This is a genomic window from Nostoc sp. (genome assembly GCF_036917815.1).
Lineage (GTDB): Bacteria > Cyanobacteriota > Cyanobacteriia > Cyanobacteriales > Nostocaceae > Nostoc.
Map to the genome: position 1 here is coordinate 57,672 of NZ_JBALEK010000041.1, position 115,343 is coordinate 173,014.

The 115,343-nt window shown below is 42.0% G+C and carries 95 protein-coding genes and 2 pseudogenes (2 of these 97 cut by a window edge); 53 read left to right on the forward strand and 44 right to left on the reverse strand.

Annotated elements, in window-relative coordinates; all coding sequences use genetic code 11:
* Together V7K97_RS11220 and V7K97_RS11225 are read left to right on the forward strand one after the other, a co-directional pair.
* Positions 1 to 2,341 carry the 3' portion of an AAA family ATPase gene (locus V7K97_RS11220; protein WP_334800988.1) on the forward strand. Its footprint begins 3,626 nt before the window's first position, so 2,341 of the gene's 5,967 nt are visible here — the last part of the coding sequence; its start codon lies off the left edge, out of view; the stop codon is at positions 2,339 to 2,341.
* A gap of 73 nt (positions 2,342 to 2,414) precedes the next feature.
* Positions 2,415 to 7,916 (forward strand): trifunctional serine/threonine-protein kinase/ATP-binding protein/sensor histidine kinase, encoded by a 5,502-nt coding sequence (locus tag V7K97_RS11225; protein ID WP_334800989.1) that lies wholly within the window; start codon positions 2,415 to 2,417, stop codon positions 7,914 to 7,916.
* 363 nt (positions 7,917 to 8,279) lie between these two features.
* On the opposite strand, the gene fabD is transcribed toward V7K97_RS11225, so the two are convergent.
* From fabD to V7K97_RS11250, 5 genes are all read right to left on the reverse strand, one after another.
* On the reverse strand, positions 8,280 to 9,161 hold the full coding sequence (gene fabD / locus V7K97_RS11230) for an ACP S-malonyltransferase (protein ID WP_334800990.1): 882 nt from the start codon (positions 9,159 to 9,161) through the stop codon (positions 8,280 to 8,282).
* 102 nt (positions 9,162 to 9,263) lie between these two features.
* A complete protein-coding gene (locus tag V7K97_RS11235) occupies positions 9,264 to 10,256 on the reverse strand; it encodes a beta-ketoacyl-ACP synthase 3 (protein ID WP_334800991.1) in 993 nt (330 codons plus the stop codon).
* 101 nt (positions 10,257 to 10,357) lie between these two features.
* The gene (gene plsX, locus V7K97_RS11240; RefSeq protein WP_334800992.1) at positions 10,358 to 11,380 is read right to left on the reverse strand and encodes a phosphate acyltransferase PlsX; all 1,023 of its coding nucleotides are present in this window, start codon (positions 11,378 to 11,380) and stop codon (positions 10,358 to 10,360) included.
* Between the two features lie 247 nt (positions 11,381 to 11,627).
* Positions 11,628 to 13,109, reverse strand: a complete 1,482-nt coding sequence (locus tag V7K97_RS11245) for a leucyl aminopeptidase (protein WP_334800993.1) — start codon at positions 13,107 to 13,109, stop codon at positions 11,628 to 11,630.
* 56 nt (positions 13,110 to 13,165) lie between these two features.
* Positions 13,166 to 13,294 (reverse strand): hypothetical protein, encoded by a 129-nt coding sequence (locus tag V7K97_RS11250; RefSeq protein ID WP_334800994.1) that lies wholly within the window; start codon positions 13,292 to 13,294, stop codon positions 13,166 to 13,168.
* Positions 13,295 to 14,342: 1,048 nt separating this feature from the next.
* Here V7K97_RS11250 and V7K97_RS11255 point away from each other — a divergent pair.
* Entirely contained in the window at positions 14,343 to 15,164 is an 822-nt protein-coding gene (locus V7K97_RS11255) for a pentapeptide repeat-containing protein (RefSeq protein WP_334800995.1), read from the forward strand.
* A gap of 182 nt (positions 15,165 to 15,346) precedes the next feature.
* Positions 15,347 to 16,267: a pentapeptide repeat-containing protein gene (locus tag V7K97_RS11260; RefSeq protein WP_334800996.1), complete on the forward strand. Its 921-nt coding sequence runs from the start codon at positions 15,347 to 15,349 to the stop codon at positions 16,265 to 16,267.
* Positions 16,268 to 16,435: 168 nt separating this feature from the next.
* On the opposite strand, the gene V7K97_RS11265 is transcribed toward V7K97_RS11260, so the two are convergent.
* From V7K97_RS11265 to V7K97_RS11275, 3 genes are all read right to left on the reverse strand, one after another.
* Positions 16,436 to 17,614, reverse strand: a complete 1,179-nt coding sequence (locus V7K97_RS11265) for an EcsC family protein (RefSeq protein ID WP_334800997.1) — start codon at positions 17,612 to 17,614, stop codon at positions 16,436 to 16,438.
* A gap of 154 nt (positions 17,615 to 17,768) precedes the next feature.
* Positions 17,769 to 18,740 carry a tetratricopeptide repeat protein gene (locus V7K97_RS11270; protein WP_334800998.1) on the reverse strand — a complete coding sequence of 324 codons (972 nt, stop codon included), beginning with the start codon at positions 18,738 to 18,740 and terminating at the stop codon, positions 17,769 to 17,771.
* A 200-nt stretch (positions 18,741 to 18,940) separates the two neighbouring features.
* Positions 18,941 to 19,792: an AAA family ATPase gene (locus tag V7K97_RS11275; RefSeq protein ID WP_334800999.1), complete on the reverse strand. Its 852-nt coding sequence runs from the start codon at positions 19,790 to 19,792 to the stop codon at positions 18,941 to 18,943.
* Between the two features lie 224 nt (positions 19,793 to 20,016).
* Between V7K97_RS11275 and V7K97_RS11280 the strand changes: the two genes are divergently transcribed.
* Positions 20,017 to 20,283 (forward strand): hypothetical protein, encoded by a 267-nt coding sequence (locus V7K97_RS11280; protein ID WP_334801000.1) that lies wholly within the window; start codon positions 20,017 to 20,019, stop codon positions 20,281 to 20,283.
* A gap of 169 nt (positions 20,284 to 20,452) precedes the next feature.
* Here the strand turns inward: V7K97_RS11280 and V7K97_RS11285 are convergent, their stop codons facing one another.
* On the reverse strand, positions 20,453 to 21,268 hold the full coding sequence (locus V7K97_RS11285; protein ID WP_334801001.1) for an alpha/beta fold hydrolase: 816 nt from the start codon (positions 21,266 to 21,268) through the stop codon (positions 20,453 to 20,455).
* 238 nt (positions 21,269 to 21,506) lie between these two features.
* Positions 21,507 to 22,232 (reverse strand): lysophospholipid acyltransferase family protein, encoded by a 726-nt coding sequence (locus V7K97_RS11290; RefSeq protein WP_334801002.1) that lies wholly within the window; start codon positions 22,230 to 22,232, stop codon positions 21,507 to 21,509.
* 552 nt (positions 22,233 to 22,784) lie between these two features.
* Here V7K97_RS11290 and metG point away from each other — a divergent pair.
* From metG to menH, 6 genes are all read left to right on the forward strand, one after another.
* On the forward strand, positions 22,785 to 24,389 hold the full coding sequence (metG, locus tag V7K97_RS11295) for a methionine--tRNA ligase (protein WP_334801003.1): 1,605 nt from the start codon (positions 22,785 to 22,787) through the stop codon (positions 24,387 to 24,389).
* Positions 24,390 to 24,554: 165 nt separating this feature from the next.
* On the forward strand, positions 24,555 to 25,184 hold the full coding sequence (locus tag V7K97_RS11300; RefSeq protein ID WP_334801004.1) for a LabA-like NYN domain-containing protein: 630 nt from the start codon (positions 24,555 to 24,557) through the stop codon (positions 25,182 to 25,184).
* Positions 25,184 to 26,413, forward strand: a complete 1,230-nt coding sequence (lptC, locus tag V7K97_RS11305) for an LPS export ABC transporter periplasmic protein LptC (protein ID WP_334801005.1) — start codon at positions 25,184 to 25,186, stop codon at positions 26,411 to 26,413. The genes V7K97_RS11300 and lptC overlap by 1 nt, the downstream gene beginning before the upstream one ends.
* A 331-nt stretch (positions 26,414 to 26,744) precedes the next feature.
* Positions 26,745 to 27,131 carry a metal-sensing transcriptional repressor gene (locus V7K97_RS11310; protein ID WP_334801006.1) on the forward strand — a complete coding sequence of 129 codons (387 nt, stop codon included), beginning with the start codon at positions 26,745 to 26,747 and terminating at the stop codon, positions 27,129 to 27,131.
* Positions 27,132 to 27,474: 343 nt separating this feature from the next.
* Complete coding sequence (locus V7K97_RS11315; RefSeq protein WP_334801007.1) at positions 27,475 to 28,695, forward strand: CPBP family intramembrane glutamic endopeptidase; 1,221 nt, start codon at positions 27,475 to 27,477, stop codon at positions 28,693 to 28,695.
* Positions 28,696 to 29,120: 425 nt separating this feature from the next.
* Positions 29,121 to 29,933: a 2-succinyl-6-hydroxy-2,4-cyclohexadiene-1-carboxylate synthase gene (menH, locus tag V7K97_RS11320; protein WP_334801008.1), complete on the forward strand. Its 813-nt coding sequence runs from the start codon at positions 29,121 to 29,123 to the stop codon at positions 29,931 to 29,933.
* On the opposite strand, the gene V7K97_RS11325 is transcribed toward menH, so the two are convergent.
* Complete coding sequence (locus V7K97_RS11325; protein ID WP_334801197.1) at positions 29,923 to 30,618, reverse strand: glycoside hydrolase family 24 protein; 696 nt, start codon at positions 30,616 to 30,618, stop codon at positions 29,923 to 29,925. The genes menH and V7K97_RS11325 overlap by 11 nt on opposite strands.
* A gap of 336 nt (positions 30,619 to 30,954) precedes the next feature.
* On the opposite strand from V7K97_RS11325, the gene V7K97_RS11330 reads away from it, so the two are divergent.
* On the forward strand, positions 30,955 to 31,419 hold the full coding sequence (locus V7K97_RS11330; protein ID WP_334801009.1) for a DUF29 domain-containing protein: 465 nt from the start codon (positions 30,955 to 30,957) through the stop codon (positions 31,417 to 31,419).
* Positions 31,420 to 31,563: 144 nt separating this feature from the next.
* Positions 31,564 to 32,361, forward strand: a complete 798-nt coding sequence (locus V7K97_RS11335; protein WP_334801010.1) for a methyltransferase domain-containing protein — start codon at positions 31,564 to 31,566, stop codon at positions 32,359 to 32,361.
* A 315-nt stretch (positions 32,362 to 32,676) separates the two neighbouring features.
* Here V7K97_RS11335 and V7K97_RS11340 read toward each other — a convergent pair whose 3' ends face one another.
* A complete protein-coding gene (locus V7K97_RS11340; RefSeq protein WP_334801011.1) occupies positions 32,677 to 33,333 on the reverse strand; it encodes an NAD(P)H-binding protein in 657 nt (218 codons plus the stop codon).
* A 178-nt stretch (positions 33,334 to 33,511) separates the two neighbouring features.
* Here V7K97_RS11340 and V7K97_RS11345 point away from each other — a divergent pair, with 178 nt between their 5' ends.
* Complete coding sequence (locus V7K97_RS11345; RefSeq protein ID WP_334801012.1) at positions 33,512 to 34,186, forward strand: DUF1997 domain-containing protein; 675 nt, start codon at positions 33,512 to 33,514, stop codon at positions 34,184 to 34,186.
* 53 nt (positions 34,187 to 34,239) lie between these two features.
* Here the strand turns inward: V7K97_RS11345 and V7K97_RS11350 are convergent, their stop codons facing one another.
* Entirely contained in the window at positions 34,240 to 34,710 is a 471-nt protein-coding gene (locus V7K97_RS11350) for a DUF4079 domain-containing protein (RefSeq protein ID WP_334801013.1), read from the reverse strand.
* A gap of 297 nt (positions 34,711 to 35,007) precedes the next feature.
* Here V7K97_RS11350 and V7K97_RS11355 point away from each other — a divergent pair, with 297 nt between their 5' ends.
* Positions 35,008 to 36,291, forward strand: a complete 1,284-nt coding sequence (locus V7K97_RS11355) for an ankyrin repeat domain-containing protein (protein WP_334801014.1) — start codon at positions 35,008 to 35,010, stop codon at positions 36,289 to 36,291.
* A gap of 847 nt (positions 36,292 to 37,138) precedes the next feature.
* On the opposite strand, the gene V7K97_RS11360 is transcribed toward V7K97_RS11355, so the two are convergent.
* Entirely contained in the window at positions 37,139 to 38,641 is a 1,503-nt protein-coding gene (locus tag V7K97_RS11360) for an acyl--CoA ligase (RefSeq protein ID WP_334801015.1), read from the reverse strand.
* Positions 38,642 to 38,867: 226 nt separating this feature from the next.
* Here V7K97_RS11360 and V7K97_RS11365 point away from each other — a divergent pair, with 226 nt between their 5' ends.
* Positions 38,868 to 40,013, forward strand: coding sequence for a BMP family ABC transporter substrate-binding protein (locus V7K97_RS11365; protein WP_334801016.1), 1,146 nt, complete (start codon positions 38,868 to 38,870; stop codon positions 40,011 to 40,013).
* Between the two features lie 558 nt (positions 40,014 to 40,571).
* Here the strand turns inward: V7K97_RS11365 and V7K97_RS11370 are convergent.
* Positions 40,572 to 41,171: a hypothetical protein gene (locus tag V7K97_RS11370; protein ID WP_334801017.1), complete on the reverse strand. Its 600-nt coding sequence runs from the start codon at positions 41,169 to 41,171 to the stop codon at positions 40,572 to 40,574.
* Positions 41,172 to 41,400: 229 nt separating this feature from the next.
* On the opposite strand from V7K97_RS11370, the gene dacB reads away from it, so the two are divergent.
* From dacB to V7K97_RS11385, 3 genes are all read left to right on the forward strand, one after another.
* A complete protein-coding gene (gene dacB / locus V7K97_RS11375; protein ID WP_334801018.1) occupies positions 41,401 to 42,870 on the forward strand; it encodes a D-alanyl-D-alanine carboxypeptidase/D-alanyl-D-alanine endopeptidase in 1,470 nt (489 codons plus the stop codon).
* A 116-nt stretch (positions 42,871 to 42,986) separates the two neighbouring features.
* Positions 42,987 to 43,901, forward strand: coding sequence for a S66 peptidase family protein (locus V7K97_RS11380; protein WP_334801019.1), 915 nt, complete (start codon positions 42,987 to 42,989; stop codon positions 43,899 to 43,901).
* 214 nt (positions 43,902 to 44,115) lie between these two features.
* Positions 44,116 to 44,241 (forward strand): hypothetical protein, encoded by a 126-nt coding sequence (locus tag V7K97_RS11385; protein WP_334801020.1) that lies wholly within the window; start codon positions 44,116 to 44,118, stop codon positions 44,239 to 44,241.
* Positions 44,242 to 44,259: 18 nt separating this feature from the next.
* Here V7K97_RS11385 and V7K97_RS11390 read toward each other — a convergent pair whose 3' ends face one another.
* Complete coding sequence (locus V7K97_RS11390; RefSeq protein ID WP_334801021.1) at positions 44,260 to 44,388, reverse strand: hypothetical protein; 129 nt, start codon at positions 44,386 to 44,388, stop codon at positions 44,260 to 44,262.
* A gap of 208 nt (positions 44,389 to 44,596) precedes the next feature.
* Positions 44,597 to 45,643 (reverse strand): glycosyltransferase family 4 protein, encoded by a 1,047-nt coding sequence (locus V7K97_RS11395; protein WP_334801022.1) that lies wholly within the window; start codon positions 45,641 to 45,643, stop codon positions 44,597 to 44,599.
* Positions 45,644 to 46,175: 532 nt separating this feature from the next.
* Between V7K97_RS11395 and V7K97_RS11400 the strand changes: the two genes are divergently transcribed.
* Positions 46,176 to 47,504, forward strand: coding sequence for an ABC transporter substrate-binding protein (locus V7K97_RS11400; RefSeq protein WP_334801023.1), 1,329 nt, complete (start codon positions 46,176 to 46,178; stop codon positions 47,502 to 47,504).
* On the opposite strand, the gene V7K97_RS11405 is transcribed toward V7K97_RS11400, so the two are convergent.
* Entirely contained in the window at positions 47,505 to 48,242 is a 738-nt protein-coding gene (locus tag V7K97_RS11405) for a hypothetical protein (RefSeq protein ID WP_334801024.1), read from the reverse strand.
* A 606-nt stretch (positions 48,243 to 48,848) separates the two neighbouring features.
* Here V7K97_RS11405 and V7K97_RS11410 point away from each other — a divergent pair.
* The 4 genes from V7K97_RS11410 (at position 48,849) to V7K97_RS11425 (ending at position 54,450) form a co-directional block, all read left to right on the forward strand.
* Entirely contained in the window at positions 48,849 to 49,547 is a 699-nt protein-coding gene (locus V7K97_RS11410; RefSeq protein WP_334801025.1) for an Npun_F0296 family exosortase-dependent surface protein, read from the forward strand.
* A gap of 656 nt (positions 49,548 to 50,203) precedes the next feature.
* The gene (gene hemE, locus V7K97_RS11415) at positions 50,204 to 51,265 is read left to right on the forward strand and encodes a uroporphyrinogen decarboxylase (RefSeq protein WP_334801026.1); all 1,062 of its coding nucleotides are present in this window, start codon (positions 50,204 to 50,206) and stop codon (positions 51,263 to 51,265) included.
* Between the two features lie 146 nt (positions 51,266 to 51,411).
* Positions 51,412 to 52,362, forward strand: coding sequence for an NAD-dependent epimerase/dehydratase family protein (locus tag V7K97_RS11420; RefSeq protein WP_334801027.1), 951 nt, complete (start codon positions 51,412 to 51,414; stop codon positions 52,360 to 52,362).
* A gap of 489 nt (positions 52,363 to 52,851) precedes the next feature.
* A complete protein-coding gene (locus tag V7K97_RS11425) occupies positions 52,852 to 54,450 on the forward strand; it encodes a B12-binding domain-containing radical SAM protein (RefSeq protein ID WP_334801028.1) in 1,599 nt (532 codons plus the stop codon).
* Positions 54,451 to 54,643: 193 nt separating this feature from the next.
* Here V7K97_RS11425 and V7K97_RS11430 read toward each other — a convergent pair whose 3' ends face one another.
* The 6 genes from V7K97_RS11430 to V7K97_RS11455 all read right to left on the reverse strand — a co-directional run bounded on the left by V7K97_RS11430 (position 54,644) and on the right by V7K97_RS11455 (position 58,443).
* Positions 54,644 to 54,967, reverse strand: a complete 324-nt coding sequence (locus tag V7K97_RS11430) for a hypothetical protein (RefSeq protein WP_334801029.1) — start codon at positions 54,965 to 54,967, stop codon at positions 54,644 to 54,646.
* 39 nt (positions 54,968 to 55,006) lie between these two features.
* A complete protein-coding gene (locus V7K97_RS11435; RefSeq protein WP_334801198.1) occupies positions 55,007 to 55,213 on the reverse strand; it encodes a type II toxin-antitoxin system RelE/ParE family toxin in 207 nt (68 codons plus the stop codon).
* A gap of 24 nt (positions 55,214 to 55,237) precedes the next feature.
* Positions 55,238 to 57,301, reverse strand: coding sequence for a ribonuclease catalytic domain-containing protein (locus V7K97_RS11440; RefSeq protein ID WP_334801030.1), 2,064 nt, complete (start codon positions 57,299 to 57,301; stop codon positions 55,238 to 55,240).
* 128 nt (positions 57,302 to 57,429) lie between these two features.
* Positions 57,430 to 57,645 (reverse strand): 30S ribosomal protein S18, encoded by a 216-nt coding sequence (gene rpsR, locus V7K97_RS11445; protein ID WP_334801031.1) that lies wholly within the window; start codon positions 57,643 to 57,645, stop codon positions 57,430 to 57,432.
* A 2-nt stretch (positions 57,646 to 57,647) separates the two neighbouring features.
* Complete coding sequence (gene rpmG, locus V7K97_RS11450) at positions 57,648 to 57,842, reverse strand: 50S ribosomal protein L33 (protein WP_094333178.1); 195 nt, start codon at positions 57,840 to 57,842, stop codon at positions 57,648 to 57,650.
* Between the two features lie 43 nt (positions 57,843 to 57,885).
* Complete coding sequence (locus V7K97_RS11455) at positions 57,886 to 58,443, reverse strand: RDD family protein (RefSeq protein WP_334801032.1); 558 nt, start codon at positions 58,441 to 58,443, stop codon at positions 57,886 to 57,888.
* 270 nt (positions 58,444 to 58,713) lie between these two features.
* Between V7K97_RS11455 and V7K97_RS11460 the strand changes: the two genes are divergently transcribed.
* The 3 genes from V7K97_RS11460 (at position 58,714) to V7K97_RS11470 (ending at position 61,292) form a co-directional block, all read left to right on the forward strand.
* Positions 58,714 to 59,034, forward strand: coding sequence for a hypothetical protein (locus V7K97_RS11460; protein WP_334801033.1), 321 nt, complete (start codon positions 58,714 to 58,716; stop codon positions 59,032 to 59,034).
* 166 nt (positions 59,035 to 59,200) lie between these two features.
* The gene (locus V7K97_RS11465; RefSeq protein ID WP_334801034.1) at positions 59,201 to 60,502 is read left to right on the forward strand and encodes a molybdopterin molybdotransferase MoeA; all 1,302 of its coding nucleotides are present in this window, start codon (positions 59,201 to 59,203) and stop codon (positions 60,500 to 60,502) included.
* Positions 60,503 to 60,530: 28 nt separating this feature from the next.
* Positions 60,531 to 61,292 (forward strand): hypothetical protein, encoded by a 762-nt coding sequence (locus V7K97_RS11470; RefSeq protein ID WP_334801035.1) that lies wholly within the window; start codon positions 60,531 to 60,533, stop codon positions 61,290 to 61,292.
* 113 nt (positions 61,293 to 61,405) lie between these two features.
* On the opposite strand, the gene V7K97_RS11475 is transcribed toward V7K97_RS11470, so the two are convergent.
* A complete protein-coding gene (locus V7K97_RS11475; RefSeq protein WP_334801036.1) occupies positions 61,406 to 62,638 on the reverse strand; it encodes a cysteine desulfurase-like protein in 1,233 nt (410 codons plus the stop codon).
* A 310-nt stretch (positions 62,639 to 62,948) separates the two neighbouring features.
* On the opposite strand from V7K97_RS11475, the gene V7K97_RS11480 reads away from it, so the two are divergent.
* Entirely contained in the window at positions 62,949 to 63,170 is a 222-nt protein-coding gene (locus V7K97_RS11480) for a DUF4327 family protein (RefSeq protein ID WP_334801200.1), read from the forward strand.
* Between the two features lie 386 nt (positions 63,171 to 63,556).
* Here the strand turns inward: V7K97_RS11480 and V7K97_RS11485 are convergent, their stop codons facing one another.
* Complete coding sequence (locus V7K97_RS11485; protein ID WP_334801037.1) at positions 63,557 to 63,808, reverse strand: hypothetical protein; 252 nt, start codon at positions 63,806 to 63,808, stop codon at positions 63,557 to 63,559.
* A 474-nt stretch (positions 63,809 to 64,282) separates the two neighbouring features.
* Between V7K97_RS11485 and V7K97_RS11490 the strand changes: the two genes are divergently transcribed.
* The 6 genes from V7K97_RS11490 (at position 64,283) to V7K97_RS11515 (ending at position 73,097) form a co-directional block, all read left to right on the forward strand.
* Positions 64,283 to 66,694 carry a sucrose synthase gene (locus tag V7K97_RS11490; protein WP_334801038.1) on the forward strand — a complete coding sequence of 804 codons (2,412 nt, stop codon included), beginning with the start codon at positions 64,283 to 64,285 and terminating at the stop codon, positions 66,692 to 66,694.
* 385 nt (positions 66,695 to 67,079) lie between these two features.
* Positions 67,080 to 70,115: a beta-phosphoglucomutase gene (gene pgmB, locus V7K97_RS11495; protein WP_334801039.1), complete on the forward strand. Its 3,036-nt coding sequence runs from the start codon at positions 67,080 to 67,082 to the stop codon at positions 70,113 to 70,115.
* Between the two features lie 447 nt (positions 70,116 to 70,562).
* Positions 70,563 to 71,000 carry an RrF2 family transcriptional regulator gene (locus V7K97_RS11500; RefSeq protein ID WP_334801040.1) on the forward strand — a complete coding sequence of 146 codons (438 nt, stop codon included), beginning with the start codon at positions 70,563 to 70,565 and terminating at the stop codon, positions 70,998 to 71,000.
* Positions 71,001 to 71,342: 342 nt separating this feature from the next.
* Positions 71,343 to 71,687 (forward strand): pentapeptide repeat-containing protein, encoded by a 345-nt coding sequence (locus tag V7K97_RS11505; protein WP_334801041.1) that lies wholly within the window; start codon positions 71,343 to 71,345, stop codon positions 71,685 to 71,687.
* Positions 71,688 to 71,781: 94 nt separating this feature from the next.
* Complete coding sequence (locus V7K97_RS11510; protein WP_334801042.1) at positions 71,782 to 72,267, forward strand: DUF2243 domain-containing protein; 486 nt, start codon at positions 71,782 to 71,784, stop codon at positions 72,265 to 72,267.
* 224 nt (positions 72,268 to 72,491) lie between these two features.
* Positions 72,492 to 73,097: a DUF4129 domain-containing protein gene (locus tag V7K97_RS11515; RefSeq protein WP_334801043.1), complete on the forward strand. Its 606-nt coding sequence runs from the start codon at positions 72,492 to 72,494 to the stop codon at positions 73,095 to 73,097.
* 164 nt (positions 73,098 to 73,261) lie between these two features.
* On the opposite strand, the gene V7K97_RS11520 is transcribed toward V7K97_RS11515, so the two are convergent.
* Both V7K97_RS11520 and V7K97_RS11525 read right to left on the reverse strand, forming a co-directional pair.
* A complete protein-coding gene (locus V7K97_RS11520; protein ID WP_334801044.1) occupies positions 73,262 to 74,575 on the reverse strand; it encodes an aspartate aminotransferase family protein in 1,314 nt (437 codons plus the stop codon).
* 193 nt (positions 74,576 to 74,768) lie between these two features.
* A complete protein-coding gene (locus V7K97_RS11525) occupies positions 74,769 to 75,146 on the reverse strand; it encodes a hypothetical protein (RefSeq protein ID WP_334801045.1) in 378 nt (125 codons plus the stop codon).
* Between the two features lie 128 nt (positions 75,147 to 75,274).
* Here V7K97_RS11525 and V7K97_RS11530 point away from each other — a divergent pair, with 128 nt between their 5' ends.
* Entirely contained in the window at positions 75,275 to 75,463 is a 189-nt protein-coding gene (locus tag V7K97_RS11530) for a hypothetical protein (protein WP_334801046.1), read from the forward strand.
* Between the two features lie 134 nt (positions 75,464 to 75,597).
* On the opposite strand, the pseudogene V7K97_RS11535 reads toward V7K97_RS11530, so the two are convergent.
* Positions 75,598 to 75,771 (reverse strand): annotated as a pseudogene (locus V7K97_RS11535) (Uma2 family endonuclease); the annotation flags it as partial.
* Positions 75,772 to 75,918: 147 nt separating this feature from the next.
* Here V7K97_RS11535 and V7K97_RS11540 point away from each other — a divergent pair.
* Positions 75,919 to 76,935: a potassium channel family protein gene (locus V7K97_RS11540; RefSeq protein ID WP_334801047.1), complete on the forward strand. Its 1,017-nt coding sequence runs from the start codon at positions 75,919 to 75,921 to the stop codon at positions 76,933 to 76,935.
* 2 nt (positions 76,936 to 76,937) lie between these two features.
* On the opposite strand, the gene V7K97_RS11545 is transcribed toward V7K97_RS11540, so the two are convergent.
* A complete protein-coding gene (locus V7K97_RS11545; protein WP_334801048.1) occupies positions 76,938 to 77,504 on the reverse strand; it encodes a GNAT family N-acetyltransferase in 567 nt (188 codons plus the stop codon).
* Positions 77,505 to 77,831: 327 nt separating this feature from the next.
* Between V7K97_RS11545 and V7K97_RS11550 the strand changes: the two genes are divergently transcribed.
* Both V7K97_RS11550 and V7K97_RS11555 read left to right on the forward strand, forming a co-directional pair.
* Positions 77,832 to 78,863: a leucine-rich repeat domain-containing protein gene (locus tag V7K97_RS11550; RefSeq protein WP_334801049.1), complete on the forward strand. Its 1,032-nt coding sequence runs from the start codon at positions 77,832 to 77,834 to the stop codon at positions 78,861 to 78,863.
* 495 nt (positions 78,864 to 79,358) lie between these two features.
* Complete coding sequence (locus V7K97_RS11555; RefSeq protein ID WP_334801050.1) at positions 79,359 to 79,868, forward strand: leucine-rich repeat domain-containing protein; 510 nt, start codon at positions 79,359 to 79,361, stop codon at positions 79,866 to 79,868.
* 62 nt (positions 79,869 to 79,930) lie between these two features.
* Here the strand turns inward: V7K97_RS11555 and V7K97_RS11560 are convergent, their stop codons facing one another.
* The 4 genes from V7K97_RS11560 to V7K97_RS11575 form a co-directional block, all read right to left on the reverse strand.
* The gene (locus V7K97_RS11560; protein WP_334801051.1) at positions 79,931 to 80,488 is read right to left on the reverse strand and encodes a methylmalonic aciduria and homocystinuria type D protein; all 558 of its coding nucleotides are present in this window, start codon (positions 80,486 to 80,488) and stop codon (positions 79,931 to 79,933) included.
* 455 nt (positions 80,489 to 80,943) lie between these two features.
* Positions 80,944 to 81,150 carry a glycogen debranching protein gene (locus V7K97_RS11565; RefSeq protein ID WP_334801052.1) on the reverse strand — a complete coding sequence of 69 codons (207 nt, stop codon included), beginning with the start codon at positions 81,148 to 81,150 and terminating at the stop codon, positions 80,944 to 80,946.
* Positions 81,151 to 81,334: 184 nt separating this feature from the next.
* Positions 81,335 to 82,219 carry a 16S rRNA (cytosine(1402)-N(4))-methyltransferase RsmH gene (gene rsmH / locus V7K97_RS11570; RefSeq protein ID WP_334801053.1) on the reverse strand — a complete coding sequence of 295 codons (885 nt, stop codon included), beginning with the start codon at positions 82,217 to 82,219 and terminating at the stop codon, positions 81,335 to 81,337.
* Positions 82,220 to 82,599: 380 nt separating this feature from the next.
* Positions 82,600 to 84,516 (reverse strand): M48 family metallopeptidase, encoded by a 1,917-nt coding sequence (locus V7K97_RS11575; protein WP_334801054.1) that lies wholly within the window; start codon positions 84,514 to 84,516, stop codon positions 82,600 to 82,602.
* Positions 84,517 to 84,845: 329 nt separating this feature from the next.
* Here V7K97_RS11575 and V7K97_RS11580 point away from each other — a divergent pair.
* The 4 genes and pseudogenes from V7K97_RS11580 to V7K97_RS11595 all read left to right on the forward strand — a co-directional run.
* Positions 84,846 to 85,091, forward strand: a pseudogene (locus V7K97_RS11580) (SDR family NAD(P)-dependent oxidoreductase); the annotation flags it as partial.
* A 198-nt stretch (positions 85,092 to 85,289) separates the two neighbouring features.
* Complete coding sequence (locus V7K97_RS11585) at positions 85,290 to 86,693, forward strand: glycoside hydrolase 100 family protein (RefSeq protein WP_334801055.1); 1,404 nt, start codon at positions 85,290 to 85,292, stop codon at positions 86,691 to 86,693.
* Positions 86,694 to 87,511: 818 nt separating this feature from the next.
* On the forward strand, positions 87,512 to 87,814 hold the full coding sequence (locus tag V7K97_RS11590; protein ID WP_334801056.1) for a hypothetical protein: 303 nt from the start codon (positions 87,512 to 87,514) through the stop codon (positions 87,812 to 87,814).
* Between the two features lie 86 nt (positions 87,815 to 87,900).
* Positions 87,901 to 88,368 carry a hypothetical protein gene (locus V7K97_RS11595; protein ID WP_334801057.1) on the forward strand — a complete coding sequence of 156 codons (468 nt, stop codon included), beginning with the start codon at positions 87,901 to 87,903 and terminating at the stop codon, positions 88,366 to 88,368.
* Positions 88,369 to 88,444: 76 nt separating this feature from the next.
* Here V7K97_RS11595 and V7K97_RS11600 read toward each other — a convergent pair whose 3' ends face one another.
* Together V7K97_RS11600 and V7K97_RS11605 are read right to left on the reverse strand one after the other, a co-directional pair.
* A complete protein-coding gene (locus tag V7K97_RS11600; protein ID WP_334801058.1) occupies positions 88,445 to 88,627 on the reverse strand; it encodes a hypothetical protein in 183 nt (60 codons plus the stop codon).
* Positions 88,628 to 88,670: 43 nt separating this feature from the next.
* On the reverse strand, positions 88,671 to 91,691 hold the full coding sequence (locus V7K97_RS11605) for a UPF0182 family protein (RefSeq protein ID WP_334801059.1): 3,021 nt from the start codon (positions 91,689 to 91,691) through the stop codon (positions 88,671 to 88,673).
* An 830-nt stretch (positions 91,692 to 92,521) separates the two neighbouring features.
* Here V7K97_RS11605 and V7K97_RS11610 point away from each other — a divergent pair.
* The 3 genes from V7K97_RS11610 (at position 92,522) to V7K97_RS11620 (ending at position 96,463) form a co-directional block, all read left to right on the forward strand.
* Complete coding sequence (locus tag V7K97_RS11610; protein ID WP_334801060.1) at positions 92,522 to 93,274, forward strand: Npun_F0296 family exosortase-dependent surface protein; 753 nt, start codon at positions 92,522 to 92,524, stop codon at positions 93,272 to 93,274.
* A 146-nt stretch (positions 93,275 to 93,420) separates the two neighbouring features.
* Entirely contained in the window at positions 93,421 to 93,588 is a 168-nt protein-coding gene (locus V7K97_RS11615) for a hypothetical protein (RefSeq protein ID WP_334801061.1), read from the forward strand.
* A 286-nt stretch (positions 93,589 to 93,874) separates the two neighbouring features.
* On the forward strand, positions 93,875 to 96,463 hold the full coding sequence (locus V7K97_RS11620; RefSeq protein WP_334801202.1) for a chloride channel protein: 2,589 nt from the start codon (positions 93,875 to 93,877) through the stop codon (positions 96,461 to 96,463).
* Positions 96,464 to 96,683: 220 nt separating this feature from the next.
* Here V7K97_RS11620 and V7K97_RS11625 read toward each other — a convergent pair whose 3' ends face one another.
* From V7K97_RS11625 to V7K97_RS11635, 3 genes are all read right to left on the reverse strand, one after another.
* Positions 96,684 to 96,785, reverse strand: coding sequence for a DUF1902 domain-containing protein (locus V7K97_RS11625; RefSeq protein WP_334801062.1), 102 nt, complete (start codon positions 96,783 to 96,785; stop codon positions 96,684 to 96,686).
* A 272-nt stretch (positions 96,786 to 97,057) separates the two neighbouring features.
* Positions 97,058 to 97,654 carry a transposase gene (locus V7K97_RS11630; RefSeq protein ID WP_334801063.1) on the reverse strand — a complete coding sequence of 199 codons (597 nt, stop codon included), beginning with the start codon at positions 97,652 to 97,654 and terminating at the stop codon, positions 97,058 to 97,060.
* Between the two features lie 615 nt (positions 97,655 to 98,269).
* A complete protein-coding gene (locus V7K97_RS11635) occupies positions 98,270 to 102,490 on the reverse strand; it encodes an nSTAND1 domain-containing NTPase (RefSeq protein WP_334801064.1) in 4,221 nt (1,406 codons plus the stop codon).
* A gap of 72 nt (positions 102,491 to 102,562) precedes the next feature.
* Here V7K97_RS11635 and V7K97_RS11640 point away from each other — a divergent pair, with 72 nt between their 5' ends.
* Positions 102,563 to 102,898: a CU044_2847 family protein gene (locus V7K97_RS11640; protein WP_334801065.1), complete on the forward strand. Its 336-nt coding sequence runs from the start codon at positions 102,563 to 102,565 to the stop codon at positions 102,896 to 102,898.
* A 268-nt stretch (positions 102,899 to 103,166) separates the two neighbouring features.
* Here the strand turns inward: V7K97_RS11640 and V7K97_RS11645 are convergent, their stop codons facing one another.
* The 3 genes from V7K97_RS11645 to V7K97_RS11655 all read right to left on the reverse strand — a co-directional run bounded on the left by V7K97_RS11645 (position 103,167) and on the right by V7K97_RS11655 (position 104,390).
* Positions 103,167 to 103,640, reverse strand: a complete 474-nt coding sequence (locus V7K97_RS11645) for a hypothetical protein (RefSeq protein ID WP_094328674.1) — start codon at positions 103,638 to 103,640, stop codon at positions 103,167 to 103,169.
* 317 nt (positions 103,641 to 103,957) lie between these two features.
* Entirely contained in the window at positions 103,958 to 104,116 is a 159-nt protein-coding gene (locus tag V7K97_RS11650; protein ID WP_334801066.1) for a hypothetical protein, read from the reverse strand.
* Positions 104,100 to 104,390, reverse strand: coding sequence for a type II toxin-antitoxin system Phd/YefM family antitoxin (locus tag V7K97_RS11655; RefSeq protein WP_334801067.1), 291 nt, complete (start codon positions 104,388 to 104,390; stop codon positions 104,100 to 104,102). The genes V7K97_RS11650 and V7K97_RS11655 overlap by 17 nt, the downstream gene beginning before the upstream one ends.
* Before the next feature lie 160 nt (positions 104,391 to 104,550).
* Here V7K97_RS11655 and V7K97_RS11660 point away from each other — a divergent pair, with 160 nt between their 5' ends.
* From V7K97_RS11660 to V7K97_RS11680, 5 genes are all read left to right on the forward strand, one after another.
* Positions 104,551 to 106,959 (forward strand): GH116 family glycosyl hydrolase, encoded by a 2,409-nt coding sequence (locus V7K97_RS11660; protein WP_334801068.1) that lies wholly within the window; start codon positions 104,551 to 104,553, stop codon positions 106,957 to 106,959.
* 358 nt (positions 106,960 to 107,317) lie between these two features.
* Positions 107,318 to 107,521 carry a hypothetical protein gene (locus V7K97_RS11665; RefSeq protein ID WP_334801069.1) on the forward strand — a complete coding sequence of 68 codons (204 nt, stop codon included), beginning with the start codon at positions 107,318 to 107,320 and terminating at the stop codon, positions 107,519 to 107,521.
* Positions 107,522 to 107,885: 364 nt separating this feature from the next.
* The gene (locus V7K97_RS11670) at positions 107,886 to 107,996 is read left to right on the forward strand and encodes a hypothetical protein (protein ID WP_334801070.1); all 111 of its coding nucleotides are present in this window, start codon (positions 107,886 to 107,888) and stop codon (positions 107,994 to 107,996) included.
* 1,392 nt (positions 107,997 to 109,388) lie between these two features.
* The gene (locus V7K97_RS11675) at positions 109,389 to 109,859 is read left to right on the forward strand and encodes a HetP family heterocyst commitment protein (RefSeq protein WP_334801204.1); all 471 of its coding nucleotides are present in this window, start codon (positions 109,389 to 109,391) and stop codon (positions 109,857 to 109,859) included.
* Between the two features lie 268 nt (positions 109,860 to 110,127).
* Positions 110,128 to 110,412 (forward strand): hypothetical protein, encoded by a 285-nt coding sequence (locus tag V7K97_RS11680; RefSeq protein WP_334801071.1) that lies wholly within the window; start codon positions 110,128 to 110,130, stop codon positions 110,410 to 110,412.
* A 334-nt stretch (positions 110,413 to 110,746) separates the two neighbouring features.
* Here the strand turns inward: V7K97_RS11680 and rpe are convergent, their stop codons facing one another.
* Positions 110,747 to 111,454: a ribulose-phosphate 3-epimerase gene (gene rpe, locus V7K97_RS11685; RefSeq protein ID WP_334801072.1), complete on the reverse strand. Its 708-nt coding sequence runs from the start codon at positions 111,452 to 111,454 to the stop codon at positions 110,747 to 110,749.
* A gap of 322 nt (positions 111,455 to 111,776) precedes the next feature.
* Between rpe and V7K97_RS11690 the strand changes: the two genes are divergently transcribed.
* The gene (locus V7K97_RS11690; protein WP_334801073.1) at positions 111,777 to 113,372 is read left to right on the forward strand and encodes a S8 family serine peptidase; all 1,596 of its coding nucleotides are present in this window, start codon (positions 111,777 to 111,779) and stop codon (positions 113,370 to 113,372) included.
* Between the two features lie 538 nt (positions 113,373 to 113,910).
* Positions 113,911 to 115,242, forward strand: a complete 1,332-nt coding sequence (locus V7K97_RS11695; RefSeq protein WP_334801074.1) for a serpin family protein — start codon at positions 113,911 to 113,913, stop codon at positions 115,240 to 115,242.
* A gap of 33 nt (positions 115,243 to 115,275) precedes the next feature.
* Here the strand turns inward: V7K97_RS11695 and V7K97_RS11700 are convergent, their stop codons facing one another.
* Positions 115,276 to 115,343 carry the 3' portion of an AI-2E family transporter gene (locus V7K97_RS11700; protein ID WP_334801075.1) on the reverse strand. 1,099 nt of this gene lie beyond the right edge of the window, so 68 of the gene's 1,167 nt are visible here — the last part of the coding sequence; the start codon falls outside the window, past its right edge — the gene reads right to left on this strand; its stop codon occupies positions 115,276 to 115,278.

Genomic DNA, 115,343 nt, shown 5'->3' on the forward strand with positions numbered 1-115,343 from the left:
CGACATTAAACACAAATGCGATTTAATTAGAGCAGAACGCCATCGCATTCTCGGCAATAAACTTCAAGCACAAGAATATTACGACCTGGCAATATCGGGGGCAAAACAAAACAGCTATATTCAAGAAGAAGCTTTAGCAAACGAACTCGCGGCTAAATTTTACCTCGAATGCGGTAAAGAAAAAATTGCTCAAGTCTATATGCAAGAAGCTTACTATTGTTATGCGCGTTGGGGAGCAAAAGCCAAAGTTACCGACTTAGAAAAACGCTATCCCCAACTACTTGAATTTCTCCTGAAACAACAAAAACTTAATCTCAATCTCAATCCCTTAGAAACTATTGGCTTTGGTGGGACTTTCTCATCTAGTTACACGAATACTACTGGCGGCACCAATATTTCCGACGTTTTAGATTTTACCTCTGCCCTGAAAGCCGCTCAAGCTATTTCCAGTTCTCTGGAATTAGATACACTCATCGCCAGTCTCACCCGGATTATCTTAGAAAACTCTGGCGCGAGAAAAGCTGTACTGCTGCTTCCCCAAGAAAATATTTGGCAAGTACGAGCAATTACTTTTATTGATCGTGAGAAAATACAAACGAGCCTCAGCCCAGAATCACTAGACAATTGTCAAAATATTCCTGTAAAAATTATCCATTACGTCAAAAATACCCAACAAACAGTGGTTATAGACAATTGCAAAACAGATATTCCTGGTTTAATTGGGGAATATATGTTGCAATATCAACCCCAAAGTGTATTTTGTACTCCGATTATTAATCAAGGGCATTTGGTGGGGATTCTCTATTTAGAGAATAAAATGATTCAAGGGTTATTTAACAGCGATCGCCTGAATATTATTAACCTCATTTCTTCCCAAGCTGCAATATCTCTAGAAAATGCTCGACTTTATCAAGAATCTCTAGAAAATGCTCAACAGCTAAAACAATCCCTGAGACAACAAAAGACCTTGTTTAATGTTGTGAACCAGATGCGGAAATCTTTAGATTTAGATGTTATTTTCAGTGCCGTTACCCAAAATATTCGGCGCATCCTCAATGCTGATCGAGTGGGCATATATCAATTTCATCTAGATGTAAATTATGAATATGGCGAATTTATAGCTGAAGATGTACTACCAGCATTCCCTTCTGCTCTAGCAGTCAAAATTCAAGATCATTGCTTTGGCGAAAGCTATGCCAACCTCTATAAACAGGGACACTTTGGTGTAATCAATGATTTACAATCATCTGATATTTTAGAGTGTTATCGGGAAATTTTAGGGCAATTTCAGATTCAAGCATCATTAGTTGTGCCGATTATGCAAGAAGAAGAACTGTGGGGATTACTCTGCATTCACCAATGCGCTAATCCTCGTCACTGGCTACCATCGGAAATTCAATTTGCACAGCAAGTCGGCGCACAAATGGGAGTTGCACTCAAGCAAACAGATTTATTAATTGCAACGCAAAAACAAGCAACTCAACTGGAACAAACACTCCAGCATCTCCAGCAAACCCAACTTCAGTTAGTCCAAAATGAGAAAATGTCTGCTTTAGGTAACTTAGTTGCTGGAGTAGCCCATGAAATGAATAATCCATTGGGCTTTATTTCTGCCAGCCTCCAACAAGCTAAACCCAGCCTTGCGGATATTGTTGAACACTTGAAACTCTATCAAGAAAGTCTACCAAATCCAGGCGATGAAATCAAAGACCATGCCGAAAAAATTGACTTAGATTATAGCTTAGAAGATTTACCCAAGATTATTGATTCAATGGTGATGGCGTGCGATCGCCTGGAAAATATCAGCACTAGTTTAAGAACTTTTTCCCGCAGTGATAAAGATTATAAAGTACCGTTTAATATCCATGAAGGTCTTGACAGTACGATTTTAATTCTCAAACATCGCCTGAAAGCAGACGAACAACGTCCAGCAATTGAAGTGATAACTGATTATGGTAATTTGCCCCAAATTGAATGTTTTTCTGGGCAATTAAATCAGGTATTTATGAATATTCTGGCCAATGCAATTGATGCACTGGATGAATCAAATATGGGACGGAGTTTCAAAGAAATTAAGGACAATCCCAACCGAATTACAATTAAAACCTCACTGGTAAATGAAGGCGTGAAAATTGCGATCGCTGATAATGGTAAGGGGATGAATGAATCAGTGAAACAAAAGATTTTTGACCACTTATTTACTACAAAAGGTGTGGGTAAAGGGACGGGATTAGGATTAGCGATCGCTCGGCAAATCGTTGAAGAAACCCACGGCGGAAAATTGAGTTTTAACTCGATTCTAGCTGAGGGTACAGAATTTATCATTGAAATTCCGGTGTAATTTTTGGCTTTTTTGGTAAACAGCTTCAGATATCTGGGAATACTAAATCTGGAAATCTTAATGATTTAGCTGTATGCTTAGCACCCTTGTCAATATTGCCGGATATCGCATCAGCGAAGAACTCTACAATGGTTCCAGAACTCTGGTTTATCGAGGGTATCGAGAAATCGACTCATTACCTGTAGTGATTAAATTGCTGAAAAATCCTTATCCCAATTTCAGCGAACTGGTGCAATTTCGCAATCAGTACACCATTGCCAAAAATCTCAACTCACCTCTCATTGTTCAAACCTACAGCCTGGAACCCTACCAAAATGGCTATGCGTTGGTAATGGAAGACTTTAAGGGGATTTCTCTAAAGGAGTGGGGACTTGTACTGAGCGTACCTCTCCGGGGAAGCAAGCTACGCGTAGCGTCTCCAAGAGTTGCCGAAGTAGTGAGGGGAAGGGTAGAATCTCTGATAGAGTTTTTAGAAATAGCGATCGCATTGTGCAACACCTTAGATGTACTTTACCGCGAGCGAATTATTCATAAAGATATTAAACCCGTTAATATTTTAATTAATCCTGAAACTAAACAAGTTAAATTAATTGACTTTAGTATTGCATCTTTACTACCACGAGAAACCCAAAATATCCAAAATGCCAATGCTCTAGAAGGCACACTTGCCTATCTTTCGCCAGAGCAAACTGGACGGATGAATCGGGGAATTGATTACCGCAGTGACTTCTACTCATTAGGTGTCACCTTTTATGAATTACTCACGGGACAATTACCATTTATCTCCGATGACCCGATGGAATTGGTACATTGCCACTTGGCAAAAGCTCCCATTGAAATCCATCAAATAAATCCTAATATTCCGTTAGTTCTATCTGAAATTATCAGTAAATTAATCGCTAAAAATGCCGAAGACCGCTATCAAAGTGCATTGGGAATCAAGCATGATATAGAGATTTGTCTAAGTAAATTACAAGCTACTGGAAACATTGAATATTTTACATTAGGAGAGCGAGATATTAGCAATTGCTTTACCATAAGAGAAAAACTCTATGGTCGAGAAAAAGAAGTTACTCAACTATTAGCTGCTTTTGAACAAGTCAGCACAGGTAGTACAGAAATGATGCTAGTAGCAGGTTTTTCTGGTATTGGAAAAACTGCCATTGTGAATGAAGTTCATAAACCCATTGTGAGGCAACGTGGTTACTTTATCAAAGGCAAATATGACCAGTTTCAGCGCAACATCCCCTTTAGCGCCTTTGTCCAAGCCTTTCGAGACTTAATGGGACAATTCCTTTCAGAATCAGATGCACAACTACAAACCTGGAAAACCAAGATTCTCGAAGCTGTTGGCGACAATGGACAAGTCTTAATTGATGTCATTCCATCCCTAGAGCAGATTATCGGCAAACAGCCCCCAGCCACAGAACTATCGGGAACTGCTGCCCAAAATCGCTTCAATCTGCTAATGCAGAAATTTGTGCAAATTTTCACCAGCCGAGAACATCCCTTAGTGATGTTTTTAGATGATTTGCAATGGGCAGATTCTGCATCGCTGAAATTACTGCAATTGTTGATGGATGGAACCAGATATTTATTAATCTTAGGTGCTTATCGGGATAATGAAATATCACCGACTCACCCATTCATCCTGACTGTAGATGAAATCGTCAAAGCTGGGGCAGTGGTTAATACCATTACACTGCAATCGTTAAGTTTAGTCGATCTGAATCAGTTGGTGGCAGATACGCTGAATTGCGAGTTATCCCTAGCTCAACCATTGACGGAATTGGTGTTAAAAAAAACCAAAGGTAATCCTTTTTTTGCCACCCAATTTCTGAAAGCATTGTATGAAGATGGACAGATTACTTTTGACTCCAAAAGGCGATATTGGCAGTGTGATATCGCTCAAGTCAGAGCCTTAGCACTCACTGATAATGTGGTGGAGTTTATGGCAATGCAATTGCAAAAGTTGCCGAACCAGACTCAGAATGTGTTGAAACTAGCAGCTTGTATTGGGGCACAATTTGATTTAAATACCCTGGCGATGGTTTCAGAACAATCATTAGAAGCAACGGCGGCTGATTTATGGAAAGCTTTGCAAGAAGGGCTGATTATTCCCAATACGGAAATTTATAAGTTCTTTATTCAGTCTGACACTCAATCGGTTTCTCATGCCGCAGCCAATCCGACTTATCGATTTTTACACGATCGCATCCAGCAAGCTGCCTATTCCCTGATTCCTGACGACCAAAAACAAATTACCCATCTAGAAATCGGTACACTACTAGTTCGCAACAGTAGCGAAACCCAGCGTCAGGAAAGAATTTTTGATATTGTCGGTCATTTCAACTTAGCCGCCGAGCTAATTATCGAACCTCAAGCCCAGTATGAATTTGCCACCCTCAACTTGCAGGCGGGTAAAGCTGCCAAAGCCTCCGCTGCCTTTGATGCTGCCTTCATCTTTGTTAGCAACGGCATTGACCGACTGCCAGATACCAAATGGCAAGATAACTATCCCTTGACCTTAGCACTGTATGATTTAGGTGCTGGAGTCGCTTACATATCCAACCAATTTGAGCAGACAGATCGACTAATTGCCTTAATTCTGCAAAATGCCAGAAACTTACTCGATAAAGTTAGTGCCTATGAGACCAAAATATTGGCTGACATTGCTCAAAGCCAGATGCCAGATGCTATTTCTACTGCCCTAGATGTGCTACAGCAGTTGGGCATTCAGCTTCCTAAACAACCGACTAAAATCGATGTCTTGCTGGGATTAGCGAAAACTAAGCTGATCTTGGGTAATAAAAAAACAGCACAGTTGATCGACTTGCCCAAGATGAGCAATCCCAAGGCGCTGGCTGTGATGCGAATTTTATCGAGTACGGTGTCTGCAACTTATGTCTGCGCTCCACAGTTGATGCCGCTATTTGTCTTTGAGCGGATTAATTTATCGGTTCGCTACGGGAATACAGCCCTCTCAGCCGTTGCCTACGCTTGGTATGGAATGATTCTTTGCGGTGTGCTGATTGATATTGAAGGGGGTTATGAGTTTGGACAATTGGCTTTGCAAGTGTTAGAGCGTTTTCACGCCACTGATTCCCAGGCACAAACCCTCTTCACGAACTCTACCTTTATCAGCCATTGGCGCGAACCTGTAAAAGACACCATTCCATCACTGTTAGAGGCTCACCAAACCGGGCTAGAAACGGGAGATGTCGAGTATGCAACTTGGTCGGCGGTGATCTATTCTTACAGCCACTATTGGACAGGAAAAGACTTAAGCGACACGGAACAAATAATCCGATCGCTGATGGCGACGATCGCCCCGTTGAATCAGAAAAATGGCTCAATTTACCTGCAAATCCATCATCAAGCTACCTTAAATCTTTTAGGTCATACTCACAATCCCAGCATCTTGTCGGGGGAAAGTTATCAGGTTGCCGAGGCAATTCGGATGCAACAAGCTATCAAAGATAACTCCGGGTTGTTCTTCAGCTATGTTCATCAACAATACTTACATTACTTGTTTGAGGAGTATGCTGAAGCCGTTGAAAAAGCGAATACAGCAAAACTTTACTATGATAGCTGTGTATCAACATTGTCCACAGTCGTACATTACCTTTATGACTCCCTGGCACGGTTGGCTGTTTATCCAAAGGTCTCATCTTCAGAACGTCAGCAACTCCTCAAGCACGTCAAAGGGAATCAGAAAAAACTGAAGAAATGGGCATTTCACGCTCCAAGTAATCACCAACATAAGTTTATACTAGTAGAAGCAGAACAATTTCGGATACTGAAGAAATATCCAGAGGCGATCGCTCTCTACGATCGCGCCATCGCCCTGGCCAAAGAAAATCAATATCTCAACGAAGAAGCTTTAGCCAACGAACTCGCCGCCAAATTCTATCTCCATTGGGGCAAAGAAAAAATCGCTCAAGTCTACATGACTGAAGCTTATTATTGTTACACCCGTTGGGGAGCAAAAGCCAAAGCGGTTGATTTAGAAACCCGCTATCCCCAACTCCTCGTCACAATTTTGCAAAAACAGCAACCATCTTTCACATCTACAGAAACGATGATTCCGATCTCCTCTAACACCCTCCAAAATTTCACCATTAGTAATAATAGCCTCTCAGAAGCCCTCGATCTGGCAACTATTCTCAAAGCTTCTCAATCACTCTCTAGTGAAATTGAGTTGGAGAAATTACTGTCCACCCTACTTCAGGTGATACTCGAAAGTGCGGGTGCTGATAAATGTGCGTTGCTGATGCCAAAAAGCGATGTCTACGACGGGCTACGCCTACGCTGGGTAATTGAGGCACTTTCCCAGATCGAACAGCCTGCTGTTGTCTTGCGATCGCTAGCTTTTGATGATGGTCAAACAGTACCTGTCACCCTAATCAATCGGGTCAAAAATACTCTCACCTTGGCTGTGATTGAGAATGCAGTCATCGATTCAACCCTAGCGGCTGACCCTTATATAATTCGCCATTCACCCAAGAGTATTCTCTGTGCGCCAATTCTCAACCAAGGCAAATTGATTGGTATTTTATACCTAGAAAATAGCCTGACAGTAGGAGTATTCACCCGCGATCGCCTAGAAATTTTGCATCTATTAATGTCCCAAGTAGCAATCTCCTTAGAGAATGCTTGTTTGTATATGGAACTAGAAAACAGAGTTAGCGATCGCACCCAAGCATTAAACCAAAAAAATGACCAATTGCAAACGACCTTAAAAGAATTACATCGCACTCAGGCACAGATGGTGCAAAGTGAAAAAATGTCGGCTTTGGGACAACTAGTAGCAGGAATTGCCCACGAAATTAACAACCCGATTAGTTTTATTCATGGAAACATAAATCACCTTGAGCAACACACAAAAGATTTATTGCACTTATTAAACACCTATCAATCTCACTATCCTCATCCACCTGAATCCCTGCAAACAGAACTAGAAACTGTAGATTTTAACTTCTTAAAAGAGGATTTACATAACATCCTGAAATCGATGAAAGTAGGTTCGGAACGGATTCGGCAAATTATTCTATTGTTACGTAACTTTTCGCGCTTGGATGAATCAGAATACAAGGCGGTGAATCTCCATGAAGGCATTGATAACACCTTAATGATTTTGCAACATCGACTCAATGCCCATGCAGAACGTCCGGCGATTGAAATCGTCAAGCAATATGGCGATCTGCCGTTGGTAGAATGCTACGCTAGAGAAATGAACCAGGTGTTTATGAATCTGATTCTGAATGCCATCGATGCTTTAGAAGATGCAGTACTTAATAAAAAAACAACTGATAATCCGATAATTCGCATTGTCACTGAATGCACAGATCACAACACGGTAATAGTTCGCTTTGTTGATAACGGTTCGGGAATTACACCACAGGTGCAGCAGAAAATCTTTGACCCATTTTTTACTACTAAGCCGGTAGGAAGTGGTACAGGCTTAGGGCTATCTATTAGCTATGAGATTGTCGTAGATAAACACAAAGGTCAGTTAACCTGTGATAGCATCCCAAATAAAGGAACTGAATTTATTATTGAGATTCCAATCTGACCAGATGTTTGAAGGCATCGACGCAAAGACGCGATTTATCGCGTCTCTTGCCTTAACCGAACCGTATTGAAACAGCAGTTGTCAACGAAGTTCATAAACATTTATTTACTACGAAAGCTGTTGGTAAAGGCACAGGTTTAGGATCTGACTTTTCACGTTATGTGGAAAAGCCACGAAACAACTAACCCCCTAACCCCCAACTCGTCGCGGGAAGGGGGAAAATTCAAAGTCTCTCTCCTCTTAGGCTACGGTGTACACACAAGTCTTATAACGTAGCCCCACAACGTTTTGATCCCCCCTAATATCATGTCCGCATAATTTAGTTATGCTAACCACAGTCATTACACCCTTTATTCTTTCTTGTTAAGCAGGCAAATTAGCAGCACTCTGGATATTTTCTAATATTAAATCAGGGCTACTACGTTTAATCAAGCCAGTTAGAACTTTACCAGGGCCAACTTCCACTACTCGCTCGATACCATTGGCTGGTAATTGCAGAGAAATTTCTCGCCATCTTACAGAACCCGTCATTTGTTTGTTTAGACGTTGCTTTAAAATTTCGGCATCAATAGACGGAATTGGTTCGACATTAGACAACACCGGCACAATCGCGGGCTGAAATTCCACAGATTCTAAAATCTCTTGGAATTGTGCCGCCGCCGGTGCTAGGAAATGTGAGTGAAATGCTCCAGAAACTTTTAGGGGAATAGCACGCTTTGGTTTAACTTGAGTTATCACCGCTTGTACAGCCTCAGTCGAACCTGAAATTACCACCTGAACCGAACTATTATCATTTGCTATGACCACATCAGGCGTTTGGGCAATGACTTTTTCTAACTGTTCGCGGTCAAAGTTCATCAAAGCTGCCATCATCCCACCGACGGCACTATCCATGAGTTCAGCACGACGCTTTACTAGATATAAACCAGCCGACCACTCAAAGACACCCGCAATGTAAAGAGCAGTATATTCTCCCAAACTGTGACCAGCAAGTAAATCTGGCTGGTGTCCACGTTCTAGAAGCAGGTCAGCAAGAATGCTTTCTACCACATAAAGACTCGGCTGGGTATAGAGCGTTTTTGATAACTTTTCTTCTTCGCTTTGACAAATTTCAGTTACGGACCAGCCCAAAATTTCCTCAGCTTGGGCCAGCTTATCTTTAGCGGACGGTATATCTAATAAATCCATTCCCATTCCCAGTGTTTGGGAACCTTGTCCGGGAAACACCCATGCAGTTTTAGTCATTGGTCATTAGTCATTGGTCATTGGTCATTGGTCATTGGTCATTGGTCATTGGTCATTGGTCATTGGTCATTAACAAAGGACAAATGACAAATGACTAAATATTCACCTTCCCCATTTAAAAATTGCCGCGCCCCAGGTAAGGCCAGCACCAAAGCCGGATGCAGCAACGATGTCATTGGGTTTAATTTTACCTTGCCGTACTGCTTCATCTAAAGCTAAGGGGATAGAAGCAGCTGAGGTATTGCCATACTGGGCAAGATTACTGATAACTTTATGTTCTGGGATGTTCAGGCGTTGGGCGACGGCATCAATAATCCGTTGATTGGCTTGATGCAACAGTAACCAATCTATTTGGTCAACACTGAGGTTAGCTTGAAATAAAGCTTTATCAATGATTTCTGGCACTTTTTGGACTGCAAAGCGGTAGACTTCTTTGCCGTTCATGGTAATCGGTTGATAAGTGCCTTTAGTGATATTTACACCGGGGAGCAGTTCTTGGGAAGCGCCTGTGTATGCAAGATTGAGGTGATGGTTTTGAGTACCATCACTTTTAAGGGCAAATCCCAATAAGCGATCGCTTTTGGCAGCCTGTAATACTACTGCCCCTGCACCATCACCGAACAGTACACAAGTGCCCCGATCCTGCCAATCTACCCAGCGAGAGAGGATATCTGCCCCGATCAAAAGTACATTTTTGTAGACACCTGTTCTAATGTATTGGGCTGCTGTAACCAGACCAAACACAAAGCCAGAGCAGGCAGCAGTCAAGTCAAAGGCTACTGCGTTGGTGGCTCCCAATTGTGCCTGTACTTGACAAGCACTACCAAACAAATCGTCAGGGGTGGAAGTCGCTAGCAGAATTAGGTCTAGGTCTTCTGGTTTAATTCCCGCAGCTGCCATCGCCTGACTGCTGGCGGCAGTAGCGAGTACACTCAAGGACTCAGATGGCAATGCTAATCGCCGTTGACGGATTCCCGTTCTTGTGCTAATCCACTCGTCTGATGTTTCAACTAGTTCACTCAATGTCTGGTTATGTAAGGAAGTTGCTGGTACTGCCGAGCCACTTCCGGTAATTGCTACGCCTAAGTTTTGCACTCCTAATCTCCCAAGCTATCAGCTTTTTGTCCTTTGTCCAATTGTCAGTTGTCCTTTACAAATGACAATTGGACAAAGGACTAATGACCAATGACCAATGACTAACCGCCCTCGCGCTCAAGAATATACTGGGACTGAATTCGTTGTATTACCTGGCTATCAACAGCTTCTTTGGCCATACGAATTGCATTAAAAACTGAAGGAGCTTGGGAGCTACCGTGACCGATCAAACAGACTCCTGCCACACCTAAGAGCAATGCACCACCATGTTCTGCGTGATCCATCCTTTGCTTAATCCGCTTCAGATTTGGTTTTAAGAGTGCTGAACCAATTTGACCGTGCAATCCTTGGGGTAATTCTTCCCGCAGAATTTGCAGAATCACTTCTCCGACAGCTTCGGCAAATTTTAATAATACATTGCCCACAAAACCGTCACAGACAATTACATCAAAGCGACCAGAAAGCACATCACGCCCTTCGGCATTACCAATAAAATTAATTTGGGAATTTTCGCGGAGCATTTGGTGGGCGCGAACGGCTGCGTCATTGCCCTTAGAGTCTTCTTCACCGATATTTAGCAAACCAACCTTGGGTTCAGTTGTACCCAAGACATACTGACTGTAAGCCGATCCCATAACGCCAAACTGTTCTAAAAACTTGGGACGGCAATCTACATTAGCGCCGACATCAAGTACCAGCACTGGCTTACCAGCAATAATTGTGGGAAAAACTGTCCCGATGGCTGGGCGTTCAATTCCCGGCAATCGTCCTAAGCGGAGCAAAGCGGATGCCATTGCTGCCCCAGAGTGTCCGGCAGAAAATACAGCATCAGCTTGCTGCTGCTTGACTAAATCCATCGCCACATTGATGGAAGCCTTGCGTTTGCGTCTAACTGCATTTAAAGGCTCCTCATCCATTGCGATCGCTTCCTCAGCAGGAATGATCTCTACCTGCCCTAAATTTGTTTTTGGCGGCAAGGCAGCTTCTATTTGTTGGGGATCACCAACCAGTAATACATCTACACCCAATTCTTCCCTTGCTCGCAATGCGCCAGCAACGATTTCACCGGGTGCGCGATCCCCACCCATTGCGTCAATTGCGATCCTTACGCGAGTCGATCCCATTGCTCACAGCTTCTAGAAACCTTACAAATTCTACCAGATGGCTTTGCCAAAAAAGCTTAACTTTCTGACCGCCAAATTACTTCTGTTATTATTGCAACAGTTTTGCTGGCAAGCTCAACATAGCACGAATTTTTTGGTATTGGGCATGGGGCATGGGGCATGGTTATTCTCCTTGTCCCCATGTCCCCCCCAGTTTTTAATTCTTCAACTTTGAATTTTGAATTTTGAATTTTGAATTGATTTCTCCCTATTCCCCACTACCCTCTACCCAATTAACTAGCGTCCGAACGCCGTAGCCAGTTGCCCCTGCGCCGTTGTAGCCATTTTCTTTATCTGTCCACACAGGTCCTGCAATATCTATGTGCGCCCAAGGGGTTTCTTTGACGAATTGTTTGAGGAAAAGGGCAGCCGTAATCGCACCACCTGGACGCGGCCCTGTATTTTTCATGTCCGCGATCCCAGACTTTAGCCCTTCAAAATATTTTTCTTCCATTGGCATCCGCCAAATCTTTTCTCCTGAAGTTTCAGCCGCTTTCTGGATTTGGGAAGCGACACCATCATCGGGAGTGTACAAACCAGCAATATCTTCACCCAAGGCAATGACGTTGGCACCTGTGAGGGTGGCTAAATCAACGATCGCATCTAAGCCCAGTTTGTCGGCATACACCAAGGCGTCTGCTAGGGTCAAACGTCCTTCAGCATCAGTGTTGTTCACTTCGATTGTTTTGCCGTTTGATGCTGTGAGAACGTCTCCAGGGTGCATGGCATGACCGCTAATCATGTTTTCAGTCGCCGCCGAAATAAAGTGAACTTCAACATCTGGCTTGAGTTGAGCAATTGCTTTGGCTGCGCCCAAGATGGCAGCTGCACCGCCCATATCAATCTTCATGGTTTCGATGCCGCTACCAGCACCTTTAATGTTGAGTCCGCCGGAATCGAAGGTTACACCTTTACCAATAATTGCAAGTTTCTTTTTGGGTGTACCTTCTGGCTTATAAGTCAAGTGAATAAATTTCGGTGGCAAATCAGAAGCTTGGGCTACTCCTAAAAAAGCACCCATGCCCAACTTTTCACAGTCTTCTCGTTCCAGAATTTGCAGTTGTAAACCGTGTTCTGTAGCGATCGCTTGAGCAGTTTCGGCTAAAGTAATTGGTGTGACTGCATTGGCTGGCGCTGCTACTAACTGACGTGCCAAATTTACCCCAGAAACGATTTGATTGGCGCGGGTGATGGCGGCTTCTTGTCCGCCGAATCCGATTAAATCTACGGTTTCTATTTGTGAACCTTTATCTTCTGGTTCTGATTTAAAGCGAATGTCTTGGTAAAGTGCTAATTCCACACCTTCTGCGATCGCTTGGGCACTGGCTGCTGGATCGTTATTCCATAATGGAAAACTAAATCCCAGAATTTTGCTTTTTTGCTTTTTTCCCACTCTGGCTACAGCCGCCGCAGCGCGACGCAGAGAATCTAAGTTTAGGGTTTCTGGTTTTCCTAAACCTACTAAAATCAATTTCCGCACTGGGCTACCAGCATTTACACGGGTGAAAATAGCGCTGTTGACTTTACCTTTAAATTCTTCTTCGGCAATCAGTTCTTTTAAGACTCCAGAAAACTTTTGATCTAAAGTCGCCAGTTCTCCGGTTAACTCTACTGCATCTTCAAATAATCCAATTGCCAAACTATCGCCTGCCCACTCTAGCAAAGGCTGATCACTAGGTTGAATTTTCATTTTGGGATTTTGTGTAAATATTCCTTCCTGTACCAGTATTGCTCAAAATTCTGGTTTCATGGTGAGGGGAGTGGGGAAGCAGATATATTCACTTCTTCTAATGGAGAGTTGTCTTCTTTAGCTGATGTGCCAATAACATATTCAGGGTAGGCTGGTACGACATACTTGTGTAAATAAACCTTCATATTCGTCTTCTTTACCGATGGGGTAGTCAATCCGAAACCATCCAGAGGAATATACTGAGAACTATAAGTACATCATCTACTGATACGGAGAAAGAAATTGAGTTAATTACTCTTGTATTACACGGACTTGTAAGGTAAGTCTGTACTTAGAAATTACTCGCATTTATAACAAATAGGAAGGACTAAAAATGTTCATTTAAGAGATATTCTCGCGGAGGTTTTGACTTGTTATTAGAGTTTTTTGCAAGTCTTTAACCACATTTTTATAATATCAAAAATCCTGATATTCTTACAGACATGAATGAATGTTAACTTTCTGGGTAAACTCATAAATTTGACTAATTGTTTATTTATTACTGCTCAAATCCTGGATTATCTAATATAGCTTTTTATCAGGAGTTCACATGAAGTTAATCTCGCCACATCAGACATAAAAACTGCATTTTTTAGAATATCAATACTTCCCAACATTTAGATAAAAACATTCAGAATGTGATTATTTTTATATACAACAAATCAATGACTTATTACTTTTTATGTTTACAGCCCGATCAATATCGCCACACTTTCGTCATGATTTTGTCATATTTTCGTCAATTGGATATGCAAGTATTACCTACAATGCGTTTATTGATTTTTCTCAGGTGACATTACCTGCCTTTTACCGATCATTAAGTTATCCTCATTACCTCACTACGTATTCCAGGGGCTTTATTAATTAATTTCCCATGAATATATCGTTTTACCCTGCTAACCCGTCTATAACACAGAGTTTTGAAAGGCTTTATTTATCGAAATCAGCACAATTAAAACGAAACTGTTGCTTCCATTAATAGTCTGTGGGATAATCCAGAACTGATAATAGTGAAATTACCGAAGTGATTAAGTCATATTCAAGAGTTTTTGCTTTTCTATAATACAAGCCAATGAATCAACGGATTATTTGCCTCCAGAGAAAAAGCTAAATGAAGCCAAGGCATTTCCAAAGGAAGAAACTATAAACCTGGTAGAATCAAGTTTAGTTTGTGAGTTTATTCAATCAAGTATTATGGACATACAAAATAATCGCTTTAGACCGATTGGTTTCGCTTTTATTCCCCTTGTGGCTTTAGTCATATTTGCGGTATTTTTTGTAGTGAGAAAGATCCAAATAAAACTACTTTGGAATACTGTCGAAGTTGCTCAAGAACAAAAAGACAGTACAGCAAGAATTGAAGCGCTGGAAAAGCTGGTTAAGACTGATAACACTCTGAATAATATTCCATCGAATAATGTCGATTTCTCTAGTGTCAACCTTGAAGATGCCGACCTTGAAGATACCGACCTTAAGAGTGCCGACCTCAAAGGAACTAAGCTAGAACGTGCCACTCTTAAAGATGCCGACCTCAAGAGTGCAGACCTAAGCAGTGCCGACCTCAAGAGTGCCAACCTAACCAATGCCGACCTAACGAGTGCCAATCTCAGCAATGCCAACCTCAGCAATGCCAATCTCAGTAGTGCCAATCTAACCAGTGTCAATCTCAGAGATGCCCACCTTCAAGGTGCTAACCTCAGCAGTACCAATTTCAGTAGTGCTAGCCTTCAAGGTGCTAACCTTCAAGGTGCTAACCTTGAAGGTGTCAACATCAAGAGTGCCAACCTTGAATATACCAAACTTCAAGATGCCAACCTTGAAAATGCCGATCTCAAGAGTACAAATCTTCAAGGTGCCAATCTTCAAGATGCCAATCTTCAATATGCCAACCTTCAAGGTGCCCAAAACCTAACTCTTCAAAAGCTCAAAGCAGCTAAAAATTGGGAGAGAGCTTGTTACGACCCAGAATTTCGCAAACAACTAGGCTTACCTCCAGCAAATCACAGCCAATGCTGACCAATTTTCTTGTGCAGTTGAAATTGTGTCTGAAGAGCGAAGCTTTCGAGTTTATTTAGCAAAGTATTATGGAAATCAAAAATAATCGCTCTAGCTCAATTGGTTTTGCTTCTATTATCCTCGTGGCTTTAGTAATATTTGTGGGAAATGTTATATATAAAAAGATAGAAATAAAACAACTTTTGGATACTGTTGAAGCTCTTCAAGGACAAAAAGACAGTACGGAAAGAATTAAAGCATTGGAAAAACTGGTTAAGGCTGGCAACATCCTGAATAATATTTCATTGAATGATACCAACCTTGAAGGTGCCAACCTCAAGAGTGCCAATCTCTCCAGTGCCGATCTTGAAGATAGCAACCTCAAGAGTGCCAACCTCAAGAGTGCCGAGCTAATCAGTGCCAAGCTCAAACGTGCCAACCTCAAGAGTGCCAACCTCAAGAGTGCCAATCTCTCCAGTGCCGAGCTAATCAGTGCCAACCTCAGCAATGCCAACCTTGAAGATGTCAATCTCTCCAGTGCCGACCTTAAGAGTGCCGACCTCAAGAGTGCTAACCTTGAAGATGCTGACCTCGAACGCGCCAACTTTGAACAGGCCGACCTCGAGCGTGCCAACCTCAAGAGTGTTGACCTCAAACAAAGTACCCAAATGGAAGATGCCGACTTATTTGATGTCAATTTTGTGGGTGCAAATCTCTCCAGCGCCAATTTTCAAAGTGCCAACTTTCAAAGTGCCAACTTTCAAAGTGCCAAGCTCTCCAACGCCAACTTTCAAAGTGCCAATCTCTCCAACGCCAACTTTAAAGGTGCCAAGCTCTCCAACGCCAACCTTGAAAATGCCGACCTTGAAAATGCCAACCTTGAAAATGCCAACCTTGAAAATGCCAACCTTGAAAATGCCAACCTTGAAAATGCCAACCTTGAAGGTACTAACTTTGAAAGTACTAACTTTGAAAGTGCCAAGCTCAAGGGTGCGAACCTGAAAAGCACTCGTCACTTAACTCTTCAAAAGTTAAAAGCAGCCGAAAATTGGGAGGGAGCCTGCTATAGTCCAGAATTTCGCAAACAACTGGGCTTGCCTTTAGAAAATCCCAACCAATGCTGAGTAATTAAGTTATACCAATTTAATGTGAAGTTGCACATATCTTGATCCCCCTAAATCCCCCGATAAATTGGGGGACTTTGATAGATGTTTTTCCGGTTCCCCCCTTATTAAGGCTTGCTCGGGGGGATCGAATTCTATGCAGCTTCATAAAAAATTGGTATTACTCTTTTATATCCTGCTCAATGCCCCAATTGCATTTGTGTCAATGTGAAATTTTTTAGCGATCGCTCCGATTATTTCTTGCTCAGCTGCTGTAGTCTGATTGTCAAACTGGGCAATTTTTTCACATTGAGCCAACAAGGGTATAGCAAAATCACGATTTAGCTGATTGAGCAATATATCTAAAGGCTGGGGCGATTTGATATTTTGGGCAATGGCATCCAATGATTTAGGGCTGAGGTTTAGAGTTTGTAACTCTGGCAAAATTTCTTCCCAAGTCTTTTCTGGATGACTAGCAAGGATTATATGAACTAAAATTTGATCCATGACGGCTTCTTGAGCGATCGCACTTTCCAGATACTTTTCACTTTCAGCTTTTAATGTTGCCAATGTCTCTGGCGATGTGAGAGATGTTGATTCATCGAGCTTGGCTTCGTAAAATCGACAAGCAGCATACCCCAATGAATAAATCATCGTCGCATTTGAACTAGCTCCAATTACCGCACCCGCCAAGGGCACATTTCGCAGCAAGCCTAATCCCGCAGCTTTTAAAAGACGCTCTCCACCCAAAGCTAAACCAAAAATTGCCAAAACTTCACCTTTACGCGCCGGATCTTTTAAATCTAGCCCGTAGACAGATGCAATTTGATAAAGCATTTCTGATTGCAATTTTGTTGTTGCTGTTAAATCAATTGCCAACAATGCAACTGCGATTCCTGGCAAAATACTAGTTGCTAATCCAACTGTGGCTGCTTGAGTTGCTTTTTCCACAATGATTCGATGAGCAATATGGCTGGGTGATTCATGGGGATACTTTTGCTTAAGCTTGTTTACTGCCGCTTCTGCTTTTTCCAAATCAACAAGGTTAGTAGTACCAATTAGCCAACTTAGATTTAATACTCCAGATAGTTTTCTAATCAGCCAATTTTCGCTGAGGCGATTCACAACCTGTCCGCTCGTTTGAGTTGTTTGCTCAATTAACTTGTGTGTTTCTTTCGCTGTAGCTTCTCCTACCAATACTGCTGTGCCTAAAATTGCTTGGCCAGTGTGAGCAATAGTTTGAATAAAAGACTCTAATGTAGACGGTTCATTTTCTACTGATGATTGAGCCTGGATTCCTACTTCTGAAGTTTCTCTGGGTGAATTAACTAATTTATTCACCTCTATTTCTTGGGGTTTCTCTACCATTGCTTGACACCATCCTGTAAAGCCTCTCTCTTTCAACTTGTAGCGAAATATGAGCGGCTTGACATCTCTCCAAAAGTACAATTCGTCAGAGCAAATAGGAATTATTCTGGGTCTTAACTATAGACGTGCAAAGGGTGACTGAGGTTCTGATTCGTTACATAGGTTGATTTTTTGAAGCCGACTTACTTACAATGGCTAGATGTTGCTGATTGTAGGTAATCGCTTTTTCATAATCTTTCAAAGCACAGTAAACCATGCCTAAATATATCAAAATCTGCTCATGAGCTTCTTCATCTTGTATTTTCCGTATAATACTTAAACTATTTTGATAGCTTTCGATGGCTTTTATATAATCTCCCTGGCAATAATAAGCATTACCCAGATGCTTTAGTGCATATCCTTCACCTCTAATGTCTTGGAGTTTTTTCTTAATATTGATGCACTGTTGAAGACAATCAATTGCTTTGACATATTCTCCCAACTTACGATAAATAGTTCCTAAATTTGCTAAAATTTTACCCTGGCTATAAGGATCTTTCACTTCCTGTGCAAGCAGTAAAGCCTTTTTACAATATTTAAGAGCTTTCTTACAATTTCCCTGAATCTCATAAGCAAGTCCTAGATTGTTTAAAGCCCCAATTTCACCTGCACTATCCTGAATTTCTTCAGCAATTAACAAGCGTTGCCGATGATATTCAACCGCAGTATTACTATACCTCAGAGAATTGTAAATGCTTCCTAAACTCCCTAGTGCATTTCCTTCTCCTCGTCTGTCTTGTAGTTCCCGTGCTATCACTAAATGTTGATGATGGTATTGAATTGCTTTTATAGAATCTCCTGATGTCATGTAAGCATTTCCCAAGTTTCCCAGAGCCATACTTTCACCTTCACGGTCTTGAATATTCTGTGCAGTATTTAAATGTATTTGGTGACATTGAATTGCTGTATCAGAGTATCCTAAAGAATCATAAACAATTCCCAGATGTCCAACAGTCATAGCTATACCTTGAACATCGAATATTTTAAATCTAATTCTTAAAGCTTCTTCTAAATAATCAATAGCCTTTGAATACTCACCTTGAGCATGGTAAGACATAGCTATTCCGTTTAAGGCAATAACTTTCAAGATTAAATCGCAATTTTTTATAAGTGGTTCATACAAATAAACTTGCTCATTATAGTATCCCCAAGTACCTAGCTGATCATGTAATAACTGTTTAGTTGGAGTATCAAGACGAGTTAATAGTACTTTACCAGATGCTTCCCAGTTCTGAACTTTGCTAAGGTGGTTAAATGCTTCTAGATAGCGATGAACTTTCTCTAAGTTTATAGCATCAGGCGGTGGCTCATCCTCAACACTGATTCGTCTAGTCCATAGAGTACTTGGCTATGGCAAACAAGTTTGTAGCGATAGTCAACCAACTTCACTGGCAAATCCTGTGAAGTTACAATTAATCGACTTTGACAAGATTCTGCTGACAACAAGCTGACAAAGAATTTTTCCCACCACTCATCGGCAAAATCTCCCCAGCCTTCTTCTTCATTTCCCGTCAATAGTGCTTCTAGAGAATCAATCAACACTAGCACCTGATTCTCTTGCAAGTATTTGACTAACTTCGGACACAATCGTTCTGGCTTTTTATCTTCTGCTGAGAGTTTTTCTCCGCACTCTTCGAGCCATCTAGCAGCGACACTAGCAAAGTCTATGGCTGTGTTCTCGTTGTCAAAATTCACTCTCTTGAACTTTTTTTTCCAGTCTCCAGAAAGCCAGTCTTGTAACTCCACTGCCAATCTTTGAGCCAAAGCCGTTTTACCGATTCCCGTGAGTCCCAGGATCAGCAATAGGCGACACGATCCTCGAAGCTTCTCGCTCAGTTCATTAACTAGCTGCTCTCGACCTACCCAGTTAGGGTCATAGACAAAAAACTCTGGTCTGGAATCTGGCTGCGATTGTGGACTGTTATCAACAATATCTTCCCAGTTTATCCCTACAGCTTGACAAATCAAGATAAACGTATCTTTCTGAATAGACTTTCCTTGTCGAAACCGCTTTAAAGTTGCTTTGGAAGTTTGGGCAGCATCAAACCAGGCAACAGCTGTTGCATCCCAGGCTTTGTTTTTTCTTGCCTGGTCAATGATTTTTAGCCCTTGTTTAGATGCTCTGCAAGAAATTGCCATGCTTAGGTGCGATCGCTTTTGTAGATAGATATCAATAGCTACCGTTTCCAGACACCGCTTTCCAGATTTTTGATAGTAGATTTACTTAGCAGATTATCTGCTGGTTTTAGCTCACTTTCGGCTCAATTTATGTATTAGTGGCAAGGGTGAGCTAAAAGTGGGGCTTTTGAGTATGGGTATCTCTATGAAACTAGAGATATCGAAAGTCAAGGAGAAAGAACCCCATGTCTCAATCACAAATCAAGACTCATACCAGCCAACCAAGCACAACAAGTATACCGTTTGATCCAATTCCGTTATTGCAGAGTAACAGTCCATCTGCGATTATCCTGAGCATCGCAATTTTACTCTGGGTTTTGCGCCCTGTGATGTTACAGCAAAAGTCGTATACTTCTGAAAAATCAGCTGCTTCTGAAAGCAAGCCTACCCGTTTTGGCAAAAGAGCGATCGCTTTCCTAATGCAAGTTCTGAAACCAGATAGCTTTGAGTAGTTAAAGTACTAATGCTTGTGGACGATTTGCACTCGTAGAGCGATCGCCCCTCACCATATCCTTTCACCTCTAGCCCTCGTACCGATAAGCTGTTCCAAATTTAACTTGCATAATTAGGGCGCTCATGTTACCCACCCCACAAGAATTATATAAACTGTAGATATGCAAACTAGATGTGGTTTAGCTTATCAGCTTTATTTTCTAAAAAGTCGTTATCCTTAAGAATTTCATAGAGATTAGTATCTTGCTCTAGCAAGCAAGCGTGTCCACAATGGGGCAACACCACAATCTTATTATTTGGTAAGATGTTCCCTATCCGCTTCACTTCAGTTACAGAAGGCAAAAGGCGATCGCTACCACCGGCAATCAACAAAACTGGTTGAGTTAAACGGCTTAACTTTTCCTCATCAACATGAAAATCTCGCAGTAAAGCCAACCGCCAAAGAACGGTTTCTGATGGGACAGAACGCATAGTTTTCAGCAGATCGTGGCGATCGCTCCGAGAAATGCGTGGCAAAGATGCTAAAAACGGCAGCAACCCCAATGCGCCAACATCATACAATCCTGATGGTACTAAGTAAGTTAGTTGCGATGCCCAACTTAACCAAGGACGAAGATGAAAGGATGAAGCTGGGTTAATTAGAATAATTCGCTTAAATAAATGCGGCGCTTGGCTCGCCACTTTCATTGCCAAGCAACCACCAAAGGACTCACCACACAGGTAAACTGGCCTCTGAGAGCTTTTTTCTAATTCGGCGTCGATCAAGTCCAATACACTCTTAGTTAACACATCCCAAGTGTTAAGGTCTTTTCTGGGGATCGCCAAACTGCGGACATCAAAGCCAGCTTCTAATCCAACGGTTTGCGATCGCAATAGTTGACCAGTTCCATCCATTCCTGGCAAATATACCAATAGCGGATACTCTGGCTGTACTCGTTCAGGAGTCAGGAAACAAGGATTTAGCTCAACTTCAGAGATAGTCATTGGTCATTGGTCAGTAGTCAATGGTCATTTGTTAATGGTATAAAATTTTTGAACTGTTGATTGTTCCAACAATCCAAAATCCCAAATCCAATGCTTCTAAGGGACTTCCAAGAAATAAATTATCCAAAGAAACGTAGACGCAAAGCGGCTTGCCGCAGGCTACCACAGAGACACAGAGAGAGGAGAGATACAGAGGGTTTTTGCCTAAGTTTTGGGATATTTTTTTATTTGGAAGTCCCTAATAGCAACCTTGGCGCAGTAAATTGCTAATTTCACCATGACAGTGTTCTGTCAGTTCAGCCACAACAGTTCTGGCCTGTTTGCCGTGATATTTTTGATGATGTTGGGGTGTAATCCAATAAGGGCGACCGATTAACACCGCAACCCGACGATAAATCACCACAGGATGCCAACCACCTTGGTTAAATAAAGGTTCTGAAGGGTCAAATAGACTCAAAAGCCTTAAGGGTAAGCCATTGGTGTTTACCTCTTCTAAGGAGGCGATCGCGATGGGTAAAATAGCTAAATCCTGCACATTCGCTCGCAACGCCAAGTGAGCAAATCCCCGATGAAACTCACCCACCTGATTTGGCTGAGTAAATTTCACCATTGGTTCAGTCCCTTCTGGAAATACTCCCACCATCTGCTTCGACTGCAATAGCACTTGTGACTGCGAAAAAAAGCTTTGCAGGCGGTTTTGATTTTGATCCAGGGGAAAACACCCCAATTGACCGGTGACAATCTCCCGCATTACTGGCACTTGTCCCATATAGTGATGACAAGCAAAGCGAATCGGATTCGATAACGCCGCCATTAAAATTAGTGCATCCATAAAGCTGTGGTGATTGCTAACTACCAACACGCTGGCATCCTGGGGAATGCGATCCTCATAATAGCGAAACATTTGCGTTGAGAGTGCCGCCACCAAAGCGCGAGAAATCTCTAGGGGGCTATTTCGACTCATACTTCATCAATATATTTTTCTGGTAAATATGGCAGGCTATCTTAAATTAATTTTTACATTTCTTTACTATAGCCATGACCGTCTTAAGATAGAAATATCTCATCTCCAAAAGCAGCTATATTTTCTGACTTTTGACGTTATGTGGAAAAGCTAACGATTGACCTAACCCCCTTCCCTACGTTCGCGTAGCGGCACGAAGTGCGGGAAGGGGGAAAATTCAAAGTCTCTCTCCTTAAAGGAAGAGAGAAATAGAAGTGAGGTTTTCCAGATACTGCTGAATTGTCAGCTATATTTTCTGCCTTCTCGGTTATGTGTTCTCGATCACAATATTATCTAATAGTAACTATTCAAAAAAATTATGATTAGCTAATTTCCATCTTTTAAGCAAAAATGAGTTGAATTGGCTGCATATTACAAAACAATTCTTCACCTGATAAATTTGCTAATATTAAGAGATTGTTGGAAAAAACGGGAATATTATTGTATAATTGCCTGGTTTTGCCAACAAAAGCTAAGATGTAAAACGTTTTAATAACTTAATTTTTATTTTGCATGAATCTAGTGAATAAAAAAGAATTGACATTTGCACTGACAACACCGTTATATTATGTAAACGATGTCCCCCATATAGGCAGTGCTTATACAACGATCGCAGCAGATGTAGTGGCGCGATTTCACAGGCTGCTAGGGCATCAGGTATTACTGATTACAGGTACAGATGAGCATGGACAAAAAATTGAGCGATCGGCAGAAAGTTTAGGCAAAGCACCACAAGAATTTTGCGATGAAATTGTCCCTAGCTTCGTGAGTTTATGGCAGTTACTAGACATTCAATACGATCGCTTTAGTCGAACTACTGCACCTCGTCATCAAGCGATCGTCAAAGAATTCTTTGAGCGAGTCTGGAAATCTGGTGATATTTACCAGGGACAACAACAAGGTTGGTACTGCGTATCCTGCGAAGAATTCAAAGAAGAACGGGATCTGTTAGAAGGACACCGTTGCCCGATTCATACTAACAAACAAGTGGAGTGGCGAGACGAACAAAACTATTTTTTCCGCTTATCCAAATATCAAAATAAACTGACAGAATTTTATCAATCTAAACCTGATTTTATTCAACCAGAAAGTCGGCGTAATGAAGTCCTCAGCTTTGTCAATCAAGGGCTGCAAGACTTTTCCATTTCGCGGGTAAATCTAAATTGGGGTTTTCCCGTACCAGTTGATCCCAAGCACACCCTGTATGTCTGGTTTGACGCGCTGCTAGGTTATGTCACAGCATTACTAGAACCAGATGCAGAACCGACTTTAGCAAATGCTTTAGAAACATGGTGGCCAATCAACCTGCACCTAATTGGTAAAGATATTCTCCGTTTCCATGCAGTTTATTGGCCTGCAATGTTGTTATCGGCTGGTTTACCATTACCAGAACGAGTATTTGGGCATGGATTTTTGACCAAAGATGGTCTAAAGATGGGCAAAAGTCTGGGTAACACCCTTGATCCTGTTGCGTTAGTTCAGCGTTATGGTAGTGATGCCGTTCGTTATTACTTCCTTAAGGAAATCGAATTTGGCAAGGATGGAGATTTTAATGAAGTTAGGTTCATTAATGTTCTAAATGCAGATTTAGCAAATGATTTAGGTAATTTGCTCAATCGCACCTTGAGCATGGTGAAGAAATACTGCGCTGAGAATAATGTCCCATCAATCGGCAATGAAGGAATTCCTGACGAAAATCCTTTGAAAGCAATTGGTTTACGTCTAGGGGAAAAGGTGAGACAAGCATACCAGGAGCTAGCTTTCAGTCAAGCTTGTGAGGCTATCCTTTCACTGGCGCAAGCCAGTAATAAATTTATTGATGAACAAGCTCCTTGGTCATTATATAAACAGGGACAGCAGGAGTCGGTGGAAAAGGTTCTCTACGCAGTTCTAGAATCAGTTAGACTAGCAGCTTATCTGCTATCCCCAATTATTCCGAACATCAGTAGCGATATTTATCAGCAGCTGGGATTTGGAATAAACTTTAACGAGCAAAAAGAAAGTTCAGTTACCGCTCCTTTTACCATCCATGCTACATGGGGAATACTATCTAGTAAACAACCTTTGGGTAGACACCAACCGGTTTTTCAGCGAATAGAATCCCCGAAAAACGATTAGTCCTTATCAAACTCTGATTTTGTTCAATTTCTTATTCTCTCAAAAAATTTATCGTGGCTCAACTTAATTAGCCCCGGAACATTATCATAAGCCGCTGTGACTAGCATCTAAAAGTTGGTATTTTGTATCAAAAATAACAGGGATAAAAATTGAGGTATCACAACAATGTTGCATAATTTGGAAAACGATTCAATCTTTACGCCAGAACAAGTTTTGGAGAATCGGGGTAGGGTTGCCATATTCATCGATGGCTCAAATCTATTTTACGCCGCACTGCAACTAGGGATTGAAATCGACTACACCAAGCTATTGTGTCGATTAACTGGAGGTTCTAGACTACTGCGTTCTTTTTTCTACACAGGTGTAGACCGGACAAACGAGAAACAACAAGGGTTTCTGCTGTGGATGCGTCGCAACGGCTATCGAGTCATTGCGAAGGATTTGGTACAACTACCAGATGGCTCTAAAAAAGCTAACTTGGATGTAGAAATAGCTGTAGATATGATGGCGCTAGTAGACTCTTATGATACCGCAGTTTTAGTTAGCGGTGATGGGGATCTGGCTTATGCGGTCAATTCAGTCAGCTATCGTGGCGTGCGGGTAGAAGTGGTGAGTTTGCGTTCCATGACCAGCGATAGCTTAATTAATGTCAGCGATCGCTACATTGATTTAGAAGCCATCAAAGAGGATATTCAAAAAACCCCTCGCCAAAGCTATCCATATCGACCCTTATCTGGGATCGGTTTTTTGGAAGATTCAAGAACTAGTGATGGACACCTAGAAATCCAAGAATAATGGCGTATCAATTTTATAAAAGAGGGAGAGAGGGGGTAAGAAAAATTCAAAATTCAAAATTCAAAATTCAAAATTTCTCTTCCACTCGCTCCTTCCTTCTTTTACCTTTGACCTTTTTCTTGGTATTTGGTTTAGTTGCCTGTGGGGGGAAATCCCCCCCAGCTTCTCAACAAAATACTGGGGGATCATCTGCTCAAGATAGCAATTTGACTTTCTTTGGTGTCACCCTAGAACAAGCAGATGAAGTAGGACGACCGATTTGGAAAGTCAGGGCTACACGGGCAAAATATACTAAAGAAAAAGAAATTGGTCAGGCTGAAAGTCCTTATGGTGAACTATACCAAGATGGCAAAGTGGTTTACCAAATCAAGGGAGATGTAGCAGACATTCAACAAGATGGAAAGCAATTGTTTCTTAAAGGTAAGATATTTGCCACAGATCCTAGCAATGGAATTGTCTTGCAAGGCAATGAATTAGAATGGCGACCTCAAGAAGATTTGTTGATTGTCCGAGACCAGATCAAGGGTACTCATAAACAACTACAAGCAGTGGCGCAGGAAGCGCGAGTTAAAACCCGCGAACAGCGCATGGAATTTTCTGGAGGGGTAGTAGCGAATTCTACTGATCCCCAGATGCAAATAAGAACCGAGCATTTAATCTGGAATATTAAAGAACAAAAACTGATTGGCGATCGCCCCATACAAATTGATCGCTACAAAGATAATAAAATTAGCGATCGGGGCAAGGGAGATTCTGCCGAAGTCAACTTAAAAACGAAAGTTGCCACTATTCAAAAGAATGCTCAATTAGAATTACTAGACCCACCAGTGCAAATAGCTAGTAACTCTATGACCTGGAACATGAACGCAGAAACTGTCACTACAAATTCCCCCGTGCGGATGTTCCAGCGTGTCGAAAATCTTACTGTTACCGCCAATCAAGGTGAAATGAAAATACCGCAAAAAACGGTTTATTTAACAGGTAATGTCAACGCCATTGGTCAGCGTCGCCAGTCTCTGAAATCTAATACACTAACTTGGTATCTAGATAATAAGTTAGTTGAAGCTCAGGGAAATGTAACTTATCGGCAAGTTGATCCACCGTTAAATTTTACAGGTGAAACAGCCCTTGGTAATCTGCAAACAGAAAATATTGTTGTCAAAGGTGGCAGTTCTAGCGGTAGGGTAGTAACAGAAATTATTCCCCAAGAAAAAACCAATCGTCAGTAGTGGAGTTAGGGGGAGTCGGGAGTCGGGAGTGTCTGAGTTAGATGAACGATTCTTTGAGAGAGATCAACAAAATTCCAACTCCCCCTCATCCCCCTCATCCCCCCACTCCCCACTCCCCGCAAATAAATTTTGGGTTGGTCGAGTACCAATGCGGTTCAGTTAAGGAAAATTGTCGGTTGGGTTAAGCAAAGCGCAACCCAACAAAGCCCTGAAAATGTTGGGTTTCGTTCCTCAACCCAACCTACACATTTCAAGGTTTTTGGCGCTAACTCAAGCGTATTGGGTCGAGTACTAGGCTAGGATCTTATTACTACAAGTCCTTTGATAACTCATGAATGGATCAAACCGATTAGGTAAGGAATCCTTGCCAACATCCCAGCAAGCAGAACATTCCCACCATCACGATACAGATCATACTCATGGAACTGGAGAATCGACTCATCCTCACTTCCATAGCGAAGAGTCTTTACGCCGAATTGTGAATCGATTATCGCGTATAGAAGGCCATGTTCGTGGTATCAAGACAATGGTGCAGCAAAGTACACCTTGTCCTGATGTTCTACTACAAATTGCCGCAGTGCGGGGCGCATTGGATCGGGTAGCACGAATTGTTTTGGATGAACATTTAACCGAGTGTATTGGTAGAGCCGCACAAGAAGGTAATATTGACGTTGAAATTAAACAGTTAAAAGCTGCTTTGGATCGATTTTTACCTTAAAAATTAGAAAAATAAAAAATTAACTCGCACGACAAAACATTTTTAGGACTTACGCAAAACTACACACTGTAGGGGCAATTCATGAATTGCCCCTACCTCAAAATCAGGGTTTTAGCTATTGTTTGCGTAAGTCCTAATTTTGTAGACGTGCGAGATTTAGTGTATTGACTCAGACTGAGGGTTATTTGTGCCAAAATGAACACAAGTATCTTACGTGTATTCAGAAGCGGAGGTTTTGGCATTACCTATCTTGCAAAGGATCAAAAAGGCGATGCTTATGGCGGCAAGCTACGCCTAGTTATCAGACTCCTATTTTAACAAAGTTATTGTTTGAGGATCATGTATGGAAAATAATAAGAAAGAAAAAGCTATCAATCAAATTTTGCTGGGACTTGCTTTACAATTTATTCCATTGATTACCCTTGGATTATCTAAGAAATATTTAAATAGTTTATTTCCTATTTCTGGTATATTAATATCTTTTTTAATCTTAGGGTTTGTCTTAGTCGGGTATGGATTTTTTATTAAAGGATGTCGTCTCTATATTAAAAGTAAAGGTTATTCGTCTAATTGGGGATGGCTAGGGTTATTAAGTTTGGTCGGATTGTCAATTTTATTACTTATTCCCTCTAAGAGAAATCGTGTCTCTTTACAGGATGAAACTTTGGTAAATAAACCATTTGAGAAGATTAATATTCCAGAACTATTGCTATCTTGGATAATTGCCTTACCAGTTCTATTATTTTCGATATTAGGAATATTTTGTTTATTAAATAATTTGAATTTTTCTAACTTGATAAAAAATCAAACTATCCTCAATCTATTAAATATAATTATTTACATCTTTGGGGGATTAATTTTTTTAACAACCTCTAGAAAAGAAGGGTTAGATTTTAATAAAATTATGGGCTATAAAAACTATATTAATTTCAAGTTAATTATAATCATTTTTGCTATACAATTTGCTTTCCAGCGTGGCTTCAATACTGTAACATTATACAAATTATCATTTATTCTACCCAAATATGTGGAAAGTTATATTAATGAAAAACCTGTTACTAATATTTTAGAAATGATCCTCTGGAGCTTTTCAGTTATGCTCTTAGCTCCTCTGATAGAAGAATTCTTTTTTCGGGGAATAATTTTGCCAAAATGGTCAATAAAATGGGGAGTAAAAGCAGGAATTTTAACTTCATCTTTCCTATTCGCAATTTTTCATTTTCGATTTGATATTATTCCTTTATTTATCACGGGTATTATCTTATCAATTTTATATTTTAAAACCCGATGTTTAATAACATCAATACTCTTTCACTTTTTCCATAATACTACTGTTACAATCTTAAATATCATAGACTATTTCAGCACATCAGAAATCGAAAGAAGTGCATTTGTTTCGATAAAAGACTATCAAGCTTCAATACAACCATTGTTAAGTCAACGAGTTTTTCTGATCGCTATATCTCTTCCCTTTCTTATCTACTTTATTTATAAAAATTTTCCTAAGAATGATGCAATTATTCCTTATTATGCCAACGATGCTAAAGCCTCTGAAACTAATTAACTCAACTTGGAGTGAAAAATCATATAGGAATCATATTTGATTTCTGAAAAAATCTAAGTAGTCTTGTAGGGTGTGTTAGCAGAGCGTAACGCACCATCTAAGCTTGTGGTGCCGTACTTTCTGCGCTAACACAACGCCAGTTGCTACAACGGATAGCGCAGCGTTAGCGAGTCATTGAGCGTCGGGAACCTCCGCAACGCACTGGCTCCCCTACGTGTATTTCAAAGATAAAATACTATAGCGCTTCTCATTTGTATACAATACACTTTGACCTCTCTCCAAACCTCTCTCCTTTTAGGAGAGAGGCTTTGAGGCTTACTCCCCAACGCTAGTAGGGAAGGGGCTGAGGGTTAGGTCTATATTTCATGCAATTGAGAACCGCTATAGTCCTATACTAATTGAGACTTTAGATATCTCCTTTAAAAATGACGTTAAAAGAATATAAATTTAACTATTATTTAAACCTCAATATAAACAAACCTCTAATTCTTTGGTTACACGGCTTCATGGGAAACATTAATGAATTTGATGAAGCCATAAAATTACTAGGTGAAGATTTTTCTTATCTTACCCTTGATTTACCAGGACATGGTAAAACCCAAGTTTTAGGAAGTGATGAATTCTATAAAATAGAAGCAACTGCCCAAGCAATAATCAATTTATTAGATGAATTAAAAATAGATAAATGCTACTTAATTGGTTATTCAATGGGCGGAAGATTAGCTTTATATCTAACTCTGCATTTTCCAGAACGTTTTATTAAAGTTGTATTAGAATCAGCTTCCCCAGGTTTAGCAACAGAAGCGGAGCGATTAGAACGAGTTAGACGTGATGCTCAGATAGCTAAAAAATTAAGCAGAACTATTATTCAAACTGATTTTGCTACTTTTCTGTCAAATTGGTATAGTCAGCCAATTTTTGGTTCTATCAAAAATCATCCAGAATTTGAAAAATTGCTAGAAAATCGTTTGCATAATAATCTGATTGAATTAACAAAATCACTCCAATTTATGGGTACTGGTAATCAACCATCTTTGTGGGGAAAACTCAAAGATAATACAAAGCCTCTACTTTTACTAGCTGGTGAAAATGACGAAAAGTTTAGAGATATAAATACAGAAATAGCTAATATATGTAAAATTACACAACTAAAAGTAATTAGGAATACTGCACATAATATTCACTTTGAAAATACTGTAGAATTTGTGCAAAATATCAGAGATTTTTTCAATGATTAGTTAACTTATTTTGCTGCTTCTTTGGTGGCTGAATCTGGGGAGTTGGGGCTAAGTTTACTGTTGATGGTTGCTTCGCGGCACTTAATTCCTCTTGCAACATTTTCTGATAAATCTTAGCTAAAGAGCTACTAACAGAATTAGTTTCTATACCATATCCTAGACTTGTCCAGGTGGGAGAGAGTCGCCGCAAAACATCATTTAACTTTCCCTGACGTAACTGTTGAGAAATATCAGTTCCCCAAGCTTTTGGGTCGCTCAACCAACGGTAAACTACTACATCTTGATATTCTGCTTCAAAACTATAAGCAGTCCAAAACATCATCGGCATCGGTCTTGGGTGATAACGGGGGGCTAAACGATACCAAGTAACGTTGATAATTTGATATCTGCCAGCAGCAGTGGAACAATTACCTGTGTTTGGGCCTGTGACAATTGTGACGCATATCTCAGGATGTCGGCTGAGGTCGTTAATTTGCTGTCCACCGTATAAGAGCGAATAAGGACGTTTGCCACTAGCCTCACTCGCCGAGATGGTTCGCATTAAAGCACGGATATAGGGGTCGCCCTGTTTCATGACCAAAGGCGGCTGTTGATCTGTAAAGACAGGATCGGAAGGCGATCGCAAGTCTCCAATATACCATTGCAACAAATACACGAAGCCGAGAAGCGCGGCTATTGGCCCAATAAGTTTTTCAACACCTTTGAATTCAAAGCCTTTCAGAATCTAATCTCCTTCAAATTCGCTTTCTTTGCTAACAAAAATCATCGACGAACTCATTCTGACAAAGTTCACACCTGATTGTTAGTTATTATTCCCATTTCCTCATTTTTTTTGGTAATTAGGAAAAAAGGGCATGAATCAGTATAGCAAGCGAGATACTCCCAAGTTATATAGGACTTACGCAAAACTACACACTGTAGGGGCAATTCATGAATTGCCCCTACCTCAAAATCAGGGTTTTAGCTATTGTTTGCGTAAGTCCTATTATAATAAGATAGTTAATTTCACCAGCAATTAGCTATGACAACAGAAATATTAAAGTCTGTTGAGCCTACCCTTTATGAAGAAGATCATTATTTATGGGTAGAAACAACACTTAAACAATTAGAAAATAAAGATATTGAAAATATTGATTGGCAACATCTAGCAGAAGAAATTGAAGCTTTGGGAATTGAACAAAGACGAAAAGTAGAAAGTTACTTAAAACAATTATTAATTCATCTTTTACTTTATAGTTATTGGGAAAGTGAAAAAGAAAATTGTCAACGGGGCTGGCAAATAGAAATAACTAATTTCCGCGATGAGCTAGAATTTTCTTTTCGTTCAAAAACACTTTATAATTATTCTCTTAGCTGCTTAGGTGCAGTTTATATTAAAGCCAGAAGGCAAGCCATTCAAAAAACAGGTTTATCCCCTGAAATTTTTCCAGAACAATGCCCTTTTTCTCCCGAAGATATTTTTAATAGTGAGTACTTCCCACAATAAAAGTAAAAGTGATTTTGTAAGTAGTCAGACAAAATTAATTACGGCTCTTCATTACTTATTATGCTAATACGTCTGTAAATCAGCTTTTGTTATTTTTCGATTGTAGATGTCGTATATACACGTTATGCTCAAAAAAAGGAACCCATGCAAACATATAATTGGAATGCTGAAGACTATGAAAAACATTCTCAAGCCCAACAAAAATGGGCGAGAGAACTTATAGAAAAATTATCTCTTAACGGATCAGAGGATGTTCTTGACTTAGGTTGTGGTGATGGAAAAGTAACCCATGAAATATCGAATGTGGTATGTAATGGATCAGTAATTGGGATTGATAATTCCAGTTCGATGATAACGCTTGCAACAAATCAGTATCCAATAGATAAGTATCAAAACCTTTCATTTAAGGTAATGGATGCTCGTGATTTATTGTTTGAAAAATGTTTTGATGTTGTATTTTCAAATGCAGTATTACATTGGGTTAAAAATCATAAACCAGTTGTAGAAGGTTTATTTAAAAGCCTCAGACCTGGCGGGAAAATACTCCTTCAAATGGGGGGAAAAGGCGGTGTAAGTTTATATATATCTGTTTTAGATGAAATACTGTTATTTCCAGAATGGCAGTCATATTTTAAAGATTTTGAGTTTCCTTACGGCTTTCTCGGAGTAGAAGAGTATGAAGTAATGTTATTGGAATCTGGCTTTCAAATAAATCGCATAGAACTTATTCCCAAAGATATGACTCATGCTGGAAAGGAAATGTTTAAGGGATGGATTCGGACAACTTGGATGCCTTATATAGAACGAGTACCAGAAGAAAAAAGGGAACAATTCATCGAAGTAATATCTACAAAATACATTGAGAAAGTACCACTAGATGAAGAAGGTAATGTTCATGTAGCTATGGTAATGATTGAAGTTGAAGCAGAAAAAAAAGCATAACAAAAAAATCGAGCGGCATTTTGGCTTTAAATTTTATTTTTGATCTTGCCTATCGTCATCGGATGGATAATCTTCGATTATATCGCTGTTTATAAAAATGAAGGTAATAAGAGAGCGATGGCTTGTGTCTGGTGAATCAGTGTAGGGGTAAAGCGCCGTATGATCAATGCGCTTTTCCCTACGTTTTGGGTGTAGGATGGAGCGATCGCTTTCGGGAGTGCAATCAAGGCCGGTCAATTTAGATGAAGCAAACTACTTGACAAAGTGCGTAGGCGTAGCCATCGCTTTTCCATGAAAATGTGAGCCGATGGGATATCAGCACTGTTGAAATAGCTCCTGAAAGCTTTTTGAGGCTGCTTCCGGTTTCGCAACAATTTCGACAATTTTATTGCGTGCATCTGCTGTAAACAGCGCCTCAACTGCAACTTGGGCGACTTTCTGCCTGGGGATGCTACCGTCAAATAGTGTATCTGCACTTTGCATAACGATCGCGTCCAGGTTATCTTCATTTTTCAACCCACCAGGCCGCACAATCGTATAAGTAAGACCACTTTTCTGAATATACTCTTCAGCTTGTTTTTTCCACAACAAAATCAGCCAAAACAAGTTGAGTGGATGGAAAAGCTGCGAAGTACACAAAGAAGAAACTAAGACAAAATGCTCAATTCCCTTTGCCTTGGCAGCATCTACTAAATTTTTAGTCCCTTCAAAATCCACTTTATAGGGACCAGTGGGGTCAAAGCTAGGTTTTGCACCAGTCGCAACCAATAAAACTGTGCTATCTCCCAACGCAGCAGTCAGACTTTCTGGTTGTAACACGTCGCCTACAACTAATTGGGCTTCAGGAGACAGAATACCCTTAGCTTTTTCTATATCCCTCACCAGGGCTATGACGGGAATATTCCGCGCGATCAATTCTTGCACAATTCGGCGACCTGTTTCACCTGTTGCCCCTGCTACAAATGCTTTCATAAGAAATGCTATCCTGGGAAACTATTGTGTGCTTGTTCAGTTCTTTATTTTAGTAATTCTATGGAGGTAATGGTAGATTAATGAGGTTTCGGTAAAAATCGGATATTAGTACTAAATGACCCAAGCGTGCTGGGAATCATTAATATAGACGAACGCCAATGTATACAGTAATGCATTTATGCTTTCAAGAAAAGGCGAATATAAATCCTGGGAAATAACAGAAGCAGTTTTACCTGTAGCGCCCAGCCAGGAAGAAGCTGAACACACGTTAATAGAAACCGATGTAGCGACGCTGACAAAGTTTTACGGTCGTTATCAAGATTTTATGGAAATGGCTGCCCCAGTAGATCAGGTTGCTGAGTATCTCAATGCTCACGCCTCATGGTTTTCGCGCTGCGCTGAACCGATGAAGGTACAATCACTTGGGGAAAATGGCTATGCTTTAACAATTGGTCGTTTTGGTTCTTTTGGTTATGAAGTAGAACCGAAGATTGGTTTGGAATTGTTGCCCCCAGATGAAGGTATTTACCGTATCCGTACAATCCCCATTCCTGACTACCAACCGCCTGGTTATGACGTAGACTATCGGGCATCTCTACAGTTAATAGAAGCCGATGTTTCTACTAGCATTGGCAAGGTTACAAGAGTTGAGTGGGAATTGGATTTGATCGTTTATCTTCACTTTCCCCGGTTTATTCAACGATTACCCAAGTCTATAGTTCAATCTACAGGCGATCGCGTACTTAACCAAATCGTCCGCCAAGTCTCCCGCCGCTTAACTCGCAAAGTTCAGCAAGATTTTCATAAATCTTTGGGAATCCCCTTTCCGGCTAATTCTAAGCAAAAGCGGTGAGTCAATAGTCAGTTAACAGGCTGATAACTGTTAACTGACAAATAACCTACAGACTAGGCTTTAGTGAGAATTTTTTGGACAATTTGCACCCCAGTAACAGCCTGCCAAGCAAAAAGTCCCAAAAGGGTGAAATTTATCAAAATGTGAGTTGCACGCGCCCAATTTGCCCCTTTCTGCATATAAGGGGACAAAGCCGCAGAAAATGCTATTAGACCTGTCATACCTAGTCCTGCTAACAAGTGAGGCTGGACAAATAACTTACCATTATTGATGTAAGTGACAGCCATCCCACCGATCGCACCTGCTACCATCAAAGCTAGGAGTATAGACCCGATTTGGTAGTGTCTGTCATTATATCTACCTTTAATCAGTTCCTTCCTTTCTTCCCCCTGAGCATTTCTGGTACTCTGTACTTTTAGCCCTAAGTAGGCAGCGTAAATTGAGACTACTAATAGCGCCCACATTAGCACCGGATGGAAGAAGCTCAACCAATATTTCGCCGATGCAGAAAGTTCTGGACTCATTGTGTTCTCCCCTAATTATGAAATCTTCATAAAAATTAGCATAACTCTATTCTCTGTGCTTAAAGTTGCACAAATTAAAAGACGCTGAGGGATGACAAGGGAAGACAAGAGTAAAGTCTCCCTGACTTTAATTTGGAGCCAATCAAAAGATATAATGCTTGCGGAGACTGCATTTATTAATTTTGAATTTTGAATTTTGAATTTTGAATTGCATAACCCTCTTGCAAAAGTGGATAAACAATCTCAGACTGAGTTTTAAGGGTAGACGAACAAAACCCCCAGTGTGGGATCTCATTCATGACTGAAAACAACGATACTTTGCTGCTCAAAGCTGCTCAAAGTGGTGATATCAAGGGGCTATGTGTGCTACTGGCTGCTGGTGCGAAGGTGGACGCGTGCGATCGCCAGGGGACTACAGCGTTAATGTTTGCTGCCAATTTAGGCTATACCGAAATTGGGCGATCGCTGCTAGATGCTGGGGCAAATATTAACTTGCCTAGAAAACTCTATGGTTTGACGGCTTTGATGTTGGCGGTTAGTGCCAAACAACTTGACATTGTGCAGCTTTTACTATCCAGAGGTGCTGATGTCAATGCCACTAATGAAGATGGCAGCACAGCTTTAATGGCAGCAGTACTCAAAGGTCATATTGATGTAGTGCGAGTTTTATTGGCTGCTGGTGCCCAAGTTAATATCGCCGATCGAGATGATGATACTGCATTGAAACTTGCCGTTAAGCAGGGAAAAATAGAAGTTATAGAAGCAATTCTCCAAACTGGTGTCGATGTCAATATCCCAGATGAGGAGGGTGAGACACTCTTAACATTAGCGGCAGACTTGGGACATCTAGAGGTTGTGGAAGCATTGCTAGCAGCAGGGGCTGATGTGAATGTGAAAAACGCTGATGGTGGAACTGCATTATCGGCAGCAGCTGCATCTGGAAGTAGTGCGATCGTCGCAGCTTTACTAGATCGAGGTGCCCAAATTAATCTTCAAGATCAAGATGGGGAAACTGCCCTACATCTTGCCGTTGTAGAAGGCTACATTGATGTCGTGCAAGTATTACTTAACGGGGGTGCAAATGTCCAAATTAGGAACCGCCTGGGTGATACACCACTGCTTGTAGCCGCATTGCAGGGACATAGCCAAATTGTCGAGGCATTGCTGCATTTTGGGGGAGATGTTAACGAGAAAAATCTTGGTGAAGTACCTTTGACGTTAGCTGCATCACAAGGACACACCCAAACTGTAAAAGTGTTGCTAGACTATGGTGCTGATGCCAACACTCCGGGAGATGATGGGAAAACTGCTTTGATCAAGGCAACCGAACGCAAGCACATAGAGATCATACATTTGCTGCTGACAAAGGGGGCAGATGTGAATTTTCAAGACTCAGCGAAGGCAACATCATTGATGTGGGCAGCCTCAGCGGGTTATAGCGAAATTGTGCAGGTATTACTCCAAGCTGGGGCAGATGTAAATTTGAAAAACCGGGGTGGTTATACTGCTTTGATGATTGCAGAATTTAATGGTTATAAGAATGTGGTGCAGAGTCTGCAAAAAGCTGGGGCGCAAGAATAGCTAATAGCCATCTCAAATATTTTCATAAATATCTTGACAAATCATTAAGAGGTTGTTTGAAAAGTCCTATTCTTGGTAGCAAAACGTTCTAGATCCCTCTAAATCCACGCCACGTGCAACAAGAGTGGCTCGCCGCCCAACGCAGTGGCTCCCCTTAAAAAGGGGGACTTTGACTCCGGTTCCCCCCTTTTTTAAGGGGGGTTAGGGGGGATCTAAAAGTGCCTAAATTCACAGCGAAATACTTTTCAAACAACCTCTAAATGAAGGTTAATAAATTGAATACCAAGGAAGTTTAAAACAACCAAGTCTAGACCGAAGAAACAAAGAAAGCAAAACTCCGTCGTAACTGTTGTGAACTTGCTACGGCGGAGAAAGGAAAAATTAAAACGCCAAGGGGCAGCAGGCTAAATGCTTGTGTCACAAGGATAGAAAGAAAGCAAACATGAAGAAGTAAATTTAACTTTTACTTTTTACCTTGTAACTTGTACCTTTTACCTAGTCTTCCCCTTGGCGTTTCCTACTGTGCTAGATGTGCAAAATATATAGTTTTTACTTGAACAGAAAAGTATTCTAACGATCATTTTTTATGTATTATCCTAAAGGCTAAATACAACCAAGTCGCTAAAAAAGGTTTATATGCGATTATTTGAGCGATCGCTACGGAAAGTCAAAGAAAAAATAAATAAAAAATTAAATTTAGTATAATCACTGTGGGGAAAAGACTGTTATAACCAAAAATGTTATCTCCTTATTTTTATTGGGTTTATTGGTTTACCCTTCTCCTGCAAAGACGCTACGCGAACGGGAACCCCAGAGCGAACGCAAAACCTCAACCTAACCCTATTGCCTACTCCCCTATATTTAACAATTTCGCCATCGCCAACCGTTGCAGTTTCCCCGTAGCACCACGAGGTAGTTGATCTAAAATGTGAACTTGCTTAGGAACTTTGAAGTCTGCCAGGATGGTTGAACAGTGAGCTAAAAGTTCTTTTTCGCCAGCTTCTGCCTTCAGGACAACAGCAGCGTGAATATCTTCTCCTAAAGATTTGTGGGGGACGGCAAAGGCCAAGGCTTCGGCAACGGCGGGATGGCGCAGCAAGGCATCATCCACTTCTAAAGGAGAAATTTTTTCCCCACCCCGGTTAATCAATTCTTTAATGCGTCCAGTCAAGCGGAGGTAGCCGTCTTCATCCACAGTACCCTGATCCCCTGTGCGAAACCAACCGTTTACAAAAGCAGTGGCGTTAGCTTCGGGGTTGTTTTCGTAGCCATCTATAACATTAGGTGCTTTTACCACCACCTCACCCAAGCTTCCCTGAGATAACAGATTACCTTCGGAGTCCATAATGCCCACTTCCACACCGAAGCCATAACCTACACTACCTGGTTTCCGCACTTTTGGCGGTAGGGGATTGGTGGTCATTAAGTGAGATGCTTCAGTCATGCTGTAAGATTCCACCACGGGAGCATTGAGAGTTGCCTCCATCTGTTCAATAATAATCGGGGGCAAGGAAGCGCTACTAGAGCGAATGAAACGAAAGGGGTTAGCTTTGACAATTTCTGTGTTGCGGCTAGCGCGTGCCAAAATTGTCTGATGCATGGTTGGCGCTGCGGAGTACCAGGTAGGTTTGTAGATATGTACCAGTTTCCAAAACTCCAGGGCATTAAAACCATTGGGACAAACTAATGTACCACCCGATGCCAGAGTTGCCAGCAAACAGCCCACCAATCCGTGAATGTGGAATAGGGGCATTAGGCAAAGTGTAGTGTCGGCTGCTGTGAGTGAGTAAGCATCAATGAGGTTGCCGGCTGAAGCAATTAAGTTGCGATGACGAATTGGCACGCGCTTGGGACGACTGGTGGTGCCGCTAGTGTGGAGAATCATCGCCAGATCATCAGCGTTGGGGGCAACGGGATTTGAGAATTGTGTTGGTTCTGAGCCTGTTTTGACTAATTCAAAGCTTAATGTGCCGTCAGTGTTTACCTTGGCGTTAATCAGCATCATGTCAGCTGTGACGGCGGCAATAGCTGCTTCTGTCCCCTCAGACAACGTAATCAGTGCTTTTGCTTGGGTATCTTGGTAGTAAAAGGCAAATTCTTCTTGTTTGTATTTGGGATTTAAGGGTGCAGCAGTGCCACACAGGGCGGCAGCCAAAAAGGTAATAGCCATTGGTGAACCATTAGTCATAGCAATGGCAATGGGTTCTCCCCGTTTCAATCCAAAGCTGTTGAGTTGGGATACTAGTTCAATAATATTCTCGCGCAATTGCTTATAAGTTAGCGATCGCTCCCCAGGTGTAACTAAGGCTGGATGATTGTCTTCCCCTGCTAAAAGCTCAAATAAGTTCATTTAAAACCTCCAGATTTATAAAATTGGGCATTGGAGATGAGGAAGATGAGGGAGATGAACGCAAAGAAAGAGAAGGAAAAAATGCTTCCCAGTCCCCAATCCCCCATTCAACCATTGTTAGTAAGTTGACGGCAAAAAACAAGAGCTAAAATTAAGTCAATAGTGTGTCTGTCGTTGCTAGAAATCAGAAAAATCTTTTTCACCAACTAAACCCCATCGATAAAATATGGATCGTCGGAATTTTCTAAAGTATGTCACTTTAGCAGGATCTAGCTTTGCCTTAACTAGTTGTGTTCAAGGTAAAAATTCCAAATCGCAGGGTGAGGTGTATCCCTCAGCATCCCCCGTGGCGGTAAATGAACCTTTGAAGGTGGGATTTGTTTATGTTGGTGCTGTGGGTGATTTTGGCTGGACTTATGCCCATGATTTAGGCCGCAGAGATATGGAAGCCAATCTTCAAGATAAGGTAAAAACTACCTTTGTCGAAAATGTCAACGAAGGTGGTGATGCTGAAAGGGTGATTCGCCAACTAGCATTAGATGGTAATAAGTTGATTTTTACAACTTCCTTCGGGTATATGAACCCAACAATTAAAGTTGCCAAGGACTTTAGTGATGTTGTCTTTGAACACTGTACAGGATACAAACGTGCTGCCAATGTTGGCACTTATCTGGGACGATTTGAAGAACCGCGTTACTTAACGGGCATGATTGCTGGCAAGATGACAAAAACAAATGTAGTTGGTTTTATTGGCGCATACCCAATTCCAGAAGTAATTCGGGGAATCAATGCATTCACTCAAGGAGTACGGCTAACAAATCCCCAAGCAAAAGTTAAGGTACTTTGGGTACAAAGTTGGTACGATCCAGGTAAAGAAAGAGAAGCAGCTCAAGCTTTGGTCAATTTAGGTGCGGATGTACTGACGCAGCATACCGACTCTAGTGCCGTTGTCCAACTGGCTGAGGAAAAAGGGATCTATGCTTTTGGCTACAACACTGATATGAGTAAGTTTGGTCAAAAAGCCCACCTGACATCAACTATTAACAAATGGGGCAAATTCTATACAGATAAAGCCTTGGCTGTAATGAGTAATACTTGGAAGTCTCAAGATGTTTGGGATGGCATTGGTGAAGGGATGGTAGATATTTCCCCGATGAATCAGGCGATTCCGGCTGATGTGCAACAGCTGGTAAATGGGAAGCGCGATGAGTTTATTCAGGGTACTGCACATCCTTTTGATGGCCCGGTGAAAAACCAAAAAGGGCTGGTGCGAGTCTCAAAGGGTAAGGTGTTGGGTGATCGGGAACAACTGGGGATGGATTGGTATGTTGAGGGAATTGAAGGGTTAATTCCCAAAGGTAAACAATACTAACCCAAGTTGCGGGTTAGGGACTGACAAGAAATAAATTATCCAAAGAAACGTAGACGCAAAGCGGCTTGCCGCAGGCTACCACAGAGACACAGAGAACACAGAGAGAGGAGAAATAGAGAGGGTTTTTGCCTCAGTTTTCGGATATTTTTTTATTTGGAAGTCCCTTATCAAATTTTAGATTTTTTTGCATCCGCCGATTCATGCGATCGCCATCACAAGTTGACGGTTGTGCGTAGCAGTTGCAGACTGCTATTTAGAGAACTCAAACGCTCTCTTGTATAAACAAAGACTAATCACTAATAACTCCCCTTGACGGCAGGGCTGTTTCATTCCCTAAAAGGCTCTGATTTACAAGCGCTTCAAGCAGAAAATTCAGGTGAATAAAAAACCTGATTGGGCAAGAAAATCGCGTTTGCACTGAAATTTACTCGTTGAAGTGGTATCTTTTCAATGACCAAATCAAGCAAATTTCTGACTTATACTATTGACAAAATCTCTAAGAGATCGAATGAAACAGCCCTGCCCTTGACGGGGAGTTATTTGATATCAGTTAACTAGCTAAAGTGAAATTGGTACATTTTTAAATGCGGCTGTATCTGGCACAAAAATGTCCAAATTATTGATCCCATCGGGAACTCTTAGCCACGTATAAGCATCTGCGGAAGCTTGTGGACGTACTTGGAACAAAGAAACGCTTCCTGTTGAGCGATTAAGAGCAACTCCTTTGTAGGTTACGCTAGTGTCAGGATTGCGGGCTGTTGTACTAGCAACCGATATAATATCGCTACCAACAACTCCGTCTGTGGCAAGGCGACGAATACGCATTTGCACATTTACCACATCACGGTTTCCAGTTTCTGGATCTTTAATTCGTTTTGCTGAAAGTAACTCAACTTCTGCCTTTTTGCCAAAAGCAGGCTGCACAAATTGACCAGGGTTAATTGCTGAAGTTGTAGTACTAGCAGGAGATGGTGAGGCTGTTGCTTGTGGAGAAGTTGTAGCTGTAGGACTTGGGACTTGAGTGGGAATGGTGTTACTGGCTGTACTAGTAGCATTTATTGTCTGCCGCAACGTCAAAACTTCATAAGCTACATAGCCGCTACATCCCAAAGCCAAAGTGGAGAGTAATACAGCTACACCAGATAAAAATGTACTCACACCATTGCCTCGATTTCGTATTTGTGTATATGCAGGTTGACTTACGTTTCTATTTTGTAGTCCCATAAATTTGTGCGTAGGCGCAGCCCGTCGTAGACATCGCCCACGTATGAAACATGTGAACATCTTCCCTATACTAGTTAAGTAACTTTACTGAGCAATTTCTTCTCTCTCCGGAAAGAAGTTTTTGGCAAGGTCAAAATATCTATCTTTGGGATAAGGAAAATCGGTGAGACTTAAGACTTTCAATCAACCACTGGGTGTTTTGTTAATATTTTTGACTAGCCAGATAGGATTTAGTTCTATTGCAAAAGCACAAACCCAAGTCGCGCCAACAACCACTACAAAATCAATTTGCTCTACCCAACTGGGAACAGCTATAGATGCTGTAATCAATCGTCCCTTATTTAGTCGGGGGCGCTGGGGAATTTTGATACAACCCCTGTCAACTGGGCAAACTCTTTACAGTCGAGATGCTCAAAAATATTTTACTCCCGCGTCTAACCTCAAATTGCTGACAACAGCAGCTGCTTTGCAGCAATTGGGTGCTAATTTTCGGATTCGCACCTCTATTTATCAAAATGGCAATGGTGTTTTACGTGTTGTCGGTAGGGGAGATCCTAGCTTAAGTGATACTCAACTACAAACATTGGCACAGCAGCTAAAACAGAAAGGTATTACTCAAATTCGGCAGTTGATCGCTGATGATAGTTATATTCAAGGGGATATTGTTAATCCCACCTGGCAATGGGAAGATGTGCAGTCAGATGATGGCGCACCAGTCAGCAGCTTTATTCTGAATCAAAATATTTTTAGCTTCAAACTTGTACCGCAAGCTGTAGGTAAATCTTTACAAGTCCTGTGGCTTGATCCTGGCGAGGCGAAACAGTGGCGGATAATTAATCAGTCAGCAACGGTTGCCCAAAATCAACCAACCTACGTCAATGTTACCCGCGAATTATCAGGAACAGTATTAAGAATTCAAGGACAACTGACAACGAATTCTGAACCGTATTTAATAAATTTACCTGTAGTTGACCCTAATTATTACTTCTTACGGCGCTTCCGTACAGCTTTGGCAACAGAAAAAATTACCTTGGGGCAAACATTAGTAGTTAATGGTGGTGTTAATCAACAGGAAATAGCCTTTGTAGAGTCGCCACCTTTATCTGAATTATTAATGGAAACTCTTCAGAATAGTAATAATCTTTATGCTGAAGCACTGTTGAGAGCATTAGCTGTGAAAAAAACCAGAGTGAAAAATCAGACTAGTGCTGATGTCGGTTTGGAAGTTGTCAAAGCGAGTTTAACTAAATTGGGAGTTGATCCAGCAAATTATATTTTAGTGGATGGTTCGGGTTTATCACGTCGTAACTTGGTGACACCAGAAGCTTTTGTCCAAACTTTGCGGGGAATGGCAAAAACACCAACAGCATATATATATCGCGCATCTTTACCGGTGGCGGGTAAAAGTGGAACCTTGAAAAACCGCTTTCAAGATACACCTGCTGAGGGCATTGTCCAAGCAAAAACAGGTACGTTAACTGGTGTGGTTTCTCTATCTGGATATATGAATGCGCCGAAGTATGAGCCGCTAGTTTTTAGTATTATTGTAAATCAGTCGGATCAGTCTGCAACAGTTGTGCGGCAGGCAATTGATGAAGTTGTTGTGTTGTTAACACAGTTGCAGCGTTGTTAATATTTACCTGGGCGAATATAATTCGCGGCTACACAAACCAAACCTGCCTCCGCAGGTTAGCAAACCTTTGATTTTGCGCCCAATACGTTTAAAACTTTTCACTCCTAATTTTTTTCATGCCATCTAAAATCTTACCACCGCCCCTAAAACCTGGAGACTTACTACGAGTAATTGCCCCTAGTGGTGCTTTGCGAGAATTTGAGGCATTTGAACGAAGTATAGAAATTTGGCGATCGCACGGCTACAAACTAGAAATCAGTCCCCAGATAGATGACCAATGGGGCTATCTAGCTGGGACAGACAAAAACCGTAGTCAACAGCTAGCGTCAGCATGGCAAGATCCTGATTGTCGTGGTATTCTCTGTGCCAGAGGTGGTTTTGGCAGCACCCGCATCTTAGAAAATTGGAATTGGCCAAACTCAGGGCTTCCCAAGTGGCTTATCGGATTTTCTGATGTCACAGCTTTATTATGGAGCCTTTATACAGCAGGAATTTCCGGCGTTCATGGCCCCGTACTGACGACTTTCGCCGATGAGTCAGATTGGTCAATTAAGAGATTATTTGATTGGGTAGAAAGTAGTTCTTTCGCTCCTCTCAAAGGTTGCGGTTGGGGTGGTGGTGTGGTTACTGGTACTTTGCTACCAGGTAATCTCACAGTGGCTACTCACCTTTTGGGTACACCAATCCTGCCACATTTAGATGGTGTAATTCTGGCGTTGGAAGATGTGACGGAAGCACCTTATCGGATTGATAGGATGCTGACACAGTGGCGTTTGAGCGGTGCTTTGTCTAAAGTCTGCGGTATTGCTTTGGGGGGTTTTACTCGTTGTGAAGCGCCGCCAACTATATCTAGTTTTAGTGTAGAAGAAGTATTGCGCGATCGCTTAGGCGATTTGGGTATTCCCATTGTCTCTGATTTGCCTTTTGGCCATGATAGTCCCAATGCAGCATTACCAGTGGGTGTAGAGGTAACTTTAGATGGAGATGCGGGAATATTAGCGATGCCTAGGTTGGCAAGCTACGCACCATAGTTTACCGCAAATATTCCATCATCCAAATTAGCGCTCTTTATAAATTTTTTACCTTTTCAACTACTTTGGCGGCAATTCTACCACCACCAACACCTATTTCTGCCACTGTGCTGTCTTGATAAATAAATGGTGTAATATATTCATTCACAATATCAACTGCATCTTCTACAGTAGCCCATTCATCACCTAAATAATTGCACTAGATCGAAAGCCATTGACTATAAAACTACGTCCTGGGATTCGTGAGCAAGTCATATCAATTCCTCAATGGACTAATGAGTTGAGAGAAGTGATTGAAGCATGGGTACAAACTAAACTTGATCAAACTGATGAACTTTGAGAAATTTTGGATAAGAATTTAGACATTTAGTTTATCTCTTTCATCATCTGTAATCTTTTGATTACCTAGAACAACTTGAGATTTATCCCATTTTTTGGCGTAATTGTTCCAGAATTCTTGATTAATTTCAACGTTTGATGGCTGCATTGGTAACTCCTATTGGTTATATAGCGCTTCTCTGTTGACTGCAATACAGACCTAACAAGAACAGCCCCAACCCTTGTAGCGTTGGGGAGCAAGATTCAAAGCCTCTCTCCTTTTAGGAGAGAGGAATGGAAGTGAGGTCAAAGTGTATTGCACCCATTCGAGAACCGCTATAGCAGTAATATCTCAGTTGAACGAGATTAGTACTATATCAGTTTCTCAGAATTTTTTGAAACCACTCTTGGGTGCGATCGCCCATAGCTTCTAAAGAGTAGAGAGTTTCTGCTTGCTGGCGACAAGCTCGGCGGTCAATTTCATCCAAATGCTTAATTGCTTCTACTAAACCTTGAACACTATCAGGTTCCACCAAAAAACCAGTTTTGCCTTCCTGGACAATTTCTGTTAAACCACCCCGACGGTAAGCAATTAAAGGTACTCCACAAGCAAGTGCCTCTATTGCAACATTTCCAAATGCTTCTATCCAACGAGGAGTTATTAAAAGAGATCGACATTGAGCTAACTCCTTTTGTAGCTCAAATGTTGGTAAAAATCCTACATATTCTATGGGAGCATTAGGGTATTCTTGACAAATTTTCTCCCAGTAGGATACATCCTGCTTTAACCCGAATATTTTCAGTGTAATGCCGGTGATTTCTGCTGCGGCTACTGCATCTTCTAGTCCTTTTTCAGGAGCTATCCTACCTACCCATGCCAAGCTCTGAGTTGGTTTGGGGCAAAATTGATAAATAGATAAATCCAAACCATTTAGCAGACAAATACACCGTTCTGCAAAGGTGAAAGTTGCTGCCTGTGCTTGACTGTGAACACCGATAGTATCAGGGAAATTGATTGCTACTTGTTCAATCATCTGATCCATTGCATCTGTCAAAGAACCCATGCTGATCAGATGTGCGATCGGCAGGCTAAAAAATGGTGTTAAATACAGTGGCAGCCAATCATAAGCAAAATTCACAATCAAATCATAATCTGCTTGTACTTGGCGAGCATAATCCCACATATTTGCTAAAACAGAATTTTTATATAGGAAAATTGGATCGCTACGACTTTGATTTTGCGCTGGTATCTGTATTAGTTCTCCGGGAATTTCTTTAATAGGTAAGGAATTGCTAATAGACCCTTGCGGTGCAACAATTTCTAATTTATGTCCTCGCCGCAGCATCTCTGTAGCAATATTAGATAGGGTCAACTCTACTCCGCCTCCCAATCCTGAACCTATAGCACCCATTGGGGTAGACATAAATAATAATTTATGGTACATATTCGTGGTTAATGTATTTTCATAAACATCATTTTCTCACCTAAACAAGGTAATTAAATGAAATCAACATATCCTTCCTATTATAGAATGGATGTTTACCTATTTAACTTATGATTAGTCGCAAAGAATGAGACTAAATGTAGTATATTGGATCAATAATTTATCATCAAGAGAGATTTTTATATGAAAATAGCATTAGTTGCTGGAGGTTATATTCCTGTCCCTCCCTTATCAAATTCTATTTGAACTCTGATGCAAGAGTACAAATATTTTTTAGATAAGATTGGAAATCAAATAGATATTATTAACAATAAAAATGTTAATGAAATCATAGCTAAAATCAATAATGGTAATTACGATTTTGTGCATTTACACGCATATAAATTTGTTAGTCAATTCATATTACTGCTATTCGACCCTACACTTTATTGGGTGAAATACGTTTATTTTCACTCTACTCTTTAGCAAAGAAAATTTGTATAGAAGATTCCCAAAAAATTTAAAAATTGGTATGAAAGTTACCCTTTTCCAATCCCAAATTCAGAATTTTTACCGCCAGTTGGCCAATTCTGCTTGGCGGCTGTCGCTGATAGGAATTATTCTGAGTATATTTTTCATATTCTTATATGGTTGTCAGGGGACAGTCCAGAAGAATGACAGAGTAATTCATCTGAATTTATGGCAATCAATCAATCCTCCTGCTAATCGGGATGTGTTTGATAAATTAGTAGATAAATTTAATCAGACTCATACTGATATTCAGGTGGAATCTATCTTTGTCGGTCAACCCCAATTGCCAAAAATATTAACAGCAGTTGTGGGCAATGCGCCTCCAGATATTCTGTCATTCGACCCTCAATTGACCGGTCAGTTTATGGAACTAGGGGCAATTCGACCTTTAGAAGAATGGCTGGACAAGTTTCCATTAAAGTCGGAAATTAGCCCCAACTTATGGGAAGAATTAAAATTAGATGGTCATCTTTGGTCAATTCCACTCTCCACTAGTAATGTAGGCATTTTTTACCGACCTAAACTTTTCCAAGCTGCGGGAATTACGCAAGTTCCTAAGACTTGGGAAGAGTTGAGGGAAGTTGCCAAAAAATTGACCATAGACCGGAATGGCGACAATCGACCCGAACAGTACGGAATATTACTGCCTTTAGGGAAGGGAGAATGGACTGTATTTACTTGGTTCCCCTTTTTATTGAGCGCTGGCGGAGAAGTTGTTACCAATAACCGTCCGAATTTGACGAATCCAGGTGCGATCGCAGCGTTACAATTTTGGCAAGACCTGTTAAAAGATGGTTCAGCAACTCTTTCTTCCCCTGAACGAGGTTATGAAGAAGACGCTTTTATTGCAGGTCGTGTTGCTATGCAGATCACAGGCCCTTGGACTTATATAATGAAGTCCAACGTTGACTTTAATGTATTCCCCATACCTGCAAGTCTGAAGCGAGCTACCGTTACAGGTACTGGAAATATCTATTTGATGAAGACTACACCAGCAAGAGAGCAAGCCGCACTCAAATTTTTCGAGTATGTCTTGAGTGAAAAATTCCAAACAGAATGGAGTATAGGGACGGGTTTTTTACCAGTTAACCTCAAATCTGCCCAAAGTCAGGCTTATCAAGAATTTCTCCAGCAAAAACCTGTCTTGAAAGTCTTTATTGACCAAATGCCTGTAGCAGGTTCTCGACCAATTATTCCTGGCTATACTCGCTTGTCTGACAGTTTAGGTCGAGCCATCGAAGCCACCATGCTAGGTGCGTCTCCAGAAACAGCACTCAAACAAGCTCAAGCAAACCTAGATTCAATTTGGAATTCCCTACAATCTAGATGATCAACCAGAAATTCCACTCTGGTGATGTGAATTTCTTTTCAAGGTACACAAGCCAATTGCTGGTATAATCCCCAAAATTATTGCAGTAAATCCTTGCCCACTCCAATACAATATAAAGTTACGGTTTGTTTCTGGAATCAAATTTTGCACAAGAAAAAGCAACCAAACCAAAATAGCGATCAAGAAGAAAGAAATTGAGGGTAAAAAATTCCACCACCAAATGCCTGCTGTATATCGTCTCAATACCAGCCATTGGCAAATCCCTAGCCAAATACCAGAAATAATATAAGCGATCGCAGACAAAAATCCCAAAATCAAAGTATCTTCAGGAGATGATGAGGCAATGGTTGAAATGTAGTTAATCCAGGCTGTAGAAACGCCGTTGGCAATCAGCCAACCAACGCTAGTAGCAAATAGCCACTGCCAACCTGGTAAATACCGAGAAAGGACAAGGCTCTGGTCAGCAGCAAAAATTATGGCAAATAAAACATTACTAAGACTTCTGACCAAAATGCTCCATGTTTGTGGTTGAGTAGCAACGCTAGATGAAAGACTTTGGAGAATAATTTTCTCTAAGGCGATACTGGCAACACCACCCACAACCCAGCCGATGAGCGTCATTAAGGTAAACTGAATAAAGAACCTCTGTCGCTGCGATCGCGGAATCAAAAACTTTCCTGGATTAGGCTCGTTATTAGCAGATGCAACACCATCAGGACTGTTAGAGTCAGTTTGCATAGAAAGTTAGGGGAGTGAGGGAATAGGGAGATAGGGGAGATAGGGAAGCAGAGGGAGAATAACTAATACTTCTCTACGAGAGGCTGCGCCAACGGCAATGCTCAGTACAAGTACCCAATGCCCAATGCTCAATTAAATATTCATTCTTGTTTTACCCTATTTCTCAATCGCCAGTCCCTATTTTCCATTCCTCTACTTATTCCTAAAGATTTAGGGATAGCCCATTGTAGTCATCGTTTTGAGTCTTAGAAGCTAAACCAAACGAAAAATGGTGATTTTTTGTTGGTTCTTAACCTTGGTTGCGATCAACAGTAATTTAGATGCATTTTTCCTGCCCACTATAATGACACAAGTACCTTCACTTAATCTTTAAAGATATTTTAGTATATACACCGTATCTTTTGCGAGTTACAAAGATCAAAATAGTTAAATACTACAAAGCAGGAAGATAAACTTACATCTTCCTGCTTGTTTTAGCCAAGAACGATCAGTTGCAAAGACCGAATAATCTTTGTGATTGTCTTCTAATTTGTTGGAGTAATGAAACCAGTTTTTCATAGCTAGGTTTCCAAAAAAGTTCGGTCTTAACTATCTTTGTGTTCTTCAATGTTTATTACTAGAATGCTGCAAAAACTCTCCTTGGCTTTACTTGGAACAACTGCTGTAGTCATAAGTGCAAATCCAGCTAGTGCTGTGACGATGCAAGTCAACAGTGGTCCTTTTTCTAGCTACGCTGATGCCCAAACTATCACCTTTGATAATGGCACAGCAAATGATCCCAATGGATTTGCGACTTACTCCAATATTACTACTAACATCGTTCAAGGTAGCGTATCTGGTCAATACGCCTCACCTTATGGAGATAATACTGACTTTCTAGCCATTTCTCCAGTAGGTAGTAATGTTGCAGGCGACACTGGTTTTGTCAATATTGACTTCAAACAAGCTGTTAATTACTTCGGTTTTTATGCAGGTTCATTGGATAGTTACAACTATATTGACATTTACAATGGGAATCAGTTGTTAAATACTTTTAGTGGTTCAGACGTGCCAACTGCTACAGCTGATGGTAACCAGACTAGCCTTCAATCTAATCTCTTTATCAATCTTGTAGCTGATACAGGAGAAACATTTAACCGAGTTGTGCTGCGCTCAGATGGTGTCGCCTTTGAAACAGATAACCACGCCTATAGACTAGCCAGCGTTCCTGAATCTAATGCGATGTTAGGTGTGTTAGCAATTGGTGCTTGTGGTATGACTTCACTCTTCAAACGCTCACAACATAAAGCCACAGTAAAAGCATAAATTTACCAGCATACCTGTTGAAAAGCCTTAAGGATGTGTCTCTACGCCAGACGTAGAGACACATTTGTTATTTCTCATAGAGTTTTCCTCATACATTCCCTTGATGCAGAAGTGAGAGGCGCATTTCTACGTGGGACTGAAAACGATGATTTCATGGGAGAAGCCAAAAAAACAATAACTTGTAGCACTTGCTGGCATTAATAAGCTGTCGCGCATTTAATTTGCACAACTAGGGCTGGCAAGATGCCATAGGTGTCAAGTTAAGATAAAACCCCTTTAAAACCTCGTTTCCAGCAAGAGGCTGGAAATGCATCTCATTGGGCTGCTTTGAGGCAGCAGCCCCAACGACGGGCATTCCCAGTCAGAGACTGGGAACGAGATCATCTCTAAGAAGCTTGTTCTAGGCTGGCTTTCACGTTAAGTTGACACCAATGGCAAGATGCCCACCCCACAAGAGATTCATTTTTTTGAGGATGCAAATTAAAAGATTTTTAGCTTACTGTAGTCAAGCCAACCGATCGCTTATATCCAATAATCAAAATATTATAAAATATTACTATTATGCCCTGCTATTCACCTTTTCCTGAAAACCTGCTGGAAAAGGGTAATCCCAGAATGATAAGCTAAACAGTGGCATAAATAGGATGAAGTAATAAATGGGTGTTTATTCAACGACTCCTCATCTCTTACGGGCTGCTCGTGGTGAAGTAGTAGATCGTCCCCCTGTATGGATGATGCGACAAGCGGGACGATATATGAAAGCATATCGAGACTTAAGAGATAAGTATCCTTCGTTTCGCGATCGCTCGGAAATTCCAGATGTAGCAATTGAAGTTTCTTTGCAACCGTGGAAAGCCTTCCAACCAGATGGAGTAATTTTATTTTCTGATATTGTCACCCCATTACCTGGTTTGGGTATTGACATGGATATCGCTGAAGGTAAAGGGCCAATCATTCACTCGCCCCTGCGTACCCAAGAACAAATTGATAATTTGCATCCCTTAGAGCCAGAAGCAGCTCTACCATTTATCAAGACAATTTTGCAAGCGCTGCGTTTGGAAGTAGGTGATAAATCAACGGTGTTGGGCTTTGTGGGTGCGCCGTGGACGTTAGCAGCTTATGCGGTGGAAGGAAAAGGTTCTAAAACCTACTCCATCATCAAAAACATGGCATTCTCAGATCCGACGATATTGCATCAACTCTTAGCTAAGTTAGCAGATGCGATCGCCATCTATGCGCGCTACCAAATTGACTCTGGCGCTCAAGTTGTGCAAATGTTCGATTCTTGGGCGGGTCAATTGAGTCCTCAAGATTATGATACCTTTGCTCTCCCCTATCAGCAGCGAGTTTTTCAGCAAGTCAAGCAAACCCACCCCGATACACCTTTGATTTTGCTAGTTAGCGGTAGTGCGGGTGTGTTGGAAAGAATGGCACAATCTGGCGCTGATATCGTCAGTGTAGACTGGGCAGTAGATATGGCAGACGCACGAGCCAGATTGGGTAAGCAAGTCAAAGTTCAAGGAAATCTTGACCCAGGTGTGTTATTCGGCTCTAAACAGTTTATCCGCGATCGCATTCTCGATACCGTTCGCAAAGCTGGTAATTGGGGTCACATTCTCAATCTCGGTCACGGTGTCCTCCCAGAAACTCCCGAAGAAAATGTCGCTTTCTTCTTTGAAACCGCAAAGGAATTGAATCTTGCAGGAGTTAAGGGTTAGGAGTTATGAAGTTATCAGTTGTGAGGTGCAGAGTTATTTTTAACTCTCACTTCTAACTCCTAACTTTATTTTTAACTCCTGATTCGGAACTTTTAAGTTTATTTTTAACTCTTCACTTTTAACTCCTAAATTTTAATAAATTATCTATGAGCCAGAAACGGATTTTAGTGACTGGTGCAAGCGGTTGTATAGGTCATTATTTAACAGAAGCCTTAATTAAGGAAACAGATCACGAACTGTATCTGCTAGTTAGGAACCCAAGTAAACTGCAAGTTGATACTAAGGCACGTTCAGGTATCAACGTTTTGCAAGGTGATATGCAAAATATTCGCCAATTTGCCGATTTGCTATCCACAATTGATACGGCGGTACTCACAGCCACAGCTTGGGGTGGTGATGAGACATTTGATATTAATGTTGTCAAGACTTTAGAGTTGCTCGAACTGCTAGATCCAGAACGTTGTCAGCAGGTAATTTATTTTTCCACAGCTAGCGTTTTGGATCGATATAATCAACCATTAAAAGAAGCCGGGGAAATTGGCACAGATTATATCCGTTCTAAATATGAGTGCTTAGAGAAAAAAGAAAAATTAGCGATCGCACCCAAAATTACCACAGTATTTCCGACTTTAGTATTGGGTGGTGATGCCAATAAACCCTATTCTCATCTCACATCAGGCATTCCAGAAGTTACAAAATATATTAATTTGATTCGCTTTTTGGAAGCAGATGGCAGTTTTCACTTTATCCACGGACGAGATATTGCCACTGTCGTGGAATATTTAATTGACCATCCTCCCGAAAACGATCAACCACGTCGGCTTGTTTTAGGTCAAGCACCCTTAACTGCTAATCAAGCAGTGAAACAAGTTTGTGCTTATTTGGGCAAAAAGATTTACTTTCGCATTCCCATATCTATAGCATTGGCTAATTTGATTATCATTCTGTTCCGCATTCAGATGGCCGCTTGGGATCGGTTTTGCATGAACTATCGCCATTTTACTTATGAAAAATTCATCAATCCTGATAGCTTCGGCTTGCCAAATTATTGTGCAACCATGACTGATGTTTTAAAAATTAGTGGCGTTAAACCTTAGCCAGTAAGGGAGTTTATACCTTCCTGGTTTGATAAGGCGAAAAAATAATCAGCATTAACTTACTAGTAACTGCAAAAAAAATTGTCGGTTGGGTGGAGGCTTTGCCAAAGCCAACATCCTGATAGATGTTGGGTTGCGCTCCGCTCCACCCAACCTACGTCTAATGCACTATTTTAGCTTAGAGGGTCTACTACGTGTATTTCAAAAATCAAATACTAGTCCTATATACAAATTAAATACCCAACAGCTTATACCGCGATTATGAGTATTTCTAGCCTCTGGCTGGAAATGAGGCTTTAATACAGACCACTAATAAAGGCAAATCAATACTGTGCCCCTAACGTCTCTTGTATCCAAACGATAACTGCTATAGTTACCCCATTTAGGTAAAAATATCAGTGGTAGAATAAAACAACTTTAATAAAAATTCAATAACTCTTTATTTTCGTTAGAGTGGGATAACAATCAAAGTGTGAGGATTGATACTAAATGCGAATATTGTTAGTGTATCCGATATTTCCCAAAACCTTTTGGTCTTATGAAAAAATCTTGGAGTTAGTCGATCGCAAAGTTTTATTACCACCTCTAGGTTTAGTAACAGTAGCCGCGATTCTGCCCCAAGAATGGGAATTCAAGCTAGTCGATCGCAACATCCGCCCAGCAACCGAAGCAGAATGGGCATGGGCAGATGTGGTAATTCTCTCGGCGATGATTGTCCAGAAACAAGATTTACTTGACCAAATCCAGGAAGCAAAAAAACGTGGCAAGCTAGTCGCAGTTGGCGGACCTTACCCCACCTCTGTACCTCACGAAGTTGAAAATGTTGGCGCAGATTTTCTGATTCTGGATGAAGGGGAAATCACCCTACCCATGTTTATTGAGGCAATTCAACGGGGTGAAACATCTGGGACTTTCCGCGCCACAGAAAAACCTGATGTGACAGGTACACCAATACCCCGCTTTGATTTATTAGAATTGAATGCTTATGATATGATGTCGGTGCAGTTTTCGCGCGGTTGTCCGTTCCAGTGCGAATTTTGCGACATTATTGTTCTCTACGGGCGCAAACCGCGTACCAAAGCCCCAGCCCAACTATTAGCTGAGTTAGATTACCTCTATGAATTGGGTTGGCGGCGGGGTGTGTTCATGGTGGATGATAACTTTATTGGCAACAAACGAAATGTGAAATTGTTGCTGAAAGAGTTAAAAGTCTGGATGGCAGAACATCAGTATCCCTTCCGATTTGACACTGAAGCTTCAATTGACTTGGCACAAGACGCAGAAATGTTGGAGTTGATGGTTGAGTGCGGTTTCTCGGCGGTGTTTTTGGGAATCGAAACGCCGGATGAAGATAGTTTGCAAATGACCAAGAAGTTTCAAAATACTCGCAGTTCTCTAACTGAGGCGGTGGAAACCATCACCAAAGCGGGATTGCGCCCAATGGCTGGGTTTATTATTGGGTTTGATGGCGAAAAAGCAGGTGCAGGCGATCGCATTGTCCGCTTTGCAGAACAAGCAGCAATTCCCTCTACAACCTTTGCCATGTTGCAAGCGTTACCTAACACCGCCCTTTGGCATCGCCTGAAAAAGGAAGGACGACTGCGGGAAAATGAAAGTGCCAACATTAACCAGACAACATTGATGAACTTTCTTCCTACCCGTCCCCTGGAAGAACTTGCACGAGAATATATTGAGGCATTTTGTACTTTATACGACCCAGTACAATACTTGGATCGTACCTATCGCTGCTTCTTGATGATGGGTTTGCCAAGTTGGAAAGCACCAGCGAAAATGCCAGAGTGGATTGTTGTGAAAGCGTTGCTGATTGTGATTTGGCGACAAGGAATCAAACGGGAAACCCGTTGGAAGTTCTGGCATCATTTGTTTAGCATTCTCAAGCGTAACCCTGGAGTTATTGAGCATTACATCTCTGCTTGCGCCCACAACGAGCATTTTCTAGAATATCGCCAAATAGTGCGCGATCAAATTGAAAGTCAGCTAGCTGAATATTTGGCACAAGGTACAGAGAAGCCTTATGTGCTAGTGAAGGAAAAAGCTGAAGAAAAAGCTGAAGCGGTAGTTAGTTAAGTGTGGTAACGGTTAATAGGTAAGAGTTAAAAAATTACTTATTACCCGTTACTAAAACCAGTATGCTATTCAAAGTATGATAGTCCTAACTCGACACTCACTGAATGGCAAAAACACCAATTGCTCTCTCTCGGCAAGGTAATGCTAATTCTCCTAGAATGGAGAATGTTAGACCTGACAAGGATATTGCCAGCTATAATATTACCGGAGTATAAGTGTGAATTCTACCTCTGATCGCTGGTTTAATTGCTTCAGCGAGAGTCATTATTTCACTTGGGTTGGAACTAGCTAGCCCGCAAATAGTAGAATTTTTAATTATTTTAGAAATATTAAAGACTTCATCAAAATCTTTTTGAGAACTTCCTGGATAACCAACTTCAATAATATCTACTCCCATTTCTTCGAGTAATTGAGAGATGGTGATTTTTTGTTGCAAATTCATCTTTACACCAGGCGTTAATTCTCCATCACGCATGGTGGTATCAAAAATAATTACTTTATGATGATTTTTTGACATATTGGTTAGAGATAGCGAGCGCTTACATCAAATGCAATATTAAGTACTATCCTCACTTAAGAAAACTGTCTCTAAATCCCGATAACCACCGACAACACGTACAACTTCCACGCCGCCATCAATGGGACGATAAAATATTAAGTAATCTTCTTGGGAAACTCCGTAAACCACTGGCAAAATTATCGGAACTTTGCCCATATTAGGAAAATCAGCCAACAGTTTACACTGCTGTTTGATTTTTTCAATGACTAATGACTAATAAAAAATTAGTTAATTCGCCGCTGTTTGAGCTTCTTGATAAATTATTTCCTGAAACTGGATCATATCTTTTTGTGGATCGGCATGGCTAACTTTCACTAATATCTGTTCGCCCAATTTCACAGAACGTTTGAAAGTCATTGGTAACTGTAAGCCTAAATCTTCTATCAAAATTAGGGCTAAGTTGCTGTCTTCCCGCAGCCACATCAACACTGTCACATCCCAAGTTTCTTCAGGATGACGGCGTAAATACTCTAGAGCATAATATCTATTAGTTTGTCGTTCTACCATCGTCACCTCTTGGGTAATGCTGGTGACATTCATCATTACTTCTTTTAGTTGTTCTGCGGAAAATGGCAGAACTTCACCCCGCAAATGGGCTTTAATTTGGAAGTGGGTAAGTAAGTCACTATACCGACGGATGGGAGAAGTTGCTTGAGTATAGGTATCCAAACCCAAACCAGCATGACGCAAAGGCGTAATACTCATTTCACTCTTGGGCATACAACGACGCATGGCGCAAGCGCGAACGAATCCCGCCGGAAGTAGCAGCAATTCTTCATCTGGAGGTAATTCCGGTTGCGGCTGACCGCGAAAGGGCAAAGGTATGTTATGAGTTTTACCATAACGAGCCGCAACTTCACCGGCAACAATCATCATTTCTGCTACCACTTGCCGCGATGGGGAATCGTCCAAAATGTCAATGTGGATCTCCTCACCTTTGACTTTGATCGTCGCTTCGGGCATGGTGATGCTAATTGCCCCTTGAGCGTAACGCCAAGCTCTCCGCCGTTGTGCCCAAGTAGCGATCGCCGCAATTTCCGGTTCGGCTTGTACCCGTAATTGCAGCATTTCATCTACATCTTCGTAGGTGAGGCGATAAGTCGGCTTAATCAAGCTGGTATGAATGCTGTAATCTTCTACTCCCCCAGTTGTACCTAAAACAATTCCGAAACTGAGGGCGCAACAAATTTTTCCCTGGATCAGACTCATTGGCCCAGTTGCCAATACTTCTGGAAACATGGGAATCATCCCCGTCGGTAAATAGACTGTACTACCCCGCTTTCTGGCTTCCAAATCTAATTCATCTTCTGGTACTAACCATCTAGTGGGATCGGCGATATGCACCCACAGGCGTTCCCGTCCATCGGGCAGTACTTCCCAACTTAGACCATCGTCGATCTCTGTGGTAGTTTCGTCATCAATGGTGTACACCTTCAGGTGAGTCAGATCCAGGCGGTTTGTTGTATCTGAGTCAATGGGCGGGAAATCCAAACGCTGTTGCGCCACTTCTAATACCTTATGAGGAAATTGAATCGGAATTGAAGAACGACGCAGGAACAAGTTTTCATAAGGACTCCAGTGACCCAAATCTACTAATAATTGAAAGGCTCCTTGGGGTGTTGTCGGCCGCCCCAGCATCGTCATTGTTTCTAATACTGGAGCGCTGGGCGGATAAGCACGAGCTAAGGAGTCATAATTAACCCCCGTCCGCACCGTGTCAGCGATTAGCGCTGCGTATTTTTCTAATCCTTCTAAGCGCTGGCGATCGTGACGCCCCCATTCCACTGCTTCACCTTGGAGCGCTTGCTCTACACGAGTTAAAAATTCCTGCTGTCCCTTGGCTTTTAGTGCCTCTACTTCCAGTTGGTGCTGGCGTTCTGCTACTTGAGCAGCAGTTCGGGCTTCGTAAGCGTCTCCTTTTTGCTTGAAATAGAGTTTATCGTCTGATAACAAGCAATAGGCGGCATAACAAGGAGGCGCGGCTGATTCTGAAAATAGCAGATTCGCCATTTGGTCTGGGGTAACTGTTTCCCCATCTTCAACCAATAATTCCCAAGCCACTTCTAAGCTAGATGGGTCTAAATAAGGCTTGACCTGATCCAAAAAGCTGACAATCTCAGAGGGCTTGTAAGTCTGTCCGGTAACTGTATAGCTTATTTGTTTAGGCGCGAGGCTGTGGGATTGACCACGTTCGTCTACCACAAACCAGCGGGTTTTACCGTCTGGACGTTCTACGATGCCCAGACGGCGATCGCCTTGAACCCTAAATTCAACTAGCGTCCCCTTCTCCACAACTCTCGCACTTTAATTTGGTGAACAGTTTAAATAGTTTTAAGTTAGGAGTTAGGAGTTAGGAGTTTTAATTCTTAACTCTTTGTACAGACGCGATTAATCGCGTCTCTCATAACTCATCACCCTTTTTAGCCTTCCGCATTGATAAATGGCAACAAGGCCACAATCCGCGATCGCTTAATTGCTAATGTCAACTCTCGCTGTTGCTGAGATGTCAGCCCAGTAATCCGACGTGGCAATATTTTACCCCGTTCGGTGAGAAACTTACGCAATAAATCAACATCTTTATAATCGATTGGGTCTCCTGGCTTAATCGGAGAAAGGCGACGACGGAAATAACTCATCTTTACTTAATTTCCTTATGAACGGTATGTTTGTTGCAGTGGGTGCAGAACTTTTTCAGTTCTAGCCGGTTAGTGGTGTTGCGGCGATTCTTTGTACTGGTATAACGTGAGACACCAGCAGAACGCTTATCTGAATTTGTCCGACACTCGGTACACTCTAGTGTGACAATTATGCGGGCACCTTTACTCTTAGCCATAATCTTACAAACAGTGAAGCCTGAAGAGAATTAACACAAATGACTATCTTCTCACATTCCGCCGTATATTTTCAACTAATCTTTTAATTTTTATATCGAGCGAGTAGCCACGACGCGACGAAACGACGAAAGTTCCACAATAGCGATCGTGTAAAGCCTGCTGCATCTGGGCATCAGAGAAGGCACTGCCACAATCAATTGCTAGGGGAATTATTAGCAGTATAGCAGTGGGATTGGCTCTAATATTGCTCAGGGCAATTGACACCAAAAGGGCACCCAAGCCGATAATCGCCTCTCGCTTCACCAGTGAGAGCAAATCTGGAATTCTACCCATGATTTGCCCATCTTCGACTTCTAACAGCTTTAAATCGAACGCCCAACGCCCTAAACTTTGCCCTTGATTGTTGTATACTACGAGTACCCGCAAAACTAGCCAAAGTATTACGAAAACTAAGATTTCAACAAATTGAATACCGATATCGCCGCCTCCCAGTAGAGAACTGACTAACCAGACACCAAGGAAATCTAATCCTAATGCCATACCTCGCCGCCCAATTTCAGCTTTGGGATAGTGTTTTTGGGGAACTCGTTCGATAGTCATAGAAAGTAGGTATTTTTATTTAGGGGTTGCGGAATAATGATTGCTCCTGTTTTTAATATTAAGGTGAGGATTGAGTTAACTTTTCAAGGGATATGGAAAAGTAACCATTTGGCTTGCTGTGCATGAGCAAGAAAGATTAGTGGTGATAGTGGTTTTTCCAAAGCTGCCCGCGATCGCCATAACCACCAACAACCTAGCTCATGCTGCTGAGTTCAACTTTAACTGCAAAGGAAACACTGGTTATTCAGCGAAAGGTTCTAAGAAGTTTCTATGGAAAAAATAATTCATCCTATTAAATACCGAATTATCGAACGTAAAATTACCCCCGAAAAATCTTATTGGCATTTTATTAAAGGTAAAACCTTTTATAACCCACTGAATCTACCAAGTGAGGGTGATATAGAATTCATGTTCGGTACAACTAAAAAGAAAGTTGTTATTGAATTATTTCGGATTAATAGCGGGAAGGTAGGATACTATTTGGTAAACTTACTAGAGAAAAAATACTACTACTGTGGTCAAGACTGGGCAAGTATCAAAGCCAAGCTAAGAGAATTAGGTATTGGTAGAGATGAGCCAAATTACTCTTGACGTAAGCGTTTAGGGGTATAGAGAAGACAAAAAAACAACCTCCAAAATCAAGCAATAAAATTAAGCAGCTTTCAAAAAATCAGAATCATTAGAACAAAATGCTCTCTTGATTGAGTCCTCAGTGTTACTTTACAGGGATAAAGGTAAAAAATCGGAGGCGATCGCTATGTTATCAGTCAGCGATGCAGAAGCAATTATTTTAAATTTAGTACAACCGTTGGATCGTCAACGGGATACAGAAGTTGTAGATTTATTCACAGCTGATAGTCGCATTTTGGCAACGCCTGTCACCAGTCCCCTAAATTTTCCCCATTGGGATAATTCGGCAATGGATGGCTACGCAGTTCGCTATGAAGATGTACAGCACTCTAGCGCCGAACAACCAGCTATTTTAGAAATTGTTGAGGATATTCCGGCTGGGTATCAGCCCAAGTGTACCATTCAACCAGGGCAAGCAGCGCGGATTTTCACAGGTGCCCTGATCCCAGCAGGTGCGGATACTGTAGTGATGCAAGAGAAGACACGCCGCGAGGAAAACCGCGTATTTATCCTGGATGCGCCAAAACCGCAAGGATTTGTCAGACACAAAGCATCTTTTTATCAAGCTGGAACACAACTACTACCAGCAGGAATTAAGTTAAATGCCTCAGAAATTGCCGTATTAGCAGCAGCACAATGTCCGCAATTAAGTGTTTACCGCCGTCCGCGTGTGGCAATTTTTTCTACTGGTGATGAGTTGGTGGCAATTGATCAACCACTCCAACCAGGGCAAATTGTGGATTCTAATCAGTATGCGATCGCAGCGTTGGTAAGACAAAGTGGCGCAGAACCGTTAATTTTAGGCATTGTGAAAGATGATCCAGTTGCTTTGGAGAAAGTTATTACCCACGCCATTGCGATCGCTGATATAGTTCTCTCTTCTGGTGGTGTCTCAGTGGGAGATTATGACTATGTTGACAAAATTCTAGAGTCACTAGAGGCAAAAATCCACATTCGGGCTGTACAGATGAGTCCAGGAAAACCCCTCACCGTCGCCACCTTCCCCAGCAGAGACGCGATTAATCGCGTCTCTACAAACTCAGCACTATACTTTGGTTTACCAGGGAATCCTGCTGCTGTGTTGGTGACATTTTGGCGGTTTGTGCTACCAGCAATCAAGAAACTTTCGGGAATTACTGAAGGTTGGGAACCAGTATTTTTGCAAGTGCGATCGCATGATGAATTGCGATCGGATGGCAAGCGCGAAACTTACCTTTGGGGTAAATTGCATTTAATTGATGGAGTTTACGAATTTCATAAAGCTGGTGGTAGTCACAGTTCCGGCAATTTAATTAATTTAGCTCAAACCAATGCCTTAGCTGTTCTCCCGATAGGTAAAACATTAATTTCCCCACAAGAAGAGGTGCAAGTTTTGCAGCTTGTTAACCAGACTTTTCACGTCATGTGGAAAAATCATCAAGTGACCTAATATAGAGTTACAAACACAATTCGCAATTGTGAACAAAAATTGGATTTTGTCAGATTTTTTACCCCAAAATATGATGTTTACGCATTTCAATGCTAACTTCACGCGCATAGATGAGATAGTTCCTAGTATATATAAGCTTTCTATCTCAAACAATAAAAAGTTCGTTTTCAGTCAATTCCTTATCCTTGATGAGTGCCCTATGCTTATTCATACGGGTCGCTCAAATTGGTTTGAGCAAACGTATCAGCTTGTTTCCTCTGTCTGCGACCCTTCAAAACTTCATTACATTGCCTTATGTCACCTTGAGGCTGATGAGTGCGGAGCGCTTAATCAGTGGCTTGAAGCGGCTCCAGAAGCCAAAACAATTGTGAGTCCTCTGAATCAATCGAACATGGATGACTTTGCGTTGCGACCAACAACGGTTCTTAAGAATAACAAAGCTCTTTCCTTGGGGAAAAGAGATATCATACTTATTGAAACTCCTCATTTTCCTCATGGATGGGAGGGTTGTGTATTCTATCAGCCGCAAGAGGAGATCCTTTTTTGTTCCGATCTTGCGGCTCATCCTGGTCAGTTCGAGGAGCCTGTTACCGAAAAGGATCTTACAGAATCTATCATTAAGTTCCAGCAAAAAGTCGGGTTTATGTCTGAAGGCAAAAGCTTCACTCGGGGGATTGAGGCAATAGAGAAGCTACCCATTAAGTACCTTGCAACAATGCATGGTTCTATTATTCACGGGGAGTCCATCTCGAAGCTTCTTTCAAAAATGAAGCGAACCTTTGGTTCTTAAGTTGATTGTAGCCGTGAAAAGTCAGGCTTGTTAACGAGTAATGGGGATTGGGGACACTTCGACAAGCTCAGTGCATCGCTGGGGATTAAATTATTTGTTGATAATGCCCAGTCTTAAAATATCTGCTCAAAAGCCTCAATTAGGCTGTTAACTTCCTCAAGGGTGTTGTAATGCACCATACTGACTCGGACTATTCCACCTTGGGACGCTAACCCCAGGTATTCAATCAGCCGTTTAGCATAAAAGTCTCCGTAGCGAATTCCTATATAATGTGGGTCAATTTTTGCCGGAATCGTCGAGCTATTCATTCCATCTACCACAAAAGATATAGTTGGCACACGGCATTGACGATCAGCCTTTGATTGACCAATCACTCGCACATTAGACTTACTGTTGAGGTAATTTAGGAGGCGATCGCTAATCTTTTCTTCATGTATGCTAATTAAATCAAACGCCTGCACCATTTGATTTCTCAAATCAGGTGCAGTTTCACTCCCGTAGTGCAATTGTGCTAACTCACTTAAGTAATCACATAAACCTAACATTCCATAACTTAATTCAAAATTGACATTCCCTAACTGAAATTTATAAGGTATATCTGTCTGTTCAATAAAATAATGGTTAAGACCAGGCAATCTTAATAAATGTTCTTCTTTACCATAAAGTAAGGCATGATGTGGCCCATAGACTTTATAACAACTCAAGGTATAGAAATCAACATCTAAATCTTGGACATCAACTAATCTGTGGGGTGCATAAGCTACACCATCTACACAAATCATCGCGTGGCGATCGTGTACAAATGTAGCAATTTCTTTGATTGGGTTGATGGTTCCCAGAACATTAGAAGCATGAGTCAAGGTTACTAGTTTGGTACGCTGACTCATCAATGGTTCTAAATCTGCTAAATCAAGTTCCAAGCTGTCTGGGCGAACTTGCCACACCTTAACCTTCATTCCTTGTTTTTCAAGAGCCACCCAAGCACCAATATTGGCTTCATGGTCACAATTAGTAACGATAATCTCATCACCAGGTGTGAAGGTTTGACCTAGACAAATTGAGAGAACTTTCAACATCATTGTAGTAGATGGACCCATAACCACTTCTTTAGAAGAATTGGCATTAATCAAAGTAGCCATTCCCCTAGTTGCTAGAGCCAATCGTTCTCCTGCAAGTTGAGAAACCCCATAAGAAGCTCCCAACTGGACATCAGAACTCAGGAGAAATTCGCTAATTCTATCTACTACTTTTTTCAGGGTTTGTGAGCCGCCAGCATTATCAAAAAAAGTCCATTCACCAGCTAGAGCGGGGAAATATTGGCGAACTTGATCAAGATTTAGGAGCATAGTATAAGTGTAAGAGAGAATGTTCTTTACCCTAGCCTACCTTTTGGCAAGTCGCCTAGAGAGCATCTACATCATTTTTTGGCATTTACAGCTTGTTATGCCAGCCTTCTTACTCTGCAAAAATCTATCTACAGAGGGTATATTTGGAGACCCAAAGATTATCTTACTGACATATCTAACTTCTAGCAAGGATTAATGTCTTGATTCTTCACAATTCTCACCAATTTTATTTGATAAGTTTAAGGGATAGTCAAAGCAACTATTGTTTTGATTCTTAATTCCTTGATTGAAAAGAAAGGAACGACCTATGATGAATACTACGGTTAAATACGACATTGAGGTTATCAAGAAAGAAGCACTTCAACTTGTTAAAAAGGGACTTCTTAACCGTCAGCACCCAATTTATACCCTCTGTAAATATATTCCTCATCGTGACTGGGTTAATTTTGAACTTGAGTTAGAAAAAAACGAATTTCTACTCAGAGATAGAATTATCGACCTACTGAATCACGAATTGTGGGAAGAAGATTGAGGCTGCATTTAGAAGCTAAACCTGATTAGCAGCATCACAATAAAATCAAAATTACAAATTCAGTTTTCAGCATTAAAAACCCTCGAATTAAGTCGGGGGTTATAAATAAGAGATTATTAAAGTAAGAGACGATTTATAAAGTGAACCTTAAATTCTAGGGTGCGTTAAAGCAGCACATAACGCATCTGAAAATATGGTGTGTTACGGCTAAATTAGACTTTCTCAAACCCTCAAATTCGTAGACAGTCGTAACACACCCTACTCAATATTTACTTTAGCTGTGTTAGTTAATACCTTGTGGTTGGGCTAGGGACTCAGATTATATGGCAATTTATTACTGAGATTCCGAAAACATAATTATCCTAACCTATTCCAGTCAATTGGTATTAGGTAGACAACTCTTCTAGCCCGATCCATTCAGTGATAGATTGCCATTGGTTTGCGTAAACAGTAGTACTTCTACGTTTTTGTTTTTGAGGTTTTCTAGGTATTTTTCCCATGACAGCATCGGCGAATGAACTGGATTCGTTCCAGTTATAAACAGGCATTTCCTGCCAGCAGTGGCGACAAAACCAGTAAGTTTCTGCGCCACGTATATGTTCTAAAAGTAAGCTTGAACAACAAGGACAGTAATTCATATTTTCTCAAACCCTGTTAATAAAAGTGTTATTGTAAATCAGGGCAGCCAGTTGAGAAGCCCGTAGATATTTAAAACAAGCTGTCTATATTTTGACTATAGTGTTTAAATATGAGGAACTTGTGAGGAAAGTTAAAATACTTAATAATCTCATAATATTTATACATTTTTGTTAAGTAATAAACTCAGACTTATTTAGCTTTGGGCATTGGGCACTTGTACTGAGCGTACCCCTTCGGGGATCTTGCTACGCGTAGCGTCTCCAAGAGTTGCCGTTGGCGCAGCCTAAGAAGAGAAGTATTGGGCATTGGTTATTGCCCTCAGTCCCTCATCCCATAGACTCGCAGCGTTTCACCCCAGAGCTAGACGCGAGGATTTTTATAGTTACTTAATGTGGGGGGAATGTACCTCAAACAACCGAAGACTGGAAAGAAAATGAGGTTGTTACCTAGCTAAATTTCTGGAATTCGTCATCATGTATGAACTAGTTCAAGCTGTGATCAACGGTGATGAAGAAACTGCTCTACATCAGTTTATTTCGGCGTTGAGTGCTTCAGGTAAGCATTATTTCCTGAGAAATGAGATTTTGCTCTTCTTTGCCGATTACTGTCATCAATCCCAAAAGCCAGCCTATTTTTACTACTCTTCTTCTGTTGGCAAACTGATACAGTACACCCATGAAATAATTCTTCAAGAAGAAAGTACTTGGTTCGTAGTTCGACCGAAGATTGCTAACCAAGAAGTTTGGAAACTGACAGCCGACTTTAGTAAATTCGAGCAGATGACACCTCAAGCGTTGCTAGATGTGAGAGATCGCCTAGTCAACCGCTACCAACCCCATATTCTCGAAATCGACCTTCACCCCTTCTATGAGAGTTCCCTAAGAATCGATGATGCGAGAAATATCGGTCAAGGTTTAGCCTTCCTCAACCGTTACCTGTGCAGTCAATTGTTGACTGACCCCCAACATTGGGTAGAGATGTTATTTCAAGCATTACATAGGCTGCGATACGATGGTATTCGTCTGTTGTTGAGCGATCGCATTACCTCCGGTATTCAGTTAGCCGAACAAATTAAGCTAGCCCTCAAATTGCTGAGTGAGCGATCGCCTCATGAACCTTATGAAAAATTCCACTCTCACCTCCAAGAACTCGGTTTTGAGCCGGGTTGGGGTAACACTGCGGCGCGAGTCTCCGAAACCCTAGAACTCCTCGACCGACTCATTTACTCCCCAGAACCCGGCATCTTAGAAACATTTGTCGCCCGCGTCCCCGCCGTCTTTCGCGTCGTTCTCGTTTCTGTTCACGGCTGGTTTGGACAGGATGATGTTTTGGGAAGAAATGAAACACTCGGTCAAGTTATCTATGTCCTGGAACAAGCTCGCAGTTTAGAAAAAGAACTGCGTGAACATATCAAACTCGCTGGACTCGATCTGCTGGGCATTAAACCCCATGTAATTATTCTCACTCGACTAATCCCTAACTGTGAAGGGACATCTTGTAACCTACCTTTAGAAAAACTCCAAGATACTGAAAATGCTTGGATATTGCGCGTTCCTTTTGGTGAATTCAATCCAGAAGTTACTAACAATTGGATTTCTAAATTTGAGATTTGGCCTTATTTAGAACAATTTGCTCTCGATGCTGAAAAAGAGTTACTAACTCAATTTCAAGGCAAACCTAATCTGATCGTTGGCAATTACAGCGACGGGAATTTAGTAGCCTTTATCCTCTCTCGCCGGATGAAAGTTACCCAGTGCAACATTGCCCATTCTTTGGAAAAACCTAAATATCTATTTAGCAATTTATATTGGCAAGATTTAGAAGATCAATATCACTTTTCGGTACAATTCACCGCCGATTTAATCAGCATGAATGCAGCCGATTTCATTATTACATCGTCCTCTCAAGAAATTGTTGGCACACCCGACACTATCGGTCAATACGAGTCGTACAAGTGGTTTACGATGCCACAGTTATATCATGTAGTTGATGGCATTGATTTGTTTAGTTATAAATTCAATTTAGTGCCGCCGGGAGTAAATGAGAATATCTTCTTTCCCTATAGCCAAAAAGAAAACCGAGATTCTAACCTTTGCACACAAGTCCACGACCTACTTTTTAGCCGCGAAGACCCTAAAATTTTTGGTCACTTAGATCATCCTAATAAGCGACCAATCTTTGCTGTTGATACCATCACTTCCATCAATAATCTCAATGGTTTAGCTGAATGCTTTGGTAAAAGTCAGGCATTGCAAGAGCGTTGTAACCTGATTATCTTAACTAGTAAACTGCATCCAGATCAAGCTATAAACCGAGAAGAAGCAGAAGAAATTCAAAAACTCTACGACATTATTGATCAATATCATCTCGATGGCAAGATTCGCTGGGTGGGGATGCGTATCCCTAGCAATGAACTCGGCGAAGCTTACCGAGTAGTTGCAGATTATCAGGGAATATATATTCATTTTGCCCACTTTGAATCTTTCGGACGGAGTATTTTAGAAGCGATGATTTCCGGCTTGCCTACTTTCACTACTGAGTTTGGCGGTTCTTCGGAAATTATCGATAACCAAGAAAATGGATTTAATGTTAATCCTACAGACTTGGAAGGAACAGCAAAGAAAGTTTTAGACTTCCTTGACCAATGCGATACTCATTCTGAATATTGGTGCGAAGTTTCAGAACGGATGAGTCAACGAATTCATAATAAATATAATTGGCATTTACATAGCAATCAATTACTGCTGCTTACTAAAATGGTTAGTTTTTGGAACTTTGTTGTTCCAGAAAATAACGAAGCCAGAGATCGGTATATGGAAGCCTTATTTCACCTCATTTATAAACCCAGAGCGGAAAAGATTTTGGAAAAGCATAAGGGGGGGTGAGGGACTGGGGATTGGGGACTGGGGGATGAGGGAGATGAGGAAAATTATAGCGCTTCTCTGTTGAGTGTAATACAGACCTAACCCCCAGCCCCTTTCCTACAATGGAAGGGGAGTCAGATTCAAAGCCTCTCTGCTTTTATGAGAGAGGTTTGGAGAGAGGTCAAAGTGTATTGCATCCAAACGAAAACCGCTATAGAGATTCATTCATCCACCTCGGAACTCCGTTCATCCACCTTTGAACTCCATTCATCCACCTCGGAACTCCATTCATCCACCTCGGAACTCCATTCATCCATCTCGGAACTCCATTCATCCATCTCAAAGACTCATTAACGGAGTTCAAAGACTCATTCATCTACCTTAAAGCCCCTAATCCCTAATTATTATGCTCAATGCCCCATTACCTATTCCCCACTCCCCACTCCCCACTCCCCACTTTACCTACACAGACTGGATATTAACCGAAACCCAGTTTGACCCTGAGCAATTACACTCGAAAGAAACTGTCTTTACAATCGGCAATGGATACCTCGGAACAAGGGGCAGTTTTGAGGAAGGTTATCCTCATGCATTATCAGGTACTTTTATCCACGGTGTCTACGATGCTGTGCCTGTGGTTTACACGGAACTGGTAAATTGCCCTGACTGGCTACCCTTAGTAGTGATTGTGAATGGCGATCGCTTCCGTCTCGATCAAGGTGAGATATTACGCTACGATCGCCAACTCGATTTACACCAAGGACTTCTGGTCCGTTCTTTGCGTTGGCGTTCTCCCAGTGGGAAAACTATAGACATCCACTTTGAACGCTTTGCTAGTCTTGCAGATCCCCACGTATTGGCGCTACGCTGCCATTTAACGCCAGTAGATTTTGATGGGTTTATCGAAATTCAAGCTAGCATCAACGGTTATCCAGAAAATCAAGGTTTCAATCACTGGGAAGGACTAGATCAGGGCAAAACCGACCAAGGAATCTGGTTGCAACGCTCTACCCGTAGTTCCCGAATTGAACTTGGTATGGCAGTTAAGATGACAATATTAGGCACGGAAGCATCTTTGCAAGTCAATACCGCACCTGGTTATCCAACCTTAAGCACCACCTTCTCGGCGAAAGCGGAACAGACCGTAACAATAGAAAAATTAGTGACAGTTTTTACCTCGCGGGACATTGAAACACCAGTCCCAGCCGCTCAAGAAAAACTCGCGCACCTGCCAGACTATACAACATTACTAAAAGCCAATGAACAGGCGTGGCAGGAGGTTTGGCAGCAAAGTGATATCCTCATTGAAGGGGATACCACGGCGGCTTTTGCTGTTCGCTACAATCTGTTTCAGTTGTTGATTGCTGCGCCACGGGATGATGACCAAGTGAGCATTCCGGCAAAAACCCTTTCCGGGTTTGGCTATCGGGGTCATGTTTTTTGGGATACAGAAATTTTTATGTTACCCCTGTTTCTGTTTACCCAACCAACGATCGCTCGTAACTTTCTGAGTTACCGTTGGCACACCTTACCAGGAGCCAGACGCAAGGCAGCCCATTACGGGTATAAAGGGGCAATGTTTGCCTGGGAAAGTGCTGATAGCGGAGATGAAGTGACACCACGTTGGGCACTTGAAAGTAATTTTTATGGTGAAGATGTGCGGATTTGGTGCCGCGATCGCGAAATTCATATTAATGCAGATATTCCCTACGCCGTTTGGAACTATTGGCAAGCCACTGGTGATGATGACTGGATGCAAAAGCGTGGCGCAGAGATTATTTTGGATGCCGCGATTTTTTGGGGTAGTCGGGTGGAATTCAATCCTGAGCGCGAAAAGTATGAAATTCGAGGAGTGATCGGAGCTGATGAATACCATGAATTAGTTCACAATAACGCCTTTACCAATCGCATGGCGCAATGGCATTTAGAGAAAGCGATCGCAGTTTATGATTGGTTAGCTGACAAATTCCCCGAACGAGCCACTGAACTAGAACAGACATTAAAACTTACTCTAGAAGAGCGATCGCACTGGCAAGATATCATCGCCAAAATATTGTTCCTCTATGATCCATCAACAGAACTAATTGAGCAGATCGAGGGATTTTTCCAATTGGAAGATATCAACTTAGCAGATTATGAACCACGCGATCGCTCTATGCAACCAATCTTGGGTGTTGAGAAAATCAACAAATATCAAGTAATCAAACAGCCAGATGTATTGATGCTGCTATATTTAATGCGAGAATCAGCAGATTTTCCCTACAACAAAAAAGCATTGCAGACAAACTGGGACTACTACGCACCCCGCACCGATATTACTTATGGTTCGTCCCTTGGCCCAGGAATTCACGCCATCTTAGCTTCAGATTTGGGCAAATCAACCGAAGCTTACGAACTATTTATGCGGGCATTAATGGTGGATCTTGAAAATAACCGAGCTAACACCAGTGATGGAATTCACGGTGCTAGTGCAGGTGGCATTTGGCAAGCTGTAATTTTTGGATTCGGTGGCATCCAATTCACCGAAAATGGTCCGGTAGCCAACCCGCACCTCCCCCCAGGCTGGACACGCCTCAAGTTTAAACTACATTGGAAAGGGTTATGGCACGAGTTTGATTTGCATCAGGGACTGGGGACTGGGGACACTTCGACAAGCTCAGTGCATCGCTGGGGACTGGGGACTGGAGGACAAGAAGACAATGCAGATAACCAATCCCCAATACCCAATCCCCAATACCCAATCCCCAATCCCCAATCCCCAATCCCCAATCCCCAATCCCCAATCCCCAACATCAAAGGATTCATCTTCGATTTAGATGGTGTACTAACAGATACAGCAGAAGTTCACTATTTAGCTTGGAAAAAGCTAGCGGATGAAGAGGGTATACCGTTTAATCGGGAAGCTAACGAAGCGTTGCGGGGTGTATCTCGTCGTGCTTCCCTGATGCTGATCCTTGGAGATCGACGGTATTCGGAAGCACAAATCCAGGAGATGATGGAGCGTAAGAATCGCTATTATGTGGAATTGATCCAAAATATGACACCCAAGGATTTGTTGCCAGGTGCGATCGCCCTTTTGGATGAACTGCGGCAAGCTGGGATTAAGATTGGTATTGGTTCAGCTAGCAAAAATGCCCGCACAGTGATCGAACGATTGGGTATTGCTGATAAAATAGATGCGATCGCAGACGGTTATAGTGTAGAGCAACCCAAACCAGCACCCGACCTATTTTTGTACGCAGCCAAACAACTAGGAATCGAACCAGAGCAATCTGTAGTTGTAGAAGATGCCACAGCAGGTGTTGAAGCTGCCCTAGCTGCTGGTATGTGGGCAGTAGGACTCGGACCCGTCGAACGAGTTGGAGCCGCTCATGTTGTTTTACCCAGCCTAGCAGGTATCAAATGGGCAGACCTACGAGAGCAATTAATTCGTAATTCGTAATTCGTAATTCGTAATGACGCTCTCTACAGACACTGCGCCTTGCTTCTTGGTAGGGGTACGCTGACTGCCATTGGTGTTGCCCTCATCCCCTAACCCCTTCTCCCAAGATGAGAGAAGGGAAACTAGAGAATTTGCTCCCCTCTCCCATTTTTGGGAGAGGGGCTGGGGGTGAGGGCAAAACTCATACATTCAGAAGATTTCAGCTTCATGTTGACACCAATGGCTGACTCCCCATCGCTACGCTTTCCCCAATGCCCCATGCCCCAGTTCAATCACTTTTCTTTATTGAATTTAAAAAAAAAAGTAATTGCTTCTATGGTGAAAGGTCTTTAAAGTAGAGTTAGCCGGTCAACAATAGGTTGATTGTAAAGTTTTTCTTAGCAATAGCTTAGGGAAACAGACTAAAAGACTTTGTATCTTTAAATGTGAGTTTAAAATATTACGCCTGTGGTAATCTCTAACAAATCAGAATACGCACTTCTAGCCCTGTTAGAGTTGGCAACCTGCTACCCTAAGGGTGAAGCGCTGCAAATTCGAGAGATAGCGGTATTACAAGACATCCCGAACCGCTATTTAGAACAACTTCTAGCAACATTAAGACGTGGAGGTTTAATTAAGAGTATACGCGGAGCCAAAGGTGGCTATGTTCTGGCGCGAGATCCCCAGAAGATTACAGTATTCGATGCTTTTAGCTGCATGGAAGGGTCAGATATTGTTGTCTCTGATTCTGAGCCGACTCCCAACACGGTAGAAGGTGAGCTAATTCAAGAAGTTTGGCAGGAAGCGCGTCAGGCTGCTAACTCCGTTTTGGAAAAATATACACTCCAAGACCTTTGCGATCGTAGAGCAATCCGAGAACAGAAGGAACTAATGTATTACATTTAGCAAGGATGAAGTAAGAGTGTTTTATCCTTAGTATAAAAGTAATAACAAGATAACCTGTGAGGCTGTCAAATGCCTGAAGTCAACAAGAGGACAAGGAGCAGGGAGCGGGGGGTAGGGGGAGAACCCCATACATAAATGTAGGGGCTTGAACTAAGGACGCATTATTTCTCGCGCTGCGCGTCTCGAAATAAATATTTTTATTTTTGGGCATAAATAAATATATTGGCTCTGAAACCCTTGTGGCAGGGTAACTGAGCGTATCTTTCTCCCTTGCTCCCTGCCCCCTGCTCCCCTGCCTCTTCGGTCAATTCTCAACAGTCCATAAATAGTGCCGCTACTTTTGTGGAGAGTTATGCAGCCGGAAAACGAGACTTTAGTAAAGCAGAACTTGGTAATGCTGATTTGCAAAGCATTAACTTAAAAGGATCTGACCTCAGTTATGCTGACTTGAGTGAAGCTAACCTGAGTGGTGCTAATTTGAGGGGAACTGACTTGAGCTTTGCAGATCTGAGCCAGGCTAATTTGAAAGATGCCGATCTTAGAGGAGCCTTATTGATGTCAGCGAATCTACGCCAAGCTGATCTCAAAGGAGCGAACCTGGAAAAAGCAGACTACGATCGCAGCACCCATTTTCCCCCAGATTTCGACCCAGTGAAAGCGGGTATGCAGATTAAATTTGAAGGTTGATTAATCGTTCAACGCTCCTACTTGCCTCAAGATAGAAGATATTTCTCCTCAAAGAGTTGTATTTTTGTAAAAAAGCCCATCTATGAGGTTGACAATGGAGGCAAAGAGTGCAACAACCAACCAACACGCACCGCTAATTACTGCTGGAATTTTTCTAGGTGTGGGTCTGGGAGGATTTATTGATGGAATTTTACTGCATCAGATCCTCCAGTGGCATCACATGCTTAGTAACATTCGACCTCTGACCAACATGGCGAATATAGATTTGAACATGGTATGGGATGGATTATTTCATACCTTGAATTGGGTATTTACCGTGGTTGGAGTTATTTTGCTATGGCGTGCCGCAGGGCGTGAAGATGTTCCTTGGTCATCACAGACCTTTATTGGATCAATATTGATTGGTACTGGGTTGTTCGATTTGGTTGAAGGTTTAATTGACCACCAAATCCTCGGTGTCCATCATGTGAAACCAGGGCCAAATGAGTTGGCTTGGGATCTAGGATTTCTTGCATTGGGTGCGCTACTTGTCGTTATCGGCTGGATAATGATAAAAAAGTCAAGAGTTATTAGTCATTAGTCATTGGGCACTTGTACTGAGCGAAGTCGTTGGCGCAGCCTCTCGTAGAGAAGTATTGGGCACTTGTACTGAGCGAAGTCGTTGGCGCAGCCTCTCGTAGAGAAGTATTGGGCATGGGGCATGGGGCATTGCTTATCCCCCTTGTCCCCCAACTCCTAACTCCCAACTCCTAACTCCTAACTCCTAACTCCTAACTCCTAACTCACCACTCCCCTCTCCCCTCTATGACAGATACTTTTGAAAAAACTAGCTGGAGTTGGCAACTTTCTCAATTCCAACAACAAGTGGGTGAATGGTGGGAATACCAGTTTTACCGCTTTGAACATTCCTTGCCAGAATTGCCTACTGGATGGTCTATTAGCCCAAGGCTTGGTGAGTTGTTGAAATTCCTGTTTTGGCTGGTATTAGGCTTATTTATCGCTTGGGTGGGTTGGCGATTATGGCGAGAATTCCGTCCTTATATATATTCTTGGCTAAATAGAACTGGCAATCTCACTGATTTTCGCGTAAAAACTCGCTCTAATGAGTCATCCATAGCCCTTTTGTTGGAGCGATCGCAAGAATTTTACCGTCAAGGTAACTACCGTGAGGCTTGCCGTTGTATTTATTTAGCAATGTTGCAGCAGTTGGATAAAAATGCGATCGCACCCCAAAAACTCAGCCGTACTGATGGAGAATATCTGCAATTACTGCGATCGTCTGTGACTCCCATACAGCCTTATGAAACTTTAATTACTACTCACGAACAATTATGTTTTGGTAATGCCGAGATTTTGCCAGACAATTATGAGCAGTGTCGGCAAGCTTATCGGGAAATTTCCCCAGAATGAAAAAACACAGAATGAAAAAGCCTTGGCGAATAGAATTCACGGCTATACAAACAAAGCCCACCTGCGTGGGCTAAGAGAAAATTAAGGTTTTTTAACCCGCGCAGGTGGTCACTGAGCTTGTCGAAGTGCGGGTTTTGTTTATGTAGACGCGGTTTCTAACCGCCTTAAGTTAACTTTGTGACAGATGCGTAGACGCCCTGCGGCTTGTCGTTAGACATCGCCTGATCAACAGCTTGTAAAGCAGTGTTTACTTCTGCCTCTGTGACAATGAGTGGTGGCACAAATCGGACTACTTTTGGCCCGGCTGGTACAAGCAATACGCCCTCCTTGATGGCAGCATTGACAACATCGGCGGCGGTTAGCTCAATGTCGGCTCGTAACTCCAAACCGTTGATTAAACCCCAACCCCGAACTTCGGCAATGTGCTGAGGATATTTAGCTGCGATCGCCCTCAATCCAGCTCGCAACTGTTCACCCCGATCTTCCACATTCTGCAAAATATTTTCCCGTTCCAATGTCTGGCAAACACTGAGTGCGACACCACACACAAAAGGATTCCCGCCAAAGGTGCTGGCGTGTTCCCCTGGTTGAAAAATATCACAGAATTTCTTACTCATCATTGCACCGATGGGGATACCACCACCTAAGCCTTTGGCACTGGTGAAAATATCCGGTTCAACGCCGAGATGTTCGTAACCCCATAATTTGCCACTGCGCCCCATACCAACTTGCACTTCATCAAAAATCAATAAAATGCCAGTTTCGTCACAAATCTGCCGGAGCTTTTTGAAATAAGCAACATCTCCTGGACGCACACCGCCTTCTCCCTGCAATGGCTCGATTAGAATTGCCGCTACCCGGTAATCGCCTTCATCCAACTCGCTAATGGCCACTTCCACAGCGTTAATATCGTTGTAATTTACGTAGTGGAACCCAGGAACCAAAGGATCAAAGTACTTTTGATACTTCGGTTGTGCGGTAGCGGTAACTGTTGCCAAAGTCCGTCCGTGGAAACTGGCATGGGCGGTTAGAATAATTGGTTTTTCAACGTCTAATACAGTGTGGGCATATTTCCGCGCTAGTTTAATTGCGGCTTCGTTAGCTTCAGCTCCAGAGTTGCAGAAAAATACGCGATCGGCACAGGAATGATCAACGATCCATTTTGCCAATTCACCTTGCTCAGGAATGTAGTACAAATTAGAGACATGATGCAGCTTTTGGATTTGGCGTGTCACCGCTTCTACCATTGCTGGGTGGGCATGTCCTAAAGTGCAAGTGGCAATTCCCGCCACAAAGTCCAGATATTCGCGCCCCTGTGTATCCCAAACCCGGCATCCAGCACCCCGTTCTAGGGCTAAGGGAAACCGAGCGTAGGTAGACATAACAGCTTCATTAAAGCTATCTACCTCAAAGGGACTGGATGCTGACCCTGAATCTGGGGGGATGGTGGCTTGGTCAACGAGAGTTTGTAGGCTCACTACCGCTCCTCCTGAAAGTTTTTCATTATATAGTTATTTACTAGTTTCCTAGAAATATCTAAAAAATACTTTTTATTTAGCACAACTCGTACTTCTTATTAAACTAACGCTTATATAACCTCAAACGACACTTCAGCAATTAAAAGCCATAGATCCCCGACTTCTTTTACGAAGTCGGGGATCTTGTCGATCGCTATTGACTCAGCAAGCCAACAGTTATCTCAAGGTGCATCTTAGCTTTGTGTAAATTCAGCAGGTTCTCTTGGTCAAATCTATCGGGGTAAGTCATCCTCCTACCTTCCAAGGTGATTTTAATGAGTGCGGCTTGCTCATCTGTGGGTGAATTTATTTCATCTATCACCCCTTCAAAAAATTGAATTACGCTAAATCCAGGAGATTTTAATCCCCTTCCTTCTCTCACCTGTTGAAGTGCTAGCTGAGGAAATGCCATCAGAGAAGTCATGTAGCTGACTTTGTATGCTGCACTTCCTGTAGGCTTAATACCGTATCGACGGCATAAGTCGCGTAATTCTGGGATGGTTTTGATTTCTAACTCGGAACGCGTGAACATAAAATAGAATTACCTCTTGGTAAAAGTGGTATCGGTAGGTAACAACTTTTCGAGGGATGATACCTACCGATTTAAAAATCTATTGGAATGTATACATTCTAATCAAGCATTATTCATATATCTCAACAATGCCCAATCCCAAAGGTAATCCACAAAATTTAGAACCAGCACCATCAAGTAGAGAAGATAAATTAACTGATAATTTAAGTTTCCGGGTTACTAAGGATATGAAGGAAGAGGTGAAAGCACAAGAAGACCCGCCAGAGTTCTGTAGACGCGCTATCCAGGAAGCACTAGACAAGAAAAAAGATCAGTAGTAGCCTGTCAATAAATAATTGATGGATAAATCCCCTGTAGAGACGGCGATTTATCGCGTCTCTCTAACCGTCAAAATGAATTTTACAGACTAGTAGTACTGAGTTATTGGATTATAAATGCCGTTAAATTCCGTTTAAATATTACCAGCATTAAAAATCTGCTCTGCGGTTAAATTCAATTCTGGGAAAGTGAGTGATTGGATGCGATCGCTTCCACGAAACAGGTAAAGTTGGTATTCGCCCTCAACTAGTGAATAAATCGATATTGTCGGCTGTTTAGGGTTGCCAATAAATCGCCTGCCTCCTGCCTCCTTCAATGTCCACTTATTTGGTTTCAGCTAAAAAGGACGAATGCTATAAAGTTAGTAGAAAACTAGAAAAAGTAGGCTAAAAGTACTATTCTTACGTCATTCTCAACACTTGAGCAAAAATATCAACGTATCCAAAAGGAGTTAATGGCCGGGGCGATCGCTCTTGGCGGTGTTTTCTTCATTGGCACTTTGTGGTACTGGCTAGTGGAGGGCTGGTCATGGGAAGATGCAGCGTACATGACAGTCATCACTTTAGCAACTGTGGGATATGGAGAGATACACCCACTGGGTAGCCGAGGACGATTGTTTACAATTGCCCTGATTTTATTGGGTGTAGTCAATATCGGTTACATTGTCAACAGATTTACAGAAGCGATCATTCAAGGCTACTTTCAAGAAGGAATTCGGTTACAGCAACAGAGGCGGTTAATGGAATCCCTATCAGAACATTACATCATCTGTGGATTTAGTCGGACTGGTCGCCAAATTGCCAAGGAATTTCGGGCAGAAGGTGTAGCTTTTGTGGTAATCGATTCGGATATGGAATCTGTGCAAAGAGCGCAGATGGAAGGTTACACAGCATATCAAGGTGACGCTACCTTAGATGACACACTCCTAAAAGTTGGCATTGAACGCGCAATGTGTATCGTTGCAGCACTTCCTTCTGATGCCGAAAATTTATATATTGTTTTATCAGCAAAAACACTGAATTCGGGAATTCGGGTAATTGCCCGCGCAAGTACAGAAGAAGCTTTGCAGAAGTTACGACGCGGTGGTGCAGATGAAGTGATATCCCCCTATATTACTGGTGGGAAGCGCATGGCTGCTGCGGCTCTCAGACCCCAAGTATTGGACTTTGTAGACGGGATTTTGACAGGTGCAGACCGGCAGTTGTATATGGAAGAATTTTTACTCGACCCGGCTTTTTGTCCCTTTGTGGGTCAGAGTTTGCAAAAAGCGAGATTGCGATCGCAATCTGGGGCATTAGTTCTGGCAATTCGCCGCCTTGATGGGACTTTAATCGGTGGACCCACTGGCGATACGGTTTTAATGTCGGGCGATCGGCTAATTGGGATGGGTACAGCAGAACAATTGCGTAGCCTGAACCAAATTCTCGGCCCGATTAATTCTAAAAAACTGCGGCGGCCGAAAAATAGTTGAGTTCACTTACCAGTTAATACCCACTGCAAAAATCTGCATATAACTGTCAAACCATCTGATGGCACCTGTTCTCTCTCAGTAGGTGAAGATAGCCATTTTTGCATCCGGATCAACGGTATATAAATTCCACTACTTGAAGTTATGTAAGCTTTGCTAAATTCTTGATAGCCAGATGCTTCATAAAAAGGTTTGCCAGTGATTGAAGCACAGACAGCTAGTGTCTTGATATTTTGAGAACAAGCTTCGCTTTCTATTGTTTTTAGCAACTCTGTGCCAATTCCTTGTCGCACATATTGAGGATGGACATAAAGTGCATTTACCCAATATCTAGAGTAGGCAGAAAAACCCACAATTTTTTCACCAATTTCAGCAACAAAAACTATATCTTTTATCCCTGCTCTTTGTGATTGCTCTAACTCTGCATCGTTCAATAATGCTTGAATCTGTTCAGGACTGTAATCTCTGGAACAAAGTATCTGTATGGCATCTCTTCGGATATCAAAAATCTGATTTCTATCTTGGGGTTGGGCTAGGCGAATTTTGATGTGATTAGGCTGCATTTTAGTCATTAATAGTACACGGTGGCGGAAGTTTGCCTACTTTTAACAAGTTGCTCAAGTAGGTGCAATACCCTGTGGTAAGCCGCAACTCTTAGAGACGCTCCGCGAACGTGTCTACATGAATTGCCTGTACTTGTCTGGTTAATTGAGATGGTAGCTGGATTTATGCCGTGCTGCACTAAGTTTATTAATTCCAAGCAACTGCGGCGACCGGAAAATAGCTGATTTTATTTTTCCTTAATTACTTTCTCATACCAAATTTAGGTAATTATTATATAGTGTAATTGAATAAAATAGGAATATAATATCATGCAATAAAAATCATAGTACCACGCAATGAAACTTACATTAAGCATCGCCACAATATTTACTTTGACTTTGGGATTTTACACCACACAGACCATTGCTGCTCCTCTGGAAAATCCTAAAAGCTTTACAGATTGGTGTCAGCAGAAATCAACTTTACCTCCACAGACAAAACATACTGTTGAGGTTCTTTTAGAAAAAGCCCAGACTCAAAATTGCAAGGAGGCTAACCAAAAGCTGACTAATTTGACTAAACTCTCCCTCAACTCAAATAAAATCAGTGATATCAAGCCTTTGTCTGCTCTGACTAATTTGACTTCTATCGACCTCGGCTCAAATGAAATCAGTGATATCAAGCATTTGTCTGCTCTGACTAATTTGACTTCTATCGACCTCGGCTCAAATGAAATCAGCGATATCAAGCCTTTCTCTGCTCTGACAAAATTGACTTTTCTCTCCCTCCACTCAAATAAAGTCAGTGATATCAAGCATTTGTCTGCTCTGACAAAATTGACTTCTATCGACCTCGGCATAAATGAAATCAGCGATATCAAGCCTTTGTCTGCTCTGACAAAATTGACTTCTATCGACCTCGGCACAAATGAAATCAGCGATATCAAGCCTTTATCTGCTCTGACTAATTTGACTGCTCTCTCTCTCCGCTCAAATAAAATCAGCGATATCAAGCCTTTGTCCACTCTGACTAATTTAACTTCTCTCTCTCTCCGAGAGAATCAAATCAGCAATATTAAGCCTTTATCCGCTCTGACTAATTTGACTTATCTCTACCTCAACTCAAATGAAATCAGCGATATCAAGCCTCTGTCTAATCTGACTAATTTGACTATTCTCTCCCTTGAATCAAATGAAATCAGCAATATTAAGCCTTTGTCCGCTCTGACTAATTTGACTGAACTCTCCCTTAACTCAAATAAAATCAGCGATATCAAGTCTCTGTCCACTCTGAAAAAATTGACTTTTCTTAATATTAGGAATAATCAGATCGCACCCAAAATATGTCCTGTAAAACCAGAATCTATTTGTCAATTTGATGAGCTTTAAATAAGACTACTAACTCACTTTGTCCATCCATGTATAGATGGTGCTATGCCTTTAGTCAATGATTCCATAATTAGTTTCAATTAAGACTAATAACTGACCTCAGTACACCTGACTTTTCACGGGATCTGGAAAACCTCACTTCTATTTCTCTCTTCCTTTAAGGAGAGAGACTTTGAATTTTCCCCCTTCCCTCCTAGGGAAGGGGGTTAGGGGGTTAGGTTTTTGGTGGACTTTTCCACATAACGTGAAAAGTCAGCTCAGTACACCTATACATAGGTGCTATAGGAATCATATTTGATTTCTGAAAAAATCTCAGTAGTTTTGTAGGGTGTGTTAGCAGAGAGTAACGCACCATTCCAAGCTTGTCGTGCGTTACGCTATCGCTAACACACCCTACGTATATTTCAAAAATCAAATACTAGTCCTATATACCTTTACTGATTGATTCAACATAGCAATTAGCAAACGTCTACTAAATCAAGAAAAAAAACCACAATGAAACTTACATTAAGCATCGCCACAATATTTACTTTCGCTTTGGGATTTTACACCACACAGACCATTGCTGCTCCTCTGGAAAATCCCAAAAGCTTTACAGATTGGTGTGAGCAGAAATCAACTTTACCTCCACAGACAAAACATACTGTTGAGGTACTGTTAGAAACAGCCCAGACTCAAAATTGCAAAGAGGCTAACCAAAAGCTGACTAATTTAACTTATCTGAACCTCAACTCAAATAAAATCAGCAATATCAAGCCTTTGTCCGCTATGACGAATTTGACTTCTCTCTCCCTTGAATCAAATGAAATCAGCGATATCAAGCTTTTGTCTAATCTGACTAATTTAACTATTCTCTCCCTCGACTTAAATCAAATCAGTGATATCAAGCCCTTGTCTGCTCTAACAAAATTGGAGATTCTTAATATTAATAAGAATCCGATCGCACACAAAATATGTCCTGTAAAACCAGAATCTATTTGTCAATTCGATTGGCCTCAGAATTGACAGCCATCAGATCAACTCTGAAGGAATAACCCAAATATAAAGGAGAGCGATCCAACGCCCAATTAATAATCAATTTCTCTCCACCCATGCATGGCTGCTATACCTTTTGTAACCCATTCGATCACAATTGGGGGAGCTTCTGATATCAAAATGCTAGGATAAACTGCTGCACCCCAGTCGGGATGAATTAATACACGGCATTGATTTTTAATCACTGGATAGTTGAGCAAAGCTTTGACAACTGCTGTGTCATCGTGGGGAATTGCTCCGGGATGGGACAATAAAGGGTAGCCTGTGCGAGGGTCGATTAGGTCTGTTAAATAGCCGCGATCGCGCAGATTAAATGCCAAGTCGCAGCCAAATCGCATAAACTTTTCTCGTAAGCGTTCTTTCTCTGTCTCTACTTCTACTGTCTTTTCGACTAATTCATAACGCGATCGCTGTAAGACAATCACTACTCGTAAAAATGGCTGCCGTTTCCAATCTGGTAATATCCGTTCGCAGTTGGCACAGATATATTGACTGGGAGGATGAATTGAAATTTGAACCGCTTGTCCCGTTTCACCAACTAAATTAATGGGACAGGCTTGCTCCGAAGTGTAAACCTTGGGATAGTTCACTAAATTGATTCGGCTTATGCAAGTTTTTTAATTTAATCTCCGGTATAGATGATACCTCTTAAAAGTTAAGAAAAACCATCATTTTCCTATAATATGTTACTTTTTTTGAAACCAGTTACTAATAATTTTAGAAATTTAATCCGAATTTTATCCTTTATTAACCTGTTCTCATGGCATTTGCTGCGATCGCTGTAGGCGTTGGCATCGGTGCAGGTGTGGTAAACAAGCGATGCATAGAGGCTGGCTCCGCCTACGCTCCTAAAATGTGTTCGAGCAAAATCCCAAAACTGACCCAAAAACCCTCTCTATTTCTCCTTTCTCTGTGTTCTCTGTGTCTCTGTGGTTCGTTTATTTGGATAATTTATTTCTTGGAAGTCCCCAAGCAGAAAAAACAAAGGTAATCGTTTCTGCGAGGAGATACTTAAACTATACAGCCTACTTTCCATAGGACTCAATTAATTGAGTTTTAAAGAATTCACTGGCACTTCATCCCAAGAATCCACTGTCCGCAATCGCGCTACCCAACCTGCTGCCCTTTGCGCCTCGGTCAAATTATTCTCAAAGGAATCATGACAATCTTTGGCTTGAGATTCATTACAAGTGGCAATACAGGCATGAATCATCCCCGACGGATCAATTTGCTCATTTACCCAAATAGTCATGGAATATTCCCTCAAAAACTTTAGCGAAAAAGGCTATTCGTTATTTTAGAATACTATTAGAGTGGAAAATCGTAGACCAAAATCGGTAAGAAGTAGTGAACTAATCGCAATTACCGATTACTAATTTATGATTATCCAGTTCGCTTTATTTGCTAGGCACATAGGTTTTATCGCTGTATTGCAGTTACAGCAGCTTTTGGGCTATCCTCAGTTTGGCCGATCGCGATCGCGGATTCTTCCCAATTTCCTCTTCTTGAGCAATAATTGGTTTTTTTGTCAAGACTTTTAATAAAGGTGAATTTCTTAAACCATGCTTCACCGGGCGATCTTCCAAACTGTGAAAACTGATAATTACAATTCTGCCACCAGGGACAAGGGCATTTGGTGCTTGATCCAAAAAGGTTTCTAGAGATTTTAACTCATCGTTGACGACAATTCGCAGAGCTTGAAAAACACGGGTAGCCGGGTGAATTCTCCCATAACGGTATTTTGGGGGAACTGAAGAAGCGATCGCTTCAGCCAATTCAATAGTCGTGTGCAACGGTCGGCGTTCTACAATACGACGAGCAATGCGCCGCGATAATCTCTCTTCACCGTACTTAAAGAAAATATCTGCTAATTCTGCTTCATCCCAATTATTAATCACATCAGCAGCAGTTAGCGATCGCCCTCGATCCATTCGCATATCCAAATTTGCAGCTTGGCGAAAGCTGAAACCCCTTTCGGCTTGATCTAAATGGTAAGAACTCACCCCCAAATCGGCGAGGATACCATCAAAAGTGTTGGGGGGAAACTCGTAGTCAGCAAAGTTGCTATGGATAAATTGTATGCGATCGCCAAACTCAGCTAATTCTTTCCTCGCTGCTGCTAAAGCATCCTCATCTTGATCAATCGCCGTTACCCGCACATCCGTAGCAGCTTCTAAGATTAGGCGACTATGACCACCACCGCCTACCGTCGTATCAAGATAATGACTTCCTGGAGATACCGCTAGACCTGCAATCACTTCCTGCGGTAACACCGGTAGGTGGGAAAATATCGGTTCTTCGATAGCTAGCTGACTATTCATGAGACTTAGGGCAAAAAACCACAGATTAACTTTAATTATCTATTCTTTTGTTTGTGTCTTTGTGTGTTTCTAGTAAAAGGGCGGTTAGAAACCGCGCGCCAGTTGCAACAAGAGTGGCTCGCCGCCCAACGCACTGGCTTGTCTACACGAGACTTTACCCACCGACCTGGGTTTCAAACACTCAATTTTTCTTTAGGGACTGACAAATAAAAAAATATCCAATTAACTCTTGTGGGGTGGGCGTCTCGCCCGCCCTATGGACAATATTGGATAATTTGTTTCTTGGAGTTCCCTTAGTCCGCGCAGGTGGTCACTGAGCTTGTCGAAGTGCGGACTTCGTTTGTGTAGCCGCGAATTCCATTCGCTGGGGCTTAAGTTGACTATTTTTTACCTTTTTTTTGATAAATCATCGAATTTGGTATCCGTTTTAATTTTTTCTCCATATTTAAATGGCTATTTAAAACAAAAACGAATACATTACCGGGCAATTGATTTTCCTGTAACAAGCTGTTCACAAGTTTAGAGTTATCGGCTTCATAGCTATGACTACCTTCCAAAAAACTAAATCCCCGCTTCACAGCTAGAATATAAAGTGGTTTTTCAGGAAAATATTGCAGATTTTTTTGAACCAAGTAAACAGCTATTATATGCGGGTAATGAGATAACTGATGACAAAGCTTATTTACCTCTAAATCTGAGATATTATGAGATTCAAAGTTATCATTTTTTTTCAAATTATAACGCTCTTGCTGCGCTTTGGAAATTAACTTACTATGATTTTCGGCGCGTTCTTGATAAGATTTAGCCTCATTAATTTTTCCTTGTTGTTTAAAAAAAGAGTAGATTATCTGGCAACCCTCTATGACTATATCTGAGTCTTTATCCATTGCCGTCTCAATGTATTTTATTCCGGTTGGATCTTGTTCTTTTAATAATATTTGCCCTAGCAAATAATTAGCAGAAACATGGTGAGCATCACGATGAATAATTTCTTGTAATAGTGGTATAACCGCTTCTTCACTCTCAAACTCAAATGTCAAAAATGCTCGTTGACTAGCTTCTTCTAAGGTTAGCTGTTGTTTTTGCGATTTGTGATTTAAATCTTTTAATTTAGCTATTGATTGTTGACAGTCAGCATATTTTTGTCGCCAATGTGTTGCTATTTGTTCTCGCCAAGCTTGACTAAAATGTTCGATAAGCTTTTCTAAAGCATCTCCTAAAAATTCTTGAGCAGCACTGATTTTAATTGGCGCAGAGATAGCTACTTGTTTCTGATTATTTGGGAGGTAGCCCAATGCTTTTAGTCTATCTTTCAGGCAAGGATGAGTATCAGTATTGTTAGTTTTTTCTGCTAATGCTTGCATGAAATAAATAGTTGCTTCCTCGTGAGAAACTCTCTGAATTAAAGCTTGTTGCATAGCAGCATAAGTCATTTTTGGCGGCTCAATTTCTGTCTGCACTTTTTTATAAATACTAGACCAAAAATAATTTTCTAAAAATCTAGCTTTGATCTCTACATTTATCAAAGATTTAGCAGCATTTTCTTCTCCGGCTATATCAACAGCACATCTATCTGCTTCATATTCGTTCATTCGTGCCAACACAAAAGAATAGGCATTAAAAAACGGAATGTACCATATTAAAAACAGATAAACAATTAACAATGATATATTATGTCCACTTTGTCGGAGTCCTTTAACAATGCGATACCAAGTTTCACGTTGGCGATAAATCCAAGCACTAAAACGGCTGTGATTTCCTGATAAATGTCCTAGCTCATGGGCTAAGACGGCACGAAATTGTTCGGGTGGCAGTGCTAACATGAGTGGTAGTCCCACAATTAAGTAATTTTGCTGCCATCCCAGCAAACCTAAGCGTGGTATCTGGACAACCCCTGCATTAAAATTGTTGGTCAGCAGAATGTGGTGAAACCGTGGAGCTTGTAGCTTCGATGAGATTTCGTTAATTAAAGAATAGAGATTGGGTACATCCTGGGGTTCCAGTGGTAAACCTGTAGGTGGGGGAAAAGAAACCCAAAGCGATCGCAGCAATACAAATGCTAAGGTCAGCAAAAACAGAAGACCTGTCAAGGATTTATTACTTATTGACTGAGCGTTAAGCATCGAAAAGACAATACCTACCAGCAGGGTCAACGTTACAGCTAGAACCAAAAGTATATATGCGTAGCCCAAAGTAGCCAAAACAGCAACGTGCAATTTATAAAGATGCGGTTGTTTATTCGCAAAAGCTTCTAACTTCTGAATTAGCTTATCAAAACGCTCTTGATTGAAAGCCATAGATATGTATCACCCTCTTAAAACTGTAATATAACTGACACAATATCTCTATAGCTTACGTAAAAACCCAGAAGTCAATAGTCATTATTGATGAAGATGCGTCCTCTTTCATCGCGTCCCCCACTCTCCAGGACGAACGCATCTTAATTGTTACAAAAATGGGGTGTCGCAACTTGGGTTAATACTTTTCCTCCCTGCCTTCTCTGATAAATTTCTTGGCGGGAGATGGGGCTTGACAGTGCGAATTTGAGATTTTTGAAGGAATAATCTCAAATCCAAAATTGTTTGACTGAGTGCAAATTCAAGCAAAGGCAGCTTAGGGAGGAAATATGATAAGGTTAGAAGGAAAGAATGCCTTAATTACAGGTGCAATATCAGGTATTGGTTAGGCGATCGCTATCAGACTTGCCCAACAACGGTGCAACATCGCTATCAATTACCGCAAAGACCTTAAAGCTGCCGCAGACACGCAAGAGACGGCATTGCAAAAAACCTGCGGAAATATCGAAAATTGTGGTGTGAAGTCGCTGCTGGTTCAGTTAGATGTATCTCAATCAGACATTGTTGACATCCTACCTTGTCTGAAGAGATGGCAGCGGCAGTAAGTTTTTGAGCTTCAGATCAAACCGTCCACATCACCGGACAAATGCTGTTTGTGATGTAGATTGACTGTATGTGTATGCTGACTTCCGGGAAACGTGGTCAGCTTCAGGTAAGGCTTGCGTACTTTCCACAATTGAGCCGATATATACCATTAGTGGAATTAAACGCCTATGACTAGCGCGATCAATAACAACAGCCAGATGGAAGCAGAAGCCTGGAAACTGTTGGAAAAGTCCATAATCTATTACCAGGGGAAACCCATTGGTACAGTAGCCGCCCACGATCCGGAGTTAGATGCACTCAATTATGACCAGTGCTTTCTCCGCGATTTTCTGCCTTCTGCCTTGGTGTTTCTCATGTATGGCAAACCAGAGATTGTCCGCAACTTTTTAATCGAAACACTGAAATTACAAAGTCATGAAAAGCAGATGGACTGCTTTGAAGCGGGAGCGGGGTTAATGCCTGCCAGTTTCAAAGTACTATTTAATGGCAATGAGGAATTTTTAGTCGCTGATTTTGGTGAGCAAGCGATCGCTCGTGTTCCTCCAATTGATTCTTGTATGTGGTGGATTCTATTGCTACGGGCCTATGAAAAAGCTACAGGCGATTTGTCCCTAGCGCGTCAGCCAAATTTTCAAGCAGGAATCAAACTAATTTTGGATCTTTGCTTGGTACATCGGTTTTCCATGTATCCAACCATGTTAGTTCCCGATGGCGCCTTTATGATTGACCGTCGCATGGGAGTTTACGAACATCCTCTAGAAATTCAAGCCTTATTCTACGCGTCCCTGAGAGCTGCTAGTGAATTGCTTTTACCAGATGGGGATGGCGATAGTTATCTAAGTAAAGTCAATAGACGATTGGGATCTTTGAAATATCATATCCGCAACTATTATTGGCTAGACCTGAAGCGATTGGGAGAAATCTACCGTTACAAGGGTAACGAATTTGGTAAAGAAATTGTTAATAAATTCAACATCCACTCAGAATCAATCCCCACTTGGTTAACTGAGTGGTTACCCGAAACTGGAGGATATTTAGCGGGAAATCTGGGGCCGGGACGGATGGATTTTCGCTTTTTTGCTCTGGGAAATCTGATGGCAATCTTAGCTTCCTTAGCTAGCGACACAGAATCTGAAAGCATCATGAATTTATTTGCCCAACGCTGGCAAGACTTGATCGGCTATATGCCCGTTAAAATCTGCTTTCCAGCAATGGAAGGTTTAGAGTGGAGAATTGTTACAGGATGTGACTCTAAGAACACCGCTTGGTCTTATCATAACGGCGGTAACTGGCCGGTTTTACTGTGGTTATTTACTGCTGCGGCACTGAAAACAGGTAGAATGGAACTTGCTCAAGCAGCGATCGCTATTGCCGAAAGGCGTTTATTTAAGGATCAATTTCCTGAATACTACGATGGCAAAAATGGTCGTTTAATTGGCAAAGAATCCAGAACTCATCAAACTTGGAGTATTGCCGGCTTGCTGGCTGCTAAAAAGTTCGTGGAAAATCCAGAGTACTTGGAATTAATTAGCTTTGCAGAGGGTCTTGAAGGCCCAGGTTGTAGCCTGTAGGTACTGAATTCCCCGCAAATCTCTACCCCGAAGATGATTTCGTGGTGTAATTAGCAGGGTGTTTACTCCCCAACGCTACAAGGGTTGGGGGTTGGGGGTTAGGTCTATATTGGACTCAACTGAGAACCGTTATAGTCAGTATTAAGTTATTGACATTCCTCAGACGGTTGAGGATTCTTGATTCAACGAGTCCACTTCAATTAGATTCCTTGCGTTATCTAATCCAGAGGTGGTTCTCTCTTCAAGCGTTAACTTTGGGTATGCCCTACCCTAGTTGCATTACTGCAAAATTTGTTTGATGTTAAAGCCGAGCGCAGTCGAGGCTTTAATGCCGGTTGTCTAGTACCTGTAAATCTTTTACCTACTCCCAGGTGAGACTAGAACTACGAAGTAGAACCCCCTAGATTCAATTGTCTTCGCGTAGCGTCTCCCCTTGGGAGAAGGTACAGCACGGCAGTTGCTCCACTTGGGGAGACCCCAAGACCGCACTGCCTCGTCTGCGTATTAGGCAGCAATCGGGTTTTTTAAGTGGTTGATTACCCTTCCACAACCGTTATTTTACCAAAAGCCGTCGTAGAACGACAGGGTTTTCGTCCCAAATTTTTGATAAATAGCAGAGTTGTGCTAAGTAAAATCCCGATAAAAGATCGACGCGATCGCACAGCCGCTTCTCTTCTGAGGCTGCACCAACCTCTAAATCCCCTTCTCAAATACCCAATAACTGATACACTATATTGTAAGAGGTATCTGAAGTGTAATACTTAGTAATATCACAAGATAGTCTTTGCATCATTAACACGTTTTAACGTGTGTAACCCATGAAAACTACTTCAGATTTAATTCCAGAATTTGAAAAACTATTCAGACAAAAATTACAACTAAATAATTGTAAACTCAGAAAGAAAAGACAAGAGAATAATTATGAAATTATTACTCCAGCTAAAGACATTTTTTTGATGTATTGGTCTGAATTTCCAGAAATTAGCTTAATATATCAAGCTGTAGGGGTACGCAATCAACAGACTGGAGTTTATGAACGAGCTATCCGTTCTCACATTAGTTCCTGTTTGAGTAGTATCCAGGAGAATCCTACCTCTGAATCAGCATTATTGGTGAAATAACTAATAATTTACTAAACTCTCGCCATTTTTTGTCATCTAACTGACGAGAGTTTCTCAGCAAAAATCTGTTGATCAAGAAGATAAAAATGGAATCCGAAAAAAATCCAGATCAGCTAGATTATAAAACTTTGTTAGCCAATGCCAAGCAAGCCTTAAAACTTGAATACCATAAATCAACAGCTTTAGCTTCCCAACTGCAAGCCGTAAAAACTCAGTTACAGCAAGTTCAGGCTGAAAACAAAACCCTGAGAGAAAGTGCTTATGAAGATGTAATTAAGCACTTTGAGGCGCGTACTCAAGCAGCAGAAGCACTAGCAGTAAAAACAGAAGTGCGCCAAAGATTCCTTGAAGCCAATGGTTGCAACGACGATCAAAGCTTCGATACTCTATGGGATAGCATTAAAAATAAGATCCAGATCCTAGACGGTGAAGTGAGAATCGTTGCTCAAAATGGCACTCCTCAATTCACCTTAACAGGCAGCAGGATCACTTTGAGAGATTTTATTCAATCCCTCAAACAAGACCCAATCTCTGGAAAATTTTTCTTGAACTAGAGAGCCAAATTAAAATAATTCGTAATCCCTAATGAAAGTCTCTCGCTAAAAGCCAAATAAGGATTGTAGCAGAAAGCTATTCATCTTCGTCTCCTGGCGGTCTTTCGCTCTCGCTTTGTTGGGCGTTCCACTCCAAAACAATGCGCTCCAACATCTCAGATTGCTTACAGTTATTAACATCAGCGTACATTTGAATCAACTGCCTCACCTTCGGGCTAATGTGGCAAATCTCTAGTTGGTTACTTTGTACCATGTCCATTAACTTTTAGTGTGTACTAAATATGTTGAACTATGAAAATCGCTTAACCTGGCGGGGCTGCTTCTTCAAAGGGACGGATAATCGCAGGGGCTGGTGTAACCTCCGGTTTAAAGATTCCCTGTAAGGCTTGTTCTAAGGTTTGTGCCATGACAATCCGGTTTTCGTAAGCTACCACTACCCGGACTAAAGTCGGTAGGCTATTCTGTGTGGCTTCTAGATAGATTGGCTCGACATACAGTAGCGATTGCTGAATGGGAATTACTAGTAGATTGCCTTGAATGGCTCTCGACCCTTGGCGATTCCACAGGGAAATCTGCTGGGAAATTACTGGGTCTTGGTTAATTCGCGCCTCGATTTGCTCTGGGCCGTAAACCAGGCGTTCTTTAGGAAAAACATATAGAAATAGCGTACCATAGTTCTTGCCATCCGATCGCGCCGCTAACCAAGCGATTAAATTAGTCCGTTGTTTGGGAGTGTAGGGTAAAAGTAGGATAAATTCTTCTCTACGAGAGGCTTCTCTTTCAGAGATGCGAACGTCAACAAAGGGTACTGTGGGTAGACTAGTAATTAAATAATATGGCTCTACCGGACGGGCTTCACTGCCATAGATTTCGTTGGGGATTTGCCACTGGTCTTCCCGATTGTAAAATACTTGGGGATCGGTCATGTGGTAGGTCATCAACCGCTCAGATTGAATTTTGAAAAAGTCCACCGGATACCGAGTATGACTGCGGAGATTCACTGGCATTGTACTGAGTGGTTTGAACATTTGGGGAAATATCGCTGACCAAGTGGCAATGATCGGATCGCTCTGATCGGCAATATAAAACTTAACAGTGCCGTGATAGGCATCAATCACTACTTTGATAGAATTGCGAATGTAGTTGATACCGTCGCTACCAGTGTCAGAGTAAGGATAGCGATCGCTCGTTGTGTAGGCATCAACAATCCAGTAAAGATAACTGGGGTTACTGGGGAAATCTTGATTAGCAGCAGCAGCGACTAAATAAGGGTCGCTGTCAAACTTGAGGAAAGGTGCGATCGCTTGAATTCTTTCTTTGACATTTCGCCGGAGTAGCACCTTTGTCTCTGGCAAAAAGTCCCGCGTCAGCAACATCTGCCAATCTTTCAAATACATCGCAAATAGCCAGCGCCGCCATGCTGAACCGATTTCAACGCCACCCAGACCATCGTAAGAGTTGTAAACATTGTCACTACCACTAGGATAATCTAGCTCTCTAACTCTTGTGCCAGTCATGACATAATTATTCGTAATTTCACCGTAATAAATCCGGGGTTGTCCAATGGGAATACTTTGCCGAATGGCTTCGCTAAAAGTTGTGAGGGCGCTAGTATCACCGCTAATATCTTTGACAAAATATTCTGGTAGCCCACCCGGCCCAACGGTATTAACTGGGCTAACAGTAAACCCAAAACCGTGGGTATAAATTAAACGCCGGTTAATCCATGTTTGAGCTTCCTGTGGTACTGCACTGTAGTCTAATTCTCGTGCCGCAATCAGTACCTGTCGCCGTTCTGTTGGTTCAACTGATTCTGGTGGCTTTTGGGTGGCAGATGGTCTGCGGGAAGTGATATCTTTTACTAGAGTATATCGATCAATATCGGCATCGGGGAACCGATAATACGGGCGAATTTGTTGCAGTTGGCGGTTGGTTTGTAATAGTGGTTGCTGATCCCAAAGGCGAATATTCCGAATTGTCAAGTCATTCTTTTGAATATCAGCTTCAGTCAAGGTTCCTTGCGGGTTGAAAGTTCTGGCATCGATCGCATCTAGATCGAATGCTTGGCGAGTCAAGGCGATAGTACGCTGAATGTAGGGTTGCTCTCGTTGCAATTCATTAGGTTGGACAATTAAATATTGCACCACAACAGGGAGAACAACGTTAGCGGCTACAACCATTACTAAATAAACCGCCAAACCGTAAAATACCAAGGGACGATACTGAGATTTGGGTTTCCAGAAAAGTGTTCGCCAGATTAGGTAATAGGCGATCGCAACTGCCAACACACACAAGATGGTGTAAGCTGGCAATTGGGCTGTGACATCCGTATAGCTGGCACCATAACTTACTCCCCGGCTAGAATACACGAGTTCATAGCGACTTAGCCAATAACTCAGAGCCACCACCACCATCAACAAGCCACCCATACCGTATAAATGACGCTGCTGCTGGGGCGAAAAACCGGGAAAAATTCCCTGACTCAAACTATTCCCCGACAGGAGATAAGTGAGAGTAACAGCGACGAAGCCATACAAACATAATCCCATCAGCCAGAATTCTAGGAGTTCCCAAAATGGTAGTGAAAATATGTAAAAGCTGATATCTTGACCAAATAAAGGCTCAGTGCTGTTGAAAAGGGTAGGGTGGAAATATTGCAGCACCTTTGGCCAGTGTTGGAAGAGGATGAAGGCAAAAATTGGACTAAAGAGAATTGCGATCGCAGTTAATAAAAATTGGGGATAGATTAAAATTGCGATCGCTCCTCCTCCAATTAAACCGAGATACCAGACTTGAGAGACAATTTGCCTCAAAAGTTGCCAGATTGTCTCCGGTCGAAATAGGGCAGGAATGGGTAGAATAGGGTTATTAACTGGAGAATGCCAGTAAAAAAAAGCAATTTGACCATAGTGAGCCAGCATTAACCCGATCAACAAGCTCAGTACCACAGTTAAGGGTAATAACCAGCGCAATTTTAATGATTGAAAGCCTTGCGGCGCAAGTATCTGGGTTTCGTTGCGTCTTGGATAATTAGGACTGAGAAAATTTGTTAATTCACTGTTGAGTTCTGCTGACTCAATCTTGAAAGACTGGGAATATTTTAGCCGTTGTGCTAGAGCCAGATTTAGCAGTAGATAGGTAGCAGTTATCCCAGCCACCACTACCCACAAAATACCGCGAGTCAACAGCCTCAACAGAAATACTTGGAGGTAGCCGACTTCCTGAAACCAAAAAATTTCTGCTCCCAGGCGGGAACCCAGATCCAGGAGTAGCCACAGCCCCAAGAATACAATTAATAGTCTAAAGCCCCATTTCCAATACATTCCGTGGCAGCCAAACTATCTGCAAAGCAAACCTTACTGCATTAAGGAAAGTATTTGATTACTTTTCCAAAAATTATTACTACTTTCCACAATAGCTGAATTCAGCAACGCTGTGGGTTCGCAGACTCAATGAAATTTTCCTCCATTTTCAGACAGAGGGCAGCCTGAACCTAGACTTTATTCAGTCAATATACTTATCCCTACCTCATTTGATAATTTCATTTAGGGACTTCAAAGAAATGAATTATCCAAATAAACGTAGACGCAAAGCGGCTTGCCGCAGGCTACCACTCTAGAGACAGAGAACACAGAGAAATAAGGAGGAGAGAGTTTTTTCACCAGTTTTTTGAGTATTTTTTTATTTGTCAGTCCCTTACCTAAGAAGCGAGCTTTTTTTTACAAAGTTATTCTGTTGCTCAAAACCCTTGCAATTGCTTCACTTCGCTTCATGTACCCAACTCTTGGAGAGGCTACGCCAACGGGAACACCAGGGGCGAACACAATGACATACTGATAAATTTTCTCGCCTACCTACTTAATATCTGTAATCTTCATCTTTCCTTAAAGAGAGCAAGAATAAAAATACAGTTTCTTGATGTAAAGTATCTCTTCTCACGAAAATTTCATAATTGTTTGTCAAGCATAGACATTATCTTCATTTTTCTCTCAGTATAAGTGACTTGTTTAACCTGAAACCTCTTTAAAAAGTTACTCAACCTACTTTTTTGAGCATTAGACATATATCTAGTGATTTTACTGTGTGATTTAGTAGTAAATAGATCAGATACTTACTGAAGAAGGAAGAAAAAACTGCAACTACTACAAGAATTATGTTTTTCAATAAAATTGCTTTAATCGCTGCTCTCTCTACAATTGCTTCTGTTAGTTATGCTGCTTCAGCAGATGCTTTCTCATTTACATACGATCCCGGATCTTACCGCCAAGCTACAGATGTAAATGAAGGTGTTTTTTCTGATAATGTTAATAGCAATGGTTATACAACCTTTGATTTTAATAATGGGGAAGTACCAGGCAATGACCTAGTAAAATATTCTTTTTCTCAAGGTAGCTATTCCACGACAGCTTATTCTGGTCAAACTGGTATTTACTCAGATGTTTGGGCACCTTCCGGCGCTAACGCAGAAGTCAATAAAAGTGATTATTTAGCAGTTTTCTCTGATAGTGATGTCACTATTCAAGCTCAGGGCAATAATACTTTCACTTATTTCGGTTTTGATGCAGGCGCTCTCAGCGTAGGCAACACTTTGCAATTCTTCAACGGAACCACTTTAGTCAAAGAGTTAACATATAATATATTAAATTCAATGGCTACTGTTGCAGCTCCCCAACAGGGTGACCAAATGAATGGCTTCTTTCAGTTTTTCTCAGAAGGTACGGATGATACCTTTAATAAAATTGTAATTTCTCAGACAGACGGTGGCGGTTTTGAAAGTGACAACCATACATTTCGTGTTGAAACTGTGCCTGAACCAAGTCTTACTTTTGGTATGCTAGCTTTAGCTGGGCTATTTATGTACAAACGTCAGAATAAAAAATTGTCACAGGCCACGAAATCTGCCTAAACAAAAGTTTAGCTGAGGTGATTTAATCAAACTTTGTCTAAAACCGTTCTTATATTCTTATATTATGTAGCGAAGGAGCTCCAAAATCCTTCGCTTTGCTTTTACGTTAACTTTTGGTCAGGTTACGGTTCATATTTTGGTCAATAATGGGTAAAAGCACACTGGTTAAGATAAATAAGCAAGCTGGTGAGTATGAATTAGGATTAGGACTCGCAAGCGCGATCGCCAGAATCAAGGTAGTATTCAAGTACAAAGTCAGCTGGCAGTACCTTTACACTCACGCTGACTCTGCAAGACTAAGCCGATTACCCTAAAAAGCTTGTCAGTGATCGATACATACTGTATATATCTTTAGTAGTATTTGTAGGGTGCGTTAGCGTTTCGCGTAACGCACCAAATCCTTAAGAATGGTGCGTTACGCTGTCGCTAACGCACCCTACGTATCTGTTCAAAAATCAAATAGTAGTCCTATATCTATCTTTAGGCATAGAAAAATTTTATGCTGATTTCATTTTTTTGTGAAACGCTATGGATAGGGTGAACGGTAAGACATTTCAGACACTTATATACCTTCATTGATGACAAGTGATTGCTAAAAATATGTTAGCCAAGGGTAAAATTCTGTGGTTGAGGCTTTCCCGTCAGATGCTTCGACCCAGACGTTTGGCTTTCGTGGAAGCTTGCCTGATTGGTCTAGTTTCTGGGCTAGCGGCAGTTCTGTTAGGACAGGCGGTGGATTGGGCTGGTGCATGGCGAGTACGTGTTTCTTACCTTTGGCCTGCCTACTTGGTGCTACCAGGTATTGGACTAGTAGGAGGAATCTTAGCTGGTTGGCTAGTAGAACGCTTTGCACCAGAAGCATCAGGTAGTGGGATGTCGGAAGTGAAAGCGGTATTGGCTCGTGTGCCGATGCCCTTAAATCTGCGGATTGCTTTGGTGAAGTTGATCAGCGCTACACTAGTACTGGGTTCGGGAATGCCTTTGGGACGGGAAGGACCAACTGTCCAAATTGGGGCAGCCTTGGCAAATCAACTTAGTAACTGGGTACCGACTTCACCAGAGCATCGTCGCCAACTGATCGCCGCCGGAGCCGGGGCTGGGTTAGCTGCGGCTTTTAATGCACCTATTGCCGGTGTTCTTTTTGTAGTTGAAGAATTACTGCAAGATGTGTCAGGTATCACCCTTGGCACTGCGATTTTGGCTTCCTTCATCGCTTCAGTGATCTCCCGGCTCTATGGTAGTCACAGCCTGGATCTAAACCAGACTTTAGCATTTTCACATACAACTTTCTTTGCTCAAGAAATCCCTTTCTACTTGATTTTGGGACTCCTGGCAGGACTTCTAGGCATTCTGTTCAATAAAAGTGTGCTTGCGAGTCTGGCATTTAACCGTCGTCTGGTAAGCTTGAGTTTACCCTGGCGAATTGGAATTGTTGGGTTAGTCAGTGGTCTGGCGATCGCTTTATTACCTGTTGCCTTTCGCGATCATGCTGGACTGAGAGAAATTTTACTTGTAGGCAGTGCTGACTGGTCATTTGCAGCGATCGCTTTTTTGGTTCAGTTTGCCCTAATTATTTTAACCTACGGCTCTGGAGCGCCAGGAGGTTTACTAGTTCCCACTCTGGGCTTAGGAGCTGCCCTTGGCTACTTAGTAGGTGCTACCGAACACAGCTTGCTGGGAATGAGTGCTGCAACAACTTATGCTCATGTGGGCATGGCTGCCTTTTTTTGCGCCGTCTCTAAGGTACCAATTACAGCAGTTGTCATTGTGTTTGAGATGACAACAGATTTTAATCTGGTGCTACCGCTAATGATTGCGTCTGTGGTTGCCTATTTAGTAGCGGAAAAAATTGACCATCGATCGCTCTACGACCTTTTACTAGAGTGGAAAGGGATTCACATCACCAAAGAGCCAAGTACAGAAGGGATTCTAGCACAACTGAGTGCCGCAGATGTGATGCAACGGCGTGTCGAAACTCTCTCCAGTCAAATGAGTACTGATGAAGCTGTACAGGCATTTTCTGACTCTCACCATCGCAACTTCCCAGTTTTAGAAAATGGTAAAGTTGTTGGTATTATCACTCAAAAAGATTTAGTTAATATTGCTTCGCAACAGTTAGGTGGAGATACGAGTATCAGTGAGATTATGACACCAGAGCCAGTAACAGTCGGGATTACGGCTACACTGGCTTATGTACTGCACATACTCAATCGTTATAACCTGAGCTGCTTGCCTGTTACAGAAGGTCGCAAGTTAATCGGAATTATTACCCGCAGTGATATTATCCGCGTAGAAGCAGAGAGACTGAGTGGCAATACCCAACAGGTAGAACCGAAATCAGAACCTTCTTATGTGATTTACCAAACTCGCGCTCCGGCTACAGGCAAAGGACGGTTACTAATACCACTTTCACATCCAGAGACAGCCGAGACTTTACTCAAAATGGCATTTGCGATCGCCAAAGATCGCAATTACGAAATAGAATGCCTACAAGTGATTATTATTCCGTCTAGCCGCATCCCATCGGAAACACCAGTGCAAATCAGCAAAAGTCTGCAACTTTTGCAACGGGCAATAGTGTTAGGAGAGAATTCGCGGATTCCAGTTCACACCCAGATCCGAGTTGCCCATAATGTTGCTGGGACAATTTTGGAGACTGTCAAAGATCGACACATTGACTTGGTGCTAATGGGTTGGAAAGGCACTACCTTAACTCCTGGTAGAGTTTTCAGCCGAGTGGTGGATACCGTAATTCGACAGGCAGGTTGTGATGTTATCTTGGCTAAATTGGATGATAAAAGAGCTTTTGATCGTTGGTTGTTGCCAATGGCAGGCGGCCCTAACTCCAGCCAAGCAATTCAGTTATTACCTGCTCTGGCTTCTTTAAGTACATCACCCCAAATCAAGCTATGTCAGGTTTTCCAGCCTACTAACTCCATTACTGACACAACATTACTAGATAAATCTGTCCACTTTCTCCAACGCCGAGTTAGTGGTAAAGTGATCGCTACTCCAGTTAGTGCCAATTCTGTTTCTGAGGCTATTCTTAAGTGTGCAGAACTTGATAATAGTGATGTGATTGTTCTGGGAGCTAGCCGTGAAAGTCTGCTGCAACAGGTGATTCAAGGAAATATTGCCGAGAATATTTCTCGAAAAAGTAATTGTACAGTTATCATGATCAAAACTTAATTACCCAAGGGTCTGGTTTCGCTTTCAATAGTTGGAAAAAAGCGATCGCTATTCCCACAATTAAACCGAGATACCATTTATTACTGAACTAGTAGAAGTTGGCTAAACTCCGTTGGCGGTATGGCGTGACTTGATGGTTCCGTCTACAACAAACCGACGAACCGTGATTGGACTGTACCAGATTTCATGATGGAGGGACAATTTTGTTGAGGATGAGCAGTTATGGAATTATTTCTCGCAGCTTTTGCGTCAGAATCTTAATCGTAGAAGCTTCTGTTACTAATCCAGGTACGTCATCACTAGTTGCTATAGCAGTTCCCATTTAGATGCGGTACAAGATTATATCGCAAGGTGTAAGGGCACGGCACTGCCGTGCCCCTACGGGTGTACCTCACGTAAACGAGAACCGCTATACCCAAACTTCTGCGTCTGAATCCCAAAATGCTTCAACCTTAAATGTGATTTGTGCCATCATTGAGTGCTTACAACGTAGTTCCAGTTTAGATCATCGTAGGGGCACGGCAATGCCGTGCCCCTACCAGGCGTTCCATCCCAACGCGAATTGATATTTATGACATAACACAAGGTTTGAAATCAAAAAGGGATGTCAAACAGGAAATCTCCATCGTCAAAATTATGTTGCGGGTTTTCTGGATCGTCTGCCCAACGCTGGGGATTATTTAAAATATATTCTCGGATATTATCTAGAGATTTTTGCTCTCTTCCAATGTGTTCATAAAAATTGCGTTGCCAGATTGATTGTCCTTTGGTCTGCCAAATTATATTAATGCGTTTGGTGACAACACCTTTGTAGCTACGAATAACTGTAGAAATAGAACCATGTACAGGTTTACCGAATTTTTCTGTATTGCAGTCAAGATGTTGATTGAGGGCACAACAATGTTGTGCCCCTACAGGTTTATCGGTGATGATTAGGATGCCGTGTAGATGATTAGGCATGACTACAAAAGTATCTAATTCAATGTGGGGAAAATGAGCGGGTATTGTTTGCCAGTAGTTGAAGGCAATATGACCTAAATAATTTAATTGCATTTCGCTTTTAACCACATTACCAAATAAACATTGCCGCGCTTTGGTGCAAATGGTGACGAAATATGCGCCAGGTTGGGTGTAATCGTACCCTTTCAAGCGAATAGAATGGCGATGATGTATTTGTGGATCATAAGCCATGAATTTTTATATTTAGTTATTAGCAATATGTGTTTATTTTAATCGATGATTTTTATTTGCACCCATATACACAACGTAGGGGCACGGCAATGCCGTGCCCTCCAACCCATTTGGCATCTCAACGATAAACAATATTGTTTGGCACGATGCATATTAAATTTGAATAATACTAATTCCTTTACGGGAAATTACAAATAAATTCTTGGCTGGGGTGAACAGTTCTATCAGGGCACAACATTGTTGTGCCCCTACGCAAGATATTTGTGGTAGCTTTAGTTTGCAGGTTTGTAAAGATGGAATAATAAGGAAAATATTCGCCTTTGAATTACCAGCATTCACCTTTGGATCTCGGTTGTTGCAGTTCAGAGGTCGAAGTTCCGAGTTCAAAGGTCTAAATTCCGAGTTCAGAGGTCGAAGTTTCGAGTTCAGAAGTCGGAGTTCCGAGTTCAGAAGTCGGAGTTCCGAGTTCAAAAGTCGAAGTTCCGGGTTTAAAGGTCGAGGTTCCGAGTTCAGAGGTTGAAGTTCCCAGTTCTGAAGGTGAAAACTGGAGTTCTGAGCCTAAATGGTGGAGATAATAAGTACAGACTATTGTAGGGGCACGGCATTGCCGTGCCCCTACCCATGTTCTTTACTCCAAACATATTTACGGCAGACTTCGCAAGCGGCTTTTGCTTCCTCTGTTTGCGGATTGGTGAAGATGGGATGGTAGCGCAACCTGTCGCAACAGACTTGCAACCATCCACGCCAGCCACCACGCCACAATCGCACCGTACCGTTACGACCGCCACTGACAATGGTCTGCCCATCAGCGCTGATGGCCACAGACCTGATATAATGCTCATGTCCACGCAATGGTTCAGCTAAGGGAAGACCTTGGCGGTTCCATAACCGCACTGTGCTGTCATCACCACCACTGACAATTGTCTGCCCATCGGCGCTAATAGCGACAGAATAGACATCACCTTCATGTCCACGCAATGGTTCAGCTAAGAGAAGACCTTGGCGATTCCATAACCGCACTGTGCCGTCATCACCACCACTGACAATCGTCTGCCCATCAGTGCTGATGGCGACAGACCAGACATAATCCTCATGTCCACGAAATGGTTCAGCTAAGGGAAGACCTTGGCGGTTCCACAACCGTACTGTACCATTATCACTACCACTGACAATCGTTTGCCCCTCAGTGCTGATGGCAACAGAAATGACTTCACCCTCATGACCACGCAATTGTTCAGCCAAGGGAAGACCCTGGTGATTCCAGAACCGCACTGTACCGTCACGACCGCCACTGACAATGGTCTGCCCATCAGTGCTGATGGCGACAGATATGACTTCACCTTCATGTCCACGCAATGGTTCAGTCAAGGGAAGACCTTGGCGGTTCCACAACCGTACTGTGCCATCACCACCACCACTGACAATCGTTTGCCCCTCAGTGCTGATGGCAATAGACCTGACCCAATCCTCATGACCACGCAATGGTTCAGCTAAGGAAAGACCTTGGCGGTTCCACAACCGTACTGTGCCGTCATCACCACCGCTGACAATGGTTTGTCCATCGGCGCTGATGGCGATAGAAATGACTTCACCTTCATGACCACGCAACGGTTCAGCGAAGGGAAGACCTTGGCGGTTCCACAACCGCACTGTCCGGGCAAAACCACCACTGACAATGGTCTGCCCATCGGCGCTGATGGCGACAGAATTGATAGCACGCTCATGACCACGCAATGGTTCAGCTAAGGGAAGACCTTGGCGGTTCCACAACCGCACTGTCCGGTCACTACCACCACTGACAATGGTCTGCCCATCGGCGCTGATGGCGACAGACTTGACATCATTCTTATGTCCACGAAATGGTTCAGCTATGGGAAGACCCTGCAAGTTCCACAATCGCACTGTGCCGTCATCACCACCACTGACAATCATCTGTCCATCGGCGCTGATGGCGACAGAATTGATAGCACGTTCATGACCATGCAATGGTTCAGTTAAGGGAAGACCTTGGCGGTTCCACAACCGCACTGTCCGGTCAAAACCGCCACTGACAATGGTCTGCCCATTGGCGCTGATGGCGACAGACCTGACATCACCCTTATGTCCACACAATGGTTCAGCTAAGGGAAGACCCTGCAAGTTCCACAACCGCACTGTGCCGTCATCACCACCACTGACAATCATCTGTCTATCAGTACTGATGGCGACAGAATTGATATCACCTTCATGACCACGCAAAGGTTCAGTTAAGGGAAGACCTTGGCGGTTCCACAATCTTACTGTGCCGTCACGATCGCCACTGACAATGGTCTGCCCATTGGCGCTGATGGTGGCACAAGAGACATAATCCTGATGACCACGGAATGGTTCAGCTAAGGGAAGACCCTGCAAGTTCCACAACCGCACTGTCCGGTCAAAACCGCCACTGACAATGGTCTGCCCATCGGCGCTGATGGCGACAGAATTGACATAATCCTCATGACCATGCAAAGGAATGGAGACTCTTGCTTTATTCATCACCTGATTTAAACTGTTCTGAACTGGTGCGAGAATCTGCTGGGGTAGTTTCTCTTGATTCTCACCCATAGCTTGAATTGCCAAAACTAGACTATCTAGGGGTTGGAAAGGCAATAAATTCTCTACCCTCGCGGCTTTCTCTCGCAATCGTGATTCAGTGAGTGCCGTTTCCAGTTCAGCAATGCGGTCTTTTTCATGGGCATCGCTGCGCTGGTAAAAATCCTCATCTTCTTGGGGTGATTGCAAATTGGGCTGCAATTGTTGCCAGCTATCCCTCACTTCCGCCAGCAATCCCCCTTGCATTAAATATTTGTCATCCTGCCTTTTGTTTAACCATTCCCGCCGGGTATCTTCTAAGCGATCGCTCAACCGCCGCAAATCTCGGTCTTGTTGTCGCCACTGGGCAAACTGCTGCCAACCTTCAATTAAAGCTTCATGGGCTAAATCAATCCAAGCTTTTCCTTGTTCATCTTTCCCTGTAACCAACAAGCGTCCCTTAACTAATCCCGCTTCCCCATCTAGCAACTCACTAAGTTCTTGCTGCTGATTGGCGTCATCACCTGCAATATTTAATAGTGTGACTTTTGGTTGGCGCTGTCGGGTGTCTTTTTCCCCCTCTCCCGTTCGCAATAACCGCAGAAAAATTCGCTCAATCCATTCTTTCTCCTGCTGAGTGCGTTTTTGGATTGGCAATTCCTCCTCATAATCTTGGTAAAGATAAACATTTTCTGCATGGAGATTCAACGCCCCTGTTAATTCTCCCAACTTTTCATATTCTTCTAGGGTGAGTTGATGTTGATTGCGATCGCGTTTCTCCCAGAGTTTGGTTAAAGCAAACTCCAACAGAGGCAAAAACCCTGGTTCTTGTTTCACATCTTCTAAAATCTTCAGTAGTAGCCCTTCTTCAACACTATGACCTTGAAGTTTGGCTGGTTCGGCGATCGTATCCTTTAAATCAACTCCGGTTAAAGGTGGCATAAAAACTGCCTGGGTTTGAATTAACTGAGTCAGGGAGGGATATTGCAAACAGGGTTCGAGAAAATCCGCTCGCATGGTAATCACAACTGCTAACCGCGAATCGGTAATCTCTACTACCTGAGTCAGTAAGTCAATAAATCTCTGCTTTTCTTGCTGACTAGCACCGCCAGTAAATACTTCCTCAAACTGATCCACTACCAATAAAAGTTTTACTGAACTAGGGATATTTTTGAGAATTGCAGATAAATTATTCTGCTCATTGTCAATTAAATCCTTCAGTTGCTTCTCTCTATTAGCCCCTGCAAAAAATTGTTGAAAAGCTCCACGCAACTTAATTAAAGGTTCAAATCCTGGTTTAATTGGTTCTAAGACTTGCCACTCACTATCATCTAATTGTGGAATCAAACCCGCCCGCACTACTGAAGATTTACCACTCCCCGATGCGCCAATGATGGGGACAAATTTAGCCAAGTCGAGTTTCTGTTGAATATCGTTAACTACTTTTTTACGACCAAAAAAGAATTTTGCGTGTTGCTTGTCAAAAGCTTCTAGTCCCCGATAGGGACATTCGTCAAGTACTTGTGTAATAACTACTAAATTCTTGGGTGGATACCAAACCAAAGGAATTGACCTACCACCGCCCATGTAAATAGGTTCTTGTCCACTCTGCTTGAGTTTCCGTGAAATGAAGCCGATCAAGTCATTGACATTAATTTCCCCGGTAGCTTCATCAGCTTTATCCTCAGCAAGTCCTTTGAGAATAGCTTTGGTGAAAATCCCGCCTTCTGCATCTTCACGCGCTCTTTCAAAGGCACGAGAGGCTGTAATTAAGCTGTAGTCTTGTTTGCTGTTGAAAACAGAGAAACCAGACTTGATAAAACTCTTCTCTAATAAAGACCCCGCATAGCAGCAATCCAGCAATACTACTAAGCTGCTGAGTTGAGATTTAGCAATTAAAGTGTTGAGATCATCAAAGGCGATCGCATTCTGTCCATCTACTTTATTACAATCCGAAGTTGCCAAAAAGCCTTTCGGTTCACCTGTGTTGCTGAGTGCTTCAAAGCCATGTCCGGCAAAATAAATCAGTGCATCACTACCTTTGGCCTTCTCCAGTAGAAACGTTCTCAGTGTTTGACCGAGTTCTTTACCAATTAACTTTTTATCCGGTGTGACTTGCCAGCGATTTTCACCCTCGATTAGCTTACCCGGTAACGGCTGAACATCAAACCTACCAAGTTCACGCAGCAACTCTGCTATTTTTTCTGCATCGTTGACAGCTTTTGGTAGGTTTGTAAAATTGTCATACTTAGCAATGCCAATCACCAGGGCATATCGAGGCATAGCGTCTAATCAGGTATCTGTTTTTACGTAATATTACAAGAGTAACAACTCAAACATTAACTGAGGCTACAGATGTCAGAAGTGCAACGCCTGATTGTCAAAGAAGATGATCTAGAGTACGAAATCTATGTGGAATCAAACACAGCCGCAGAGGTTCCAGAAGAAGAAGAACCAGGATACCGTGATGGTTTACCTACGGTTAATATCAGAGAATTTCAAAACAAAGTTCGTGATTATGCCAAGTTAGCGGTTGGTGCATTCAAGAATTTACCTGACGCTGAGGAGATAACAGTTAAATTTGGCATCAAGCTGGGTGGTAAAACTGGCATTCCCTTTTTAACTGAGGGTTCGGCTGAGAGTAACTTTGAAATTGAGGTTAAGTATAACTTGGCGCAGAAAAAACCATAACTCTACGCCCTAAACTCACCATCATTCACTTTTGGATCTCGGACGTTGCTGTTCAAAGCACGAAGTTTCGTGTTCAAAGGGTAAGCGATCGCCTTTGGATCTCGGATGTTGCTGTTTAAAGCACGAAGTTTCGTGTTCTTATCTCGAAATTTCGTGTTCAGAGGGTGAAGCTTCGAGTTCAGAACTCGGAACGCCGAGTAATTTACTTTAACATCCGAGTTCTGAGCTTCAACATTGCACCTTAGAAGTGCAATCACTGAGTTATTTTCTACAACGCTGCTGCTTGAGGCTTGACTTTCCGAGATTTACGGGCGAACCTTTGCCCCATTTCCTCAACTACTGTCTCTAAACCAGCGCCTTGTCCACTAGCTTTGGCATAAGTATACACCTGCAATGCAGCTGCATAAGCTTCACTACCCACTGCTAAAAATGTATCATCCACCAATTCATGGAATTGTGACAGCGACAGCAATACTGGATACAACGCCTCAAACAATTGTACATCCTTCCGCATTTCATCCAGGTCAAACGATCGCGGTAAAAACTCTGGGTTCTGTGTCGCCACCTCTAATGCTTTGCTGACAAAGGCGCGGCTTTTATCTCCCATCTTGGGTAAAGCTTTGCGTTCCTCGTTAGTTAAATCAATCAAAAATGGTAGTTTTTCTTTAATTGTGGCGATCGCTTGCAACACAGCATCTCTCTCTGATTGCGCTAGTGTTGCACTAATTGGGGCTGTGGACATAAAAATTAGTCTCCAGTACGTTGCTTAACTTTAGAGTGCCCAGATATACAAGTTGAATTTCAATTACACCAATAAAAATTCCCCGTTCAAAGGGTGAGCGATGTCTACGAAAAGCGGCTACGCACGCCACGTTTTTAACAATCAAAATTCTTCTTCCTCGTCAACTTCCTCGCCTATCAGTGGAGCTTGCGATCTGTGACGTACATGAAGCACAAAAACAGTATCTTCCCGAATAACGAACAAAATTCGGTACTTATTTCTTGACTTACCGTAAATAAGTTGACGGATTTCTTCAGTTAGTGCATCATTTTCTAGAGCTAGAGCGCAACGTAGAGGCTTTTCTTGCAGATAGCAATACTATCCATCAACTCCCGAAACCATTTATCCGCATAAACTGGGTTGCGCTCTTTCAACCAAGAGTAAGCAGTATCAATTTCAGCTTTTGCAGTCTGAGTCACCCTAACTTGAAATGCCATACTTTTGCTGCATTTCTTGCTCAAACTCGCTAATAGTACTGGTTCTACCAGCCTCTACATCTTCAAGTCCCTGCTTAATTCCGGCGATTGCTTCCAATCTTTCCAATGCATCCAGCAGTTTTTGGTAAGACTCTGCATCCTGAACCACAAGTTCGGCTTTGCCATTAACTGTCAGCACTACGGGTTTTCCTGTCTGCTTCATCTGCTGTAGGAATTCCAACGTATTGCGTTTAAAGCTAGAGAGTGAATGGATGTCTCGACTAATATTTAGCATAGCGTTGATTATGCATTACAATTGCACTCAATTTAATGCTATCTCAATAGCTTCCGTCCAGTACAAAGTTAATTGTTACGCCAGTACCGCGTTTTACTTGAGAAAAATCACACATCGCGCTAGTCTTCATTGACGTAACCGCACGCTGTAAAATCAGGCGATGACAAATCAACTCTCTTTGAAAATTCCCTCTTGCACTTGGAGCCGTCCCATCGGCTTAGGCTGGGACAAACCTTATACCGTCCGCTACGCAAGTAATATCGATGATGGTCCTTGGCATGGTATGCCTTTAGGTGGCTTTGGTGCAGGTTGCATCGGTCGTTCTTCACGGGGAGATTTTAACCTGTGGCACATCGATGGCGGTGAACATACCTTCAAAAACGTTCCCGCCTGCCAATTCAGTGTGTTTGAATCTAATGGTACATCTTCCCAAACCTATGCTTTATCAACCCAAGCGTCCGATGATGACACTCTTAAGGCTTGGCAATGGTATCCGACACTTCCCGGCACAGAGGGGATAGGAAATTATCACGCGCTATACCCACGTAGCTGGTTTGTGTACGAAAATGTTTTCCAAGCACAGTTGACTTGTGAGCAGTTTTCCCCAGTCTGGGCAGGGAATTATCAAGAAACTAGCTACCCAGTGGCAATATTCCTCTGGAATGCTCACAACCCCACAGATGCACCGATTACTCTGGGCATTATGCTCACTTGGCAAAATATGGTGGGCTGGTTTACAAACGCTCTCAAATCTCCCGAAGTGCGGGTGCGCGATGATGGTAGTCCGGTTTATGAATACCAACCGCGCTGGGGCAAAAGTCAAGGAAACTATAACCAGATAGTTGAAAATACACAACAGTTTGGCTGTGTTTTAGGTCGAGTTGGTAGTGATGAACCTTTGCAAGAAGGTGATGGAACTTGGTGTATGGCGACGCTGAAACATCCCCAAGTGGAAGTATTTCACCACAGTCGGTGGAATCCTGAAGGAACGGGTGAGGAAATATGGCAAAGTTTTACTAAAGATGGTTCTTTGCCGAATTATTTAGATCCGACTCCAGCAACAGATAATACACAACTAGGGGCGGCGATCGCAATCCGTTTCACTCTCCAACCAGGGGAAACTCTCGAAATCCCCTTTGTCCTCGCTTGGGATTTACCCATCACAGAATTTGCGGCTGGAGTTAACTATTACCGCAGATATACAGACTTTTTCGATAAAAGTGGAAATAATGCTTGGGCGATGGCATCGACTGCGTTACAAGAATATCAAAGTTGGCGATCGCAAATTCAAGCTTGGCAAAAACCCATTCTCGACCGGGAAGATTTACCCAACTGGTTTAAAATGGCTCTATTTAATGAGCTTTACGACCTCACTAGCGGCGGTACTCTCTGGAGTGCAGCATCGGAACTTGATCCCATCGGTCAGTTTGCGGTGCTGGAATGCCTAGATTACCGTTGGTATGAAAGTCTAGATGTGCGGTTGTATGGCTCTTTTGCCCTGCTGATGCTATTTCCAGAATTAGAAAAATCCGTGATTCGGGCATTTGCACGGGCGATTCCTCAAGGTGATGATACTCCCCGAATCATTGGCTATTATATGACAATTAAGGCAGAAAGCCCCATCGCCGTTCGCAAAATCGCCGGCGCAACACCCCACGATTTAGGCGCACCCAATGAACACGTCTGGGAGAAAACCAACTACACCAGCTATCAAGACTGCAATTTGTGGAAAGATTTAGGTAGTGATTTTGTCTTGCAAGTATACCGAGATTTTCTGCTCACGGGTGCTGACGATGTAGAATTTTTGGCAGATTGTTGGAATGCCATCGTTCAAACCCTCGACTACTTGAAAACTTTTGACCTTGATGGCGATGGGATTCCTGAAAATTCTGGTGCGCCCGATCAAACCTTTGATGATTGGCGGTTACAAGGTGTCAGCGCTTATTGTGGTGGATTGTGGTTAGCGGCGTTGGAGGCTGCGATCGCCATCAGCGATATTTTATTAACTTACCACACAGGTAACACAGCAGAGTTGGCGCTGCAAAAATCCATCTATGAAACTTGGTTACAACAATCTCTGCCTATTTACCAAGAAAAACTCTGGAATGGGCAATATTACAAACTTGATAGTGAAAGTGGTTCTGATGTGGTAATGGCAGATCAATTGTGTGGACAGTTTTATACTCGTCTGCTGGACTTACCTGATATTGTACCGAGCGATCGCGCCCTTTCTGCCCTGAAAACTGTTTATGATGCTTGCTTTTTGAAATTCTGCAATGGTGAATTTGGTGCCGCTAATGGTGTTCGTCCTGACGGTTCACCAGAAAACCCCAAAGCGACTCATCCCCTAGAAGTTTGGACAGGGATAAACTTTGGGTTGGCGGCTTTTCTCGTGCAGATGGGAATGAAGGATGAAGCCTTGAGGTTGACACAAGCTGTGGTGCAGCAAATTTATGACAATGGCCTGCAATTTCGCACACCTGAAGCCATCACCGCAACTGGTACTTTTCGCGCTAGCACTTACCTACGGCCAATGGCGATTTGGGGAATTTACTTAGTTATTAATTGATTGGCTATCAAAGCAGTTCTGGTTTTGATGCAACACACGTAGGGGTATACAGTAGCCCTTTCAAGGTGACTCAGAAAATCTCTGATTTCCCCTCTGCGCTGCGCCAGTTGCTTCTCGCAGGGGGAGCAAGATCCCCGGAGGAACCGCAAGGGCGCACTGGCAACTCTATTGCCTCTCTGACTTTTCACGGTATCTGGAAAACCTCTCTCTAAATCTCTCTCCTACAAGCAGAGAGACTTTGAATTTTCCCCCTTCCCGTGTCGGGAAGGGGGCTAGGGGGTTAGGTCTTTCATGGGCGAATGGCACTAAGAAAAGCCCAAAGGCTTGTGTCGTCTCGTTCCCAGCCTCCAGGCTGGGAATGTATTTTGAATGGGCTGCTGCCTCTTGTCAAGCTACTGGAGGCGGCAGCCCCCTCAGAATGGGTTCCCAGCCTAGAGCAAGGGCTGTATCTTTTCTTAGTGGCATTCTTTCATGGGCTTTTCCATACAATGTGAAAAGTCAGATGCCTCTGTGGTTTAAAAGTAATTTATCTAACCACAGAGGCGCAGAGAACACAGAGTAAAGAGGGATTCTTTGACCAAAATTTTTACCCACCTTGTAAGAGCTAGGGTATAGAGCTACCCCTACCAAACTCTAGTATGGGCGTTGCCAAACTTAGCCCGTCTTAATCTGAGAAAGCAGAGGCTAGATTTGTGATTTTATTTTTCGAGTGTTTCCGGAAGCGAAGGAAAATTTCAGTAATGGTAAGAGTTGAAGGATTGAGAATTCAAGACTACTGTTTCAAAAAATGCAAATATTACTAGCTTTAGCTATAAATATTGCTAATATTTCCCACATTACGTTCACAATCAAAAGCTAGGTTATGACGTGCTTATTCTTTTATTCAACAGCAAAGGTCATCAGATTGCGGCGCTCCGTGTTTGGCAATGATTAACCAATACTGGGGCTTATGCTTAAACCTCTACAATTTGCCTAACTTAGATACAGGTGCATCTCTCCAGGTTTTAGCAGGAGCAGCCCAAACTTCGGGATTATGAAGCGCTATCAGTGAGGGCAGTCTTAGCAAGCTGGACTCATATTATAACCCATCGATAGCTTATTGGCAAGTAATCCATTATCTAGTTGTTTGGAGAGTTAAAGGCGATCGCATATCGCAGTATTGATTTCTGATCCAGACTTATGCAAAGCGTGGCTTTCGCGTCCAGAGTTTGAAACTAGCTGCACAGCTTATGACCTACTTTTAGACCCTACGGAAAACTTGCTAACACTGCATTTTTAATTTCAACTTTATATATCTGCTATAGAATTACTATTTGATTGGGTTTAGTGCCGTACTCTGCCACATATTTTTTAGTAAAAGCATGCATTCATGGTTGTTTTACTTTACTTAGTTGACGATCATTAAAACCATATATATAGCAATCCTAAATGAGTTGTGAAAATGTGTGACATCTAGATACCCGACTTCTTCGATAAGTCGGGTATCTAATTTTCCACGAATGATTTAGGATTGCTGTATTAATATTACCGCTAACCAGTAATTTTATTTCATAACTGGCCTATTTATGATTACTGACTGATAATCATGAAATATTCACGATCAGTTTACAGCGATTTCATTTAGATACGCTGAAGCTGTATTTCTGGCAAATCAAGAAATACAAGGGTAATAAATATAATTATCTAATTGAACTTACCTAAAAAGTATGTTCAACACTATGGCTCTGAACGTTTTCGCTCTCTATTTTCTATTATTTTTAGAAGTTGTTTTACATGATAGTTAATGGTAATATTTTCTAGTGACTAGACAATAATAAAGGTTTTAAATTGATGCCGGCTGAGGGGTAAGACCCCTCATAAACTAGCAAAGAGGGGACAAAACTAAAAGTTGCACAATCCGCACGTAAGTATAGGAATGCTTCAGTAAATTTCACTTATAAATCTACTAATTTAGGAGATGACATTAAAGACAAAAAATCGTATAAATACGAATGGCGCTGTTAACACCCAAAGATAAATAAATTTTCTATCATAGCCCAAAAAAATATGCAAACTTCCCGGAAAATGCCTAATTCAACAGTAGTAAGAAATACAAGCGCGTGAACAGATAGAAATTATTGAATTAGGAGTTGAGAAAGTTTAAGAAGACAAAACTGTATCTACCAAGATCCACGCCAAGACTTTTGTCCTATCAGTTATATGACAAGACAAAAGATAAACTTTTACCTTTTACTTACTAACAAGCTATAAGCAAAGTTTCCTCCATTCATCGGAGTGAATCTTGACAATGAGGACTGAGCCGCTAACAAACTTGATTGCTTTTAATCAAAGGTTCAGTTCGTGGAAAGAATTATCAGGTCATCAATTAAAAGACCAATAATCGCAGAAATTTAACTAGTTTACTTCATCCAAGATAACTAAACACTATGATGAACCAAGACATTGCTGGTATTAGTAGCAACTTAGATAACACAGTAAAGGCTCAACAATTTGACAAAGTAGTTGAAGCAATTCTGGCTGGAAAGTATTCCTGGGCATGTGTTTTAATGCTGCGATTTGGTGGTTATAATCCTCTACATTACATTCCATACCGTACCTACAATCGATTGCTCAAAGAAAACTCTCAAGCCAACAGGACAAAACAACAGCAAAGTGAAAATATCAAAATGCTGAAACAGGCTAATGATTCCAGGTCTGATAGTAATATGTCATCAAACTGCTTAAGCAAAATTAAAGACCGAGCTTATCTGGAAGTAGTTGGAAAGCAAAAAACAGAAATCCGTGGGAGTAGTTTAGACCAGAGATTGGCACACCAAATTAACGAACATCAATCAAGCAAATCGTCATTAAAGCCAGAAAATTCTCAAGATATTTCCTTGAAATCTTGTGGATTTAATTAAAAAGTATTTTGAATCAAGAGCTTCTGCACTACAATTGATTGAGTATCTGAGAACCTGCTCTGCTAATTTAAAATAGCATGGCAGGTTTTCTATAGCAGTAACTAATTTGATAAATTTTTGCAAAAATCTGCCAGAATGGCAAATATATACTGACAGTATTGGTAAACTAATAACAACTACAACTTAAGCCCAAATAGAGGTGATTGCCAAGCAAGCTAAGTTTAAAAAATAAAATCAATGATTAGTTCTGACTATGAAATAAATCAAATTGATTACAAAAGTAGTCAGTATTTCATGGAGTAAACAACTCCTACACCAAGACCGATGGATGATGCAACCGTTGCTACTGGTGGTTCTATTTTTGAGGAAGTCTGAGCAAAGAGAATTTGGGGAGGTGGATTCCCCCAATCTAAATTTTACACAGCTTTTACCGACTGCAGACGGTAAAAGTAATGCTTATAAAACTTCCTATGCTGTGATTGGTGTTGCTTTAGTTAAATATTGCAAACGCTTAACATCAATCCCAGGAACGGAAATAGAAAAGTTACGGTGAAATCTTTGTCATGGCTGGTAGAACTAGTAGCTGATATAGCGGTTCTCGGTTTAGTGAGGTACAAGAACCCCACCCCCAACCCCCTCCCCGCTCTTCGAGAGGGGGCTAAGATGTACCTTCTATGATTAGGAAACGCTATATGCTTCTCTTTCGACTATTGTAATCCTAGTCCTCCCAACCAGGATTATCTCTAGTTTCTAAATTTTCAATTTATATATTAATTACTGGAAGTTCAAAACTTGAAGAGCCTCCAGTTTTTTTATGTGTAAATAAAAATAAGGTAGGCAATTTGCCCACCCTACTTTTTGTCGAGAATAGTTAATCCAAAAATGAATTAAACCTTGGCTAATTCTGGGGTAGGACGTTTGCTGTTACGAATTGATGTAATAGCCTCAGCATAATCCTTAGTGTTAAACACAGCTGAACCGGCGACGATCGCATTTGCTCCCGCTTCTAAAACTTGCCAGGTATTATTTGCTTTCAGTCCCCCATCCACTTCAATCCAAGGGTCAAGACCGCGTTCATCACACATTTGGCGCAGCTTGCGGATTTTGGGTAACACACCAGGGATAAAGCTTTGACCACCAAAACCAGGGTTGACGCTCATAATCAGTACTAAATCGCACAAATCTAGAACGTATTCAATTAGCTCTAGAGGGCTACCAGGATTCAGCACAACTCCAGCTTTCTTACCAAGCTCTTTAATTTGCCCCAAGGTGCGGTGCAGGTGCGGAGAAGCATTATGCTCACAGTGTACGGAGATAATATCGGCACCCGCTTTAGCAAATGCCTCTACATACTTTTCCGGCTCCACAATCATCAAGTGGACATCAAGTGGCTTGGTTGTAACGGGACGAATCGCCTCCACAATCAGAGGGCCTATCGTAATATTAGGTACAAAGCGACCATCCATTACATCAACGTGAATCCAATCCGCTCCAGCTGCGTCTATGGCGCGAATTTCGTCACCCAGACGACTAAAATCGGCTGATAGTATAGATGGAGAAATTACAATGGGCTTTTGAGATAGGTTTTGGGTCATGGCTAGTGGGTTTTAAGCGTCCTCGTCTGTATGCATTGTAACAAAACATTGAGCAAGACTCATAATTTTGATCCCGGCTTTTTTGGGAATGGGGAGTGGGGAGTGGGGAGTAGAGAGTGGGGAGATGAGGGAGATGAGGGAGTGAGGGAGTGAGGGAGTGAGGGAGTGAGGGAGTAAATTCTTCCCAATGCCCAATACTTCTCTTCTTAGGCTGCGCCAACGGCAACTCTTGGAGACGCTACGCGTAGCAAGATCCCCGGAGGGGTACGCTCAGTACAAGTGCCCAATGACTAATGACCAATGACTAATGACTAATTAACTAATGACTAAAAAACTAACCTGGATAATTTGGGGATTAAGCGCTTCTTGTCTGAGTGCGCCGGTAATTGCTTCAGTTTTAGAATCTGCACTAGGAACTAATGGTATTGATGCTCTGAAGTTACACCAAGCTCCTTATAATTTAATCGGTCGTAAGATTGCTATTGGTCAAGTGGAAATTGGCCGGCCGGGAATGTTTGGGTGGGATAAGGCGGTGTCTAAAAACCGTGCCATATCTTTAGCGGCTGTGTTCTTACGCAATGGGCCAGCTAAGTCTAATAGCGGTGTTGACTCCCACGCCTACAATGTGGCTGGTGTGATGGTGAGTCAAAACAAAGCTTTACCGGGAGTTGCTCCGGGAGCGCGACTGTATTCATCGGCGGTGGGTTCGACTAAAAACATGGGTCAGCCAGAAGAGTGCTTATCAGCACAGCACATAGCACTACAAAATGGTGGCGATGTCCGTGCCATTAACTTTAGCTTTGGTGAACCTCTGAGCCGCGATCCTAGACCAGAGGCGGCTTTAGATGGCAATGCTTTACTAACTTTATGTGTTGACTGGTCTAGTCGCGTTCATGATGTTTTGTATGCGATCGCAGGCAACCAGGGTAAGGGCGGTATTCCTATTCCTACAGATAATTTTAACGGAGTTAACGTTGCTTTTTCATCCAGCCGAGGGGGAGTTTTTAACAAAGTAGATGTGGCTAATCTGGCTGCTGCTAATCAAGGAGTGAGTGGAAGGCTAGCTGGAAGAGAATTTGATCTTGGTGGGCGACGCGCTATTAGTTTAGTTGCTCCTGGAAATAACATTCCTTTGCTCAATCCAGATGGCAAATTCAACAAGGTTACAGGGACAAGTTTTGCAGCGCCTCAAGTTACGGCTACTGTTGCTCTGTTGCAGGAACTTGCTGACCGACAGATGCGGACAAAACAACCCCACTGGAGCATCGATGCTCGCCATCATCAAGTAATGAAGGCTGTATTGCTGAACTCCGCAGACAAAATCCAAGATAGCGGTGATGGCTTGCGGTTGGGAATGACTAGGACGTTAATTGATAAACAAAATAAAAACTGGCTAGATTCTGATGCTTATAAAGATCCCAAGATTCCCTTAGATGCCCAAATGGGAGCGGGTCATTTGAACGCATTTCGCGCTTATCAGCAATTTAGTGCTGGTCAATGGCAGCCATCATCTGTGGTTCCAGCTATTGGTTGGGATTATCGCACAGTCGATTTTGGAGCATCTGTTGACTATATATTAGCAAAACCTTTAAAGCCGGGAAGTTTTGTTGCGATCACCCTGACTTGGGATCGATTGGTGGAACTCAACGATAAAAATAAAAACCAGCAATATGATGTGGGCGAAAATTTTCGCGATCGCGGTTTGAATAATCTCGACCTCTACCTGGTAAAAGCTGATGCTCAAAATTCAGATACTGGTGCTGTTTGCTCCTCAATCAGCCAAATCGATAGTGTAGAACATATTTTCTGCCCCGTTGCTGCTACTGGTAATTACAAAATCCGCGTCCAGTTTCGTCAAAAGGTCAATGAAGCGACTCAACCCTACAGTTTAGCTTGGTGGAGTGTACCTATCAATTGAAATAGGGTCAGCCGTTCGTCCCTACAAAAGTTCTATGTTTCGTGCAACTCAGAAACGTTATAGCACTTCTCGGTCGAGTCCAATACAGACCTAACCCCCAGCCCCTTTCCTTCAAGGGAAGGGGAGTAAGATTCAAAGTCTCTCTCATTTTAGGACAGAGTAATGGAAGTGAGGTCAGAGTGTATTCCATACAAACGAGCGACACCGAATAGCCCGTCGTAGACATCGCTATATTTGATCTATCAAACCCCAACAGAAGTGGTTATTTTGTGACTACGTAGCTTACAATACTTTTATATATAAATAGGAAAATTCCTAGAAATCAAAACTTTTCATAAATCGTCTGCATAGCCGCCTAAATCAGGAATTGTCAACTATCACAAGTTTTGTTTAGTTCCTCCGAGCTACTAACTGGCTGTTACCGTTTCTGTAACAGTCCCATTATTCTATTGGAGCAAATGCAATAGTTAATCATTGACACAGTATCTGCGTCAACTCTAAGCACAGATCGGGAATCTTTGGCAATTGAGGTAGCAGAATGAATCGGCAGAAACTTAGTGAAGCAAAAGAAAATTTCCTGCAAAGACGTTACGGTGTGAGTCTGGGCAGACGTTATGCTCTGGCGGCTGCAAGTGTTGTTCTATTTAGTGTATTAGGGTGTTCTCAAGTCGATAGTAATAAAAGTGTCCTTGCCCAATCTAGTTTACCTCAACCAGAAAATCCATTGCAAAAAAAAACAGTCAACACTGATACAAAAATCGTTGATTCTAGTAATAAGTTTGGCTTCAAACTGTTTTCAGAACTTCTGAAAAATGATCGGGGTGAGAAGAATATTTTTATCTCACCCTCTAGTGTGGCGATCGCTCTGGCTATGACCTACAACGGCGCTAGCGGCTCGACTCAACAAGCAATGGCGAAAACTCTGGAATTACAGGGGATGAATCTACCAGAAATCAACTCTTCTTACGCGGCGGTATTAAAGCAGCTTTTAGACAATTCTGATGGGAAAGTGCAACTGAAGATTGCTAACTCACTTTGGGCAAATCAAGATGTTAGCTTTGCGCCAGACTTTCTCAACAGAACCCAGAATTTCTATCAAGCGAAGGTCAGTAATTTAAACTTTAAAGATGCCGCCGCATCTAATATCATCAATAACTGGGTAAAAGAAAATACTAACGGTAAAATCACTCAAATAGTTGAAAAAATTGAACCAAATCAGGTATTATTTCTGATTAATGCTATATATTTTAAAGGTAATTGGAGTAAGGAATTTGACAAAAGTCAAACCGCTCAATACCCTTTCTACATTACATCTACTAGGCGAAAACAACTCCCAATGATGTCGCAGAATGGTGATTATAGATACTATGAAAGCGGACAATTTCAGGCAGTTAGTTTACCTTATGGTAAAGATGGTAAGTTCAGTTTTTATATATTCCTGCCCAAACAAAACTCTAACCTCAAAGCCTTCTATCAAAATTTGAATGTTGAAAACTGGGAAAGATGGATGACTCAATTCAGCAAACAAAAAGGGTTTATTCGCCTACCCCGTTTCAAAACAGACTATGAAGTTACACTCAATGATGCTTTAAAAAGTTTAGGCATGGAAGAGGCTTTCAGCAACAAAGCTAATTTTTCCGGTATGGGTAAAAATATTGCCATTAGCGAAGTTAAACATAAAACTTTTGTGGAAGTAAACGAAGAAGGCACTGAAGCGGCTGCGGCTACTTCAGTGGGAATGGTAGCAACATCTTTGAGACAAGAACCAGAACCATTCCGAATGATTGTTGATCGTCCCTTCTTCAGTGCCATCAGGGATAATCAGACGGGAAGTGTTTTGTTTATGGGTTCGATCATTGATCCACAGTAAAAAATTAAAAATTTCTTCATTTTGAATTGAGTTCTAGGGTAATGTCGCTTCAGAAATACTCAAAGTGTTTTTAGCGTCAGCTTTTGGAGACTCGTTTGCTG

Coding starts and splice junctions, on each gene's coding strand:
- V7K97_RS11645 (WP_094328674.1), bottom strand. CDS start 103,640: ATGTCCACAGCCCCAATTAGTGCAACACTAGCGCAATCAGAGAGAGAT.
- V7K97_RS11380 (WP_334801019.1), top strand. CDS start 42,987: ATGCCATCTAAAATCTTACCACCGCCCCTAAAACCTGGAGACTTACTA.
- V7K97_RS11360 (WP_334801015.1), bottom strand. CDS start 38,641: ATGAACTTATTTGAGCTTTTAGCAGGGGAAGACAATCATCCAGCCTTA.
- V7K97_RS11615 (WP_334801061.1), top strand. CDS start 93,421: ATGGGTAAAAGCACACTGGTTAAGATAAATAAGCAAGCTGGTGAGTAT.
- V7K97_RS11675 (WP_334801204.1), top strand. CDS start 109,389: ATGAACCAAGACATTGCTGGTATTAGTAGCAACTTAGATAACACAGTA.
- V7K97_RS11355 (WP_334801014.1), top strand. CDS start 35,008: ATGACTGAAAACAACGATACTTTGCTGCTCAAAGCTGCTCAAAGTGGT.
- V7K97_RS11250 (WP_334800994.1), bottom strand. CDS start 13,294: ATGAAGGTTTATTTACACAAGTATGTCGTACCAGCCTACCCTGAATAT.
- V7K97_RS11650 (WP_334801066.1), bottom strand. CDS start 104,116: ATGGCATTTCAAGTTAGGGTGACTCAGACTGCAAAAGCTGAAATTGAT.
- V7K97_RS11630 (WP_334801063.1), bottom strand. CDS start 97,654: ATGGCTTATGATCCACAAATACATCATCGCCATTCTATTCGCTTGAAA.
- V7K97_RS11300 (WP_334801004.1), top strand. CDS start 24,555: ATGTTGCATAATTTGGAAAACGATTCAATCTTTACGCCAGAACAAGTT.
- V7K97_RS11420 (WP_334801027.1), top strand. CDS start 51,412: ATGAGCCAGAAACGGATTTTAGTGACTGGTGCAAGCGGTTGTATAGGT.
- V7K97_RS11640 (WP_334801065.1), top strand. CDS start 102,563: ATGTCAGAAGTGCAACGCCTGATTGTCAAAGAAGATGATCTAGAGTAC.
- rpsR (WP_334801031.1), bottom strand. CDS start 57,645: ATGAGTTATTTCCGTCGTCGCCTTTCTCCGATTAAGCCAGGAGACCCA.
- V7K97_RS11490 (WP_334801038.1), top strand. CDS start 64,283: ATGTATGAACTAGTTCAAGCTGTGATCAACGGTGATGAAGAAACTGCT.
- V7K97_RS11315 (WP_334801007.1), top strand. CDS start 27,475: ATGGAAAATAATAAGAAAGAAAAAGCTATCAATCAAATTTTGCTGGGA.
- V7K97_RS11605 (WP_334801059.1), bottom strand. CDS start 91,691: ATGTATTGGAAATGGGGCTTTAGACTATTAATTGTATTCTTGGGGCTG.
- V7K97_RS11515 (WP_334801043.1), top strand. CDS start 72,492: ATGACAGATACTTTTGAAAAAACTAGCTGGAGTTGGCAACTTTCTCAA.
- V7K97_RS11670 (WP_334801070.1), top strand. CDS start 107,886: ATGATTAACCAATACTGGGGCTTATGCTTAAACCTCTACAATTTGCCT.
- V7K97_RS11465 (WP_334801034.1), top strand. CDS start 59,201: ATGTTATCAGTCAGCGATGCAGAAGCAATTATTTTAAATTTAGTACAA.
- V7K97_RS11620 (WP_334801202.1), top strand. CDS start 93,875: ATGTTAGCCAAGGGTAAAATTCTGTGGTTGAGGCTTTCCCGTCAGATG.
- V7K97_RS11575 (WP_334801054.1), bottom strand. CDS start 84,516: ATGGCTTTCAATCAAGAGCGTTTTGATAAGCTAATTCAGAAGTTAGAA.
- V7K97_RS11655 (WP_334801067.1), bottom strand. CDS start 104,390: ATGCTAAATATTAGTCGAGACATCCATTCACTCTCTAGCTTTAAACGC.
- V7K97_RS11690 (WP_334801073.1), top strand. CDS start 111,777: ATGACTAAAAAACTAACCTGGATAATTTGGGGATTAAGCGCTTCTTGT.
- V7K97_RS11430 (WP_334801029.1), bottom strand. CDS start 54,967: ATGTCAAAAAATCATCATAAAGTAATTATTTTTGATACCACCATGCGT.
- V7K97_RS11390 (WP_334801021.1), bottom strand. CDS start 44,388: ATGCAGCCATCAAACGTTGAAATTAATCAAGAATTCTGGAACAATTAC.
- V7K97_RS11245 (WP_334800993.1), bottom strand. CDS start 13,109: ATGAAAATTCAACCTAGTGATCAGCCTTTGCTAGAGTGGGCAGGCGAT.
- V7K97_RS11345 (WP_334801012.1), top strand. CDS start 33,512: ATGCTTTCAAGAAAAGGCGAATATAAATCCTGGGAAATAACAGAAGCA.
- V7K97_RS11625 (WP_334801062.1), bottom strand. CDS start 96,785: ATGGGAACTGCTATAGCAACTAGTGATGACGTACCTGGATTAGTAACA.
- V7K97_RS11280 (WP_334801000.1), top strand. CDS start 20,017: ATGTCTCAATCACAAATCAAGACTCATACCAGCCAACCAAGCACAACA.
- V7K97_RS11550 (WP_334801049.1), top strand. CDS start 77,832: ATGAAACTTACATTAAGCATCGCCACAATATTTACTTTGACTTTGGGA.
- rpe (WP_334801072.1), bottom strand. CDS start 111,454: ATGACCCAAAACCTATCTCAAAAGCCCATTGTAATTTCTCCATCTATA.
- V7K97_RS11340 (WP_334801011.1), bottom strand. CDS start 33,333: ATGAAAGCATTTGTAGCAGGGGCAACAGGTGAAACAGGTCGCCGAATT.
- hemE (WP_334801026.1), top strand. CDS start 50,204: ATGGGTGTTTATTCAACGACTCCTCATCTCTTACGGGCTGCTCGTGGT.
- fabD (WP_334800990.1), bottom strand. CDS start 9,161: ATGACTAAAACTGCATGGGTGTTTCCCGGACAAGGTTCCCAAACACTG.
- metG (WP_334801003.1), top strand. CDS start 22,785: ATGAATCTAGTGAATAAAAAAGAATTGACATTTGCACTGACAACACCG.
- V7K97_RS11350 (WP_334801013.1), bottom strand. CDS start 34,710: ATGAGTCCAGAACTTTCTGCATCGGCGAAATATTGGTTGAGCTTCTTC.
- V7K97_RS11665 (WP_334801069.1), top strand. CDS start 107,318: ATGTATTTTGAATGGGCTGCTGCCTCTTGTCAAGCTACTGGAGGCGGC.
- V7K97_RS11255 (WP_334800995.1), top strand. CDS start 14,343: ATGGACATACAAAATAATCGCTTTAGACCGATTGGTTTCGCTTTTATT.
- V7K97_RS11265 (WP_334800997.1), bottom strand. CDS start 17,614: ATGGTAGAGAAACCCCAAGAAATAGAGGTGAATAAATTAGTTAATTCA.
- V7K97_RS11335 (WP_334801010.1), top strand. CDS start 31,564: ATGCAAACATATAATTGGAATGCTGAAGACTATGAAAAACATTCTCAA.
- rpmG (WP_094333178.1), bottom strand. CDS start 57,842: ATGGCTAAGAGTAAAGGTGCCCGCATAATTGTCACACTAGAGTGTACC.
- V7K97_RS11595 (WP_334801057.1), top strand. CDS start 87,901: ATGGAATCCGAAAAAAATCCAGATCAGCTAGATTATAAAACTTTGTTA.
- menH (WP_334801008.1), top strand. CDS start 29,121: ATGACGTTAAAAGAATATAAATTTAACTATTATTTAAACCTCAATATA.
- V7K97_RS11425 (WP_334801028.1), top strand. CDS start 52,852: ATGCGAATATTGTTAGTGTATCCGATATTTCCCAAAACCTTTTGGTCT.
- V7K97_RS11330 (WP_334801009.1), top strand. CDS start 30,955: ATGACAACAGAAATATTAAAGTCTGTTGAGCCTACCCTTTATGAAGAA.
- V7K97_RS11540 (WP_334801047.1), top strand. CDS start 75,919: ATGGCCGGGGCGATCGCTCTTGGCGGTGTTTTCTTCATTGGCACTTTG.
- V7K97_RS11400 (WP_334801023.1), top strand. CDS start 46,176: ATGAAAGTTACCCTTTTCCAATCCCAAATTCAGAATTTTTACCGCCAG.
- V7K97_RS11545 (WP_334801048.1), bottom strand. CDS start 77,504: ATGACTAAAATGCAGCCTAATCACATCAAAATTCGCCTAGCCCAACCC.
- V7K97_RS11285 (WP_334801001.1), bottom strand. CDS start 21,268: ATGACTATCTCTGAAGTTGAGCTAAATCCTTGTTTCCTGACTCCTGAA.
- V7K97_RS11395 (WP_334801022.1), bottom strand. CDS start 45,643: ATGTCTACCCCAATGGGTGCTATAGGTTCAGGATTGGGAGGCGGAGTA.
- V7K97_RS11275 (WP_334800999.1), bottom strand. CDS start 19,792: ATGGCAATTTCTTGCAGAGCATCTAAACAAGGGCTAAAAATCATTGAC.
- V7K97_RS11555 (WP_334801050.1), top strand. CDS start 79,359: ATGAAACTTACATTAAGCATCGCCACAATATTTACTTTCGCTTTGGGA.
- V7K97_RS11695 (WP_334801074.1), top strand. CDS start 113,911: ATGAATCGGCAGAAACTTAGTGAAGCAAAAGAAAATTTCCTGCAAAGA.
- V7K97_RS11600 (WP_334801058.1), bottom strand. CDS start 88,627: ATGGACATGGTACAAAGTAACCAACTAGAGATTTGCCACATTAGCCCG.
- rsmH (WP_334801053.1), bottom strand. CDS start 82,219: ATGAATAGTCAGCTAGCTATCGAAGAACCGATATTTTCCCACCTACCG.
- V7K97_RS11525 (WP_334801045.1), bottom strand. CDS start 75,146: ATGTTCACGCGTTCCGAGTTAGAAATCAAAACCATCCCAGAATTACGC.
- V7K97_RS11610 (WP_334801060.1), top strand. CDS start 92,522: ATGTTTTTCAATAAAATTGCTTTAATCGCTGCTCTCTCTACAATTGCT.
- V7K97_RS11590 (WP_334801056.1), top strand. CDS start 87,512: ATGAAAACTACTTCAGATTTAATTCCAGAATTTGAAAAACTATTCAGA.
- V7K97_RS11485 (WP_334801037.1), bottom strand. CDS start 63,808: ATGAATTACTGTCCTTGTTGTTCAAGCTTACTTTTAGAACATATACGT.
- V7K97_RS11475 (WP_334801036.1), bottom strand. CDS start 62,638: ATGCTCCTAAATCTTGATCAAGTTCGCCAATATTTCCCCGCTCTAGCT.
- V7K97_RS11635 (WP_334801064.1), bottom strand. CDS start 102,490: ATGCCTCGATATGCCCTGGTGATTGGCATTGCTAAGTATGACAATTTT.
- V7K97_RS11365 (WP_334801016.1), top strand. CDS start 38,868: ATGGATCGTCGGAATTTTCTAAAGTATGTCACTTTAGCAGGATCTAGC.
- pgmB (WP_334801039.1), top strand. CDS start 67,080: ATGCTCAATGCCCCATTACCTATTCCCCACTCCCCACTCCCCACTCCC.
- V7K97_RS11405 (WP_334801024.1), bottom strand. CDS start 48,242: ATGCAAACTGACTCTAACAGTCCTGATGGTGTTGCATCTGCTAATAAC.
- lptC (WP_334801005.1), top strand. CDS start 25,184: ATGGCGTATCAATTTTATAAAAGAGGGAGAGAGGGGGTAAGAAAAATT.
- V7K97_RS11460 (WP_334801033.1), top strand. CDS start 58,714: ATGGAAAAAATAATTCATCCTATTAAATACCGAATTATCGAACGTAAA.
- V7K97_RS11660 (WP_334801068.1), top strand. CDS start 104,551: ATGACAAATCAACTCTCTTTGAAAATTCCCTCTTGCACTTGGAGCCGT.
- V7K97_RS11410 (WP_334801025.1), top strand. CDS start 48,849: ATGTTTATTACTAGAATGCTGCAAAAACTCTCCTTGGCTTTACTTGGA.
- V7K97_RS11225 (WP_334800989.1), top strand. CDS start 2,415: ATGCTTAGCACCCTTGTCAATATTGCCGGATATCGCATCAGCGAAGAA.
- plsX (WP_334800992.1), bottom strand. CDS start 11,380: ATGGGATCGACTCGCGTAAGGATCGCAATTGACGCAATGGGTGGGGAT.
- V7K97_RS11480 (WP_334801200.1), top strand. CDS start 62,949: ATGAATACTACGGTTAAATACGACATTGAGGTTATCAAGAAAGAAGCA.
- V7K97_RS11530 (WP_334801046.1), top strand. CDS start 75,275: ATGCCCAATCCCAAAGGTAATCCACAAAATTTAGAACCAGCACCATCA.
- V7K97_RS11290 (WP_334801002.1), bottom strand. CDS start 22,232: ATGAGTCGAAATAGCCCCCTAGAGATTTCTCGCGCTTTGGTGGCGGCA.
- V7K97_RS11510 (WP_334801042.1), top strand. CDS start 71,782: ATGGAGGCAAAGAGTGCAACAACCAACCAACACGCACCGCTAATTACT.
- V7K97_RS11565 (WP_334801052.1), bottom strand. CDS start 81,150: ATGACTATTTGGGTAAATGAGCAAATTGATCCGTCGGGGATGATTCAT.
- V7K97_RS11310 (WP_334801006.1), top strand. CDS start 26,745: ATGAATGGATCAAACCGATTAGGTAAGGAATCCTTGCCAACATCCCAG.
- V7K97_RS11585 (WP_334801055.1), top strand. CDS start 85,290: ATGACTAGCGCGATCAATAACAACAGCCAGATGGAAGCAGAAGCCTGG.
- V7K97_RS11455 (WP_334801032.1), bottom strand. CDS start 58,443: ATGACTATCGAACGAGTTCCCCAAAAACACTATCCCAAAGCTGAAATT.